At 40.6% G+C, this 115,343-nt stretch carries 106 protein-coding genes, 1 other RNA gene and 3 other annotated features (2 of these 110 running past the window's edge); of the genes, 91 read left to right on the top strand and 16 right to left on the bottom strand.

Translation table 11 applies throughout. The features are described from left to right. From AA0Y26_RS15375 to AA0Y26_RS15330, 10 genes are all read left to right on the top strand, one after another. Window positions 1-53, top strand: the 3' end of a protein-coding gene (locus AA0Y26_RS15375) for a DUF2500 domain-containing protein (protein WP_413362961.1). The gene continues 292 nt to the left of window position 1, outside the view; only the last 53 of its 345 coding nucleotides appear in the window; its start codon lies off the left edge, out of view; its stop codon occupies window positions 51-53. A gap of 332 nt (window positions 54-385) precedes the next feature. Further along, the gene (locus AA0Y26_RS15370) at window positions 386-1,426 is read left to right on the top strand and encodes a threonine aldolase family protein (protein ID WP_413362960.1); all 1,041 of its coding nucleotides are present in this window, start codon (window positions 386-388) and stop codon (window positions 1,424-1,426) included. Between the two features lie 486 nt (window positions 1,427-1,912). After that, on the top strand, window positions 1,913-3,310 hold the full coding sequence (locus AA0Y26_RS15365; RefSeq protein ID WP_413362959.1) for a DUF1565 domain-containing protein: 1,398 nt from the start codon (window positions 1,913-1,915) through the stop codon (window positions 3,308-3,310). Window positions 3,311-3,590: 280 nt separating this feature from the next. Beyond that, window positions 3,591-3,968, top strand: a complete 378-nt coding sequence (locus AA0Y26_RS15360; protein ID WP_413362958.1) for a PH domain-containing protein — start codon at window positions 3,591-3,593, stop codon at window positions 3,966-3,968. Window positions 3,969-4,160: 192 nt separating this feature from the next. Next, complete coding sequence (locus AA0Y26_RS15355) at window positions 4,161-4,745, top strand: biotin transporter BioY (protein ID WP_413362957.1); 585 nt, start codon at window positions 4,161-4,163, stop codon at window positions 4,743-4,745. A 35-nt stretch (window positions 4,746-4,780) separates the two neighbouring features. Then, complete coding sequence (locus tag AA0Y26_RS15350) at window positions 4,781-5,110, top strand: CHY zinc finger protein (protein ID WP_413362956.1); 330 nt, start codon at window positions 4,781-4,783, stop codon at window positions 5,108-5,110. Window positions 5,111-5,372: 262 nt separating this feature from the next. Next, window positions 5,373-5,918, top strand: coding sequence for a DUF1697 domain-containing protein (locus AA0Y26_RS15345; RefSeq protein WP_413368237.1), 546 nt, complete (start codon window positions 5,373-5,375; stop codon window positions 5,916-5,918). A gap of 543 nt (window positions 5,919-6,461) precedes the next feature. After that, window positions 6,462-7,634, top strand: coding sequence for an MDR family MFS transporter (locus tag AA0Y26_RS15340; protein WP_413362955.1), 1,173 nt, complete (start codon window positions 6,462-6,464; stop codon window positions 7,632-7,634). 194 nt (window positions 7,635-7,828) lie between these two features. Further along, the gene (locus AA0Y26_RS15335) at window positions 7,829-11,041 is read left to right on the top strand and encodes a DEAD/DEAH box helicase (protein ID WP_413362954.1); all 3,213 of its coding nucleotides are present in this window, start codon (window positions 7,829-7,831) and stop codon (window positions 11,039-11,041) included. Between the two features lie 173 nt (window positions 11,042-11,214). After that, on the top strand, window positions 11,215-11,847 hold the full coding sequence (locus tag AA0Y26_RS15330) for a LysE family transporter (protein ID WP_413362953.1): 633 nt from the start codon (window positions 11,215-11,217) through the stop codon (window positions 11,845-11,847). A gap of 297 nt (window positions 11,848-12,144) precedes the next feature. Here AA0Y26_RS15330 and AA0Y26_RS15325 read toward each other — a convergent pair whose 3' ends face one another. Then, window positions 12,145-12,267 (bottom strand): YjcZ family sporulation protein, encoded by a 123-nt coding sequence (locus AA0Y26_RS15325; protein ID WP_413362952.1) that lies wholly within the window; start codon window positions 12,265-12,267, stop codon window positions 12,145-12,147. Between the two features lie 643 nt (window positions 12,268-12,910). Between AA0Y26_RS15325 and AA0Y26_RS15320 the strand changes: the two genes are divergently transcribed. Next, entirely contained in the window at window positions 12,911-13,351 is a 441-nt protein-coding gene (locus tag AA0Y26_RS15320; protein WP_413362951.1) for a cell wall hydrolase, read from the top strand. A 151-nt stretch (window positions 13,352-13,502) separates the two neighbouring features. After that, on the top strand, window positions 13,503-13,736 hold the full coding sequence (locus tag AA0Y26_RS15315; protein WP_413362950.1) for a hypothetical protein: 234 nt from the start codon (window positions 13,503-13,505) through the stop codon (window positions 13,734-13,736). 152 nt (window positions 13,737-13,888) lie between these two features. Here AA0Y26_RS15315 and AA0Y26_RS15310 read toward each other — a convergent pair whose 3' ends face one another. Then, window positions 13,889-14,515, bottom strand: coding sequence for a cupin domain-containing protein (locus tag AA0Y26_RS15310; RefSeq protein ID WP_413368235.1), 627 nt, complete (start codon window positions 14,513-14,515; stop codon window positions 13,889-13,891). Window positions 14,516-14,800: 285 nt separating this feature from the next. Between AA0Y26_RS15310 and AA0Y26_RS15305 the strand changes: the two genes are divergently transcribed. Next, window positions 14,801-15,571 (top strand): GNAT family N-acetyltransferase, encoded by a 771-nt coding sequence (locus AA0Y26_RS15305; RefSeq protein WP_413362949.1) that lies wholly within the window; start codon window positions 14,801-14,803, stop codon window positions 15,569-15,571. Window positions 15,572-15,595: 24 nt separating this feature from the next. Then, window positions 15,596-16,345, top strand: coding sequence for a class I SAM-dependent methyltransferase (locus AA0Y26_RS15300; protein WP_413362948.1), 750 nt, complete (start codon window positions 15,596-15,598; stop codon window positions 16,343-16,345). 322 nt (window positions 16,346-16,667) lie between these two features. Here AA0Y26_RS15300 and AA0Y26_RS15295 read toward each other — a convergent pair whose 3' ends face one another. Further along, window positions 16,668-17,426, bottom strand: a complete 759-nt coding sequence (locus AA0Y26_RS15295; RefSeq protein ID WP_413362947.1) for an MBL fold metallo-hydrolase — start codon at window positions 17,424-17,426, stop codon at window positions 16,668-16,670. 118 nt (window positions 17,427-17,544) lie between these two features. Here AA0Y26_RS15295 and AA0Y26_RS15290 point away from each other — a divergent pair, with 118 nt between their 5' ends. Continuing rightward, entirely contained in the window at window positions 17,545-17,955 is a 411-nt protein-coding gene (locus AA0Y26_RS15290; protein WP_413362946.1) for an Lrp/AsnC family transcriptional regulator, read from the top strand. Between the two features lie 92 nt (window positions 17,956-18,047). Next, on the top strand, window positions 18,048-18,185 hold the full coding sequence (locus AA0Y26_RS15285) for a YfhE family protein (RefSeq protein WP_413362945.1): 138 nt from the start codon (window positions 18,048-18,050) through the stop codon (window positions 18,183-18,185). Window positions 18,186-18,260: 75 nt separating this feature from the next. On the opposite strand, the gene AA0Y26_RS15280 is transcribed toward AA0Y26_RS15285, so the two are convergent. Continuing rightward, the gene (locus AA0Y26_RS15280; RefSeq protein WP_413362944.1) at window positions 18,261-19,265 is read right to left on the bottom strand and encodes a nucleoid-associated protein; all 1,005 of its coding nucleotides are present in this window, start codon (window positions 19,263-19,265) and stop codon (window positions 18,261-18,263) included. Window positions 19,266-19,682: 417 nt separating this feature from the next. Between AA0Y26_RS15280 and AA0Y26_RS15275 the strand changes: the two genes are divergently transcribed. The 3 genes from AA0Y26_RS15275 to AA0Y26_RS15265 are packed head-to-tail and all read left to right on the top strand — an operon-like array spanning window position 19,683 to window position 22,753. Next, window positions 19,683-20,978 (top strand): ammonium transporter, encoded by a 1,296-nt coding sequence (locus AA0Y26_RS15275; protein WP_413362943.1) that lies wholly within the window; start codon window positions 19,683-19,685, stop codon window positions 20,976-20,978. Then, a complete protein-coding gene (locus AA0Y26_RS15270; RefSeq protein ID WP_413362942.1) occupies window positions 20,953-22,038 on the top strand; it encodes a DUF294 nucleotidyltransferase-like domain-containing protein in 1,086 nt (361 codons plus the stop codon). Before AA0Y26_RS15275 ends, AA0Y26_RS15270 begins: the two co-directional genes overlap by 26 nt. Then, window positions 22,028-22,753 (top strand): exonuclease domain-containing protein, encoded by a 726-nt coding sequence (locus tag AA0Y26_RS15265; RefSeq protein ID WP_413362941.1) that lies wholly within the window; start codon window positions 22,028-22,030, stop codon window positions 22,751-22,753. The genes AA0Y26_RS15270 and AA0Y26_RS15265 overlap by 11 nt, the downstream gene beginning before the upstream one ends. An 81-nt stretch (window positions 22,754-22,834) precedes the next feature. Here the strand turns inward: AA0Y26_RS15265 and AA0Y26_RS15260 are convergent, their stop codons facing one another. After that, entirely contained in the window at window positions 22,835-24,244 is a 1,410-nt protein-coding gene (locus tag AA0Y26_RS15260) for a Mur ligase family protein (RefSeq protein WP_413362940.1), read from the bottom strand. 442 nt (window positions 24,245-24,686) lie between these two features. Between AA0Y26_RS15260 and AA0Y26_RS15255 the strand changes: the two genes are divergently transcribed. Continuing rightward, window positions 24,687-25,466, top strand: coding sequence for a C40 family peptidase (locus AA0Y26_RS15255; protein ID WP_413362939.1), 780 nt, complete (start codon window positions 24,687-24,689; stop codon window positions 25,464-25,466). A gap of 78 nt (window positions 25,467-25,544) precedes the next feature. On the opposite strand, the gene AA0Y26_RS15250 is transcribed toward AA0Y26_RS15255, so the two are convergent. Continuing rightward, window positions 25,545-26,099 carry a DJ-1/PfpI family protein gene (locus tag AA0Y26_RS15250; RefSeq protein ID WP_413362938.1) on the bottom strand — a complete coding sequence of 185 codons (555 nt, stop codon included), beginning with the start codon at window positions 26,097-26,099 and terminating at the stop codon, window positions 25,545-25,547. Between the two features lie 320 nt (window positions 26,100-26,419). Between AA0Y26_RS15250 and AA0Y26_RS15245 the strand changes: the two genes are divergently transcribed. The 3 genes from AA0Y26_RS15245 (at window position 26,420) to trhA (ending at window position 30,688) form a co-directional block, all read left to right on the top strand. After that, complete coding sequence (locus AA0Y26_RS15245) at window positions 26,420-27,895, top strand: protein adenylyltransferase SelO (RefSeq protein WP_413362937.1); 1,476 nt, start codon at window positions 26,420-26,422, stop codon at window positions 27,893-27,895. 203 nt (window positions 27,896-28,098) lie between these two features. Further along, window positions 28,099-29,298 (top strand): iron-containing alcohol dehydrogenase, encoded by a 1,200-nt coding sequence (locus AA0Y26_RS15240; RefSeq protein WP_413362936.1) that lies wholly within the window; start codon window positions 28,099-28,101, stop codon window positions 29,296-29,298. Between the two features lie 748 nt (window positions 29,299-30,046). Beyond that, window positions 30,047-30,688 (top strand): PAQR family membrane homeostasis protein TrhA, encoded by a 642-nt coding sequence (gene trhA / locus AA0Y26_RS15235; protein ID WP_413368233.1) that lies wholly within the window; start codon window positions 30,047-30,049, stop codon window positions 30,686-30,688. Window positions 30,689-30,879: 191 nt separating this feature from the next. On the opposite strand, the gene AA0Y26_RS15230 is transcribed toward trhA, so the two are convergent. Beyond that, window positions 30,880-32,127: an OFA family MFS transporter gene (locus AA0Y26_RS15230; RefSeq protein WP_413362935.1), complete on the bottom strand. Its 1,248-nt coding sequence runs from the start codon at window positions 32,125-32,127 to the stop codon at window positions 30,880-30,882. Between the two features lie 689 nt (window positions 32,128-32,816). Between AA0Y26_RS15230 and AA0Y26_RS15225 the strand changes: the two genes are divergently transcribed. After that, window positions 32,817-33,335, top strand: a complete 519-nt coding sequence (locus AA0Y26_RS15225) for a hypothetical protein (RefSeq protein ID WP_413362934.1) — start codon at window positions 32,817-32,819, stop codon at window positions 33,333-33,335. A 72-nt stretch (window positions 33,336-33,407) separates the two neighbouring features. Here the strand turns inward: AA0Y26_RS15225 and AA0Y26_RS15220 are convergent, their stop codons facing one another. After that, a complete protein-coding gene (locus AA0Y26_RS15220; protein WP_413362933.1) occupies window positions 33,408-33,917 on the bottom strand; it encodes a DUF3231 family protein in 510 nt (169 codons plus the stop codon). Window positions 33,918-34,226: 309 nt separating this feature from the next. Between AA0Y26_RS15220 and AA0Y26_RS15215 the strand changes: the two genes are divergently transcribed. The 5 genes from AA0Y26_RS15215 to AA0Y26_RS15195 all read left to right on the top strand — a co-directional run bounded on the left by AA0Y26_RS15215 (window position 34,227) and on the right by AA0Y26_RS15195 (window position 39,209). Beyond that, the gene (locus tag AA0Y26_RS15215) at window positions 34,227-34,760 is read left to right on the top strand and encodes a D-glycero-alpha-D-manno-heptose-1,7-bisphosphate 7-phosphatase (protein ID WP_413362932.1); all 534 of its coding nucleotides are present in this window, start codon (window positions 34,227-34,229) and stop codon (window positions 34,758-34,760) included. A 140-nt stretch (window positions 34,761-34,900) separates the two neighbouring features. Beyond that, the gene (locus AA0Y26_RS15210; protein ID WP_413362931.1) at window positions 34,901-36,022 is read left to right on the top strand and encodes an endospore germination permease; all 1,122 of its coding nucleotides are present in this window, start codon (window positions 34,901-34,903) and stop codon (window positions 36,020-36,022) included. Next, window positions 35,994-37,460: a spore germination protein gene (locus AA0Y26_RS15205; RefSeq protein ID WP_413362930.1), complete on the top strand. Its 1,467-nt coding sequence runs from the start codon at window positions 35,994-35,996 to the stop codon at window positions 37,458-37,460. The genes AA0Y26_RS15210 and AA0Y26_RS15205 overlap by 29 nt, the downstream gene beginning before the upstream one ends. Then, window positions 37,457-38,602, top strand: a complete 1,146-nt coding sequence (locus tag AA0Y26_RS15200; RefSeq protein ID WP_413362929.1) for a Ger(x)C family spore germination protein — start codon at window positions 37,457-37,459, stop codon at window positions 38,600-38,602. Before AA0Y26_RS15205 ends, AA0Y26_RS15200 begins: the two co-directional genes overlap by 4 nt. Before the next feature lie 148 nt (window positions 38,603-38,750). Then, entirely contained in the window at window positions 38,751-39,209 is a 459-nt protein-coding gene (locus tag AA0Y26_RS15195) for a GyrI-like domain-containing protein (protein ID WP_413362928.1), read from the top strand. A 79-nt stretch (window positions 39,210-39,288) separates the two neighbouring features. On the opposite strand, the gene nspC is transcribed toward AA0Y26_RS15195, so the two are convergent. Both nspC and AA0Y26_RS15185 read right to left on the bottom strand, forming a co-directional pair. Beyond that, complete coding sequence (nspC, locus tag AA0Y26_RS15190) at window positions 39,289-40,428, bottom strand: carboxynorspermidine decarboxylase (protein ID WP_413362927.1); 1,140 nt, start codon at window positions 40,426-40,428, stop codon at window positions 39,289-39,291. 1 nt (window position 40,429) lies between these two features. Next, entirely contained in the window at window positions 40,430-41,656 is a 1,227-nt protein-coding gene (locus AA0Y26_RS15185; protein WP_413362926.1) for a saccharopine dehydrogenase family protein, read from the bottom strand. A 345-nt stretch (window positions 41,657-42,001) separates the two neighbouring features. Here AA0Y26_RS15185 and AA0Y26_RS15180 point away from each other — a divergent pair, with 345 nt between their 5' ends. Continuing rightward, a complete protein-coding gene (locus tag AA0Y26_RS15180) occupies window positions 42,002-42,529 on the top strand; it encodes a hypothetical protein (RefSeq protein ID WP_413362925.1) in 528 nt (175 codons plus the stop codon). A 209-nt stretch (window positions 42,530-42,738) separates the two neighbouring features. On the opposite strand, the gene proC is transcribed toward AA0Y26_RS15180, so the two are convergent. Next, window positions 42,739-43,536 (bottom strand): pyrroline-5-carboxylate reductase, encoded by a 798-nt coding sequence (gene proC, locus AA0Y26_RS15175; RefSeq protein ID WP_413362924.1) that lies wholly within the window; start codon window positions 43,534-43,536, stop codon window positions 42,739-42,741. 185 nt (window positions 43,537-43,721) lie between these two features. Between proC and AA0Y26_RS15170 the strand changes: the two genes are divergently transcribed. The 16 genes from AA0Y26_RS15170 (at window position 43,722) to AA0Y26_RS15095 (ending at window position 65,419) form a co-directional block, all read left to right on the top strand. Continuing rightward, on the top strand, window positions 43,722-44,720 hold the full coding sequence (locus AA0Y26_RS15170; protein ID WP_413362923.1) for a tetratricopeptide repeat protein: 999 nt from the start codon (window positions 43,722-43,724) through the stop codon (window positions 44,718-44,720). Between the two features lie 105 nt (window positions 44,721-44,825). Further along, a complete protein-coding gene (gene tig / locus AA0Y26_RS15165) occupies window positions 44,826-46,115 on the top strand; it encodes a trigger factor (RefSeq protein ID WP_413362922.1) in 1,290 nt (429 codons plus the stop codon). A 444-nt stretch (window positions 46,116-46,559) separates the two neighbouring features. Beyond that, a complete protein-coding gene (gene clpX, locus AA0Y26_RS15160) occupies window positions 46,560-47,825 on the top strand; it encodes an ATP-dependent protease ATP-binding subunit ClpX (protein WP_413362921.1) in 1,266 nt (421 codons plus the stop codon). A gap of 155 nt (window positions 47,826-47,980) precedes the next feature. Continuing rightward, complete coding sequence (gene lon / locus AA0Y26_RS15155; RefSeq protein WP_413368231.1) at window positions 47,981-50,317, top strand: endopeptidase La; 2,337 nt, start codon at window positions 47,981-47,983, stop codon at window positions 50,315-50,317. A 3-nt stretch (window positions 50,318-50,320) separates the two neighbouring features. Continuing rightward, on the top strand, window positions 50,321-50,902 hold the full coding sequence (gene yihA / locus AA0Y26_RS15150; protein ID WP_413362920.1) for a ribosome biogenesis GTP-binding protein YihA/YsxC: 582 nt from the start codon (window positions 50,321-50,323) through the stop codon (window positions 50,900-50,902). Between the two features lie 281 nt (window positions 50,903-51,183). Next, window positions 51,184-51,435, top strand: coding sequence for a YjfB family protein (locus AA0Y26_RS15145; RefSeq protein ID WP_413362919.1), 252 nt, complete (start codon window positions 51,184-51,186; stop codon window positions 51,433-51,435). A gap of 146 nt (window positions 51,436-51,581) precedes the next feature. Further along, window positions 51,582-53,270 (top strand): hypothetical protein, encoded by a 1,689-nt coding sequence (locus tag AA0Y26_RS15140; RefSeq protein ID WP_413362918.1) that lies wholly within the window; start codon window positions 51,582-51,584, stop codon window positions 53,268-53,270. Window positions 53,271-53,335: 65 nt separating this feature from the next. Further along, entirely contained in the window at window positions 53,336-54,769 is a 1,434-nt protein-coding gene (locus AA0Y26_RS15135; protein WP_413362917.1) for an S-layer homology domain-containing protein, read from the top strand. A gap of 15 nt (window positions 54,770-54,784) precedes the next feature. Then, window positions 54,785-57,712 carry a VWA domain-containing protein gene (locus AA0Y26_RS15130; RefSeq protein ID WP_413362916.1) on the top strand — a complete coding sequence of 976 codons (2,928 nt, stop codon included), beginning with the start codon at window positions 54,785-54,787 and terminating at the stop codon, window positions 57,710-57,712. Between the two features lie 402 nt (window positions 57,713-58,114). After that, window positions 58,115-59,476, top strand: a complete 1,362-nt coding sequence (hemA, locus tag AA0Y26_RS15125; protein WP_413362915.1) for a glutamyl-tRNA reductase — start codon at window positions 58,115-58,117, stop codon at window positions 59,474-59,476. A 219-nt stretch (window positions 59,477-59,695) separates the two neighbouring features. Continuing rightward, window positions 59,696-60,523 (top strand): inner membrane protein YpjD, encoded by an 828-nt coding sequence (locus AA0Y26_RS15120; RefSeq protein WP_413362914.1) that lies wholly within the window; start codon window positions 59,696-59,698, stop codon window positions 60,521-60,523. Between the two features lie 20 nt (window positions 60,524-60,543). Further along, a complete protein-coding gene (gene hemC / locus AA0Y26_RS15115; protein ID WP_413362913.1) occupies window positions 60,544-61,476 on the top strand; it encodes a hydroxymethylbilane synthase in 933 nt (310 codons plus the stop codon). Further along, window positions 61,466-62,218, top strand: a complete 753-nt coding sequence (locus AA0Y26_RS15110; RefSeq protein ID WP_413362912.1) for a uroporphyrinogen-III synthase — start codon at window positions 61,466-61,468, stop codon at window positions 62,216-62,218. Before hemC ends, AA0Y26_RS15110 begins: the two co-directional genes overlap by 11 nt. Next, on the top strand, window positions 62,215-63,195 hold the full coding sequence (hemB, locus tag AA0Y26_RS15105) for a porphobilinogen synthase (RefSeq protein WP_413362911.1): 981 nt from the start codon (window positions 62,215-62,217) through the stop codon (window positions 63,193-63,195). The genes AA0Y26_RS15110 and hemB overlap by 4 nt, the downstream gene beginning before the upstream one ends. A 1-nt stretch (window position 63,196) precedes the next feature. After that, window positions 63,197-64,486 carry a glutamate-1-semialdehyde 2,1-aminomutase gene (hemL, locus tag AA0Y26_RS15100; RefSeq protein ID WP_413362910.1) on the top strand — a complete coding sequence of 430 codons (1,290 nt, stop codon included), beginning with the start codon at window positions 63,197-63,199 and terminating at the stop codon, window positions 64,484-64,486. A 117-nt stretch (window positions 64,487-64,603) separates the two neighbouring features. Next, complete coding sequence (locus tag AA0Y26_RS15095) at window positions 64,604-65,419, top strand: hypothetical protein (protein ID WP_413362909.1); 816 nt, start codon at window positions 64,604-64,606, stop codon at window positions 65,417-65,419. On the opposite strand, the gene AA0Y26_RS15090 is transcribed toward AA0Y26_RS15095, so the two are convergent. Then, window positions 65,396-65,587 carry a hypothetical protein gene (locus AA0Y26_RS15090; protein ID WP_413362908.1) on the bottom strand — a complete coding sequence of 64 codons (192 nt, stop codon included), beginning with the start codon at window positions 65,585-65,587 and terminating at the stop codon, window positions 65,396-65,398. The genes AA0Y26_RS15095 and AA0Y26_RS15090 overlap by 24 nt on opposite strands. Window positions 65,588-65,990: 403 nt before the next feature. Beyond that, window positions 65,991-66,480 (top strand) — a binding site (T-box leader). A 41-nt stretch (window positions 66,481-66,521) separates the two neighbouring features. On the opposite strand from AA0Y26_RS15090, the gene AA0Y26_RS15085 reads away from it, so the two are divergent. From AA0Y26_RS15085 to AA0Y26_RS14980, 22 genes are all read left to right on the top strand, one after another. Then, entirely contained in the window at window positions 66,522-69,164 is a 2,643-nt protein-coding gene (locus AA0Y26_RS15085) for a valine--tRNA ligase (RefSeq protein WP_413362907.1), read from the top strand. Window positions 69,165-69,319: 155 nt separating this feature from the next. Continuing rightward, window positions 69,320-70,606, top strand: a complete 1,287-nt coding sequence (locus tag AA0Y26_RS15080) for a bifunctional folylpolyglutamate synthase/dihydrofolate synthase (RefSeq protein ID WP_413362906.1) — start codon at window positions 69,320-69,322, stop codon at window positions 70,604-70,606. Between the two features lie 43 nt (window positions 70,607-70,649). Beyond that, entirely contained in the window at window positions 70,650-71,876 is a 1,227-nt protein-coding gene (locus AA0Y26_RS15075) for a bifunctional folylpolyglutamate synthase/dihydrofolate synthase (RefSeq protein WP_413362905.1), read from the top strand. 26 nt (window positions 71,877-71,902) lie between these two features. Then, window positions 71,903-72,586 carry a hypothetical protein gene (locus AA0Y26_RS15070; protein WP_413362904.1) on the top strand — a complete coding sequence of 228 codons (684 nt, stop codon included), beginning with the start codon at window positions 71,903-71,905 and terminating at the stop codon, window positions 72,584-72,586. Window positions 72,587-72,673: 87 nt separating this feature from the next. Continuing rightward, the gene (locus AA0Y26_RS15065; protein WP_413362903.1) at window positions 72,674-73,261 is read left to right on the top strand and encodes a Maf family protein; all 588 of its coding nucleotides are present in this window, start codon (window positions 72,674-72,676) and stop codon (window positions 73,259-73,261) included. 13 nt (window positions 73,262-73,274) lie between these two features. Then, on the top strand, window positions 73,275-73,973 hold the full coding sequence (gene radC / locus AA0Y26_RS15060; RefSeq protein WP_413362902.1) for a RadC family protein: 699 nt from the start codon (window positions 73,275-73,277) through the stop codon (window positions 73,971-73,973). 464 nt (window positions 73,974-74,437) lie between these two features. Then, window positions 74,438-75,457 carry a rod shape-determining protein gene (locus AA0Y26_RS15055; RefSeq protein WP_413362901.1) on the top strand — a complete coding sequence of 340 codons (1,020 nt, stop codon included), beginning with the start codon at window positions 74,438-74,440 and terminating at the stop codon, window positions 75,455-75,457. 12 nt (window positions 75,458-75,469) lie between these two features. After that, on the top strand, window positions 75,470-76,381 hold the full coding sequence (gene mreC / locus AA0Y26_RS15050; protein ID WP_413362900.1) for a rod shape-determining protein MreC: 912 nt from the start codon (window positions 75,470-75,472) through the stop codon (window positions 76,379-76,381). Next, entirely contained in the window at window positions 76,381-76,905 is a 525-nt protein-coding gene (gene mreD, locus AA0Y26_RS15045) for a rod shape-determining protein MreD (protein ID WP_413362899.1), read from the top strand. Before mreC ends, mreD begins: the two co-directional genes overlap by 1 nt. Before the next feature lie 31 nt (window positions 76,906-76,936). Further along, a complete protein-coding gene (minC, locus tag AA0Y26_RS15040; RefSeq protein ID WP_413362898.1) occupies window positions 76,937-77,605 on the top strand; it encodes a septum site-determining protein MinC in 669 nt (222 codons plus the stop codon). Window position 77,606: 1 nt separating this feature from the next. Further along, complete coding sequence (gene minD, locus AA0Y26_RS15035) at window positions 77,607-78,404, top strand: septum site-determining protein MinD (RefSeq protein WP_413362897.1); 798 nt, start codon at window positions 77,607-77,609, stop codon at window positions 78,402-78,404. Window positions 78,405-78,483: 79 nt separating this feature from the next. After that, window positions 78,484-79,014, top strand: a complete 531-nt coding sequence (locus AA0Y26_RS15030) for a peptidoglycan DD-metalloendopeptidase family protein (protein ID WP_413362896.1) — start codon at window positions 78,484-78,486, stop codon at window positions 79,012-79,014. Continuing rightward, entirely contained in the window at window positions 79,007-79,621 is a 615-nt protein-coding gene (locus AA0Y26_RS15025; protein WP_413362895.1) for a site-2 protease family protein, read from the top strand. Before AA0Y26_RS15030 ends, AA0Y26_RS15025 begins: the two co-directional genes overlap by 8 nt. Before the next feature lie 40 nt (window positions 79,622-79,661). Next, window positions 79,662-79,745 (top strand) — a sequence feature (ribosomal protein L21 leader region). A gap of 16 nt (window positions 79,746-79,761) precedes the next feature. Beyond that, window positions 79,762-80,070, top strand: a complete 309-nt coding sequence (gene rplU, locus AA0Y26_RS15020; protein ID WP_008405205.1) for a 50S ribosomal protein L21 — start codon at window positions 79,762-79,764, stop codon at window positions 80,068-80,070. 17 nt (window positions 80,071-80,087) lie between these two features. Next, window positions 80,088-80,426: a ribosomal-processing cysteine protease Prp gene (locus AA0Y26_RS15015; RefSeq protein WP_413362894.1), complete on the top strand. Its 339-nt coding sequence runs from the start codon at window positions 80,088-80,090 to the stop codon at window positions 80,424-80,426. Between the two features lie 14 nt (window positions 80,427-80,440). Continuing rightward, window positions 80,441-80,737, top strand: coding sequence for a 50S ribosomal protein L27 (gene rpmA, locus AA0Y26_RS15010; protein ID WP_036156590.1), 297 nt, complete (start codon window positions 80,441-80,443; stop codon window positions 80,735-80,737). Window positions 80,738-80,949: 212 nt separating this feature from the next. Beyond that, entirely contained in the window at window positions 80,950-81,489 is a 540-nt protein-coding gene (locus AA0Y26_RS15005; protein WP_413362893.1) for a Spo0B domain-containing protein, read from the top strand. Continuing rightward, the gene (gene obgE, locus AA0Y26_RS15000; RefSeq protein ID WP_413362892.1) at window positions 81,489-82,778 is read left to right on the top strand and encodes a GTPase ObgE; all 1,290 of its coding nucleotides are present in this window, start codon (window positions 81,489-81,491) and stop codon (window positions 82,776-82,778) included. Before AA0Y26_RS15005 ends, obgE begins: the two co-directional genes overlap by 1 nt. Window positions 82,779-82,802: 24 nt before the next feature. After that, on the top strand, window positions 82,803-83,258 hold the full coding sequence (locus AA0Y26_RS14995) for an ACT domain-containing protein (protein WP_036156597.1): 456 nt from the start codon (window positions 82,803-82,805) through the stop codon (window positions 83,256-83,258). An 85-nt stretch (window positions 83,259-83,343) separates the two neighbouring features. Beyond that, a complete protein-coding gene (gene pheA, locus AA0Y26_RS14990) occupies window positions 83,344-84,216 on the top strand; it encodes a prephenate dehydratase (RefSeq protein WP_413362891.1) in 873 nt (290 codons plus the stop codon). Window positions 84,217-84,225: 9 nt separating this feature from the next. Beyond that, the gene (locus tag AA0Y26_RS14985; RefSeq protein WP_413362890.1) at window positions 84,226-84,609 is read left to right on the top strand and encodes a thiol-disulfide oxidoreductase DCC family protein; all 384 of its coding nucleotides are present in this window, start codon (window positions 84,226-84,228) and stop codon (window positions 84,607-84,609) included. Window positions 84,610-84,647: 38 nt separating this feature from the next. Next, the gene (locus AA0Y26_RS14980; protein WP_413362889.1) at window positions 84,648-85,208 is read left to right on the top strand and encodes an NUDIX hydrolase; all 561 of its coding nucleotides are present in this window, start codon (window positions 84,648-84,650) and stop codon (window positions 85,206-85,208) included. A gap of 106 nt (window positions 85,209-85,314) precedes the next feature. On the opposite strand, the gene AA0Y26_RS14975 is transcribed toward AA0Y26_RS14980, so the two are convergent. Then, the gene (locus AA0Y26_RS14975) at window positions 85,315-85,842 is read right to left on the bottom strand and encodes a transcription repressor NadR (RefSeq protein WP_413362888.1); all 528 of its coding nucleotides are present in this window, start codon (window positions 85,840-85,842) and stop codon (window positions 85,315-85,317) included. 130 nt (window positions 85,843-85,972) lie between these two features. Here AA0Y26_RS14975 and safA point away from each other — a divergent pair, with 130 nt between their 5' ends. The 8 genes from safA (at window position 85,973) to AA0Y26_RS14935 (ending at window position 93,160) form a co-directional block, all read left to right on the top strand. Further along, window positions 85,973-86,980: a SafA/ExsA family spore coat assembly protein gene (gene safA, locus AA0Y26_RS14970; RefSeq protein WP_413362887.1), complete on the top strand. Its 1,008-nt coding sequence runs from the start codon at window positions 85,973-85,975 to the stop codon at window positions 86,978-86,980. 3 nt (window positions 86,981-86,983) lie between these two features. After that, window positions 86,984-87,799 (top strand): phosphotransferase, encoded by an 816-nt coding sequence (locus AA0Y26_RS14965; RefSeq protein ID WP_413362886.1) that lies wholly within the window; start codon window positions 86,984-86,986, stop codon window positions 87,797-87,799. Between the two features lie 219 nt (window positions 87,800-88,018). Next, the gene (gene ruvA / locus AA0Y26_RS14960) at window positions 88,019-88,639 is read left to right on the top strand and encodes a Holliday junction branch migration protein RuvA (protein ID WP_413362885.1); all 621 of its coding nucleotides are present in this window, start codon (window positions 88,019-88,021) and stop codon (window positions 88,637-88,639) included. A 16-nt stretch (window positions 88,640-88,655) separates the two neighbouring features. After that, the gene (gene ruvB, locus AA0Y26_RS14955) at window positions 88,656-89,660 is read left to right on the top strand and encodes a Holliday junction branch migration DNA helicase RuvB (RefSeq protein WP_413362884.1); all 1,005 of its coding nucleotides are present in this window, start codon (window positions 88,656-88,658) and stop codon (window positions 89,658-89,660) included. A 19-nt stretch (window positions 89,661-89,679) separates the two neighbouring features. Beyond that, on the top strand, window positions 89,680-90,723 hold the full coding sequence (queA, locus tag AA0Y26_RS14950; RefSeq protein ID WP_413362883.1) for a tRNA preQ1(34) S-adenosylmethionine ribosyltransferase-isomerase QueA: 1,044 nt from the start codon (window positions 89,680-89,682) through the stop codon (window positions 90,721-90,723). An 83-nt stretch (window positions 90,724-90,806) separates the two neighbouring features. Then, window positions 90,807-91,952 (top strand): tRNA guanosine(34) transglycosylase Tgt, encoded by a 1,146-nt coding sequence (gene tgt / locus AA0Y26_RS14945; protein ID WP_413362882.1) that lies wholly within the window; start codon window positions 90,807-90,809, stop codon window positions 91,950-91,952. A 124-nt stretch (window positions 91,953-92,076) separates the two neighbouring features. Then, on the top strand, window positions 92,077-92,337 hold the full coding sequence (gene yajC, locus AA0Y26_RS14940; protein ID WP_413362881.1) for a preprotein translocase subunit YajC: 261 nt from the start codon (window positions 92,077-92,079) through the stop codon (window positions 92,335-92,337). A 184-nt stretch (window positions 92,338-92,521) separates the two neighbouring features. Beyond that, on the top strand, window positions 92,522-93,160 hold the full coding sequence (locus AA0Y26_RS14935; protein WP_413362880.1) for a DUF421 domain-containing protein: 639 nt from the start codon (window positions 92,522-92,524) through the stop codon (window positions 93,158-93,160). On the opposite strand, the gene AA0Y26_RS14930 is transcribed toward AA0Y26_RS14935, so the two are convergent. Beyond that, entirely contained in the window at window positions 93,143-94,639 is a 1,497-nt protein-coding gene (locus AA0Y26_RS14930; RefSeq protein ID WP_413362879.1) for an oligosaccharide flippase family protein, read from the bottom strand. The genes AA0Y26_RS14935 and AA0Y26_RS14930 overlap by 18 nt on opposite strands. 96 nt (window positions 94,640-94,735) lie before the next feature. On the opposite strand from AA0Y26_RS14930, the gene AA0Y26_RS14925 reads away from it, so the two are divergent. From AA0Y26_RS14925 to AA0Y26_RS14890, 8 genes are all read left to right on the top strand, one after another. Beyond that, a complete protein-coding gene (locus AA0Y26_RS14925; protein ID WP_413362878.1) occupies window positions 94,736-95,047 on the top strand; it encodes a post-transcriptional regulator in 312 nt (103 codons plus the stop codon). Window positions 95,048-95,307: 260 nt separating this feature from the next. Then, complete coding sequence (secDF, locus tag AA0Y26_RS14920; RefSeq protein WP_413362877.1) at window positions 95,308-97,575, top strand: protein translocase subunit SecDF; 2,268 nt, start codon at window positions 95,308-95,310, stop codon at window positions 97,573-97,575. Between the two features lie 157 nt (window positions 97,576-97,732). Next, complete coding sequence (recJ, locus tag AA0Y26_RS14915; protein ID WP_413362876.1) at window positions 97,733-100,063, top strand: single-stranded-DNA-specific exonuclease RecJ; 2,331 nt, start codon at window positions 97,733-97,735, stop codon at window positions 100,061-100,063. Between the two features lie 13 nt (window positions 100,064-100,076). Further along, window positions 100,077-100,589, top strand: a complete 513-nt coding sequence (locus tag AA0Y26_RS14910) for an adenine phosphoribosyltransferase (protein ID WP_413362875.1) — start codon at window positions 100,077-100,079, stop codon at window positions 100,587-100,589. A 206-nt stretch (window positions 100,590-100,795) separates the two neighbouring features. Continuing rightward, window positions 100,796-102,988, top strand: coding sequence for a RelA/SpoT family protein (locus AA0Y26_RS14905; RefSeq protein ID WP_413362874.1), 2,193 nt, complete (start codon window positions 100,796-100,798; stop codon window positions 102,986-102,988). A gap of 20 nt (window positions 102,989-103,008) precedes the next feature. Continuing rightward, window positions 103,009-103,452 (top strand): D-aminoacyl-tRNA deacylase, encoded by a 444-nt coding sequence (gene dtd, locus AA0Y26_RS14900; protein ID WP_413362873.1) that lies wholly within the window; start codon window positions 103,009-103,011, stop codon window positions 103,450-103,452. A gap of 61 nt (window positions 103,453-103,513) precedes the next feature. After that, window positions 103,514-103,717: a DUF2642 domain-containing protein gene (locus AA0Y26_RS14895; protein WP_413362872.1), complete on the top strand. Its 204-nt coding sequence runs from the start codon at window positions 103,514-103,516 to the stop codon at window positions 103,715-103,717. A gap of 244 nt (window positions 103,718-103,961) precedes the next feature. Further along, window positions 103,962-104,855 carry a manganese catalase family protein gene (locus AA0Y26_RS14890; RefSeq protein WP_413362871.1) on the top strand — a complete coding sequence of 298 codons (894 nt, stop codon included), beginning with the start codon at window positions 103,962-103,964 and terminating at the stop codon, window positions 104,853-104,855. A gap of 34 nt (window positions 104,856-104,889) precedes the next feature. On the opposite strand, the gene AA0Y26_RS14885 is transcribed toward AA0Y26_RS14890, so the two are convergent. Further along, window positions 104,890-106,431 carry an SH3 domain-containing protein gene (locus AA0Y26_RS14885; protein ID WP_413362870.1) on the bottom strand — a complete coding sequence of 514 codons (1,542 nt, stop codon included), beginning with the start codon at window positions 106,429-106,431 and terminating at the stop codon, window positions 104,890-104,892. Between the two features lie 236 nt (window positions 106,432-106,667). Then, window positions 106,668-106,899 (top strand) — a binding site (T-box leader). A gap of 155 nt (window positions 106,900-107,054) precedes the next feature. Here AA0Y26_RS14885 and hisS point away from each other — a divergent pair. From hisS to AA0Y26_RS14865, 4 genes are all read left to right on the top strand, one after another. Further along, window positions 107,055-108,320: a histidine--tRNA ligase gene (gene hisS / locus AA0Y26_RS14880; protein ID WP_413362869.1), complete on the top strand. Its 1,266-nt coding sequence runs from the start codon at window positions 107,055-107,057 to the stop codon at window positions 108,318-108,320. A 27-nt stretch (window positions 108,321-108,347) separates the two neighbouring features. Beyond that, complete coding sequence (aspS, locus tag AA0Y26_RS14875) at window positions 108,348-110,120, top strand: aspartate--tRNA ligase (protein WP_413362868.1); 1,773 nt, start codon at window positions 108,348-108,350, stop codon at window positions 110,118-110,120. Between the two features lie 223 nt (window positions 110,121-110,343). Continuing rightward, window positions 110,344-110,537, top strand: a non-coding RNA gene (gene ssrS, locus AA0Y26_RS14870) — 6S RNA. A gap of 118 nt (window positions 110,538-110,655) precedes the next feature. Beyond that, window positions 110,656-111,417: a ThiF family adenylyltransferase gene (locus AA0Y26_RS14865; protein ID WP_413362867.1), complete on the top strand. Its 762-nt coding sequence runs from the start codon at window positions 110,656-110,658 to the stop codon at window positions 111,415-111,417. A gap of 56 nt (window positions 111,418-111,473) precedes the next feature. Here AA0Y26_RS14865 and AA0Y26_RS14860 read toward each other — a convergent pair whose 3' ends face one another. Further along, window positions 111,474-112,937 (bottom strand): methyl-accepting chemotaxis protein, encoded by a 1,464-nt coding sequence (locus AA0Y26_RS14860; RefSeq protein ID WP_413362866.1) that lies wholly within the window; start codon window positions 112,935-112,937, stop codon window positions 111,474-111,476. A gap of 196 nt (window positions 112,938-113,133) precedes the next feature. Here AA0Y26_RS14860 and AA0Y26_RS14855 point away from each other — a divergent pair, with 196 nt between their 5' ends. From AA0Y26_RS14855 to AA0Y26_RS14845, 3 genes are all read left to right on the top strand, one after another. Further along, entirely contained in the window at window positions 113,134-113,523 is a 390-nt protein-coding gene (locus AA0Y26_RS14855) for a hypothetical protein (protein ID WP_413362865.1), read from the top strand. A gap of 192 nt (window positions 113,524-113,715) precedes the next feature. Then, window positions 113,716-114,201, top strand: a complete 486-nt coding sequence (locus AA0Y26_RS14850; protein ID WP_413362864.1) for a hypothetical protein — start codon at window positions 113,716-113,718, stop codon at window positions 114,199-114,201. A 284-nt stretch (window positions 114,202-114,485) separates the two neighbouring features. Beyond that, on the top strand, window positions 114,486-115,343 hold the start of the coding sequence (locus AA0Y26_RS14845) for a methyl-accepting chemotaxis protein (RefSeq protein ID WP_413362863.1). It continues 1,317 nt past the right edge of the window; the window shows 858 of its 2,175 coding nt (coding positions 1-858); it begins with the start codon at window positions 114,486-114,488; the stop codon falls past the right edge of the window.

The following is a 115,343-nucleotide window of genomic DNA, read 5'->3' as shown; positions in this document are numbered from 1 at the left end:
GGTTATTATCATTTCAAGGCACGCGTTATATTTCCTTTGAACGCCAAAAATAAGCAAAAACACTTTGCCTGCTATCCTATTTTCGCCACGAAACGAGAAGTAATAAATAGTCGAAAAACTAATCAAGGTTAAAAATAAGATGGAAACGCAAAATAAGGTGCTGGCTTGGCTGCCAAAAATTAGTATTGAAACTTCTTTTTAAGCCAACGAAGCTGGTTATTAAATATAAGAATACCGAAATAATTAATGAATTAATTAAATTTAGTAATAATACGTAAGCAATTCTCAAATATTACTTCAAGTATTATTACAAAATGAGGTTGAAGAAATACATGTCTCTATGTTATTGATTCGGAAAAAATTAGATAGGTTGGGGGAAGTATAAATGATACGTTTTGAAAATGATTATGCAGAAGGTGCTCATAAGAGAATTCTACTTCAATTAATGGAGACTAATGAAGAGCAGACACCGGGATACGGTATGGATAAACATTGTGAAAAAGCCAGAACTTATATTAGAAAAGCGTGTGATGCAGAGAATGCAGATATACACTTCTTAGTTGGAGGAACACAAGCAAATACTACAATTATCTCTTCTATATTGCGTCCTCATCAAGGTGTAGTTGCAGCCATTACAGGTCATATCGCGGTTCATGAAACGGGAGCAATTGAAGCCACTGGCCATAAAGTGCTTACGTTGCAGAGTGATGATGGAAAAATCAAGGCAGAGCAGGTAAAGGAATTATTTGACGATCATTGGAATGATGTCACTCATGAGCATATAGTTCAGCCAGGATTGGTTTACATTTCCCACCCAACCGAGAATGGAACGACTTATAGTAAATCCGAATTGGAGGAATTAAGCAAAGTTTGCCAGGAATGTAATTTGCCGTTGTTTATAGATGGCGCTCGTTTAGGATATGGTCTGGTTTCAAAAGGCAGCGATCTCTCCTTAGCAGATATTGCTAAACTTTGTGATGTATTCTATATCGGCAGAACGAAAGTAGGCGCAATGTTTGGTGAAGCAGTAGTCATCATAAACGATGACCTTAAAAAAGATTTTCGCTATTTTATCAAGCAAAAAGGAGGATTGCTGGCAAAGGGAAGATTATTAGGTATTCAGTTTGAAACCTTATTTGAAGACGGCTTATACTATGAGATTTCTAAGCATGCAGTGGATATGGCGATGATGATTCGAGATGCGTTTGTTGAAAAGGGATATTCATTACGATATGATTCCAAAACAAATCAACAGTTCCCGATTTTACCGAATGATGTGTTAACGAAATTGGGTAAAAAATATTCTTTTTCCTTCTGGGAAAAATTCAATGCTACTCATAGTGTTGTAAGGTTTTGTACAAGTTGGGCTACAAAAAAGGAAAATGTTGAAATGTTGGTAGAGGATATTAAAAGTCTGCAGCATTAATGGTATTTTAACTTGAATCAGCAGTTAAATCATTAACGGAAGATGAATAATGAAAACAATAGAGATAGACGCAGAGACTATTTACATAAAAGAATGTGAAGCAAAAATCGTTTCAATAAATATAAACATCGTTGTGTTTGACTGAACTATCTTTTACCCTGCAGGCAGTGGACAGCCTTATGATAAGGGGTTCAGTTAAAACCCAATACAAAGATGCCACAAAAAAAGTTGAAAATTCAGCTTCTCTGACCCGTTCCCATTAAATGTATACTAATGCTTTAGCTTCTGAAGTAATATGTTTAAAGTAATTTGTGTATTAGTGAAAAAAGAAATAAGTAAGTTCAGCTATTCCATAACCGGGCGCAATTCTTGTAAAAGGATTGCGCCTCCTTTTGCTCTAGCATCCCATTAAGTTTTTTTGCTATGTTTGATATATTTTATATATAGTATGAAAGTTATGAAATATATCTAATAAGGAATGATTTAATGAAAACCATTTATTTAATCCTCTTGGCTGCAGTTGCTATGGCGGCTGTTTTTATTTTAACCAATAAAGAAGATAAGCAGGCTCAAGTTATTTACGTTGCGACAGATGGAAACGATCAAAATGCTGGTACAAAATCAAAGCCATTTCGCACACTAGAAAAAGCAGCATCAGAAGCAGATGCTGGTACTACCGTCTTTATACGAAAAGGAGATTATCATGAAAAACTTGTCGTAAAACATAGCGGCACCCATTCAAAACCAATTATATTTAAAGCCTACAACAAGGAGAAGGTTGTTCTTAGCGGAAAGGACCTGAAGGATGTTGAAGGGGATACCGCCTTAGTGACGATAAATAATAAAAATTATGTGACCGTCAGTGGACTAACTATCCAGGATTTATCTACTGACCTAGAAGACGAAACAGTAATAGGGATTTTTGTAACAGGCTCTAGCAGCCATATTACACTAGAAAATAATAATGTGCAGCGTATTGAAACTCATGCAGATGACGGAAATGCCCATGGTATCGCTATATATGGAACTGATACAGTAAAAGATATAAATGTTGTAAATAATACGCTGGAGGATTTAAAACTCGGATTAAGTGAATCCCTTGTTCTAAATGGAAATATTGACGGGTTTAAAGTAGAAAATAATATTGTTCGCCGGAGTGATAATATTGGAATTGACCTGATTGGCTATGAAGGTGTTTCCCATGATGAAAAAATGGACTATGTGAGAAATGGCATTGTAAAGAATAATATAGTTTATGAAATATCCTCTTACGGCAATCCGGCTTATGGAGAGGATTATTCTGCTGGCGGAATTTATGTGGATGGTGGAAAGAATATAACCATAGAAAAGAATACTGTTTATAAAAGCGATATTGGAATTGAAGCAACCTCTGAACATGCTAAAAAATACGCAGATAATATTAAGATAATAAACAATACTATTTATGAAAACTTTTACACCGGGATATCGATTGGCGGGTATGATGAAGATCGGGGAGGTACAATCAATTCTACTATCTCTCAAAATATTCTTTATCGAAATGACACAAAGGGACTAGATGGGGGACAGCTATTATTACAATATGATACAAAAAACAATGTGATAGAAAGAAATATTTTAACCGCTGGACCATCGCGGATTTTTATCTCCAATTATTTTACAACCAATCAAAATAATAAACTACAAAAGAATGTATTCCATAAAGAAATAGGAGAAGCGGGTATTTGGATATGGAAAGAGGAAGAATATACATCCTTCCCAAAATTTCTGAAAGCCTCAAAAGGCGACGAGAAATCGAGCTATATAGATCCGAGATATCAAAATGCAAACAAATATGATTTTAGGCTGAAAAAGGATTCGCCTGCCAAAAGAATTGTATTCTAATTTTGCATTTTAATGATCGAGCTCTTTTGATATTTCTAAATATCTACAAGCCATCGGACGTACATTATGGAGCAGCACGATTAGGAACTGATCAAACTTTTTTAAAAGTCCCATACTTAACTAAAACGAAAAACTCCACTTTGATCAATCTTTTTCAAAATGGAGTTTTACATTTGGCGTTAACTAAGGATGCTTAATAAAGATGAAAAGATAATGAATAAAATATGGATTTGATCATATAGAGTAATACCTTGTTTTTACAATAAAAGGAGTGTTACAGATGGGGCTTTTTGATGGATTAATGGGGAATGCAAGTCAAGTAAATGCAGAGGGATTACAAAAAGAGATGCAGCAATTGCTGGTTAATGGAGAACGGATTCAAAGTGCCTATAAAGTGATCAGGGATATTTTTATATTTACTAATAAAAGATTAATAGTAGTTGATAAACAGGGAGTTACCGGAAAGAAAACGGAATATCTATCCATCCCTTATAAGAGTATCGCTCATTTTTCCGTTGAGACAGCGGGTACGTTCGATTTGGATGCAGAACTAAAAATCTGGATATCCGGCAGTACGGTTCCTATACAAAAAAACTTTAATAAAACAGCTAATATTTATGATGTACAGCGTGTGCTAGCACAATTCGTTTTAGACTAATATGGAAATAATGAACGATCAACAGAGGTCTTGTTGGTCGTTTCTTTTTGCCTATTAATATAGGGCTGTTTAAAGAGAAAATGACTAACAGGAAACTCAATGCAATTTAGTTAACCTGTTAAAATTATAGGTTGACACATAATAGGCGATTAAATATACTATCCCTAACATCGGATTTCAGGAGGGATATAAATGACGACTACAACAGCCAGAACAGCAAATCATTCACGCACGCTGCAAATGGTTCAAATTGCAATGTTTTCCGTACTAATGATGATCGGTGCTAATATTTCTGCCTTTTTAATTATCGGTGGTGTACCCATCACACTTCAGACATTTTTTGCTTTACTAGCTGGTATTATATTAGGGAGCCGTACAGGAGCAATTGCTATGCTCTTTTATGCATTTATCGGGCTGGTTGGTCTGCCTGTATTCTCTCAATTCTCGGGTGGCCTCGATTCACTCGCTATGCCTACTTTTGGCTTCATCCTTTCGTATATCATTGTTGCCTACGTAGTTGGAGAGATCGTTCGGAAGTTTCCAACGGTAAAAGGATTTGTGATTGCAGCGTTGGTTGGAACTGCCATCAACTATATAATAGGGACGAATTGGATGTACGCAGCCTATAAGCTATGGTTTGCGGCACCAACGGGCTTTACTTATGAAATGGCATGGGCATGGATGGTTGTACCATTACCGAAGGATATTATTCTTGCTGTTTTTGCAGGAGTATTCGGTTATCGATTAAAGCCGATTGTACAAAAGTATGGAAAGTGAGATCTTGCGTCGCTTCAGGAAATAAGGGGGATATAATGCTTCTTCATGGTCACGAAATAAAAGGCACTGAGGTTGATAAAGAAACACGCTGTCTGCATTATCACACAGAAATCGACCGCATTGCCATTAAATTTTATTGCTGCAATACATATTTTCCTTGCTTTTCCTGTCATGAAGAGGAAGGGTGCAGTAACCCGCAAGTTTGGCCGGAGAATGAGTTCCACCAAAAAGCAGTACTATGTGGAACTTGTGGCTATGAGCTTACAATCAATGAGTATTTAGCTTGCCGTTCTTCATGCCCATCCTGCAAAAGCTCATTTAATCCAGGCTGCAGCTTGCATAAACATTTGTATTTTGAAGTGTAACAGCTAAGATATTCCTCGGGTTCCGCTACTTATATTAGTAGCGGGCTTTTTTATTTGGCTATTTGAATACTTATATAATCAAGTCATAAAGTTTTGTAATTGGTTCATGAAAGAAGGAATTGTTTCTCGTTCCCGCGAAATCTACATAACAGGAAAAGGTAAGCCAAATATAGTTGTTTATCTGGAAATTTCCCCCTACTACTACCCAGTGGTGATAGAGTTTCCAAAAATGACTGAGGAAAAAGGTGAAAGGAAGATAGTTATGATTTATATCGCTCTTCTTAGAGGAATCAATGTAGGCGGAAAAAATAAAATTGACATGAAGTCCCTTAAACAAACGTTTGAACGAGCCGGAATGAATGATGTGGTGACATACATTAATACAGGTAATATTATTTTTTCAAACAGCGGGCTATCAAAAAATGAACTATCACATATTTTGGAGGAAGCGATACATACTGATTTCGAATTGCAAATTAAAGTCATTGTGCGCAGTATCGAAGATGTGAGAGGAATCATACAAGCTATTCCTGATACATGGAAAAATAATAAAGACATGAAAAGTGATGTCATGTTTTTATGGGATGAAATTGATCATGAGTCTGTTCTTGAGCAATTGGTTATCAAACCAGCTATTGATACGGTGAAATATGTCCCTGGAGCGATACTATGGTCTATTGATAAGAAAAATGCAGCCAAAAGCGGGATGTCAAATATCATTGGAACAAAACTATACAAACAAGTTACCATTAGAAATGTTAACACCGCTCGTAAGATATATGAAATCATGCAAGGCCAGACGAGTTAGCTTATCGGGACAGTTGGTGCTTTTGAGTTTTAAGAACGAAAGCCTTTATGAGGAAAGAGTTGTTGGGTAATAAAATTGTTCAATTTAACTCGTTTTTTAAAGGTATGGTTACGATACTTGTGTAAATTAAGCTGCATGTTAGATAGATGAACTTCTCTATACCCATTTGACAAAGCGGTTTTTCGGGAAGAACAGCAGCCACTGTTGCCACATCCTCCAAATTTGAGTAGCAACCTCACAATCCCGGCTCCGCTTTTTTGCGCTTCAGAAACTACCTAAAATTTATATTCTTCGTTATTGCTCACTAATACCCTTTACCTGCCGTAACCCCTCTTTAAGATTTTTTATTTAAATTACTGGGGCATCGCCAGCTGTTGAAGCAGCAGGTTTTTTGTTGATTGCACCTACCAAACTGATGGGCTCAATCCGCCATTTTGGTCTACGAGACTGTAGCTATTATTTCAAATTTTAAAATAACGAATATTTCCAATTGAGTTTTATTACTATATAATGTTTCGTATCACTTTTTAAGAAAGGCAGATTATGAGATCGATACTTCACTATTTTCACCCGCTCGTATGGATTATTTTGTGCGGGACTATTTTTGCTAGGACAGCAAGTTTTATGGCGATGCCGTTTTTAGCACTTTATTTACATAATGAACTACATGCCTCTCCGCTCTTAATCGGGATGACGTTAGGGGTTGCGCCGCTCTTTTCCACATTCGGCGGTCTAATTGGGGGATATTTAACGGATCGCTTTGAAAGAAAATACGTCATTATCACCACGGTCTTTGTGTGGAGCCTTACATTTTTAGGCTTTGCGTTTGCGCCGAGTGCCGCATTTTTTGTCGTACTGAATGCATTAAACGGTTTGTGCCGCTCATTTTTTGAGCCGGGCACACAGGCGTTAATGATTGATTTTACGGAGGATAGTAAAAAGAGAAGACTGTTTTCTGTCCGCTATACTGCCATCAATATCGCTGCAGTCATTGGACCACTTCTTGGTGTCTGGATTTCGAGTCTCTCCAGTGCCTCCATCCCTTTCATGATTACAGCAGTGATGTATGCGATGTACGGGTTATTTTTACTCATTGTTTTAAATCGTTATGAATCGAAGCAGCAGCAATTAAGCGGCAGCCATAAAATGAGTGCCATTTTTAATGCGGTTGTCCGCGATCGAAAGCTGTTTTACTTTATCATTGCCGGTATTTTAATTTCCCTTGGTTATTCGCAGTTTGACTCTACGCTGCCTCAGCTGATCGATATAAAAGTAGAGGATGGTGTAAAACTATTTTCATACGTCATTGTGGCCAACTCGATTACAGTGCTTGCCTTGCAGCTGCCATTAACGGTCATGATTGAAAAAGCGAATATCTACACATCATTAAAGATTGGAATTACAATTTTTGCAGTCGGTTTATTTTTATTTGGTATATCAGGGAATTACTGGACATTCATCGTCAGTATGATCATCTTTTCAGTCGGAGAGATTTTCTGTTTCCCGACAATGAATGCGGTGATTGAGGAAATTGCTCCCCTCGACCAAAAGGGCATTTATTTAGGAGCTACTCAGCTGAAAAATATTGGCGGCTTTATCGGACCGATATTTGGCGGCTGGCTGTTAGTAGCCGCCATTGATTGGATGTATGTTGTCATTGCGCTGCTGATGCTGAGCAGTATTGCCATTTACCGAAGAGCACTGCGATTAACGTAAAAAAGTAAGGCAAAGCTGTTTAGTGATTCACCCCTTTAAGTAATCATTGTAAAAACCATTCCTCTGCGAATGATGATACACTTTACTTAGAGGGGACTTTTTGTGTCTTGAATAAACAAACTATAGATTTAAATATCTTGATAATATAACAGTGCTGTTGGTTATTTAAATAGTAGCAGGAAGGAGCGGCATCCATGGACGTGAAAATTACGCAGAAACTCATAAAAGATATGTGCGGTAGCGCCTCCTTCAAAAGAGGAGAAGCTTACTACCGAGCGAATAGAGTAACGATTACTGATGATCGTACCGATCAATGTACAGCTATTGTGAAAGGGGCAGAGGATTTCCAAGTCACGGTTGAAAAAGATTTGTCTGGCCGTATGCAAACATCCTGTAGTTGTCCAACGCTTGGGGATTTCAGCAAGAGCTGTCAGCACGTAGCGGCTGTTTTGCTGGCCATCCAGGAAATAAAGCTGCATAGGAATCATTCATCTGCCGTATTGTCAGGGCATTCAATTGAGGAAGAGCCGTCGGAAGGGGTTTTATCGCTTTTTCACGAAGGGCGGGGGAGAAAAAGCCGCCATCAGCTTCATTTTGAAAAACGACAAGTACTTAACATCAGGTTTTCGCTTGTACCGTATCTTTTCGGGAAAGGACAGCGATTGTTTGGTGTAGAGTTATTTATTGGCCAAATGAAAATCTCACCTGTTCGTACGTTTCTTCAACACGTAAAGCTGGGGACGCCTTGTACCTTATTTCCTGCTTTCACCTTTGACCCGGCAGAGCATTGTTTTGTAGCGGAGGTAGATATGGTATTGCACGAGCTCATCCGCGTTGCTCGGGATGAAATGACTTTATTAGAGGCGGCGCCGCATGATGCCCAACATGCAGCCCGTCCAGAAGTGCTGCTTATTCCGCCTTCCGCATGGGGAGTGCTCGTTCCGTTACTTGTCTGTCTGCCAGATATGTGGGTTGAACAGGAAGGGGAGGCACCCCAGCGTTTGCAGGTTGCAGCAGGAGTGCCTCCGTTACACTTTCTTGTAGAAGAAGAGGACGGAGAGTATCAATTGACGGTTAAAGGTTTTGATCGAATGCTGCTGTTCAGTGCCTATAATGTTGTACTAGAAGGGGGCAGCAAGGTATTTCAGTTGAATGAGGAAGACTGTGAGCGGCTTCTGGAATTACAGGAAATGCTTATAGCGCCCGGCGCAAACCATGTGCCGATTCCTTTTGGACAGCTGCATTTCTTTTTGAATAAAGTGGTACCGGGCTTAAGGAAAATTGGTCAAGTGGACCTGTCAAAAGAAGTAGCCGAGCATATGATAAAAACTCCGATTGTAGCGAAGCTCTACTTGGATCGTTTGAAAAATAGACTGCTTGCAGGACTGGAATTTCATTATGATCATATTGTCATTCAGCCCTTGGAAGATCCGGAATATCAGACAAATCCGATGATTATGAGGGATTTAAAAAAAGAACGTGAAATTCTAGAGATGATGGAGGAGAGCGGTTTTACGAAAACGGACGGCGGGTATTTTATGCAAAATGAAGAGTTGGAATATGACTTTTTATATCATGTTCTTCCCGAGCTGCAGCCACTTGTGCAGATTTATGCGACGACTGCTGTTCGTCATCGACTCGTAAAGAAAAGTGCCTTTCCTAAAATTGTCGTAAAGGTAAAGAAAGAACGAACAAATTGGCTGGAATTTACTTTTAAGATGGATGGGATTTCCGATGATCAAATAAAGGAGATTTTACAGGCGCTTGAAATAAAGCAGAAATATTACCGGTTGCCGAATGATTCTTTGTTGTCACTTGAAACGAAGGAAATGGAAGAAATTCGACGCTTTTTACAGGCAGGGCCAGTACAAGATGATCATTATATGACCAAGTTGGACATGCCAATAATAGAAAGTTTAAAATTCCTGGAGCTGATGGAGGAAAGTGAAGTATTTGACCCCGAGGATTCCTTCCGGCAGTTTCTCGATCAATTACGTCAACCAGAAAAGTTGGATTTTGAAGTGCCGCAAACGCTAAAAGAAATATTAAGGGGTTACCAAATACAAGGATTTAAATGGATGAAGGCACTGGCAAGCTATGGGTTTGGCGGAGTGTTAGCTGATGATATGGGACTGGGAAAAACAGTGCAGAGCATTGCATTCATTGTCTCGGAACTAGCTAATATAAGAGCTTGTGGAAAGACTGCTCTCATTGTGTGTCCTTCTTCTGTAACATACAATTGGCTGCATGAAATCATGGCTTTTGCGCCTGAGGTTCAAGCAATCGTTATTGATGGAAATCAAGAAATGAGGAGAGAGCTGCGGCGTGGTCTTCATGATATAGATGTCTTGATTACCTCTTATCCCTTACTCCGGCAGGATTTTTCATGGTACGAAAAGCAATCATTCCATACGGTGTTTTTTGATGAGGCGCAGGCATTTAAAAATCCGATGACCCAAACGGCTCGGGCGGTGAAAAAGATAAAGGCTGATCACCGTTTTGGGCTGACAGGAACACCTATAGAAAATAGTCAGGAAGAGCTTTGGTCGATTTATCATGTTGTGTTTCCGCAGCTATTCCGGGGACTCCAGGAGTACAGTCATTTAACAACAAAAGATATTTCACGAAGAGTTCGTCCATTTTTACTCCGTCGCCTAAAAGAGGACGTACTAACGGAGTTACCAGGTAAAAGGGAAGCAATTGAATTCTCAGAGCTGCTTCCGGAACAAAAAGAACTTTATGCAGCGTTGTTGGCGAAGCTTCAATATGATACATTAAAGCATCTTGATAAAGAAAGCTTCCGGAAAAACCGTATTCGTATTTTGGCAGGATTGACAAGATTGCGGCAAATTTGCTGTCACCCGGGCCTATTCGTAGATGGCTACACAGGAAGTTCCGCAAAATTTGAGCAGCTGCTGCAAATACTCGAGGAATCCAGACTCTCAGGAAGAAGAGTACTGATTTTCTCGCAGTTTACGAAGATGCTCGATCTCATTGGGCGGGAGCTTACGATGCAAGGCCAAGCGTATTTCTATCTTGATGGCCAGACACCTTCTGCGGAGCGGGTTGAGCGATGCAATCGATTCAATGAGGGCGAGGGGGATGTATTTTTAATTTCATTAAAGGCAGGCGGAACAGGCTTGAATTTAACGGGAGCTGACACGGTCATTTTATATGATCTTTGGTGGAATCCAGCAGTAGAGGAACAAGCGGCAGGACGTGCGCATCGGATGGGCCAGAAAAATACAGTGCAGATTATTAAGCTCATCGCACGCGGCACGATTGAAGAAAAAATGAATGATCTCCAAGAGAAAAAGAGGGATCTCATTACAGATATTCTCGAATTTGAAGAGAAAGTATCAAGTACCTTAACGGAAGAGGATATTCGGGAAATTTTAATGATGTAAGTTTATTATAAGAAAAATTTTAGGCAGCTGTGCGTATACAGCTGCCTTTTTGCCGTTAGCATACTACTGTTAAAAACTCACTTAGCAGGATAGAATTTTTATTCCTTTTAATGTATAATAATTCCTGTAAACGGATGAAAGAGGAAAGGATAAGCATTGAAAGAAGTGTTGTTATGAGTTTGTATTTTGCGTATATCTTGGTCGGGTTAGCGATTGCTATGCCAGTTGGAGCAATTACAGTGGAAATGACAAAACAAGGGTTGAAAAACGGTTTTATGCATGGCTGGGCGGTAGGTATTGGCGGTATGACGATTGATGTGCTGCTGATTTTTGCACTCTATTTTGGGCTGGCTCAATTTTTAGCACTCCCTTATATCCAAATGCCCTTGTGGATTATTGGAGCTATCTTTTTATTTCTACTAGCTTATGACTCGATAAAGAATGCGGATAAAGATATCACCTTAGCAGGCGAAAAAGTAAATAAATCGCTTGGTAAGACATATCGCAATGGCTTGTTAGTGGCTGTCTCTCCAGGAAACCTTGTGTTTTGGGTATCAGTGTTTGGAGCGGTTTTAGCAGATTCTTATACAGCAGATAGTTCAAACCATTTTATCATTGTTTCATTAGGAATTTTAACAGGTATTTTACTGCATGATGTTGGGCTTTTAACGATTGTTTCTGTTACACGAAAGATTATGAATCGTCAAATGATTAAGTGGACCTCCATTGTTGCAGGGGTTTTATTATTCGGGTTTGGTTTATATTTCTTGTATAATTTTTATGTAGATATTCAAGCATATATTTAGCTATTAACCTCATGTATACTTAACTATTAATTTATTCATTAACTAATAAATTTACAATTTCACTAGCCATCTATCTTTGATTTTCCGGGGTAGATGGCTAGTTTGTTTTTCACTTTGAAAACGGTATATCTAAAATTTTTAGAAGCCAATGAAAAAAACTTCAAACATGCCTCAATTGTTGAAGTATTTTCGTCAGTATGCCCGTTAAGGATCACGGTGTTTAATAGTTTTGAACTAAAGGTGTTAATATAGGTTATTTTGATGCGAAGGATCAAAATACGTAACGGTTGTTATAAATTAGCAGGAGCCGCCTACGAATACTGCACCAACAATAATAAGGAGGATAAATAGCACAACGATTAAAACAAATCCACTGTTGTTGTTGCCTTTATCATAGCTTCCGCCAACATAGTTAGACATATAAATTCACCGCCTTTCTTATACTATGTTATGAATTTCTTTTTAAAAATAAGGTACAAGTGCGGAGTTTTAACTTAGTTTCCTTATCTTAATTTCGAAAAGGCTAATGGTAGGCTTATAAGCATATTTTTCAACTAGCGGGGACTGATTATTCCAATACTAAACGGGTTTAAAAGTAAAGTTGGTAAAAGAGTGAAAATCAGGACTAGGTAGTTTTTGGCTTCCTCAAGACAATTGCGATTGAAATGAAAAACGGTCGTATTGAGTATTCTCCTGCTTTTCAATTCTTATCGCCTCATAGAATGTATGTCTCGATATTTTTGGAAGCTATAGCCATGCAAAATAACAACCGGAAGAAGAGTAATGAGGCAGCACAGGAAAATAACTCAGTGAGCTAAGCATTTACACTTGATGTTATAGCGGGTTTGATTCAATCGTGGTCTGCTAAATTGAATCTCTTGTGAAAGGTAACACTCTTCTGCTATCTATTGCTTTCTCATAACAATAAATTTCTCAAGAGATTCAATCCTATTCGATCATGTACATAAAGAGATGTTCTTTTATAAGATTTCCAGATGAAGCTAGCTGGTCGATCCAGACACCAACGGGAGCTTTTTTCATACTATAATTTTGAGGTGAAAAAATGCCAAGAGTCAAATACCGAGATGCCGATGTTGCTTTAGTGGCAAGAATGATGAGAGCAGAAGCTGAAGGTGAAGGAAAGCAAGGAATGCTATATGTTGGAAATGTTATTGTTAATCGGGCTGTAGCGGATTGTTTAGATTTTAGAGATGTTAGGACGATTGAACAGGTTATTTATCAAGTGCAAGGCGGGAATTATTCTTTCGAAGCAGTTCAAAAGGGGAACTTATTTTATGAGAGGGCGCGGCCTACCGAGTTAAGATTAGCAAGACAAGTGTTGGATTATTGGAGGCAACATCCAGCGAGATATGCCCTGTGGTACTTTAACCCATATGCTCCGTGTCCTCCAACATGGTATGGTCAACCATTTACTGGTCAATTTAAAGATCATTGTTTTTATGAGCCGGCCGCTGGAACATGTGAAAGTGTTTATCTTGGATAGACTATCGATAAGTTAATAATCATTAAGGTGCGCGATTGTATAAGAAAACGATTATTGAACAAGCAATTGTGTTCAGTGATCGTCTTTTTTATTTGTCGTTATAATATTCCTCTTCCTTCACATGCTATCCCTACAAGAGGAGGGAATAAATATGGATACAGAAGATAAACAGCCTTTTAAAGAGATGCCCTATCAAAAGCGGAAAGAAATGCTGGAAGCAGCGGAAATCAGCATTTACGACTTACATGAAGATATGCAAACGGTTGATGATATCCCGATGGACGAGTTGAATCAAAAAGTAGTAACGGAAAGCAGCCAATCTCATCTAAATCGTTTCCCAGGAATGATAAACCTCGAACGTAATGAACAGTCTGGTGCAGAATAACTTTTTGTAAAAGATAAAAAATCGCAATCTGGCAGTAAGTCTGCATTGCGATTTTTTACTATCTGATGACTTATATGAAGAGGCAATTAGTGACGGTAATAGCATAAAGCACTTAGCCTGCTCATTACCCGCTTTAAGGTAAGGTTATTTACTTAACAATGGTATGGATAATAAAAATAGGGATTCATATAGCTTGGATAGGCGTGAATAGAGGGAGTATGGGGGAGGGTTGCTCTCTGACTTGTATGGCTGCAATGTTTAGAAGGCCCAATAAATGTTGATGGTGTGATTGGAGCAATAGCTTTCTTCCATAGGTTTTCGTCCATACAGTAGGTATGCGCCATAATATCCGTTGGCGTAAATTTTAAAATATCTGAACCTAGAATCACCTCAGGAGTAGGGGCGTCGAAAATAGCTAGTAAATGGGTATTGTCGATAGTAGCAACTTCATAATGCCACCAGCCTTTCGGTACATTGGCGACCTGACCTGGGGTGATGCAGTAGCTCTGGATTTGCTTTGTAAATGGGTTGAGGATAGAGACAGTAGCAGCACCGGATATACAATAAACTAATTCAGCAGCATTTTGGTGGTAATGTGGCTCCACTACATTGCTGGCGCTAAGGAAAATATCCAGTAGAGAAACATTTTCTAATGTATTTAGCTGTTCAACACCTAGAATGTTGATTTTATTTTGTGAATCTTTTTTAAATAAAGTGCTTTTATTCAGGTCAAATGTGAACTGCGCGGATGGTGAATTATAATCGACAGTTGAATGAATGATTACATCCTCCTTAAAAATTTTATGATCATCATTAGCCCACGATATGCAACGATTTTTTTTAGGGTTGGATGAGTGCCTAGCCCGCCTTATTTAAAACCACGGCTTTACATAAGATTGCTCTCAGTCAAGATTCTGATGCAAGTAAATCTAACAACTGTTATCATAGCTGCAAAAAGTTATAGATTTCTATTTACTGGAACTTTAAAGTAGGTAATAGCGTAGTAGTAAAAGAGAGAATTTAGAATTTTTAAATAAAAAATTTTCTGGTAAGGAGAGAAAGTAATGAGCTTTGTCCAAATGACAAAAAGTAATATAGAAACTGAACATATATGCTGTGCGCTCGGGACAAAACAATATGAAAATGCAGTAACAGCGAAAAAACAGTGGCTAACGGAAAGAATGGAAGAGGGATTGGGTTTTTACCGTTTAAATGAACGGGCCAAAGTATTTATAGAATATATTCCTGCTGCAATGGCTTGGGCACCTATTGAAGCACCGAATTATATGTACATTAACTGTCTATGGGTTTCTGGTAAATATAAAAATAACGGATATGCAAAACAATTACTGGAGCACTGTAAAGGTGAGGCTGTCAAGCTTGGTATGGATGGGATCATACATATTGTCGGTAAGAAAAATTACCCGTATTTGAGTGATAAGCGTTTCTTTGAACATATGGGGTTTGAAGTAGTAGACGAAGCAGAGCCTTATTTTCAATTAGTAGCATTAAAGTGGAATAAACAAGGTGCCCAGCCTTCTTTTAAGAAACAAACAGCTCCTCCTCTCACTGAACAAGGAATCTGCATTTATTATACAGCTCAGTGTCCATATGCTGTCGGTATTTTAGAAGAGTTAAGATCAGTAGCGGAGCATAACGGTATTCTTTTTAAAGCCTGTAGAGTAACGACTAAAGAGCAGGCACAAAATTCACCAGCCATATGGACAACGTTTGGCTTGTTCTATAATGGAAAATTCATCACGCACGAAATAATGAGTCCAAATAAATTTGAGAAGTTACTAACAAAGTTAGTAAAGGAAGAGCAGCAAATATAGTTTTTAAAAGGGGAGGATATTTTTATGAATATAAATCAAATGTTGAAGGTCAATAAAAGAGGGTGGGAAAAATCGGCGGAGCGCTTCTTCGGTCGATCGGCGCTTCCAGAGTATGGGCCATTTGCAGAGCGGGAGGATGTGCTTTGTTTATTTGGCGAGATTGGTGGAAAAGCAGTACTTGATATTGGCTGCGGCAGCGGGCATTCATTGCAGTATATGGGAGATAGCGGAGCTTCCGAACTATGGGGAATTGACCTTTCCGCCAAGCAAATTAATACAGCCTCTAATGTACTGAGCAATCAGAAAAGTGTAGTTAGGCTGTTTGAATCACCAATGGAAGAGAATCCTGGGTTGCCGAGTAATTATTTTGATATCGTTTATTCCATTTATGCACTTGGATGGACAGTCGATTTAAATCGTACACTACTGAATATACAAAGCTATTTGAAGCCGGGCGGTGTGTTCATTTTTAGCTGGGAACATCCCCTTCACGATCGACTAACCTACGAAAATGAAACCTGCATTTTAAATAAATCCTATATTGAAGAGGGCCCGGAATTAAATGAGGCATGGCACAATGAAGTTATTATCTACCATAGGAAATTGAGTACGTATATAAATACCTTAATTGATGCAGGCTTTATCATTGAAAAAGTAATCGATGATGTTGTATTGCCGGATGAACCATCGATTGACACTTCGCGGTGGTATTCGACACAAAAGGCAGCATTAGTACCGGCAACATTTATTATAAAAGCGACAAAGAGAAAGTAAGAGGTTCGTACACCATGCGTACTAGAAGTTCATATTATGAACGGAAAAATATATGCTCATTTATAGACACTGAAATGGATAAAGAAGCTCACCATTCAGAAAGAAGGGTGAGCTCAGCCTGTTGACAAACGCTTTCATTCATCGTTGCTTGCCTTGCTCGTCCCCTCATGAACTTAAGTTCTATTCGCGTCTTCGCTCGTCGGCGCGCCTTGTCTGGCAAGCGTTTTCAAGACAGACTGAGTAAACCTTTATTTTAAAAATCTATCTTCACTCTGAGCTCACCATTCAGAAAGAAGGGTGAGCTATTTGCAAAGAGATGCCCTTAAAAGGAAAAGCCATCGCCATCATTCGGAACAAGTACATTCCGGGAGATTCCTTTATCGCTGATAAAATTTCGTAATTCCTCACGTGATAATGTCCAGTGGTTGACAGCTTCCATGTGACTAGCGATGATTATAGCGTGTGGAGCTGCCTTATGCACTTCATAGACATCTGCTATGCCCATTACGAGCGAGCCGCCTTCTAGAAATTGATTGTCTCCAGCATTCACGACAATAATTTCAGGATTGAATGTACGAAGCGTTTTTTCCACACCTTCGTACCATACTGTATCTCCCGCAATATAAAGGGTTTTTTCGCTTTCATGCTTAAACACAATACCGCAAACTGATCCCGAGAACTTTAAAATTTCGCCACGGCCATGCTCACCTTCTGTTTTGATTAACTCTATATCTTCCCAAGTAGTCTGTTCGGTTAATACTTCGACATTCGTAAACCCTGCAGCTTTCAAGATTTGTCCATCTTCATCGTTTTGTACAAACATTTTGATCGTCTTCGGTAATGCCTCTTTTGCTGTATCATCCCAATGATCTAAATGAAGATGTGTTACAATGACGGCATCCACATCTATGATTTCCTCAATTGGTTTAGGTAACTCTACCAGTGGGTTGTTTTGATCCTGGCGCACTGAGTTTGGAAAAGGTAGGTATGATCCTTTCGCCGCTAAAAATGGGTCGATTAAAAAACGTTTGTTTGCATACGCTACGATTAATGTAGCGTTGCGGATTTGTTCAATTTTCATCAGTAAAGCTCCTTCTTATAGAATGTACACCTAGTTTATATTATGAGCGATCATGCTTTACATAGAAGAAATCAAGTCTTTTTGGTATTTGGCTTGATTATTGAAAGGATTTGATTGAATGTTAGATCATACCGATCTGCTTATTCTAGAAGAGCTTCGAAAAAATAGCCGTATTACAATGAAGGAACTGGGGGAAAAAGTCCACCTCACCGGACAAGCGGCTGCAGCTCGGGTCGCCAAATTAGAGGACAATGGGGTAATTAAGGAGTATACGATTCATGCAGACTGTTCAAAATTGGGGTTAGGTATTCACGCTTTCATTAATATTATGATGGAGAGTGCTGATCATCGGCCGTACATATCATTCATTCATATGCAGAATCCATATGTAATAAATAATTATAGAATCAGCGGAGAAAGCTGTTATTTATTAGAATGCAGATTTCCTTCAAATGAAGTGTTAACACAGTTTTTAGACTCGCTCCACAGGTATGCTAACTATAAGTTGTCGATTGTTATTACGAAATGAAAATCCTGATATTGCATATTATCCTTTCCTCCGTATATCCATTGCTTCGCCGGAAAAACTATGGAGATATAAAAAGAAAGGAGTGTTTTTTGATGAAGGATCAACGACCGCCGCATGAGCAGTTGACGACAAAGGATAATGGTTTATCATCGACGCAGGAAGTGATCTACCGGAAAGAGTTTAAACGGGCCGATCAGGCGACGACGAAGAAAGACAAAAATAAAAAATAAATACGAATGCCCACCGAAGCAGCCAGGCTTTTCGGTGGGCATTTTGAGTATCAAAAGAAAAACAGCAATATGGTATTATACTTCTTCTTGGAAATAAATTTTATAGAACTTACGGTTCGTGGCCTCATCATAGCCGACTTCAATCAATTCTTCAATTTCTTCGACATCTCGCACATTAACTTGAATTTCAATATTGTCATCCAGCTTAATCTTCCGTTTATATGTTTTTTCAACCTTGGCGATCGCACTCTCTGAAATGACAGTTTCATATGGCTTCACAGTATTGATGATGATGTCCTTCTGGACCGAATCTGCTTTTTCGAATACTGCCTCAATATAGTCGTTCACTTGGAACTCTTCTTCATTTCTGAAATAATCAAGTGTTTTGTTGAGAAGTCCGAGCTTTTCAGTATTTGAGAAGTTTTCTTCTTTTAGGATAATTTTTTTGCATTCGGTCAAAGCAAGGTTCGTTTTATGATAGTGTTCATCGGCAGCCTTGATCTTCAGGAAGCGCTCCTGCCAGTAGACAACATCTTCTTTCCTCTTGGTTTTAATGAAGACAGCAGGAGGCTCATCCTGTCCCATATCTACGATAACAGCCATATTGTTGCTTTTCTTTACATTAATACCATCTATGCCGCTCACAGTCATTTTGTTTTGTACGTTTTTTACATCAAGGAACATTTCCTTTTCGTCGATTTTTACGATGGCCAGCACTTTTTTTGCTTCTGAATGCCAGTAACAGTTATCAAAATAGCCAATGAATAATTCACCTGGCTTGATATTCGGATGCTGGGAGGCGGTATGAAGGTGCGTAGCGATATGCTTTGATTGCTCAAGGAAGCCATTTTCATGATCGAAAATGGATTTCACATATGTATAAACTTCATTCAAGCCGATGTTTGTTTCATGGAAGAATTCGAATTGCTGCTCTAAATCGAGCTTGCCGAATGCCAATTGAGTAAACGCTGCTTCCAGCAGAACATCCGGCTGAGACATTGCCTCTTCGCCCATGACAAGAGCATCACCTACATAATGGACGGCGTATTTTGTTAATTTGCTTTCACTTACTTCAAGCATGGATTTCACCCTCTACATAATAATTGCTGATAATCTACCTTATCATATTCAACCCTATCTTTTCATCCATTTTCGAAAGTAACAGCTGCTTTGCAATTTAGTAAAAGAAGACAAAAGAAAGGCAACTTGTTTTTTTTCATAAAGCTAACAACCTATTTCGAAAATATGTAATAAAAAATGACATGAAAGGAAGTGTAGAAAAACGGTCGAAAGATCTAAAACAGAAGGTTTAATACAGTAATTTATAAAAGCTGCAAATCTATACATGTAGCATTTCTTTACATAAAAATCAAAAAATTTAAAAAACATCTTGAAAAAAGCGGAAATACATGTAAAATGAAAATATAAATAAATCATGTTACTTTTTATGACATAAAATAAACATTAAAAGTAACATAATGAAAAGGGGGAGTTTTAATGGATGAAGTAATGTATTTAATGAACAGCTTATGGACGATGGTAGCTGCCGTTCTCGTCATTTTCATGATTGGTGGATTCATCCTCTTGGAAGCAGGTTCGACTCGGATGAAAAATGCGGGACATGTAGCAGGGAAGACAGTGTTTACATTCGGTTTGGCATCCCTTGTGTTCTGGGCTGTAGGCTACGCCTTCATTTTTGGAGGTAATGCGAATTTCTTTACGGGTATGACGGATTTCTTCTATTCAGGTGAAAATGCAGCAGACGGCTCGTTGGCAACTACGGTATTCTTTGTTTTCCAATTAGCATTTGCAGGCATCTCCGTAACAATTGCACTAGGCGGTTTCGCAGAACGTGCGAAGTTCTCGGCTTATGTGATCTTCACTATTCTCTTCGGTATCATTGTTTATCCAATTATCGCTCACTGGGTATGGGGCGGCGGCTGGTTAGCTGAGCACGGCAAACAGGACTTTGCAGGCTCGACAGTTGTTCACTTGACAGGTGCGATGGCAGCACTGGCTGCAACAATCATTCTAAAACCACGTATCGGAAAATATAATAAGGACGGCTCAGCCAATAATCTGGCAGGGCATAACCAAGTATACACAGCGTTAGCGGTATTAATCCTGTGGGTCGGCTGGTTCGGCTTTAATGCAGGCAGTACTGTCTCGGTTGACGGCTCATTCTTCGGCTTCGTTGCAGTAAACACAAATCTCGCAGCAGGTGCCGGTGCGGTAGCGGCAACACTTATTTCTTGGTTAGTTTTAGGGAAGCCGGATATCCCGACAATTTTGAACGGTGCACTTGCAGGGCTTGTCGCGATTACAGCATCTTGTGCTTTTGTAGATGTATGGGCTTCGGTAGTCATTGGATTTGTAGCAGGTATTATTGTATTCTTCAGCTGCCGTTTCTTCGAAAAGCGCAAAATCGATGATCCGATCTTCGCTTTATCTGTACATGGCACAGCGGGTATTTGGGGTACGCTATCAAATGGTTTATTTGCTACACCGGAACTTGCGACGACCGGTCAGGCGGGTCTATTCTACGGCGGCGGCCTACACCAATTATGGGTGCAGTTCATGGGAGTAGTTGTATGCGGTGCCTTTGCTTTCGTTGTATCATTTGTAATCCTATGGGTGATGAAAAAAGTAATGGGCAGTATCCGGGTATCGGAAGAGGAGGAAATCATGGGCTTGGATATTAGTGAACATGGCAGTTATGGATATCCAGAGCAAATGGCAACAGAGACGGTCCTAACTACTTCCATCAGTGAGCAAAAGGAAATCCGAATTTAATAAATATAAAAAAGCCTCTGAAGCAGGGGCTTTTTCTGGCATTATTCATATGGAAGGAGCTGCTTGCAGGAAAGGAAGTGAACAGGTGGAAACGTATGAATCAATCCGGCTATGGAAAGACCAGGAAATACAGCAATTCCGCCACGATTCCCACGCATTGAATCGATTTCATGATGAAGTAATGCTGAAAGTGTTGGAAGTTGCTAAACAACAAATTGAGCTGACAAGTCCTCCGTGCCGTTATACATGGTTTATTACAGGAAGCGGCGGGCGGCTTGAGCAGGGCCTTATGAGTGATCAGGATCATGGTATCATCTATGAGACATCAAATGAGCAAACCGATTGGTATTTCAAGCAGTTGGGGAATGAGCTGGCTGATGGTCTGCATTTAGCAGGGTATCCTTATTGTCAGGGTAAGATTATGAGCTCCAATCCACTGTGGCGTAAGTCAATAGATGAATGGAAACAGCAGCTGCACCTTTGGCTGAAGGATGGAGGCTGGGATTCTATTCGGCAGCTTCAAATCTTTTTTGATGCCCGTCCGCTATATGGAGAAGAAGTATTCATTCACGAGCTGAAGTCTTTCTTTTTCACATATATAGAAGATCATCCGCAGCTGTTAGAGAGGTTTATGCGGAATATTGAGCATATTAAGCACGGTATCGGGCTGATGGGGCAGATTTTAGTAGAGCGCTACGGTATATATGAGGGATGTGTTGATTTAAAGTACGCTGCATTCCTGCCTTATGTAAATGCCATCCGCCTTCTTTCTATTAAAGAAGGACTATTTGAAACGCCAACACTCGTTCGAATCGCCGAATTGAAAAAGGTAAAGTGTTATGCGGAGCTGCTGCAGCATAGCGAGGAAAACTTTCGCAGCCTGCTCAGCTATCGCTTGACTTTAGCGAATGCAGCCCATTATACAGATACGCATTATTTAGATATACAAACATTATCGAAGCAGGAGCGCAAGGTGTTGAAGCGGATTTTAAAGGACGGAAAACAGCTTCATGAACACATACTGGCTCATATAAAAAAGGGTGTGGAGTATGGCATTTGAACCGTTTATGCAAATGTTAAGGGGGTTTAGAGGAAGGCGTGAGGGTGATGCAGGTGCTGGAAGGATCCAAAATGCACAGCAGTTGGCGTATTTGCGCAGCATGCAGCGGGAAATCAGCAAATCTGATCCGATGAATGTACCGTTAAAGGAGATGCCATTTCTGCTCTTTGATATAGAAACAACAGGCTTTCATCCGGAGAAGGGGGATAGTATCCTTTCGATTGGTGCAGTCAAAATGCGCGGAGCTGACATTCTGGAAGAGACTTTCTATTCGCTTGTACAGTACGATAAGGAAATATCCTCTGAAATTACCGAGCTGACAAATATTACGACTGAAGTGGCAAGGGAGGCCCGTCCTTTTCCTGACGTATATATGGAGTTTCTAAAGTTCAAGTCAGACAGTACCTTTGTTGCCCATCATTCCGTCCATGAACGGACATTTTTAGAACATGCAAGTACAAAACTCCTCCGTACCTCGTTTAAACACCGGATTGTCGATACATCCTTCCTTTTTAGGGTGGTGAACCCGTCTCTTACTTTAACGACGCTTGAGGATTTATGTGTTTTACATGAGATTGAGGTGAAGGATCGTCATCATGCTTTAGGTGATGCAAAAATGACGGCAATGCTTTGGAGTCTCTATTTGGAAGAGGCCATACAGCAGGGGTATGAAACGTTGAGTGATGTATATTTGAAATTTTCGCAGTTGACATAAAAAGAAGGCTTTGCAACCGTAAAAATCGTCGGGTGTAAAGCCATCTGCTCTAAAGAATCACTTGGTCAAAACTGCGGCCGCTTATCGACTTGGAAAAGCGTCTAAAATCCGCTTTACCGTTTCGATATCGTCCTTTGTTTTTAACTGGAAGGTAATATCGTAAGCTTCAGGTCCCATACCGGTAATCAAAATCCACTCATTTTCTTCGGCATTCAATATGGCTAATTCAATAGCCACTGTTCTGTCAATAATAACTTGATGGGGAAGGAGGTAAGTCAAGTATTTTTCATATAAGGTTTTTGGGTCATGGCCCTCAACCTTATCCAAGGTGAGAAAAGTTTGAGAGCTATAATGTTTAGAGACATCTAGCATGGCATCATACTTTGCCTGATAACGGTTTGTCCTGAAGCCGAAAATATGTGTTATGCCAGAAGGCTGGAATCGTTCAATTGTCTGGAAGCATTGAATTAGAGCATCCGCCGTATGAGCATAATCAATGACGATTTTGCTTCCGTTTAGACCGTTAAAAATTTGAAATCTGCCCGGTACACCGTTAAAGTCGATCAAGAGCTGCTGAATCATTCGAATAGGAATTTGGAAATAGTCTGCTGTTAGTACTGCTGCTATACAATTGTAATGATTGTGGACACCAGCTAATGGGAGGTAGAAGGAAAATGACTCTGCTCCGTTCGATAGTTCAAAGTGCTTCAAATAATCACTTTTGAATTGGATAGCTGCCTGCTGACCAAAAACTATTGGCCGCTTAACGCTGGTAGCTAGCTGCCGTCCCCAATTTTGGTCCCCATTAATGATTGCGGCCCCGGATGCTTTTAATTGGCCAAACAAACTTGCCTTTACTGCAAAATACTGCTCCATTGTTTCATGATAATCTAAATGGTCGTAATCTAGATTGGTAAAAATAAGGGCGTCGAATTCAATACCATAGACTCTGTGTTGGTGAATACCGTGGGAGGATACCTCCATCACGACGAATTCATCCGAGGAAATGTCCATAAGCTCATAAAATTTTACAATATCCATTGTCGTATTAGTAGATAGAATTTCCCGCTCATTAACAATGTTCGTAACAGTACCAAGTAGAGCGGTCTGGTAACCATAGCTGCTAAGTAAATAGTGAAGTAAATAGGCTGTTGTTGTTTTACCATTTGTTCCTGTAATACCGATCAGCTTTTTTCGAGCCAAAGCCTCAGGGTGCAGCAAAGATAAAAGCTCAGCTAAAAAACGCCGGCTGTCAGGCACGGTAACATAGGGTACACCGCAGTCAAAGTATTTTTTTTCACCAAATATGATGACAGCGCCATTTTCAATTGCTTGGTCGATGTAACGGTGTCCATCGGTTTGGTTGCCTTCTATGGCAACGAAGGCATAGTGCGGCTTTATATCACGGGAGTTATTACTCACGCCTGTAATTTCAAGAGAAATGGGTATCCTAGTATTCAACAGCCTCCATACAATTTCGTCTAATTTCATGTAATTAAGCTCCTTCAATCATAAAAGGCGGCATGCAGTGTATAGGCCTATCCTTCCATTTATCGTTGCGTTGTCACAGTTACTGATGATTTTCAACGAGATAGTATTAATAAATTTAGGGTGAGCGGTCAAAGAAAAAACATACGTATCATTCATGTACTCTATTGGAGAAATCTGCTTATTTTCCTGATTTTAAAGGAGGCATTAATAGCAGACCTTAAGAAGAGAAGAGGTTCATTCAGCCTTAATGAAAGAATGGCTCTCCGATATGTATATTGCCCGCAAAACATGATAGAAAAGGTAAATTGAAAAGAAAGAGGGGGTTTTCCTTTAATTTGTATTTGTATTGTTATGTTTCTGATATATTACTGTAATATATTTTCTGTATTATCATTTAAGTGTTAATGATTAATAAATATATGATATACATAGGAGATACATTATGGGAAAGAATAAATGGGCTGCGAAATTGGCGGCTGTTGCTTTAGGTTCATCAATATTTTTATCATCATTTGGTTCAGCTTCTGCTGCTTCTTATACAGTTAAGTCAGGTGACTCGCTTTGGAAAATCGCGGTACAGCAAGGTGTAACAACGCAAAAATTAATGCAGTGGAATAAATTATCATCAGGTATGATTTATCCTGGTCAAAAGTTACAGCTGAATGCCGGAACTGCTGCCGCTTCTCCAACTTCAACTACGTCGTACACAGTCAAGGCAGGGGATACACTATCAGGTATTGCTAAGAAATACGCTGTGACATATCAGCAGCTTGTGCAATGGAATAAGTTATCGTCTACAAAGATTTATGTTGGGCAGAAATTAAAGGTAAACGGATCTACTGCTGTTGCTGCTGCACCAGCGAAAAGTAATATTGTGAATGTAGCAAAGAAATATTTGGGAATCAAATATACATATGGTGGTGTATCACCAAGCAGAGGTTTTGATTGTTCCGGGTTTGTGACATATGTCTATAACGAAGCGGGTAATTCTACACCACGCAGAACAGCGGCAGGTTTTTATAATGCAGCACAGAAGGTAAGTACACCGCAAGTAGGAGATCTTGTGTTCTTTAAAGGTACGACTTCAGGGCCTGGTATTACACATATCGGCATTTATATTGGGAACAATCAAATGATCAACGCTAGCAGCGGCGGTGTAACAATCGCCAATGTTTATAACTCTTATTGGAAAAAACATTTGGCAGGGTTTGGCCGTATATAGGAAAATGCAAAACAGTTGGGGTACACTATGTGTCCCAACTGTTTTATTGTCTAGGTTTTATAACGCATTAACCGCAGTCTATTTTTCAAGCAAGGAAATAAATTCTCTCATTAGGCCTGGCAAATCTGGCCATGCATGACCACTAACGAGATTATCGTCAACATGCAAGTCTTTTTCGATATACTTCCCGCCTGCTGCTTGAACTTCTGGTTTGCAGGCGATATAGGCTGTTAGCTCCCGGCCATTCAATACTTCCGGGATCGTAGCGAAGATTTGGGCTGCGTGGCAGACGGCGGCAATCGGTTTGCCTTCGTCAAAAAAGTGTTTCACAATACTTGGTACAGACTCATTTAAGCGGATATACTCTGGTGCTCGGCCACCTGGAATAATGAGACCGTCATAGTCTTCCGGGTTGATACTGCCGAAAGCTTCATCAGCTCCAAGGCCATAAGCCGGCCTCTCGATATATGTGTCCATACCTTCCACAAAATCATGTACGACTGTCTGAAGCTTTTTCGCAGAAGGTGCAGCAATCGTTACCTCATATCCTGCTTCAAGGCAACGATAATAAGGGTAATAGATTTCCAATGCTTCTACTGCATCGCCAGCAAGGATCAACACTTTTTTACTCATGTTCAACGCCTCCTAAAATTGTGGTACATGTATTACATTCCCTCTAGAAGATAAAATTCCTTGTGAAAGGGTACAAATAATACAATGGATCTAGCAGGAATGAAGCAGCGGGAGTGAAGAAATACTAACGGAAGCTTTTTCTTTCATCCGCTAAATTAATGTCTCTCCTCAGTTGTTTTGCTGTCTGTAAAGTAACAGATATTTAGTGAAAGAAACAAAAGCAATATATTTGTGTTTTCTCCTATAGGTTCAGGTAAACTTAAATAGAGGAACGTAATTAATGAAAAAGCGCTAACACAATTAGCAGAAAAGAGGTTGGCATGGCGAACGAAAAAAACATAGGAAATGCAGGGTGGCACTTGGAGAATAGCTATAAAACGCTACCATCTTTTTTCTATTCTGAAATAGAGCTAAATCCCGTTTCAAAACCGGAATTGGTTATACTAAATGATGCGCTGGCTAAAGAGCTTGGACTTGATGCAGATGTTTTACGTAATGAGTATGTAGTGGATGTTTTCGCTGGAAATGAGATGCCTAAAAACGGTGCACAGATTGCCCAAGCTTATGCGGGACATCAATTCGGCTATTTTAATATGCTTGGGGATGGGCGTGCTCTTTTAGTTGGTGAGCAGATTACACCGGCTGGAGACCGCTTTGATCTTCAATTGAAGGGATCAGGAAGAACACCTTATTCACGTCAAGGAGATGGGCGTGCAACATTAGGACCAATGCTGAGAGAATATATAATTAGTGAGGCGATGCATGCTCTTGGTATCCCTACCTCCCGCAGTCTTGCTGTAGTGAAAACTGGAGAGCCTGTCTACCGGGAGACTGTGTTAGATGGAGCTATTCTGACACGTGTGGCGGCGAGTCACATTCGTGTGGCTACTTTCCAGTATGCTGCTAAGTTTGGAAGCTACGAGCAATTGAAGGAGCTGGCTGATTATACGATTGATCGTCATTATCCAGAAGTTGCACAGGAAGAAAATCCTTACCTTGCACTATTTGAAAAAGTGATGGAGCGTCAGGCATCATTAGTAGCCGGATGGCAGCTTTTCGGTTTTATCCATGGGGTAATGAATACGGATAATGTAACGATTAGCGGAGAGACGATTGATTACGGTCCATGTGCTTTTATGGATACGTATAAACAGGACACGGTGTTCAGTTCAATTGATACACAAGGCAGGTATGCTTATGGTAATCAGCCGCAAATAACCGGCTGGAATTTAGCTCGATTTGCAGAAAGTCTATTGCCGCTCATTCACGAAGATCCAGAGCAAGCGGTGGAAATGGCACAGGAAAAGTTAGAAAAATATCCCAACTACTTTTATGCTGTGTGGCTACAGGGAATGCGAGCAAAACTGGGGCTTGTTACGGAAGAGGCAGAGGATTCACAGCTCGTGAAGGCTTTGCAGGAGGCAATGGAGAAATATGAGGCAGACTATACGAATACTTTTAGAGCGTTAGCGGAAAATAGCCGTCCGGTTAATTTGTTCTTTTCTTCTTCTGAGTTTAAGGAATGGGAGCAGAAATGGCATGAACGATTAGAGAATCAAGGAACATCTCTGGAGGACGTTTCAGATTTAATGTTACGCAGCAATCCAGCCATTATTCCACGGAATCATCGTGTGGAAGAAGCGCTGGAAGCGGCTGTTGAAAATGCTGATTACACTGTCATGCAGCAGCTGTTAGAAGCATTAGAAGACCCTTATAAGCTAGCAGCGGAACATAAACATTATGCAGAGCCGCCAGATAAGGGTTGCGGACCATACCGCACATATTGCGGGACGTAGTAAGTTTTCGAACAGAATAAGAAAAAAGAGCAGTGAGGCTGTAGTCATACGATATGAAAATACGTGTGTCTTCAGCCTTTTTTGCTGGGCTCCTTAGAAGGTATCTGATATAAAGTAATGAAGATATGGAAACATTTGACTTTATCGAACTAGTAATCTATAAAAAGGTAGAAGGTCAATTTAAGAGGGAATGAGGGGGAAGGATGTATAAAACATATTGTCGTGCCTATCAGAAAACATTTAAATTTGCATCTCGTTTTTTAACATGGCGTACACCGGAGTTATTAGAAGGAGAAAACAGCCTGCTAAAGCTGCCCGCACTTGTGAAGAAAAAAGGGCTTCAGCGTATCCTGATTGTTACAGATCAGGGGGTTGCTCAATTGGGATTGATGGACCCGTTGCTAGAGGGGCTGCAAGAGCAGCAAATTGACTATATTATGTATGATAAGACTATACCAAATCCGACAATCGATAATATCGAGGAGGCGTATAGGTTATACAAAACGCATAGCTGTGAAGGAATTATTGCATTTGGCGGGGGTTCGCCAATGGATTGCGCGAAGGGTGTAGCAGCACGTGCGGCGCGCCCTGATTTGCAGATTCCGCAAATGAAGGGAACACTAAAAGTCCGAAAGGAGATGCCTCCATTTTTTGCGATCCCTACTACTGCGGGAACAGGTAGTGAAGCAACAGTCGCAGCTGTCGTATCAAATAGTAAGACTCATGAAAAGTATGCAATCAATGATCCGGTACTCATTCCACACTATACGGTACTTGATCCCTTATTAACTATTAAGCTTCCCCGGCATATTACCTCTACAACCGGGATGGATGCGCTGACACATGCCGTAGAGGCGTATATTGGGAAAAGCACTACCGAAGAAACACGCTGCTACAGTCGTGAAGCGGTCGAGTTAATTTTTAGTAACTTATATACTGCGTATGTAGACGGTGAAAATCTAGAGGCACGTAAAAATATGCAAAAGGCAGCCTACTTGGCAGGCATGGCATTTACCCGTGCCTATGTAGGGAATGTCCATGCGATTGCTCATACACTTGGGGGGTTTTACGGTGTACCTCATGGTTTAGCCAATGCCGTTATATTACCTTATGTATTGGAGTTTTATGGTGAAACGGTATATAAGCCGTTGTCGGAACTTGCAGGAGCGGCTGGAATAGGCGATGCAGGGCAATCTCCTGAGCAGAAGGCGAAGCAGTTTATTGAAGCGATTAAACAATTAAATAAAGAGATGGATATACCGAATAAAATAGAGGGTATCGTCAATCGGGATATACCGATAATGGTGGAAAGAGCCCTCCAGGAAGCGAATCCGCTCTATCCTGTACCGAAAATCCTTAACAAAGATGAAATGTTTTATCTATATCAAATCATTCAACCATAATAAAAGATGCGGCCAGACAATGGCTGCATCTTTTATTGCGAATGAGAAAATATATGTTTTCAATCCGCATAGGCAAGCACATCATTTCGACTATTATAATCGAGATGACTCTTTTTGAATTCCCCGCTCGTAAAGCATTTGCAATTATGATGAAATTTATTCGATACGTAAATTTTTATATTCTATAATTCCGTGGATAGTAAATCTGTTCAATAATATTGAACTCTCTCTTTATTTTTTAGGAAGAATGACTCTGGAACAGTTACGAATGTATAGGCGTCCTATTCTAGGTATTTAAGATTTAAAGATATCAGCTGACTGCAAAACACTTGTCATATCGATTTGAAGTTAGATAGGGCAGGGCAGCGAGCCATATGTTGTACAAAAGACCCCGTCTCATGCTCCCAGCTAGATACAGCTTGTACTGCCAAGCGGTACTATACACACTCTCTATTCATGAGGGATATTGCTTTTGCATTGTGACAACCGAGTATATTTAAAAGCTGCAATGGAGAAAGCCGTTGAGTAAATGGTAAAATACCCGTTTTCTTTTCGAAAAAAATGGCTATAAAAACAATAGTGGCAAGCGAAGTAATCCTAACTATCTTCATAGCAGTTCACTGACACTCATTACTTTGTTTTAAACAGCTTTGAGTAAACCATTATATTTGTCATCCTATAATCATGACATGTAGCGGTACACTCCATTCATTTTTTGTAGCATACTAGAACTAAGAGGTGATGTATGATGACGCAAGCAATCGTCATGGAATCAGGCTATAGTAAAAAAGAAGAATTTTGGAATGCAGTCACGCATGGTCTTGGCTGTGTATTGGCTATCCCGGCACTTGTTTTATTAATTAATAAAGCAAATGGAAATGGGTCAACGTTGGAATTGACAAGCTATATTATATTCGGTATTTCAATGATGCTGCTATTTTTATGTTCTACACTGTATCATACGGTGCCAGTGCATAAAAGTTTTTTCAAGAAACTTGACCATAGCGCGATTTTTCTATTGATTGCAGGTACATATACACCGATCGCGCTCATAGCAATTGGTGGAAAGTTAGGATGGGCTATTTTTTGGATTGAATGGGCTTTGACGTTAATTGGGATTATTTTAAAACAATTTTTTGTTTACCGTTTCAAGGCGCTATCATTACTTATATACATCGGTATGGGCTGGCTTGTAATTTTTGCTTACAAACCGGTACATGCTCATATTGGAACAGAAGGCTTCCTCACATTACTCGCAGGCGGCATTATTTATACAGCAGGAACGTATTTCTACAAGAATAAACGCATCCCTTATAATCATGCAATTTGGCATCTATTTGTACTGGGAGGCTGTATAGCGATGTTCATGAGTGTATATTTCTTCATTTAACTAATTAATAAAACCTTGGCTTGAATATTGCCAAGGTTTTTTTGTTATACGGATGATATTCATAAATACATATAGCGTTATTCTTGGACTACGTTATTTCTAAATAGATAAAGAAAAGAGAGGATATACACTCGATAAGGGAGCGTACATCCTCTCTTTATTTTTGAATCACCTTGAAGCTGACGATTACTTTATTGAGCCGAAGCTTCTTGTAATTCTTCCGCTGCTTGGATTTTCTTTTTCTTTACTACATCATGACGCATCCATAGTGAGATACAAAGCGAAATCGAAATCAATACAGAGAACGTATAGAATACAGGGATGTAGCTGCCTGCAGCATTATAGATACTAGATACAATCAGTGGACCAAAAATTCCGCCAAGTGACCAAGTTGTTAGTAAGTAGCCATGGATAACACCAAGCTGTTTTGTACCGAATAGGTCACTTGCAAAGGCAGGAAGGTTAGAGAAACCACCGCCATAGCAGCTAACTACTAGGAAAATGAATACTTGGAACAATAGAATATTTGTTGTGAATGGTAATGTCACAAAGGCTACCAATTGAATCACAAAGAAAATGATAAAGACGTTTTGACGACCAATATAATCTGAAGCTGCTGCCCAAATTAAGCGTCCGCCGCCGTTGAATAATCCCATTAGACCAACCATTGTTGCAGCACCTGCTACAGATAGACCGACTACTTCCTGAGCCATTGGAGATGCAACGGAAATCATCATTAAACCTGCTGTTACGTTGATTAAATGCATAGACCAAAGCATCCAGAAGTTCTTTGTTTTTACAGCTTGACGTGCTGACATTTGTGCCAATGCTTTGCTTGTTGTATCATATTTCGAAACATTCAATGAACCCTCTGCTTTTGGAGGAGCAATATATGAAGCACCTAAGAACATTAATACAAAATAACTAATACCAAGGATGAAATAAGTATTTGAGATACCGACAGCTTCCATTAAGTTTGTGGCAACTGGTGCTGTAATAAGTGAACCTGCACCAAATCCTAAAACTGCCATCCCTGTTGCTAAACCGCGGCGATCAGGGAACCATTTAACAAGAGTAGATACAGGAGCGATATAACCAATACCCATCCCTAAACCACTAAGAAGACCGTATGTGCACCAATATAGGACAACTGAATCCATTGCGATGGCCACTCCGGCACCTGCTTGTCCAAGACCGAAAAGTACTGCAGCCAGCATGGCTGATTTACGAGGACCTTGTTTTTCTACAAAACTTCCAAATAAGGCTGCCGCAAAACCGGCAAGACCCATCATGATTGTAAAAGCGATCGTAACGTTTGTCATACTCCAACCCAATTGAGTTGTAATAGGATTTTTATATACACTGTATGCATATGCCCCACCGATCGATAAATGGATAGCAATAGCGGAAAGTGCAATTAACCATTTGTTTTTCTTCATATTTTCTCTTCTACCCCTTTATTTTGTTTTGGTGGAATTTGTTCGCGAATAATTCTAGATATCAAGATAACATTACCTAACATAATAGCGCAATAGTTTTTTTCTAATAAAATAGTTTCGTGAAATAGAAAAAAAGGGTTGCTACGCAGAAAATAATGACGTTTATTTGTATTATAACAGGTGGGTGTAAAATGAATACAATGTAGTATTTTCAATGTTTTAAGTGTTATATAATGAATATATAACAGTGTTGAAGCATGAATCCGAAAACAAGATTTATGAATGAAAAAAATATTTTTTGATTAAGAGAGAAAATAATGTATTAAGATAGTTATTTCTAAAATAAGGAAAACAATTTATCGTTTTATTCGTTACTATACATAATAAAATGTAAATAACTGCCCGGTCTTCAAAAAACATTGGGTAATAATGGACAAATAAATAAGGAGAGTTTTTTCGCCCCCCGTTTTATGATGTATAAATAAGGATGATTCTAATAGGATGACTTACATTGGATTACCGATTTAGTGATCTAGTATGCTTTTAACTTTTTTAGGGGGAGTACTGATTTATACACCTATAATAGAAAAGATCTTTCGCGTTTAGGCGAACAACTTTTTTTCATCATGTATTCAAGCTATAATAGTATAATTAGAATTGTAAGTAAGAGTGGAAGAAAGGAAATCTTCATGAAAAAACTGTCAACTTTATTATTCATCATTTTCAGCCGATGGGGGCTTGTGGTGTTCCTAAGCTATTATGCGATTTTTTATTTGATCATTTTAGAAGTTTTCCCTTCTTCTTGGATGAACGATATTGCCGCGTTTGTGGAACCATATTATGTAACACTCCGTTATATAGGAATCTTTATGAATATAATTATTTGTATAATGACGATTCGTTTTCTAATAAACTATTTGCAATATAAAAACTACATCATTCGTAGAAAAACTTTATCCTTTGTAATTGCAGCGAGTATTATACAAATGCTGAGTTTCTTCTGTTATTCTAACCTGCCAATAGAGGCCTTTATAAATAATGAGCAGCTAAACGGGCTAAATCAGCTGTTCTGGAGTTTTAAACTCCATATCGTGGAGTTGATAGCTCTCTTCCTAACAGGCTATGTAGTGGCGTTTTATATTGGTGCGTTATCTCGTGTTCACTTTTTAACTGATGTCGTACTTGCGTCAAAAAAACCGAAGAAATAAACAATGCCGTCGATTGTCCATTTATTTGGCAATCAACGGCATTTTTATTTAAGTGATCCAAATTACAGCTCGTTATTGAAGATTCATCTGTGTATGAAGAGGCGGGGGGACAAGCCAGCCTTTGCTTTTATTCAATCGTAATAATTTCGCTCCAAGCTGAGCGTTAGAATAATGGAATTGCCCATACATTGTAGCAATATCTTCACGCGTACAAAGACCCATTGCTGTACTGCAGGCCATCAATCCCTTCGCTGCATTCATGGAAAGGGTAATACTGATTTCAGGGTCGTTGAAGCGTGCCCCAACTGGAATATCCTCCAGCTGTGCCACAGGGCGCTCTGGAGGCGCTGGAGGGAGACCTACTCCATTCATTTTTAAAATGGGAATCAACTGCTTATTTTCCTCTTCCATCATTGCAATAGCCTCTTCAATTAACTTACGTAAATCCGCATCCCCTGCATGGTTGTAGAAGGTTTGATAGGCGGCAATGAGTCCGTGGTTCGTTCCGATATTTGTCCAGATAGCAAAAATCTCTCCATAATTCAGTGGCTCTGCTTTTGGATTTCTTCCTAAAATACCCATAATAGCACTCCTTTTTGAAAATTTTATAAATCATTTTCCTTTCTTTATCGTTTGCAGAAAAAGCAGAAATATACATTTTTAATTATTTTTTTTTAGGAATATTTATCCACGATGTATTAAAAAATAAGTAACGAAGATTTATAACGGGGAATACTAGTGATGGTGCAGCTTCTAGTAATTAATCGTTTAGCAGAAAAGCTGTACAAGATACGATAACTTTTCTGCTTGAAAAAGGACAAATGTAAAAATAAAACAGTATACGGCACCTTCTGGCAAGGGGTTATTACTGAAAGAAAGGGATTGGATTAAATGAAGAAAGCGGTATTTCTAGACCGGGATGGTGTAATTAATGAAGTGCTGACCCATCGAGTGAAGTTTGTAAACAAGCCCAAAGATTTGTATTTTCTACCTCGTGTACCGGAAGCAATTAAGAAACTGAATGACCACTTCGATTATATATTTGTCGTAACGAATCAAGGAGGAGTAGGACTCGGGTTCATGACGGAGAAGCAGCTTATTAAAATCCATGATTTTATGATCGCTGAATTGAAAAAGGAAGGGGCTATTATCCAGGAGGCGGTTTATTGTGCACATAAGCCGAAAGCCGGGTGTGAATGCCGAAAACCAGGCAGTAAGCTGATCAAGGACCTTGCAAATAAATACAATATAAATCTTGGAGGGTCCTATATGGTAGGGGACACGGATACAGATATTATAGCAGGAAAAAATGCGGGGACAAAGGGTGTGTTTTTAGGGAAGAGTGATCCGCTGGCAGATGCTGTTGTTCCTGATTTATTTAGTGCTACTGAATGGATTATACGAGATACACAGCTATCAGTTTAGAAAAAAGAGCCTATTCAACACTCGATATACTACGATGGATACCTTCTGTTGTAGGCAGTAGATAAAACTGAATTTTTTCCAGTTATCGCATATTTTTTCATCTTCCCGTTAATACTAAGATGAAAAAATAGGTAGGAAAAATGACTAAAGGTGTAAAAATAAGTATTCTTCATGTAATTTTTTTATGTATGACGGTTATTGGTTTGAAAAATCATGTTACCATCCTGCCGCCCATTTTAGAAGTAGGGCACAGGGATGGCTGGTTAAGTGTATTACTTGGGGCAGTTTTTATTTTTCCATGGCTGTTTCTTCTAGCTTTTATAACAAAGAACATGAATGGGCAGCCGTTTATAAAAATAGTGCAAGATAAGAACGGGAAAGTAATTGCGCTCATTATTAAATTCATCATAATAGGAGAGATATTCCTATTAGGAGCTTTTACAATGATTGAAATGCTTCAGTGGGTCAATACGACGTTTTTACCTTATACCCCTATAATGATATTATTTATCATTTATTTTATTCTTTGTATGACATTAGCTGTTCAAGGGTTACAGACAATTGTAATTGCTAATGCAATCGTATTATTCATCGTTGTAATTCTTGGTTTTTTTGTGGCCTTTGCTAATATACGGGTGAAGGATTATAGTTTGCTGCATCCTATGCTAGAAAATGGAATGGAGCCAGTTCTGTTAGCAACCGTTTTTCCACTGGCAGGTTTTGTAGAACTCATATTTTTAGTTTTTATTCAACATCATGTAAAGAGTGGAATAAGGTTTAAACACTTTGCTCTAATGTTACTGCTGTTAGTAGGTTTGACGCTAGGTCCTTTAATTGGAGCGATTGTAGAATTTGGGCCAGATGAGGCTTCTAAACAGCGATACCCCGCATATGAAGAATGGGGCTTAGTAGTAATTGGTGAATTCGTTAACCATCTTGATTTTTTTTCTATCTATCAATGGATGACAGGTGCGTTTGTAAGAATTGGGTTTTATTTATTTTTAGTAACAGAAATTTTCGATATGGAGAAGCAGCCTAAAAAAGTCTGGACTTATGTGGCACCGCCATTCGCTGTCGTTTGTCTTGTCTTGATGTTAGTAGACGAGCAGACATATTTATTTATAAATAACTATCATTTTTTAATTTTTACTTGTTGCTTATTACTAGTGCTCGGAGTCATTTTTGCTTTGCTTATACGACGTAAAAAAGGTAGTAGGCAGGAGGAAATACGTAATGCAAATGAAGGAGATTACATTAAATGAGCTGAAGCAAAGATTCCAAAAGACAGGAGATGTAAAATTCCAGCAATTCATGTTTCAACATGAAACGGTTCACATCATCACTTGTGAAGGAATGGTTGATGACATTCTCCTTTATGAATTGGTTCTTCCAGAATTAAAAAAAGTGTTAGAGGACAATGAAGCAGATAATAAAGATTTAGAAAACATACTAAAGTTTCAAAGGCATCTAGAAATCTCTTTAGCCCTTCCACACCTCAAGAAAATAAGTAAAATTGAAGACTGCGAACGGCAATTGTTCACCGGTCAATGTCTTATTTACTTTGAAATCGGCCAAATACTATTTATAACGAATATATCAAATAAACCAAACCGCAAGCCGGAAGAAACCAATATTGAAGTAGCGGTAAAGGGACCGAGGGATAATTTCATAGAAGATTTATCTGTGAATATTGCACTTGTAAGGAAGCGTCTTCCAACTAACTCACTTATTGTTGAAAAAATGCAAATTGGGGAAAGATCTAAAACCGATGTGGCCCTCCTCTATTTTGAGGATATAGCTGATAAAGAATTGCTGCAAAAAATAAAGAATCAGCTAGGAAATGTAAAAGGAGACATTATATTATCAGGGGAAGTATTGATTGAAGATGTCAGCAAGAAACTTTCTATATTTCCCAAAACAGACTATACAGGGCGCCCCGATTTTGTTATGCAGGCATTAGTGAGAGGCCGCTTCGCACTATTAGTGGATGGAACAACATATGCAACATTGTTACCAACGAATTTTTTTCTGCTGCTAAAGTCACCTGAAGATAACGAATATCCTGTTGTGTACAGTTCATTCCAGCGGATATTACGTATTTTGGGTCTTTTACTGGCACTATTGCTGCCGTCTTTTTGGCTAGCATTGACGACATTCCATCAAGATCAAATTCCTGTTCAGCTGCTAGCAACGGTGGTACAGGCAAATACCGGCTTACCCTTGCCGTCTGCGCTTGAAATGCTCATAATGATATTTTTCTTCGAATTGTTCAGGGAAGCGGGTTTGCGGCTGCCAACTGTGATAGGCGGAACTATTAGTGTAGTAGGTGGTTTGATAATCGGAGATGCGGCTATCCGTGCCGGTATTACAAGTCCTGCCATGGTTGTTGTAATCGCTATTTCTACCATCGCAGGATTTACGCTTGTTAATCAGTCTCTTGTCGGCTCTGTAACGCTTCTTCGCATCGGATTTGTTATCCTTACTTCTTTTTTAGGGCTCTTTGGTTTTTTTGCTTGTATCTATTTTACCATTGCCTATTTAAGTTATATAAAAGTATTTGGAGTGCCTTATTTGAATATTGCGACTGATATGAGCTTGAATTCCCTTTTCAAAACAATCTTTAGGCTTAAAGGAGACGGATATGAAAAAAGGCCGAAAATGCTCAATACGAAAGATGATACGAGAAGAGTGAAGAAATGATGAAAAAATGGTATTTAATTTTTCTCACTACTTTCCTATTAGCTGGTTGCTGGGATGCTACTGAGCCTGAGAGAATGTATTATGTGCACGGATTAGGTGTAGATTATGTTGATGGTAAATTTAAAGTCTATGTTCAAATTATCGACTTTACTAACGTAGCGAAAAGTGAGCAGCCACAGCCAGATGCGATGCAGGCAGAAGTAGGCGTGGGTACAGGAGAAACTATGTATGAGGCAATCTTCGACTTATATCATTCCATAGATATGCGTGTATTTTGGGGGCATCTATCCTTTATCGTAATGTCTGAGTCAGCTCTGGAAGAAGGAAGAGCCAATACGGTAATCAACGCCATTGCTCGGTACCGTGAAACAAGATATCGAATTTGGTTGTATGGTACAAGGGATAAAATCTCCGATATTATGGTCGCAACGCCTATCTTAAATAAGTCAATTACAACCTCTTCACTTTCTAATCCGCGCAACCCTTATGAACAGGAATCCTATATTGCCCCTGTTAATTTCAGGCAATTTATCCTTAGGTTAAACGAGCCAAATCATGTGGTGGGGATTCCTTATGTTACATTAAATAAAGATTGGGAATCACAGAAGGGAAAGCAAGAAAAGATTGAGTATAAGGGAATAGCATTCCTTTCAAGAACTGAATTAAAAGGTATTTTATCAGGTAAGGATATACAGGGCATTCTATTCATGACTGATGAAACGGTGAGAACCCAAATAACCTATCTTTTAAAAGAGAAACCAATAACTGTTACGGTAGCTAACATAAAAATAGATGTAAAATCAAAATTTGTAGATGGGTCGTTTAAATTTGATATTAAGGTAAAACTTGATGCAATAGTAAGTGACTTCCATGCCGAAATAACAGAAACAGAGGTGAAGGAGTCGCTTAAAAAAGAAGTGGAAAAAAGAATAAAGGAAACGTATCAGAAGGGGCTTGAACAAAACATTGATATTTACCGCTTGTCGAATTATGCGTATAAACAAAACATAAAGAATTGGAAAAGTGTAGAAGAAGGCGGACATGTACCATTAAATAGTGATTCAATTGCTTCTATTCAAGTAAATATTGGGAAGCTAAGTGCAGCACGTAAAGAATTTACAGAAACAATTGATGATAATTAAAAAACTATGAAAAAGAGGGGGTACTGATATAAATTCAGTAACCTTTTTTTTCTTTTTTAACTAAAATAAAGTTGTAAATGAAAAAATGGTGTCCTAAAAGGTATTTAATAACTAGCTGAAGAATGGATAGTAAAACTAGTAATAAGAAATGGGGATACCAATGAAATGCCAGCACGTAACAAAAACCTTTAAAATAGTTGGACTAAAAGGGGAAGGCGCTTTCATGAATTTCGGGACAGAGGTTCCTGAGCTTGCGCAGCAGTTTCTTCATCGTATAGACGAAGTGAAGAACCACTCAGGTATTGAAATAGCTCTCTATGAGCCAAAAAGAGGTCATGATCATCAAGAAGGGCATTATTATGTAGGTGTAATGATAAACGAGCATGTAAAGAAAGTTCCCCCACAGATGAATTATATCGAAACAGGTGGGCATTATGCCATGACAAGAGGGAAACTAAAGGAAATTAGCAGCCTGTATGAGCATTTATTGAAATGGCTAGAGCAACAAGGGGATAAAAGAGATTTGACGCAATATATTGTGGAAACGTATCATCCAATGGAAGAAGGGGAGGAAAAAGTAGTGATTTATCTGCCGATCCATTCATAAAGTCCCTTCAATCGAAAAACAGCACCGCATTAGGGCTTCCCCTTTTGCAGTGCTGTTTTTGTTTTATAGCTGTTACTTCTTACGATAAGCGGTTTCGGTAATCTTCAAAGCCGAAAGAGCGTACAACTTTTACGCCTTCTTCTTCATTGTATAGGCAGATACTTGGCAGGTTCACGCCATTGAACATGTGCGTCTTTACCATTGTATAGTGTGCCATATCAGTGAATACTAAGCGGTCGCCTGCCTTTAACGGTTCATCGAAAGAATAATCGCCGATAACGTCTCCAGCTAGACACGTCATGCCGCCAAGACGATACGTATACTTTTTCTCGTTTGGCATTCCTGAGCCGATGATCATCGGACGGTATGGCATTTCAAGTGTATCTGGCATATGACAAGTAGCTGAAGTATCCAAGATAGCTAGATCCATACCGTTTTTAATTGTATCCAGTACAGTTGCCACCAAATAGCCAGTATTCAAAGCAATTGCCTCTCCTGGCTCCAAAATAACCTTTACATCATATGTTTCCTGGATGCGGTTGATTAATTTAATCAACAGTTCCACATCATAATCTTCGCGAGTGATGTGGTGTCCGCCGCCAAAGTTGATCCATTTCATTTGGTGCAGGTATTCGCCGTATTTTTCCTCAAAATGAACTAAAATACGTTCCAGCACGTCGGCGTTTTGTTCGCACATTGCATGGAAATGTATACCCTCGACACCATCAAGTTCTTCAGGTTTGAAGGACTCAAATGGAATCCCAAGACGCGAGTTTGTATAGCATGGATCGTAAAGAGGTGTTTCTACCTCGGAATATCCAGGGTTTACACGTAAGCCAATTGATACATGCTTATCAAGTGCCTGTACCTTTTCTTTATAACGAGCAAGCTGATCAAATGAATTGAAGACAATGTGATCCACGTACTTCAGGTATTCATCGATCTCATGATCTGCATACGCTGGGGCATAGGCATGCACTTCTTTTCCAAACTCTTCATACCCAAGACGTGCTTCAAATAAAGAAGAGGAAGTAATCCCCTTCAGATAGTCACGTGCCATTGGGAATGTTGACCACATGGAAAAGCCTTTCAGTGCAAGTAAAATATCGCAGCCAGTGCGGTCCTGGACAGATTTCAGTAATTCTAAGTTGCGTTTTAATAAGCGCTCGTCCACGACAAAGCTAGGTGAAGGCGCTTGTTTCCAATCGATCTGCTTCATCTTATTTAGCCTCTTTTGTTGTGAAATCTAAATCGATTAGTTCAGGGTTTTCAGTTTCGTGCCATGGAAGTCCCCATTTATTCAATGCATCCATGAATGGATCTGGGTTGAATTCTTCTACATTCCATACACCAGGTTTTTGCCATTCGCCATTCATGACAAGCATAGCACCAATCATTGCTGGTACACCTGTAGTGTAAGAAATTGCTTGTGAACCTACTTCACGGTAGCACTCCTGATGATCACATACGTTATATACGTAGTACGTTTTTTCTTTGCCGTCTTTGATTCCGCGAACGACACAGCCAATGTTTGTTTTACCTTTTGTTAGTGGACCAAGCGTTGCTGGGTCTGGTAAAACAGCTTTTAAAAATTGAATTGGCTGGATCATTTGACCTTGGAATTCGATTGGCTCGATTGAAGTCATACCAACGTTTTCTAAAACGCGTAAATGTGTTAAATATTTTTCACCGAATGTCATCCAGAAACGGATTTGTTTAAGGCCTTTAATATTTTTAGCTAAAGACTCTAATTCTTCATGGTAAAGAAGGTAGCAATCTTTTTCGCCGATTTCTGGTAAGTTGTATACCATTTTATGCTCAAGTGGAGCTGTTTCTACCCATTCTCCTTCTTTCCAGAAACGGCCATTTGCAGTAATTTCGCGAATGTTGATTTCAGGGTTGAAGTTTGTTGCGAATGGAAGGCCGTGGTCGCCGCCGTTTGCATCAACGATATCAATGTAATGAATTTCGTCGAAGTGGTGTTTTTGTGCATGCGCAGTGAATACGCCTGTTACACCTGGGTCAAAACCAGAACCTAGAAGGGCAGTAATACCTGCTTCTTCAAATTTCTCCTTGTAAGCCCATTGCCATTTATATTCAAATTTAGCTGTATCAAGAGGCTCGTAGTTTGCTGTATCTACGTAATGCGTCTTTGTTGCTAAACATGCATCCATAATCGTTAAATCTTGATATGGTAAAGCTACGTTGATTACCACATCTGGTTTAAATCCATTGATTAATTCAATTAGCTCTTCCGTATTGTCCGCATCCACCTGTGCAGTATGGATGATCGTTTTACCGCCGTCTAATTTTTCTTTTAAAGCATCACATTTTGATTTTGTCCGACTCGCGATCATAATCTCTTCGAATACTTCTGAGTTTTGCACACATTTGTGTACGACTACGCTGGCAACACCGCCAGCTCCAATAATCAATGCTTTACCCAATTTGTTGTCACGCTCCCTAGTGTATCAGTTTTTAAAACAAGATTGATTATACAGAATACTGACTTTGCTATCAATGGTTTTTTATCAATAAAAACGAATGTATTTTTAAGAACAGACTGTGAATAATAAAATGAAAATCAGACGGCAGGATTTTGATGGGCTGTTGTATAATTCAGAAATTAAAGGAATAAAGCAGCTTTTTTCTTCTCGAGGATTAAATTAAATAAAGTATTTAGTTGTTATCAATCGGGTATGTAGTTGTATAGGACAATACAACACGCTGTAACGTAACACGACAAGTACGCTTCGTATCCAACCTAAAATTTCAAAAAGAAGGTGATGGAGATGTCTAGTAGAGTGTTTATGTTAGGATTTATATTAAGCCGAATGCTAAATCCTTTGAGTTATACGGTTTTCATTTTATTTTTCATTCTAGTCAGCGTAAGCACTGGAGCAGTCATTCCGAAGCAGTCACTACAAGGGTTTGCTGAATTGATGAGTCCGCTGTATTTGCCGTTGCAGCTGACAAGTTTATTGGCTCATTTCATTGTTATTGGGTTGGCAATTAATTTTCTTTACCGTGTTATTGCGGAAGGGAAATATATCGTAAAACTGTCTACACTTGGATTTTTGATTGCCATTTCAACTGTACAAGTCTTTACCTATTTCTGTATGAATGCGTTGCCTCGTATAGGAACTCCTGGAGAAATGGAAAGACAGCTTGAGTTATTTACCCAGCAAAGCGCTCTAGGTTATTTTGAGCTGAGCTCTCTCTTGTGTATGGGTTTATTGCTTGCGCTTTATGTCGGTATACTATCGAGGGAAAAATTCAAGAAAAATATTGGCTTTATAGATGATACATTATACGAATAGCAGCCGCCAGCCCGATAAAAAGCCGGCATGCTTATTTCAATAGGTAGGAATTCCATAAATTTTTAGGAAAAATAATGGGTGTTAGGTTTACTCCTTTTAAAAAGGGGTATTATAAATTAGATTTCTGGATTTGGTACAATCCTAAAGAACATTCCTTCTATTATGAATGAATACGGGCGCCGTCCTCTAATGGGACTGGCGCCTTTTTATCATTGCAGGCTATGGTCTTTTTTTGTTACGGCAGTTACTGCATCATGAATAACGCCTTCAAAACGATTTGCCTGCAAAGAAGTGATCCCCTGGATTGTTGTGCCTCCCGGAGAGCATACCTGGTCTACTAATGCCATCGGATGCTCATTCGATTCCAATACCATTTGCGCACTGCCCAACACAGAGCTTGCAGCGATTTTAAGCGCCATTTCCTTTGGCATCCCTTCTCGTACTGCGGCACGGGCGAGTGAATCGATATAAAGATAAGTGAAGGCCGGAGAGGCACACCCGATTGTTGTGAAAATAGAAAATAAATTTTCCGGCAGCTCAACAATTGTCCCGATTGTCTCAAACATTTCTTCGACTAATTGCTTATGTGCATTTGAAGCTGAAACAGATGTTGAGTAACAGCTCGTTGAAGCACCAATGACAGCATTAATATTCGGCATGACGCGGAAAATCGAGGAATGTTCATGTAACTGTTCCTGTAAGTAGGACAAAGTTTTTCCGGCTGCCACTGATATAACAATTTGGTCTTTTCGTAAAAAAGTTTTTATAGTTGGCAGAATCGAAGGCAATACTTGAGGCTTGACAGCCAATACGACTATGTCCGCTTTTTTCATTAAATCTTCAATAGTCGCACAGCCCTGTATGCCATACTGCTGGACTAATTCATCTGTCTTTTCGTAAGAACGGTTCATTCCGTATATATGGTTTGTATCAAATTTTTTGCTTGTTGCCATGCCCTTTATAATGGCTGTCGCCATATTTCCAAGGCCGATAAATCCGTAGTTCATAATCATACTCCTTCTGATTTCGTAGCATATAGTATAGCACAAAAATATGGGTGGGATAGGTAGGAAGCATTGGTGGAGGGAAACATAATAAAAAATGAAACGTCTATTATACTTGGGATTGTTCAGGAAAGCATTCGCCTGTAGAATGGGTAATGATAGATGCATGGACCGGGAGTGATAGCTTTTTGAAAAAGAATAAGAAAAAACAACTGCCTATGTTTGAAAACGTTTTTGTATTTCCAGGAACTGTTGAAAAACTGTTGGATCAAGCACATACCTATACAGAAGATTATCAATATGATTTAGCGAATGATAAATTTGAAGAAGCTTTGCAATATACAACTGGCGATGAAATGACGCTGAGTGTGTATGCTTATTCTTTATATGAAACACGTGATTTTGAAAAGGCCAAGGAAATATGTGAACGGCTTCTTGAAATCGGGCCTTCTATGTACTTTGAAGCAATGGAGCTCTACTTAACGATTTGCATGCAATTACGCCAGTTTAAACAAGTAGAGAAAATCATTGAATCGTTAATGGAAGAAGAGGTCATTCCGGAAGAGCAGATGGATAAATTTACGAGGCTGAAAAATCTAAATGCTGATATTGCGGAGAATAAGCGCGTGCAGGAAGAAGTAGAGATTATTCAAGAATCAGCAGAAAATGATTTTTCAATTGACGTATTCCTTGAGAAAAAAACAGAAGAGCAGCTTGTTATCGTTCACGAATTAATGATGGCTAATATAAGACCGATTGCCTTTTCTCTCAAGACGATCATTGAACACGAACAAACTCATCCGTTTGTTAAGAGTCTAGTTTTGCTGCTGTTAGTCGAGCAGGAAGTGTCGATGGAAATTGAAGTGAAAAAATTTGACCGGTGCTTGAAGGTCAATCCAATAGAGCTCCAGCTGCCGACGAAAATGCCGCAATTTCAAGTGGTAGCAGAAATAATTATGAGAGAGCTGGAGCAGGAGCCATCGACGCTCGAGCTTGTGCAGCATTTAATTGCAAAGCATGCAATCGTTACCTATCCATTCGAATGGCTGGACTATGATAACGAGGGTGTAGCACAAAGTTATATTGAGTATGTAGGGGCAATGTTCGGCAAGATGCAGGAGATGGATTATGAAATTATTGACTTTCTCCATCACCTTGAAAAGCTGACAGAATTACAACATATGTGAAAAAAGTTGAAACTGAGCTCATCTATGATATACTAAAATGGTTGTCAAATCGTATAAAACGAAGAATTGGTACACAACCTTAAACTTATTTTGGAGGTCATCTAAATGTCAGTAAAATGGGAAAAACAAGAAGGTAACCAAGGTTTATTAACAATCGAAGTGCCTGCTACAGAAGTAAACAACGCTTTAGACAAAGCATTCAACAAAATCGTTAAACAAATCAACGAGCCAGGTTTCCGTAAAGGGAAAATGCCGCGTCCGTTATTTGAGAAAAAATATGGTGTGGAAGCTCTATACCAAGATGCTTTAGAAATCATCATTCCTGATGCATACTCTAATGCAATCGACGAAGCTGGCATTGAGCCGGTTGACTATCCAGAAATCGCTGGTACTGAAAACTTTGCTAAAGGCCAAGATTTCACATTCACAGCTACTGTAACAGTAAAGCCTGAACCAAAACTAGGCGAATACAAAGGGTTAGAAGTTACAAAACTTCCAACTGAAGTAACTGATGAAGAAGTAGAAGCACAAATTCAAGAGCAATTAGCTCGTAAAGCAGAATTAGAAATCAAAGAAGATGGCGCTATTGAAGAAGGCGACACAGCTGTAATCGACTTTGAAGGTTTCCAAGATGGAGAAGCTTTCGAAGGTGGTAAAGGCGAAGACTACCCATTAGAAATCGGTTCAGGTTCTTTCATTCCTGGCTTTGAAGAGCAATTAGTAGGCGTAAAAGCCGGCGAATCAAAAGAAGTTGTTGTAACATTCCCAGAAGAATACCATGCAGCTGAGCTTGCAGGTAAAGAAGCTACTTTCAAAGTAACTATTAAAGAAGTAAAAACGAAAGTACTTCCAGAATTAAACGACGAGTTCGCAAAAGAAATCGATCCAGAAGTTGAATCTTTAGAAGCATTACGTGCTAAAATTAAAGATCAAACTGTGGAACAAAAGAAAGCTGAATCAGAAGGCGCTCTTCGTGATGAGTTAGTAGAAAAAGCAGCTGCAAACGCTGAAATGGAAATTCCGGCTGGTATGATCAACACAGAATTAGATCGTATGGTGCAAGAATTCGGTCAACGTTTACAAATGCAAGGTATGAACCTTGAATTGTACTTCCAGTTCTCTGGTCAAACTGAAGAGCAATTGCGTGAACAAATGAAAGAAGATGCTGAAAACCGTGTACGCGTTGCATTAACTTTAGAAGCAATCGCTAAAGCGGAAAATGTTGAAGTATCAGAAGAAGATATTACAACTGAGCTAGATGCTATGGCTTCTCAATTTGGTATGACTGTTGACCAAATTAAAACAGCTTTAGGCGGCACAGCTATTCTGGAAAATGATGTAAAAACAAAGAAAACTGTAGAACTTTTAGTAGAAAATGCTAAAATTTCTGAATAATTTCAGATAAAATATACGACAGCGAAACACTAATCGTGTAGAATAGAGTTAATAAAAGACAAAACAAGGCACGGAACTTCCCGTGCCTTGTTTTGGCAGATAGATATGAATCTATCTAAACATTATATTACTCACCGAACAATCAGTTTAGATGAGTCTTTCTAAATAATTGAAAAGGACAAGTTTAGAGCTATACAACTGGCTTGTCATTCGCGCTTGCTGATAAGGTGCGGCATGCAGACACTAAGCATGCTGAGGGTATGCTTCACACAGCTTGTTGCAGTTATCTTGGCGCGAATATGCTTTTCTTATCAGAAAGAAATGGGCATGTTATATACATAGATTTTGGGTACTGTACATATAGGCAACTTTTTTTACAGTCAATATATTTGATAATAAGCGGATAATCTTGTAAGATTGTTGCTTGAATAGGGGTGAAACAAATTGTTTAAATTTAATGATGAAAAAGGCAATTTAAAGTGCTCTTTCTGTGGGAAGCCACAAGAACAAGTTCGTAAGCTGGTTGCAGGACCGGGCGTATATATTTGTGACGAATGTATCGAGCTATGCTCGGAAATCGTAGTAGAAGAGCTAGGCGTGGAAGAAGAAATCGAATTTAAAGATATTCCCAAGCCGAAGGAAATTTTAAACATATTAGATGAATACGTAATTGGACAAGAACGTGCTAAAAAAGCTTTAGCCGTTGCTGTGTACAATCACTATAAACGCATTAACTCAAATGCGAAAATTGATGACGTAGAGTTATCAAAGTCTAACATTGTGTTGATCGGACCAACAGGTAGTGGTAAAACATTGCTTGCTCAGACATTGGCACGCATTCTGAATGTACCATTTGCAATTGCAGATGCGACGTCTTTGACAGAAGCGGGCTATGTAGGGGAAGATGTGGAAAATATTCTTCTTAAATTGATCCAGGCAGCTGATTATGATATCGAGCGTGCAGAAAAAGGGATCATTTATATCGATGAAATCGATAAAGTAGCGCGTAAATCTGAAAATCCTTCGATTACTCGCGACGTATCAGGTGAAGGTGTACAGCAAGCCCTTCTCAAAATTTTGGAAGGAACAGTAGCAAGTGTACCTCCACAAGGCGGACGCAAACACCCGCATCAAGAGTTCCTGCAAATTGATACTTCAAATATCCTATTTATCGTAGGAGGCGCATTTGATGGTATCGAACAAATCATTAAACGCCGTCAAGGTGAAAAAGTCATTGGCTTTGGCACAAACTTAAGCACTCAGGAAGAGGAAGGTTCGCTGCTTGCTCACTTAATTCCAGAAGACTTATTGAAATTTGGGTTAATTCCTGAATTTATTGGTCGTCTGCCTGTATTAGCATCTTTAGAGCAGCTGAATGTTGATGCATTAGTCCGCATTTTAACTGAACCTAAAAATGCATTAGCAAAACAATATCAAAAAATGCTAGAGCTTGATAATGTAGAGCTTGAGTTCGAAGAAGAAGCATTAGTAGAAATCTCGAAGCTTGCAATCGAACGTAAAACAGGAGCACGTGGGCTTCGCTCCATTATTGAAGCAACTATGTTAGACGTAATGTATGAGCTGCCTTCTCGTGAGGACATTGTAAAATGTATCATCACTGCAGAAACAATTACGGATAAGGCTGATCCGAAGCTTTTATTAGCAGATGGAACAGAATATAAAAGAGATAACAAAAAGACTTCAGCATAGTTTCTGATGTTACGCTTGGCGTGGTGAATGAGCTGGCTTCGGATGTGCTATCGCACAGTCGACGGTCAGCTTTTTATTCACACTTAATACATAGGTTTATGAAAATCATTTTTACACACATACTACAATTGCGGGTTGTTACGTATAGATTTTGGATGGAGGTGAATACCCGCGTGAAAAACATTGAAAAAAATATTCCATTATTGCCGTTAAGAGGGTTACTTGTCTTTCCATCAATGGTGCTACATATTGATGTCGGTCGTGAGCGTTCAGTTGCTGCCCTTGAGCAGGCAATGTTGGGAGATAGCAAAATTTTTCTAGCGACTCAGCAGGATATGCGTGTAGAATCGCCGGATCGAAACGACTTATATGAGGTAGGAGCCGTAGCAAATGTAAAGCAGATGCTTAAGCTGCCTAATGGTACATTGCGTATTTTAGTTGAAGGTATCGCACGTGCCAAGATGCTGGATTATAAAGAAGGGGATAAGTATACTTCTGTCGATATTGAAATCCATCAGGATGACCCGACGAAAGATGCAGAAACAGAAGCTTTAATGCGTACACTGTTAAGCTATTTTGAGAAGTATGCCAAAATCTCCAACAAGATTACGACTGAAACAATTGAATCCGTTGTAGATATTGAAGAGCCAGGACGGTTTTCAGATGTGATTTCTTCGCATTTACCTTTGAAAGTGGCGGAAAAGCAGGAAATCTTGAGCATTTTCAACATCAAAAAACGTTTGGATTACTTAATTATCCGTCTGCATGATGAGCAGGAAGTCATGGCCCTTGAAAAGAAAATTAATACAAAAGTAAAACAAGCGATGGAGCGTACACAAAAAGAGTACTTCCTTCGTGAGCAAATGAAGGCAATCCAGCAGGAGCTTGGCGACCGGGATGGAAAATCCGGTGAGGTGGCTGAACTCCGTAAACGTATTGAAGAGGCAGGCATGCCAGAAGCGACACGGAAAGTAGCGCTAAAAGAGCTGGACCGGTATGAGAAAATACCGGCGGCGAGTGCCGAAAGCGGTGTAATACGTAACTATGTGGAATGGTTAGCTGCGCTTCCTTGGAGTGAGAAAACGGAGGATCGGCTCGATGTTGCTTATGCAGAGGAAGTTTTAAACCGTGATCATGACGGTTTGGAAAAAGTAAAGGAACGTATTTTAGAGTATTTATCTGTTCGACAGCTAATGAACTCTTTACGCGGGCCGATTATCTGTTTAGCGGGACCTCCAGGAGTTGGTAAAACAAGCTTGGCGCGTTCCATTGCAGAAAGCTTAGATCGTAAGTTTGTACGTATCTCCCTTGGCGGCGTGCGAGATGAATCAGAAATCCGCGGACACCGCCGTACGTATGTAGGAGCAATGCCGGGACGTATTATCCAGGGGATGAAGAAGGCAGGTACCACAAATCCTGTATTTTTACTTGATGAAATTGATAAAATGTCGAATGATTTTAGAGGAGATCCTTCTGCAGCGATGCTGGAAGTGCTTGACCCTGAGCAAAACAATACGTTTAGTGATCATTATATTGAAGAGCCGTATGATTTATCAGATGTGCTGTTCATTGCAACGGCCAATGATCTAAGTACGATCCCAGGCCCTCTTCGTGACCGTATGGAAATCATAACGATTGCAGGCTATACGGAGATGGAGAAAACGGAAATTGCGAAAAATCATCTAGTTCCAAAGCAGATGAAAGAACATGGCTTGAAAAAATCCCAGCTTGTAATGAAGGATGAGGCAATTATCGATTTAATCCGCTACTACACAAGGGAAGCAGGTGTACGTGGATTGGAGCGTCAAGTTGCGACGGTTTGCCGTAAAGCAGCAAAGATCATTGTCTCTGGGGATAAAAAACGTGTTACGGTCTCATCTAAAATGCTTGTTGAGATGTTAGGTAAACACCGCTTCCGTTATGGACAAGCAGAAACAGAAGATCAGATCGGTATTGCTACAGGACTAGCCTACACAACAGTAGGGGGCGACACCCTGCAAATCGAGGTTTCGTTAACACCTGGTAAAGGGAAGCTGCAGTTAACAGGGAAATTAGGAGATGTCATGAAGGAATCAGCTCAAACTGCCTTGTCCTATGTACGTTCCCTTACAAATGAATTAGGCATTAAGCCTGAGTTCTTTGATGAACACGATTTGCATATTCACGTTCCAGAAGGCGCAGTGCCAAAAGATGGTCCGTCTGCCGGGATTACAATGGTAACGGCGGTCGTATCTGCCATTACGAAAAAGCCGATCAAGCGCGAAATCGGTATGACGGGCGAGGTAACGCTCCGTGGCCGCGTGCTGCCAATTGGAGGCTTAAAGGAAAAATCATTGAGTGCGCATCGTGCGGGCTTAACGACGATTATTATACCAAAGGACAATGAACGCGATATTGATGATATTCCTGAGGCAATTCGCGAACAGCTGTCGTTTAAATTAGTGTCACAAGCGGAGGAAGTGCTTCAGCTGGCATTAGATGGAGGGTTTTAAAAAATGAAAGTCCATAACGTCGAAATGGTCATTAGTGCCGTTAGACCAGAGCAGTATCCTGAAGATGGACTTCCTGAATTTGCGCTTGCAGGGCGCTCTAACGTCGGGAAATCTTCATTCATTAACCGTATGATAGGGCGTAAGGCATTAGCGCGTATATCTTCAAAACCGGGAAAGACGCAAACATTGAATTTTTATAAGATTGAGGAACAGCTGTTTTTCGTCGATGTACCTGGTTATGGTTATGCAAAAGTATCGAAATCCGAGCGTGCAGCTTGGGGCAAGATGATTGAAAAGTATTTTACAGGCCGTGATTTATTAAAGGCGGTTGTACTGATTGTGGATTTACGTCATTCACCAACGAATGATGACTGTATGATGTACGATTTCTTGAAGCATTACAATATTCCATGTATCGTCATTGCTACAAAGTGCGATAAAATTCCGAAAGGAAAATGGGATAAGCATAAGAAAGTTGTAAGAGAAACTTTGCAAATGGATAAGGAAGATCCGCTAATTGTCTTCTCTTCCGAAAAAGGAATTGGATTTGAACAGGCATGGGCGGAAATCGAAAGCCGTATGTAATACGGAGCAAACAGGATTTACTATTAAAGTTATCGCTAGAGCGTCGCTACCTTAGAGTGTAGCGGCGTTTTTTTATGATAGAACAAATATAATTTTCCACTGTGAAAAGAAGAAAAGGTAGTATTCTTTTGAAGTACTTACATCTGAACATTTTTATGATAAAAGCATAGAGACAGGGTTTAACAGCTTAAAGCCGTTTTGTCAAAAAAATATGCTATGGACTATTCTCTAGGCTGGTAAAAGAGAATCATTTCCCTTATATCCAAGGAAGGCATCTTTTCATGAAGAAATGTAAATATATGCTTGATGAATACATCATACTGCCGATAAATATAACAGGAGGTGCTACTATGGATATTGCAGCATTGTCAATTACAATGAGCCAGACACAGCTGATGCAAAATGTGTCATTGGCAGTGGCCGGAAAAGTGATGGAAACACAACAGGTGCAAGTACAGCAAATGACGGAAATGATGGAATCAGTGGATGCACCACACCCGAATCTAGGTCAGAAAATTGATATTTCTATCTAACTGAGCATCGGAATGAACTGCTGGCCATTCCGTTTATTTGTATTTCAAAGGAAAAATGAAGTAAAAACCAATTTTGAGACAAAAAATGAAGAGGTAGAATTTATTCTTTATGAAACAATAGAATTTATAAAAGGAGGAACAGGTAGATGAAGAAAAGAATAGGTCTCTCCATACTTTCACTCGTTCTATTATTATCTCTCATCCCGTTTGGGGCATCATCCGAGGCGGCGGCAGTGTATAAAGGGACGTTTGAAAATGTTACATATACTGAGACAACCTTAAAGGATGGAACGGTTCAACGTACGAATCCGAGATTAACGATCAGAAATTCAGCGGGTCGTACAACTACGTTAAACCTAACTGATGATACGTATTATTATATCAATGGAACAAAAACGAATATTAATGGGTTTAAAAAAGGAATGACAGTAGAAGCCAAGGTCAGCCTACGTAATGTTACACGCTTAGATGGCAAATCTGCAGTTGAGGAAGGCACAATTGTAAAGAATAGCAAAGAGCTGGCAGGGGTTGTAACAAAAATTGATCCAAATGGTATGTTTGTGCAAGTGAAACTGGATAGTGGTTTGGAAAAGCAATATTACATAAATAGTGATACAGCTTATATAAAAGGCAAAGCTCATGTAGATATAAGTACGATGTACGAGGGTGACCGAGTGAAGCTGAAGCTTTCATCAGCAACATCGTCAGTAGTGACAGAGATAGAAATCATTCAAACTGGTACCCTTGTTCATAATTTGTATAAAGGACAGCTGCACACAGTGAATGTCCGGAATAATCGCTTCATTGTATCGAACTCTCAGGCATTTGAAGATTGGGAATTCGGCACACGCCCGCACAATGATTTATCCACATTCTCATTTGCCGGCAATACGACAATGTATGCAGGAAATAAAAAAATAAATAAAAATCAATTGCAATACTACCGAAACAGCGATGTTTATTATGTTACAACAAAGCAATTCGGTCGAGAAGTTGTAGAAAAGGTTGTCGTATTGGAAAACAATGAGCGTACATTCTATGATCAAATCACAATGGTGGATACGTCTAATCAACTTTTCCGCTTAAAGGATTTTGGGTTAATGTACTATCATAAAGGATCTATTTTAGTGCGTAATGGACGCTTAGTAGAACCGAGCACATTAAGTGCCTGGGGTACAGCATTCGTATTGACAGATGGTGTAACAAAAAGCAATACGACACATGTTGTCAATATTACGAACGATAGTTTCCTTTCACCAAACCTAGCAGCGCATGAATTGTACTTCGGGAAATTGTCTTTAGTAGAACAATCAAACTATCTGCTGGAAATCGGTGATTATACAAAGCTGGACAGCGGCTCTCATGCTTGGCTATATGAAGAAGAACAGGCAAAGACATTATCGTTTAGTAATTCAACTGTCGTAACACAAAGCATTGGTTCAACTGGTGTGGCTCTTGCATCAAGCTTACAAGTTCATGAAGGAAAATACGGCTACTTCTATGTGAAGGATGGTCATATCCAGGCAATACATTTAGTCGGTAAGGATAAGCTGCAGCCGACTACGACAATGGCTGGACGAATTGCTTCTGTTAAAATGATTGATCAAGGCTCAATTGGTGTCGATGCGACAGCAGAATTGGAAGTAAAGGATGTCAGCCAGTGGTATGAAGGTGCTTGGCTTGATACAGGTCGAATTAACCGCCTTGAACTATCACAAGTATTGATTATTAAAGATCGAAAACGAATTACAATTGACCAATTAAAACCAAATGACCGTATTGTTATATTCACTGACGATACGTTCGATGCGCAAATTATTTTAGTGAATGAGTAATGCCAGGCAGGTGTGCAGCCACGCTGCATACCTCTAATTTTTACGAAGAGAGGGGTATCGAAAGGATGAAAAAGCTGGGATATATAGCACTGGTCATGACCGTTCTTTTAGTGTTGATGCGTCCGGAGCAGTCATCAGCTGAAATTGTGGATTTGACGGGCGGTATTAATAATGAATATACATATGAGGAATACATGTTCATTTTAGGGAAGCCGATGCATTTTACAGCCACAAATAAAGATGTAAAAGTAAAGGTTACAGAAAAAAGCGACAAAATTACTGAGACATATAACATTAAAATGAAAAGTAATGACGGTGCTTCACTGACAAGATCATTTACCTATGTTTACGCGGTAGACAACCACGATACGATTGGTCAAATGACAGCGACTGGAGAAGTAACGAAGTACAGCGAGAAAATTAGTTATCAGGATGCAGCAATTGAGTTAGTGGATTATCAAATGTCGAGAAGCTATATCACTGATAAGCGCCCTGCATCTGACTATACGTCCGGCAATACAGTAATGCGAAAAACATATCTTATTAAATACAAAAATGGGCAAACACAGACAGTTGTCGTAAATGGTTCTGGGAAAAATGTAGGCTATGAAAATTTCTGGGGTTCAACAGAAACGCAGATTATGGACTATGAATTTGAGTATCCGGACGGTACGGTCGGTACTGTTACAAGCCGTTCCTCTCACTCGAAATCCCGTACATTAAACTATGAGGAAAACCTAGGTTCGTTAGGAAGTTTTGATGGGGGTTACTCAGTTAACAGTGAGGCAGACACTATCTCGGAGTATAAATATGATTTACCGAAAGAAGGAACAGGGACGATTGACTTTACAGCAGAATATATGCCAAAAGTAGAGCGCTTGATTGTGCCGAAATTCCGTGATTTATCGAGCCATTGGGCAAAATCACATATAGACAAGCTCTATTCGCTTGGTATTTTTGATGATCAGTCTAATTTCTTCTCCCCGAATACACCAATGGGACGCTATGATTTTGCAGTTGCCATCGGGAAGGCAATTGATCTGCGGGTAGAGGTAGGAAGCTCGAAAAAGAAAAGTGCGTCAACACCTTCTATTTTTAAAGATGTAAAACGGACAAGACCAAACTATCCCTATTTAGTAGCGACATATAATAAGGGCGTCATAACAGGGGTAAATTCACAGACCTTCAACCCGGAAGGTAACTTGACGCGCCAGCAGGCAGCTGCTATTTTGGTACGGGCGTTGGGCCTTGAAGGAAAAGCACCTGATCCTGGTTTTAAAACACCATATAAAGATGATGCAAAAATCTTAAATTATGCAAGGGATGGCGTCTATGTAGTGACGCAGCTAGGCCTAATGAGTGGGTCACAAGGAAACTTTAATCCAGCCGGTACATTGACACGCGCTCAGGCGGCTGCTATTTTAGAGCGTTTCCTACTATATTTAGAGAACGATTTAAAACAAAATTATCGAGATGATATTTTATTCTTTGATTACTAAGAGAGGGGACTAGCCATGAAGAAGACAATTGTACTATTTTTTAGCTTCATCCTTCTCCTGTCCACATGGTTGCCATATATGACGGAAGTCGAAGCAGCGGCTATTTCGGATGTACCGACGTCTAATGCCAAATATCAAGCCATTAACTGGGCTGTAGACAATGGGTTAATGTCGCTTTATACAGGGAAGAAGTTTGATTTAAATGGTAATGTATCTGAGTCGGAAATGTTACTGGCATTTGCAAAATTAGATGCCAATTATAAACATTCTACGACGAGTGATATGGCGTATTTATATTATGGAGATATAAATATTCCTCTGGAAGGTGCCGCAAATAAAGCGAAGCGTAGCCGCTTAGCCACACGCGGAGATTTCGCCGTTATATATGCGGCGATGCGTGGATTAGATTTATCAAAAGTACACGCAGTTCAATATTTATATACACAGGAAATTACAAAAGGAACTTCCGGAAAAAAAACATATGAAGGCTTTGCGCCGGACAAAAATATTAATCGCGGAGATCTTGCGGTATTTCTATATCGAATCGCGCAGAATGGAAAGTTTGCTGTAGAGGGACTTCGTTCAGCTGCTACGGGCAAAGATAATGGGAAAATTACATTGCCGCTGCATTTTGTCGCTTCTGAAGGAACATCTGTCGACTTAGAAAAGCCTGGGCAAAATACGAGCGATGTTTCCCCGAATACTCCGAATGCAAACAAGGCTGTACAAAGCGTAGAGGTAGAGAATAAAAAACTGAACGCAAATGGCTATGATGTCACAATGGTTACGGTGAAGCTGAAGGATAGTAATGGGAATGCGATTCCGTATGATCAGTCGCTGACATTTAAGGTATACTCGGAGTATTTTAAAAGTATCAACTTCAATCCGTCTGCTCACAACTTAGGGGCAGCCGAAAAGGCAAAGTTGAAGTATGATCCAAAAGAAATCCTGGAGGCTCCGACAGCCGTTACTTCACCGAATGGTACATCTACTGCTCTTGTAGAAACAGATGGAGGAGAGCTGACATTCTTCTATCGTGCACCACGTATGACCAAAAGTATGAAAGATAATATCATTCTGGAATTAGCTGATTCATCTGTAGGAAAGAATTTTGCTTCCTATAAAAATAGCCAGATTAAAATACCTGTTGAATATACAGTAGAGCCTGAACTTCGTATTTCATATGAGGTATATGACGGACAAACATACGCTGGTGGAGATGGAGGAGGTCAAATACCTTCTGCACCTGCCTATCCGGCTGATGTAATGAAGCAAGGACCTATAACAGTATCAAATATTAATGCCGATGCAGGAACATTAACGGTACAGTCGGTCAATATTATGCCGCAGTATCGCTATGCAAGACTGACATTGGCGCAGCGTGAAATTTCGGAGCAAATGTTCGAGCGGATTGTAAGTGATTTATTGGACAATACATCCACTATCCAGCTTGATTATTATGTAGATGCAAATGGAAATGCAGCCTATAACATTCCATTCAGCTATATCCCAGGCAGTATCATTAAAGAGTTCGGCAGTAACGAACCACAGGAATACGCTGTTCTGCTTTACTTGTTCAGACTGCTTCCGGATAAAATTTCCGAGTTTTCAATGGCTGATTATAAGAGTGTAAAGTCAGCTCAAGCAATCGCCCAACGTATAACAGAGGCTGATATTCGAAACTCCAGCTATAAGGATTTACGAAATGTTATAAACGGTATTGACGCTCTGGCAAAGCTTGCGGATCAGACTAAGGCTGCTGAAGATGCGGCGAGCCGTCCTGGGGATATGCCAAGCTATACAAAGGTTGTAGTGACATTAGTGGCTCCTGGCGGTCAAGTCATTACAAATTATAATGGACAAGTGACGATTGACTATAATGGTCAAAAGAAAACTGTACCGTTTAACCGTACACAAGGAACAAGCAGTGAAGACAGCGGGCGGGCAATCGCATACTTTGACGGCGCCCATTACGGGAAAACCGTGGCAAAGGTAACGTTTAGTCCAGAAACAGATTCCCGCTATAAAGAGCTGCTTAAAGGTTTAGAAGGAAAAGTAGTGAAAAAAGAAATCATTGCCCATCCACCGCTCAATACCCTGGAATCCTGCAATCGAATTCAGAAAGTAGCGTTTGTAGTTGATGAGTCAGGTTCAATGAAAAAAGCGGACCCGAACAACTTGATTAACAAGAAGACACGGGAACTTATGGAGGAACTGAATATTGAACCAACTGTTGCTGCAGGGTTCAACAGCCAAGGGCGATTCATAGCAAAAGATACTGGGGAAAAGGTTTCTAAGTTAGAAGAGCTTTATGAGCTAAAGTACCGGAAAGGCGGAACAAAAATAGCTACCGGTATTGAAGCGGCTAAGCAGCATATGAAGGAACAGCAATATATAGGTTCTATTCCAGGGGCAATTGTTCTTGTATCAGATGGCAAGGCAAATAGCAATGAAGCTAAAGATATCATCACATATGCGCAGCAGAACAATTTAAAAGTATTTACTGTATCAGTAGGTAAGGATGCAAATCAGACAATATTGAAGAATATTGCCGTCCAGACAGAGGGGCAGCATTTCCACTTATCGGATATTAACAATATTACGGCAATCTATGAATCTTTGATGAAAGCGATGTGTATTAATCTTGTGGAAGCATGTCCTCCAAACTTTGATTCATTCCAGCAGTCAGATGTAACGATCGGACGTACGTATCTTTTCATTGAAGCGGAAGCAAACTGCGGCAATGTTGAAAAGGTGAAGGTGAAATTCTACTCTGTAAAAGGAGAAATTGAATTGGATCTGCGATATATCGGTATGAATAGATTTGAGCTGGAACATGATATCCGTAAAATTCATAATTTCAGCATTTACGAGGAAGTAGAATTCCTTGCTTATGATAAAGACGGTAAATTACTTGCTACTAAAAAAATAGACATTCAGTAGGATGATCGGCTCCGGCAGCAGAATAGCTGCTGGAGTTTTTCTATTGTTTTCGGGAATACTAAACTATTGTAATGCGGAAGTTCGATAAAAGGGGTTAACAGCAACAGAGTCTTTAGACAGGTCGAAAAAATCAATTGGTTTGCAGTCGGACCGCTGTCGATTTTACTAAAGAGCTGTTGTGAATAGTCTCATATTAGTAACCTTTTGTTCACATTCATGTTTATATTTCATTGAAAAAGTAAACATTCATTGAAACAGAACATAATTTTTGTTACACTTACATTAGAATTATTCTAATGTAGGGATGTCGTTTCATAGCATGTTCACAAAGTTTAGAGTGAATTATGCTTTCTTTATGTTACAATGAGTATTGTGAATTAGAACGTGTGAGGTGTAGGGTTCATGCATACATTAGTCGTAGGCTTGAATTATAAGACAGCGCCTGTCGAAATTCGGGAAAAACTATCGTTTATTGAACGTGATTTACCGAATGCGATGGAAGCGCTACAAAAAGAAAAAAGTATATTAGAAAACGTAATTGTATCGACATGTAACCGTACTGAAATCTACGCAGTAGTTGACCAGTTACATACAGGTCGTTACTATATTAAGCAATTTTTATCTAATTGGTTCAATATACCGGTCGAGAAATTTGAAGATCACCTTTTCATCCGTGAAGATGATGCTTCATTGAGCCATTTATTCCGCGTAACAGCAGGGATTGATTCAATGGTATTGGGCGAAACGCAAATCTTAGGACAAGTTAAGAAAAGTTTCTTACAAGGACAAGAGATCGGAACGACAGGTACTGTTTACAACCAATTATTTAAACAAGCCGTAACCTTTGCGAAAAGAGCGCATAGTGAAACAGCAATCGGAGAAAATGCTGTGTCAGTATCGTATGCGGCGGTCGAGCTTGCGAAGAAGATTTTTGGCTCCCTTCAGCGCAAACATGTGGCGATTTTAGGCGCTGGTAAAATGGGAGAGCTTGCGATCCAAAATCTTTATGGCAATGGTGTTGGAAAAGTAACGGTTATTAACCGTACATTTGAAAAAGCGCAGGATTTGGCTACAAAGTTCGAGGGGAACGCGAAGCCAATGGACGAGCTCCAATGTACATTGCTGGAAGCAGATATCCTAATCAGCTCGACAGGCGCTACAGAATACGTTATTGATTATGAATTGATGAAATACGTTTCTCGTATGCGTAAAGGTGAGCCATTGTTCATGGTAGACATTGCAGTACCACGTGACTTGGATCCAAAAATCGGGGAACTGCCAAACGTCTTCTTATATGATATCGATGACTTGCAAGGGATTGTCAATGCCAACCTGGCAGAACGTGAAAAAGCGGCTGTGCAAATTGTCGATATGATCGGCACAGAAGTAGTGCAGTTTAAAGAGTGGTTCGCTACATTAGGTGTTGTCCCTGTAATTACAGCGCTGCGTGAAAAAGCGAATCGCATCCAGCAGGACACAATGGCGAGTATTGAAAATAAGATGCCGAATTTAACAGATCGCGAACGTAAAATTTTAAATAAGCATACAAAATCAATTATCAACCAGTTGTTAAAAGAACCGATTCTACAGGCAAAGGAACTAGCGAACTCGCCAAAAGCGAATGAAGAGCTCCAATTATTCCAGCAGATTTTCGGTATTGAAGACGCTGTTCAGGAAGAAGTCGGTATGCATAAAAAAGCAGAGAAGGAACGATTGATCCTATCTCAAGGCGAAATTTCGACAAATCCAGGGTATTCATTTTAAGTTAAGAAGTAACTTTTCATAAGCGTTTTCGTATCTGTATGGTAAAATATACAGGTACAAAGCGCTTTTTTCTTTGGTTATTAGAGAGGAAATTCTCGAAAAGTGCTTGGGTTGAAACAACAGTTCACCAATCGAAAGAAAGGTGATGAAATATGTCATTTTCAATACAGACGCACTTTAGATAGGTAAGGATTCATTCAGAAAAAAGAAGGGTTGCCTATGACGGAAATAACAATGGCCAGATTATATGAAGTGATGGTCATTTTATATGCAATTGGAATTGTCTTTTATTTTATTGATTATCTCTATAAATATGTAAAGGCACGAAGGGTAGCATTTTGGTTTGTTTGCATTGCCTGGGTGATGCAGTCGATGTTTTTTGTTCTCTTTATCATTGAAACACAACGATTTCCGATATTATCCCTCTTTGAAGGGATCTATTTCTATGCATGGCTGCTGACAACATTGTCTATTATTCTCCATTGCATTGCACGAGTTGATATGCCGGTGTTTTTTGTCAATGTATTAAGTTTTGTATTTGTGACAATCCACTTATTTGCACCAACTGAGAAAGTGCAGCCTATGGTCGATTCGCTTGTATCGGAAATGCTCGTAATTCATATTTCATTTGCGATCATGTCCTATGCAGCCTTTTCGTTATCATTTGTGTTTTCAATACTATATTTGATTTTATACCGCATTCTAAAGCAGAAAAAGGCCAACCCATTATGGTCACGTCTGCCATCTCTGCAGCAGACAAGCAGCTGGATGAGTAATTCCATGCTGGTTGGGGTGCCTTTACTTTTCATTAGTCTAATTTTAGGGTTAGAATGGGCATTAATGACATTGGATAGATTATCCGTATTTGATATAAAAATTGTCGGCTCTTTTATTATTACGGTCATTTATTTAATTATTTTATTACTACATCGTAGTGGGAAATTGACAGGAACGAGCTATGCTTGGATTCAGATCTATGCCTATTTGCTAACGGTCGTGAATTTATTCCTCGGCAATAAAATGTCGAACTTCCACTTATGGTATTAGCAGAAAGGTAGGATATTATTTTGAGAAAAATTATTGTAGGCTCTCGCAAAAGTAAATTGGCTTTAACACAAACGAACTGGTTTATCAATGAATTGAAGGCAGCTGGTGTACCGTTTGAGTTTGAAGTAAAGGAAATTGTAACGAAGGGCGATCGCATTCTGGATGTACAATTATCAAAAGTCGGGGGGAAAGGGCTGTTTGTAAAAGAAATTGAACAGGCTCTTTATGATAAAGAAATTGACTTTGCTGTCCATTCGATGAAAGATATGCCGGCTGTGTTACCGGAAGGTCTTGTTATTGGCTGTATTCCGGCGCGTGAGGACGCACGGGATGCTTTCATCTCAAATGACCATGTAAAATTCGCGGACCTGCCTAAGGGCGCAATTGTGGGGACAAGCTCTCTTCGACGCAGTGCACAGTTATTAACTGTTCGTCCCGATCTTGAAATCAAATGGATCCGAGGTAATGTAGATACGCGTTTAAATAAATTGAAGACAGAAGGGTATGACGCCATCATTTTAGCGGCTGCTGGTTTAAAGCGTCTCGGCTGGAATGAAGATGTTGTGACAGAATATTTGGATACAGATATTTGTGTACCAGCTGTTGCACAAGGCTCCCTTGGTATTGAGTGCCGGGGTGATGATGCTGAATTATTAGCTGAGCTGGCGAAACTGACTGATGCAGATACATGGAAGACGGCTCATGCAGAGCGTTCTTTCCTCGCAGCGATGGATGGCGGCTGCCAGGTACCAATTGCCGGCTATGCAACAATTGAGGGAGAAACGATTACATTAACTGGATTAGTGGCAGCACCAGATGCTTCTGTAACATTTAAGGAAACGTTGACAGGGACAGATGCGGATGCACTAGGAAAGGAAGTAGCAAAACGATTAACGGAGCAGGGAGCTTATGATCTGATCCAACGCGTAAAGGCTGAGCTGGATGCCGAGTAATCGTTTGCGTGGCAAAACAATTGTTCTAACCGGTACAAATAAAACCGTGTCCATTAAGGAACTAATCGAGCATAACGGTGGCGAGTGTGCTGTTTTTCCTTTGATAGAAACAAAGGAGCTGCATTCGGCAGAAGATGCAGCACGTTTGTCGGAGCTAAATTGTTATGACTGGCTGATATTTACAAGCCAAAATGCAGTGCAAGTATTTATCGATAAATGTAAACGAGTGAAAATAGAAACCCGGGAGCTAAAATGTAAAATTGCTTCAGTTGGAGCCCAAACAACGTCTCTGCTTGAAAGATGCGGTTTGAAGGTAGACTTTATGCCATCGACTTTCAGCGCAGATGTATTTGTACAAGAGTTTCCGAAGGTGGCACAAGAGTGGGAGAGCAAGCTGTTCATTCGGGGGAGCTTAGCAAAACCGACTATTCGAGAGGGCCTGCCGCATGTTACAGAATGGACGGTTTATGAAACATGTGCTAATGATACGTCCATCGTTCCACTGATGGAGCTTTTGAAACAAAGAGAGTCGATTGTTATTTTTGCCAGTCCATCCGCTGTCGAGGTCTTTCATGAGAAGGTCGCGCCGATTGTTGGCTGGCAGCGCATTTCTGCCGCAGCAATCGGCCACATTACGGCAAATGCACTTCGCACACTTGGAGTGGAAGTGTATGTGCAGCCGAAAACCTATACAATGCAGGCCGTAGTAGAGGAAATCATTTTATTGGAGGAAGAAAAATGACAGAACTATTTTTCCAACGTCATCGCCGCTTACGTCAAAATGCGAGCATGCGTGCATTAGTAAAAGAAACATACTTGCACAAAGAAGATTTGATTTATCCGATTTTCGTCATTGAAGGCGAAAATATAAAAAATCCGGTGCAATCGATGCCGGGAGTATATCAATTTTCGTTAGACAAGCTAGAGGTTGAGGTTGACGAGGTTGTTGCATTAGGTATCAAGGCAGTCATTTTATTCGGTCTGCCGGCAGAGAAAGATGCAGTAGGCTCAGGGGCTTACCATGATCATGGTATTGTCCAAAAGGCGACACGCTTTATTAAAGAGCGCCATCCAGAATTATTGGTCGTTGCTGATACTTGTTTGTGTGAATTTACTGATCACGGCCATTGCGGCGTGGTTGAAGGTGATCAAATTTTAAATGACCCTTCATTGAATTTATTAGCAAAAACAGCGATTTCCCAGGCGGAAGCAGGAGCGGATATTATTGCGCCTTCTAATATGATGGACGGCTTCGTAGCAGCAATCCGCGCAGGACTTGATGAAGCTGGTTTTGAACATATTCCGATTATGTCATATGCAGTAAAATATGCATCGGGCTACTATGGTCCATTCCGCGAAGCTGCGGACGGGGCACCAAAATTCGGAGACCGTAAAACATATCAAATGGACCCATCGAATCGTATGGAAGCCATCCGTGAAGCCACATCTGATGTAGAAGAGGGAGCAGACTTCCTGATTGTCAAACCGGCGCTTGCCTACCTTGACATCATCCGTGATGTGAAAAATAACTTCCCGCTGCCAATCGTAGCGTATAACGTATCAGGTGAATATGCGATGGTGAAGGCAGCTGCGTTAAATGGCTGGATTGATGAAAAATCGGTTGTCATGGAAACGTTACTTGGCATGAAGCGTGCAGGGTCTGACTTAATTATTACGTACCATGCAAAAGACGTCTGTCGCTGGTTGGAGGAGAAATAATATGCGTTCATACGAAAAATCAAAAGCTGCATTTGCAGAAGCGGTTGATCTAATGCCAGGCGGTGTCAATTCACCAGTCCGTGCATTTAAATCGGTAAATATGGACCCGATTTTCATGGAGTCTGGAAAAGGTGCCATTATTAAAGATATCGATGGAAACGAATATATCGACTACGTATTATCTTGGGGCCCGCTTATTTTGGGACACTCTGAGCCAAACGTTGTAAAAGCAATACAGGAGCAAGCAGCGAAAGCTACTTCGTTTGGAGCACCGTCGCTATCAGAAAATCAATTGGCTAAACTTGTAATGGATCGTGTACCTGGAATCGAAATGATTCGCTTTGTTTCCTCTGGTACAGAAGCAACGATGTCAGCGCTTCGTTTAGCACGCGGCTACACAGGGCGTGACAAAATCCTGAAATTCGAAGGTTCTTATCATGGCCATGGCGACTCTTTATTAATTAAAGCAGGTTCAGGTGTAGCAACACTTGGCTTGCCGGATTCACCAGGGGTGCCAGCTGATATTGCAAAAAATACATTAACAGTTGCGTACAATGATTTAGAGTCTGCAAAAGTAGTATTTGAAAAGTTCGGCAGCGATTTAGCTGCGGTAATCGTGGAACCTGTTGCTGGGAATATGGGGGTTGTACCACCAAAGCCAGAATTTTTAAAAGGTTTACGTGAGTTAACAGAAAAGCATGGTACTGTCCTCATTTTTGATGAGGTGATGACAGGCTTCCGTGTAGATTATGGCTGTGCCCAAGGCTATTATGGGGTTACACCGGATTTAACAACATTAGGAAAAGTAATCGGCGGTGGGCTTCCGGTAGGAGCATTTGCAGGGAAACGAGAGATCATGGAAAAAATCGCACCGGCTGGTCCAATTTATCAGGCAGGAACATTATCAGGAAACCCGCTTGCTATGACTGCGGGCTATGAAACATTATCTCGTCTGACGAAAGATTCTTATGAATATTTCAAAAAGCTAGGGGATCAGCTGGAAGCTGGCTTCCGTGAAGCAGCTGCGAAATACAATATTCCGCATACAGTTAACCGTGCAGGTTCTATGATCGGTTTCTTCTTCACAAATGAAGACGTAGTTGATTTTGAGTCTGCTAAAATGTCTGATCTGGCATTGTTCGCTGAGTATTTCAAATTGATGGCGGAAGAAGGTATCTTCCTGCCCCCGTCACAATTTGAAGGCTTGTTCATTTCAACGGCACATACAGAAGAACATATTGCCAAAACGGTAGCTGCTTTCCATAAAGTATTTGAAAAACTTGCACGATAAGATAGTTTTGTTTGCTAACGTTGATATGAAAAAAGAAGCAGCTGTGAAATACGAATACTAGCTAAATAATGAATAAATCCCTCCTTTCCGCATACGGTGTTGCAAGGAGGGATTTTTTTGTCACAAACGATGGATTGGCATGTGAAGGAAACATTTACATTTCCTAATGACTTCGGGTGCGTAAAAGATGTGAAATTAATAAATGTCCAGGCAAACTGGGAATGCGAACAATTGCCTGAGGAGCTCCGCATACAAGGTATCTATCATATAATGGCGAGGGTAGAGTTTGACCGACAAAAGCATGCCCGCCCGGAGATGGGCACGCTGATTGAACATGTAGATGTAATGGAGGATGAAGGGTACTTTGAATATGCCTTACCATTTCGATTGGAGCTGCCGAAGATGGAATTAAAAAGTTTACGGGTTGAAGATATTCAAACTACTTGCGGTGATGCTTTTGATATCGCCTGGCAGGTGATGTGTGTTTATGATGAAATTACAACTACAGAAGTAACAGACCATGAAAAAATCTTTATCGAAAAAGCGGTTGAAAGCTCCGGAAAAGACATTCAAGAAATACGTAAAGCAAAAGCAGTAGAAGATGTAATGGAAAGCAGTGTGAAAGAAATGATTGAAGTAATAGCTGAAAACATTCCTGAAAACATTCCTGAAAACATCCCTGAAGAGATTCCTGAAGAAGTTACGGAAGAAGCTGCTGAAAATAGAGTAGATGAAATCACTAAAGAAATTACTGAAGAAATTGCAGAAAAAATTGCTGTGAAAGTGGTAGATGAAAGCCATGAAGAGCTCATAGAAGAGCGCGATGAAGAGTTTATGGATGAAAGCCGGCAGGAATCTACAGAGTTTCTGTTCCACTTAGAAGATGGATATCGAAAAGAATCCTTTCCGTTAAATAAAGTCCGTAATCAGTAGATACGCAATCAGTCCCAACACACACAGTAAGATAAAATCCCATGTTGTTGGGAAGAACAATGTACGACAGCCCTGGAAAACAGTGATCGGTATGATAATTGTCCGGCAATAAAAGCGAGTTTTCCGAAGCCATGGCGGTAGTAAGTAAGGGTTGTAGTGTTTTCTCATAATATAACTCCTTTCGTTAAAAATGAAGGCTATCCTGAAGAGGGGTAGTCTTTTTCAATTCTATGAAAAACTTTCTTGTAACGAACAATTCCTGACCAGGCATACATGCAGCAAGAAGCATATCAAATAAGCAGAAGTAGTTTCTGTTTGCAGGTCCCTTCACGAAAGAAAAAGGTATCGTACCTTTTATTTTGTAATCAGTATAAACTTTCAAAAAAATCTAGTTACCATAGTTTATTCCGAAGACCATCCGCACGACACACTCTGTTATCTCATGCTTTTACCTATCATAAGAAGAGTCTCTTTTATAAAAAATGTGATTAGTTTAATGAAAAAGGGTCATGATATGTAACAAAGCTTGAAAAAACAGCATAAATTGATTACAATAGCAGGTAACTAAATATGTGATGCAATGATTGGGAAGAGTAGAATGAACGCCCTTTGTTAGAGAGGAAACGGTAGCTGAAAAGTTTCCAAAGCGGCCCATTTGAACGTAGCCTAGGAGCAGCCTTTATGAAATGATAGTAGTAAAGTGCCGGTTAAACACCGTTAACGAATGAAGAGCCAAAATGGAAAGCCATGCGAACCCTTGACAGATGAATGGCGCAAAAGAAAGCGTTTGTCAGTCAAGGAACGACGAAATGAGGCAGCCGGAGTGAACATACAGTTCATAAGGATTGCTGAATGAGGAGTGACGCAGAATGCGAACCCTTGACAGATAGAAGGCGCAAAAGAAAGCGTTTGTCAGTCAAGGAACGATGAAATGAGGCAGCCGGAGTGAACATACGGTTCATGAGGATTGCTGAGTGAAGAGTGACGCAGAATGCGAACGCTTGACTTGCGCCGTTTTGGAATTAAAGGTGGTACCGCGAACTAACTCCCTCGTCCTTTTGTTGACGAGGGAGTTTTTTATTTTCTACAAGGAGGAGTCATTATGACAGAAATCACAATGCCGACAAAGTACGATCCCAAAGGCACTGAAGCTGGCCGCTATGAATGGTGGTTAAACGGGAAATTTTTCGAAGCACAACCTGAAAGCGGCAAGGAGCCGTATTCTATTGTTATTCCACCACCAAATGTAACAGGTAAATTACACCTTGGTCACGCATGGGATACAACATTACAAGATATCATTATCCGCATGAAACGCATGCAGGGATATGATGCATTATGGCTTCCTGGTATGGACCATGCAGGCATCGCAACACAAGCAAAAGTAGAAGAAAAGCTACGGGGTGAGGGCCTTTCCCGCTACGATTTAGGTCGTGAAAAATTCTTAGAAAAAACGTGGGAGTGGAAGGAAGAGTACGCTTCTCATATTCGAGCGCAATGGTCTAAGCTAGGTCTTGCCCTGGATTATTCCCGTGAACGATTCACATTAGATGAGGGCTTATCCGATGCGGTAAAAGAGGTCTTTGTAAAGCTATATGAAAAAGGCTTAATCTACCGTGGTGAGCGTATTATCAACTGGGATCCGGCAGCGAAAACAGCGTTATCTGATATTGAAGTAATTCATAAAGAGGTAGAGGGTGCATTCTACCATATGGAATACCCATTAGCTGATGGCTCTGGTAAATTACGCGTTGCAACAACACGTCCGGAAACAATGCTTGGTGACTCCGGTGTAGCTGTACACCCTGAAGATGAGCGCTACAAGCACTTGATTGGCAAAACGGTCATTTTACCAATCGTAGGTCGTGAAATTCCAATCGTAGCAGATGATTATGTAGATATGGAATTCGGTACAGGTGTTGTAAAAATGACACCGGCACATGACCCGAACGACTTCGAAGTAGGGAACCGCCACAACTTAGAGCGTATTTTAGTAATGAATGAAGACGGAACAATGAACGACCTTGCAGGCAAATATGCAGGGATGGACCGTTTCGAATGCCGTAAGCAAATCGTAAAAGACTTGCAGGAGGCAGGTGTACTTATTGAAATTGAGCCACACGTACACCAAGTCGGACACTCTGAGCGTTCGGGTGCAGTTGTAGAGCCGTATCTTTCAAAACAATGGTTTGTTAAAATGGGCCCACTTGCTGAGCAGGCACTTGCGATACAGGAAAACGAAGAAGAAAAAGTAAACTTCGTACCAAATCGTTTTGAAAATACGTATAATCGCTGGATGGAAAATATCCATGACTGGTGTATTTCTAGACAGTTATGGTGGGGGCATCAAATCCCAGCTTGGTATCACAATGAAACAGGTGAAATTTATGTAGGCAAGGGAGCACCTGCTGATGCACAAAACTGGACGCAAGATGAAGACGTGCTTGATACTTGGTTCTCATCTGCATTATGGCCATTTTCAACAATGGGCTGGCCGGATGAAACAAATGAAGAATTTACACGCTACTATCCTACAAGCACATTGGTAACAGGCTATGATATCATCTTCTTCTGGGTAAGCCGTATGATTTTCCAAGGAAAAGAATTCACAGGTGAACGTCCATTTAAAGATGTACTGATCCACGGACTTGTACGTGACGCGGAAGGCCGCAAAATGTCGAAATCTCTAGGTAATGGGGTTGACCCAATGGATGTGATCGACCAATATGGTGCGGATTCATTGCGTTACTTCCTGGCGACAGGTTCTTCTCCTGGTCAGGACTTACGCTATACGACAGAAAAAGTAGAAGCTACTTGGAACTTCATCAATAAAATCTGGAACGCCTCTCGCTTTGCCTTGATGAACATGGAAGGCATGTCATACAAGGAAATCGATTTATCAGGTGATTTATCTGTAGCGGATAAATGGATTCTATCTCGTTTAAACAATACGATTGAACGCGTAACAGCATTGTCCGATAAATATGAATTCGGTGAAGTAGGCCGCGAGCTGTATAACTTTATTTGGGATGATTTCTGCTCATGGTATATTGAAATGGCGAAATTGCCTCTTTACGGTGAAGATGAAGCAGCGAAGAAAACGACACGTTCTGTTTTAGCGTATGTACTAGATCAAACAATGCGTCTGCTGCATCCATTTATGCCGTTTGTTACAGAGGAAATCTGGCAGCATTTGCCGCATGAAGGAGAGTCTATTACAGTTGCAGCTTGGCCAACAGTACGCCCTGAATTTGACTTTGAGGCGGAAGCCGGCGATATGAAACTGTTAATGGATATCATCCGTTCTGTACGTAACATCCGTGCGGAAGTAAATACACCGATGAGTAAGCAAGTACCGCTTTATATTTCAGCGAAGGACGAAGCGACAGCATTAGTACTTGAAGCAAATAAAGCGTACATCGAAAAATTCTGTAATCCAGAAACACTTGAAATCGGTGTAGGTATTGAAGCACCGGGCCAAACGATGTCAGCCGTTGTTTCCGGAGCAGAATTGTTCTTACCACTAGCAGGTTTAATAAACGTTGAAGAGGAAATCGCACGTTTACAAAAAGAGCTTGAAAAGTGGGCGAAGGAAGTTAAATTAGTAACAGGTAAGCTTTCAAACGAAAAATTCGTTTCAAAAGCACCGGAAGCATTAGTGAATGCTGAACGAGAAAAGCTTGCGGATTATGAAGAGAAATACACAACAGTTGAGAAGCGTCTAGCTGAACTGAAAAATATGTAGTAAATAGGGAGATGCCAATCCGGCATTTCCCTTTCATTTGTTTCTAGACAAATCGACCTGATTATTAGACAATGTGAAAGGATTAACGGACAAAATCATCGATGGCGCCATGCCAAATACATAATACATATAATCAATCGCTGGGAGGCTTGACGATGTTTCAAACAATGAAAGATTGTACGGATTTTATTTTTACATTGAAGGCAAGCCAATACAAGGGACAGCCGCTTGAGTCAGCACGAAAAATTTTAGCGGCGTTAGGAAACCCAGAGGCTTCTACACGCTTCATTCACTTTGCAGGGTCGAATGGAAAGGGCTCTACGCTGAATGCAACAAGGGAAATTCTGATGGAACATGGTTTGAAGGTCGGTGCCTTCATTTCTCCCCATCTAGAGAGACCAAATGAACGGATTACAATTAACAAAAAACAAATAGCAGATGAAGACTTTTTGTACTTTGCTAATAAAATAGTGGAAATTGTTCATCGGCAATTAGATGGGATGTTCCCAAGCTTTTTTGAATTTATGACATTGATTATGTTCCAATATTTCGCACAGGAAAAATTGGATGTAGCACTTATTGAGACAGGAATTGGCGGCCGTCTTGATACGACAAATGTGCTAACTCCAGATGTCAGCGTCATCACTACAATTTCTCTGGAGCATACAGATATGCTGGGTGATACGATTGCCGAAATCGCCGGCGAAAAAGCGGGAATTATTAAGTTAGGAAAGCCTGTGGTCGTAGGGGTTAGGGATGCAGAGGCACGAGAAGTGATCTGTAAGGAAGCAAAGGAGCGTCAAGCACCGCTTTATATGTTAGATCAAACAATTCATTTAGAAAAGCAAGCAGAGCGGCAATTGCTCACTTATAAGGCTTTGGATAGGAAGATGGAGGAGGTTTATGTTAGGATGGCTGGTGCTCATCAGCTGGATAATGCTGCTTTAGCCATTACAGCAGCACTCCTGTATGACCCCTCGATTAGTGAAAAGACAATTCGCACAGGATTGGGGAAAGCTAGTTGGGAAGGGCGTTTTGAACGGATAGCACCTCAAATAATACTTGACGGGGCCCATAATCCTGAAGGAACAGCCGCCTTACTTCAAACGCTCTCTCAAGTAGAGCCGGACAAGCGATATAAGTTTGTCTATGCAGCCCTCCAGGATAAGGACCATCAGGTGAGTATCCAGTTGATGGAAAGTATGGCATGTGAAATGTACTTTACTGAAATTGATCTTCCACGTGCTGCTAAGGCAGAGGTTCTGGCAGAGGAAAGTAAGCATAGTTGTAAATTTGTCCAAAAAGACTGGCGTTCCTTGCTCTTTGAGCTGCAAGATAGAATGGGAGAAGACGATCTTCTCGTTATTACGGGATCTCTTTATTTTATAGCTGAGGTAAGATCTTTTGTAACTTCTTACAACAAAAGCCTCTCGCCTTTCTAAAGAGTGCAATGACATAGGCGTGTAATTATTAGGAGGAACGAACATGATAATAGGATTTGAACATTACAAGGAAAAATGGCAGGTAAACAGTGAGAATGCAATAAAGCCTGGTCTTGATGCCATGAAACAGGCACTTGCTTTACTCAATCATCCTGAACAAGATACAGCCTGCATTCATGTAGCTGGAACAAACGGAAAAGGCTCGACTATTGCATTTTTGGAATCCATCCTTCGTGAACATGGGAAAACGGTAGGGAAGTTTACGTCCCCTTGTATATTGGATGTACATGATCAAATACAAATTAACGGTGAAAAAATAACTCCTAAAGAGATGGATACGCTCTTTCAAGAGATGAAAGAGAGCGGTCTAGACGGCAAATGCACAGATTTTGAATTATTGACGTGTGCCGCCTTTTTATACTTTAAAAAGCAGAAGGTTGATATTGCGCTTATTGAGGCAGGGATGGGAGGACGCCTTGATAGTACAAACGTTATTCTTCCACTCGTATCCGTGATCCCAAGTATCTCTTTAGAACATACGAATTTCCTGGGAAATACACTCTCTGAGATTGCAGCACATAAGGCAGGTATTGTGAAGCAAGGTATACCCGTGGTTGTGGGAAAACTTCCAGAGGAGGCTCTGAATATAGTCAAGCAAGAGGCAGTGAACAAAAATGCGCCTCTTTATATACTAGGGGAGGAGTTTACGATGGAAAACGATGGTTTTACATCACCTGAACTCCAAGTTACATCCCTTGAACGGAAGCTGCCGGGTGTTCATCAAGGAGAAAATATGGCACTTGCCATCAAGGCATTTTTGCTGACAGGGAACAGCGGGGAGACCGAACTGATAAAGAGAGGGGTTGCCAATGCTACACTTGCCGGAAGATTTGAAGAGGTGCTGCCGAATGTATACTTCGACGGGGCTCACAATCCTGCAAGTGTAGAGAAGCTTGTGGCGACGATTCGAGAACAGTTTCCACGTAAAAATATTGAATTTGTCATCGGGATGCTTGCTGATAAAGATGTAGAAACGGCTCTTCGCCTACTTGAAACGGTGAGCACGACATTTACCTTTGTGAGTTTTGATAACGAGCGTGCAATGAAGGCGAAGGATTTAATTAAGAAAAGCCATGCAGTTGATCGCCGGATTATACATGATCCGGTTAAGTATTTGCTGGAGCCAGTTGACGAGCACAGTATTAAATTTGTTACGGGGTCCCTCTATTTACTTGCTGCATTACGAGCGCAGCTTCTACGCGAAAAATAAAAGTATTTGTCGATAAATTTTAGGGCATGGGCGACAAGGCTCCTGTCCTTTTTTCATTTTTATTTGTTACTGTTGTGCTAGAGGTGATGACGATGTTTTCAAAGCAATTCATCAGTACAAAACAAATTTTCCGGGCTGCGGCTCTTGGTATGTTGATTGGGCTGGCAGGAGTAGGTGCTTTTGCTCTCTTTCTCATTACGGCAAACGATTCGGCCGAAGTCCAGGAAGCGAGCGAAAAGGAGGAAACTGTAGAAGCAAACGCAGCTCCGCAACAAACAGCACGGTTTTATGCAAGCCAGTATGGAGCCTTTACAACGTTCGACAGCGCTTCGGCTTTTTTAGCACAAAATCCTACATTAAATAAAGCGGTCGTTATTCAGGTAGCTGACACATTTTATGTATGGTCGAAAGTTGCGCTGGCCAAATTGACAGAAGAAACGGTTCCAGCTTCTTTCTCTAAATCCTTTCAGTTTTCCAGCAATGGGTGCTCAAAAAATACAATTGCTGATATACCAACCTATTTACAGGATGAAAATAAGCTGAAAAATAATTTTGAGGCAACCGACAAAGATGGAAAGCTTCCTGAGGAATGGACTACCTTTATCAAGAGCATTGCGCCTCTTTCGAATGACCTGAATGTCATTCGGCTGCATGCGTTAGCGCAATTTTATGGAGAAAATGATTGTTTAAAAATAAAATTTGACTCATAAAAAATGGGGAAAATAAAAATTTGACATATGGTTAGGGTTTTTCAAAAATTGAATTGTCCGCTATGATAGTGCTCAGGGGGGACTAACATGAAATTTACTACAACACACGAATTTGTACTCGCTTCTGCATCGCCGCGCAGAAAAGAATTGTTTGGGTTGCTTCATATTCCGTTTGAAGTGGTTACAAGCGATGTGGAGGAGACAAGTGTAACAGCACAAAGTGTACAGCAATATGTAACAGAGGTAGCATTGTTGAAAACGAGAGATGTAGCGAGAAAATGCCAAAAAAAGACGGTGATTGGGGCCGATACAATTGTCGTCTATGAGGACCGTCTGCTGCATAAGCCTGTCTCTCCAGAAGAGGCTGTTCAGCATCTGCAGACTCTGTCGGGAAAAACGCATGCAGTGATGACGGCAGTTGCTGTCATAACACCTGATGGAAAAGAATCAACCTTTGTAGAAGAAACAAAGGTTGTATTTAAAAATGTTCCACAATCTTTGATTGCGGCGTATGTAGCATCTGGAGATCCGTTCGATAAGGCAGGAGGATACGGCATTCAAACGGATGGTGTATTTTTCGTGGATCGCATTGAGGGCGATTATAATAACGTTGTTGGTTTACCGTTAGCATCTTTAGTAGAAAGGCTATTGTCACTGGATTATATTTCAATCTAAAGGAGTGACATATTTGACGCTTTCACCAGTTTCACAATTGAAAATCCGTGATGTCCATGAAGCAGACCGGCCAAGAGAGAGGCTAATTCGGCAAGGGCCGCAAAGTTTGTCGAATCAAGAGTTATTAGCTATCCTGCTTCGTACAGGTACAAAAGAGGAATCTGTATTGGCGCTTGCCAATCGCATACTGATGAGTTTTGAAAAGCTCCATGCATTAAGGGACGCCACCATTGAGGAAATGATGTCGGTGAAAGGAGTAGGAGAGGTAAAAGCTGTTCACATATTAGCTGCGATTGAGCTTGGCCGCCGCCTCTCGCAGAAAGAGATGAATGAGCGCTTTACAATCCGCTCCCCCGACGATGCTGCCCATTATTTGATGCCTGATATGTCTTCGCTTACCCAGGAGCATTTTGTCGTTCTTTTCCTGAATACGAAAAATCAGGTGCTACATAAAAAGACAATTTTTATCGGCAGTCTCAATGCTTCTATTGTGCACCCGAGGGAAATTTTCAGGGAGGCGGTGAAACGATCCGCCGCATCCATCATTTGTGCCCATAATCACCCGAGCGGCATTCCGACTCCAAGCCCGGAAGATATCGAAGTGACGACACGGCTGATGGAGGCAGGCCACATTATTGGTATTGAGTTAATTGATCATATTATCATTGGTGACCATCAATTTATTAGTATGAAAGAAAAAGGGTATGTTTAGAATTGTCGTTTCCTTTTAACTGGAAAATATAATGAGAATATAATCTATTTATTAATTCTAAGCTTGAGTGTTCAAGAGCGGTCAACCTGCAATCTGTTTGTAAAATGGTATTCTTTTCGTGAAAATACACAGGTGGAGATATTAGGGCTAAAAGGAAAAACTACGTCGTTTACCGGGCGTGGTTTTTTTGTTATATTACGATAATGTGACAACGAACCTTTTTTGGATGAATAACGTCATAGATTTGCAATGTAATTGTTAAAAGTTACATAGCTTTTTTGTTTGTTTCATCTCACAAATACAAATACAATAGAAGAGGTAAACTTTATTAGTAGCGAAATTGTGACAAAAAGTTCAGGAATGGGTGGTGTGGCACTACAATTTTGAACTTGTATCCGCTATAATAGAGCGTATGATTTCAGCTAACTCATAAGAACGGCTTGTATAGAAAGGGAGTACTTAATTTGTTTGGATTAGGAAATAAGGATGTCGGGATTGATCTTGGCACAGCGAATACATTAGTTTTCGTTAAAGGAAAAGGAATCGTTCTTCGTGAACCTTCTGTAGTAGCGAAAAATACAAAGACTGGTGACATTGTAGCAGTAGGGAATAATGCAAAAAATATGATTGGGCGTACACCAGGTTCAATCGTCGCGATTCGTCCGATGAAAGACGGCGTTATCGCAGACTTCGACATTACAACAGAGATGATTAAATATTACTTGCATGAAGCATTGAAAACATCAGGTTCGAACTGGAAAAAACCTAATGTGATGATTTGTGTACCATATGGTATTACATCTGTAGAACAACGTGCGGTTATTGATGCATCACGCCAGGCCGGTGCAAAAGAAGCATTTACAATCGAGGAACCATTTGCAGCAGCTATTGGTGCAAATCTACCTGTTTGGGATCCTACTGGTTCGATGGTTGTTGACATCGGAGGCGGTACAACAGAAGTAGCAGTTATTTCACTTGGTGGTATCGTAACGAGCGAGTCAGTACGTGTCGGCGGTGATGCAATGGATCAATCGATTATTACGTACATCCGCAAAGCATATAATTTAACAATTGGTGAACGCACTGCTGAAGCTATCAAAATGGAAATTGGTACAGCACGTGTAGAAAATGAAAACGAAAAAATGGATATCCGCGGCCGTGATCTTTTAACAGGTTTGCCGAAAACGATAGAAATTACATCAAAGGAAATCTCAGAGTCTTTACGTGAAGCCATTACGGCGATTGTCGACGGCGTGAAAAAGACACTAGAGCAAACACCTCCTGAATTATCAGCCGATGTAATGGAACGCGGAATTGTTTTAACAGGTGGGGGCGCATTGCTTCGTAACCTTGATAAAGTAATCAGTGATGAAACACAAATGCCGGTATTTATTGCCGAGGAGCCGCTTGATTGTGTAGCAATCGGTACTGGCAAGGCATTGGATCATATTGATTTAGTTCGCTCCCAGCAAATGAAGGGATAAGGAGGATAGGCAATGCCACATTTTTCAAATAAGAAACTGATAGTGCTTTTAGTAAGTGTTATTTTCCTTGTGGCATTGATTAGCTTCTCATTACGTGATCGTCAGAACGCGACATTTCCAGAACAGATTATTAAGGATACAGTCGGCTTTGCACAGGGTATTGTAGCAAAGCCGACAAATTACATAACAGGTATTTTCAGCGGAATTGAATCATTATTGAATACGTATGAAGAAAATAAACGATTGAAAATGCGTTTGGAGGAGTTTGCAGTACTGCAGACGAAAGTTCACAATTTGGAAAAGGAAAATGCCAATTTACAGGAGCTTAGCGATAAAGAACAGAGCCTGCTTGATTATAATCCAATCCATGCGACGGTCATTGCGAGAAACCCTGATCAATGGGAAGAAAAAATCATTTTAAATAAAGGTTCCAAGCACGGCGTGGAAAAAAATATGGCTGTTATGACAGCTCGTGGGCTTATCGGGAAAATTATTCTTGTGACGCCATATACTTCTGAGGTAGAACTTTTATATACAAATAATTCGAATTACCGTGTATCTGCATTAGTGCAAGCTGAAAAAGAGGATGTTTACGGACTTGTTGAAGGCTTCGATGCAGAACGAAACGAGTTAGTGTTAAAACGGATTGATTCCAGCAAAAAAATTGAGGTTGGGGAAAAAGTAGTATCCTCTGGTCTCGGGGGAATCTTCCCGAAAGGTATTCCGATTGGCGAAATTACTGAGGTGACGACAGATGATTTCGGACTGACAAAAATGGCATTTGTTAAACCATCTGCAGACTTCTCGCTATTAGAGGAAGTAATTATTGCAGAGCGTTCTATTACATCAATTGATGGCCTGGACGGTGCAGGAACGAATAATGATTTAACAAATGAAAATACAAAAGCAGAAGGTGACGAATAATGGTCCGATATTTAATACCATTCGTCGCCGTCCTGCTGTTTTTGCTGGAACCTGAATTTGCCAAGTTTTCTCCTATTTACTTTAAGGACTATACGGCCTATCTCGTACCGCGTTTCCTAATACTATACTTAATCTTCATTTCTATTTATTACAATCGTAAACGTGCAGTCATCTATGGTCTGATTTTTGGACTCTTGTATGATGTATTTTACATTGATATTATTGGATTATATTCAGTGCTATATCCATTAGTATGCTTCATCGCAGGTTGGAGTATTAAATTTATCCATCAGCATTTGCTTATTACGACAGTGCTTGCTGTGCTGCTTGTTGCTGGAATGGAGTTCCTGCTCTATGAATTCTTCCTGCTCATCGATTTTACGGCTATGCCATTTATGGAATTTTTAAATGGACGCTTATTACCAACAATCGGGGCAAACCTTTTATTTTTACTTATGCTCGGCTGGGCATTTAAATATTTAATTAATGCACGGCTGCTTGAGCGGGAACGCAGTATGACATAATAAAATGGAAGCGTGAGGTGTCACTTTAACTATGAAGAAGTCGTATGTCCATATCAAGGGGACAAAAGATGGACTAGTACTCCGACTGGATGACCAATGTGCTTATTCTGAGCTAGTCGAAGAGCTGGAGCGCAAAGTTTCAGAAGGTGGCATAGATGGTAAAGTAGAGGTGCAGCTTCACCTCGGGAATCGATATTGTACAGAACAGCAAAGAAAGCAGCTGACTGAAGTTGTACAAAATACAGGGAAGATGCGAGTTTCAAAGGTACAAAGTGATGTGCTCACAACCGAAGAGAGCAATCAGCGGATTTTACAACAAAAATGTGAAATTTATGCAGGGATCATTCGCTCAGGACAGATTGTCCGTTCTCCCGGAGACATAGTGATCGTGGGGGATGTAAATCCTAATGGTCGAATCGAAGCGGGTGGAAATATATACGTGCTCGGCAAGCTGAAGGGGATTGCGCATGCAGGAGCCGGAGGGAATAAGGAAGCGGTCATCACAGCTGCCTTTTTTGCGCCGACACATGTGTTAATCGCAGATCAGACGCAAATGATGAGCAACGAGCAACAATTTGTACTTAAGCATAGAGAACAACTATGCGCGTATTTGAATTCATATGGTGAAATTTCTTATAGTCATGTACAGGACATAAGAAAGCTTCGGCCATTTTTGAATACATTTAAAGGGGGAAGCTAATGTGGGTGAAGCAATCGTAATAACTTCAGGTAAAGGCGGGGTCGGTAAAACAACTACAACTGCTAATCTTGGAACTGCATTGGCTCTTCAAGGGAAAAAAGTATGTTTAGTAGATACTGATATCGGCCTTCGTAATCTAGACGTTGTACTAGGTTTGGAAAATCGTATTATTTATGACCTAGTCGATGTAGTGGAAGGCCGTTGTAAGCCAAACCAGGCGCTTGTGAAAGACAAGCGTGTCGATGACAAACTATTTTTATTACCAGCTGCTCAAACAACTGATAAAAACGCTGTAAATCCAGAGCAGATGAAGAGTCTGATTGAGGGCTTGAAACAAGAATTTGACTATGTGTTAATTGACTGTCCAGCGGGTATTGAGCAGGGGTATAAAAATGCTGTTGCCGGAGCGGATCAGGCAATCGTTGTAACAACCCCGGAAATTTCTGCGGTCCGTGATGCTGACCGTATCATAGGATTACTTGAGCAGGAAGCAATCGGAGCGCCTAAACTGATTATCAACCGAATTCGAAAGCATTTGATGGACAGTGGCGATACGATGGATATTACAGAGGTAACTTCGCATTTATCAATAGACTTGCTTGGTATCGTCATTGATAGTGAAGATGTCATCAGCTCTTCTAATAAGGGAGAGCCTATTGTAATGGATCCAAATAATAGAGCATCTCTTGGCTACCGTAATATTGCCCGCAGAATCCTGGGTGAATCTGTTCCTCTGATGAAGTTGGAGGAAGAGTCCAAAGGTGTTTTTGCAAGGTTAAAGTCCATTTTCTCAAAATAAATAGGAAACGTCCTTTAGTAATGAGCTAAAGGGCGTTTTTTTGTACTTACTGACATATGATAATAAAAAGGATGGTGACATGAAAGCATGGCAATGGCTTACCTCGCTTATTCTATGCGTTGTCATTTATATCGGTTTGAACAGTTCTAATGAATCGGTAAGGCACGTGATATCACGAATTGTTTATAGCACGGAGCATATGACAATGATGCGGCATACAGTAAGTGAGTTATTTTCACAAGAAGAGCTGGTGGAGGTTGCCTCGACTTCGAAGGGGGAGCTCGTGAAATTTGTAGCGATCAAACGGTATGATAAAGGATTCATGCTCGCCTATGAGGAGCCGGTGACAATTGCGGCAATACAATCAGGTGTCATTGTGTATACTGGGCATACTGCAAGGACGGGGAAAGTCCTTTCTATTGCTTATGACGATGGATATAGTGTGACGTTTGGATTCATCGATGATTTTTATCATTTGCCGTACAGTACGGTTGCAGCCGGTGAGGTCATCGGGGTAAAGGAAGCGGGCGAATTATTCATCCAAATTGAAAAAAACGGACGGGTGCTGAGCTTAGAAGAAACGGTGGAATGGCTAAAGCAATATGGGTAATATAAGAATCCATCCGGTGTTTTTGGCAATGCTGCTTATATGGGCATTGAGTGGACATATAGCGCATTATTTCCTTGTCCTCGTGTCTTTGCTTTGGCACGAGGCAGGTCACCTTCTTTTCGCGTGGCTTCGCGGGGTGAAAGTGAGAAGAGTGACCATGCTTCCTTTTGGGGCGAATATTCAATTTGCAACAGGACAAGCCCCGTCCTATACGTCTCTTATGTGGATCGCTGCAGGCGGACCGTTATTTACCCTCGTTGCCTATGCAGGCAGCTCATTTGTACCCACTCTGTTTCAGAAAGAATTTGCTATTATTCAACTAACCCTTCTTCTTGTAAATTTACTTCCTATTTATCCGCTTGACGGTGGACAAATTCTTTGTAATTTTTTATTGAAAATGAACCCAAAGAAAAAGATCTACGAGTATTATATATCGCTTTCCTTAAGTTTTATTACTATAATAGTGGTAGTAACATTCCTAATGCTACCACAATCTATTTTCCTAGCTGTCTTAAGTCTCTTGTTATGGAGCGAAGTAATAGGAGAATGGAGATTCCGGAAGTACCGTTCAGCATTTGAAAAAGTTGTAATGAATCGGTTGACTTGAAAGGCGGAGCGTGGTAGTATTTTAATGTTATTGTTTGTAGCACCCGCTACAACCGCACTGGCAAGGTGCCTAAGAGCCGCGAAATGCGGTCACCTTTCAATAACAGGCGAGTCTTAGTTTATTAGAGGAGGTGCATTTTAATGTACGCAATTATCGAAACTGGTGGTAAACAAATCAAAGTTGAAGCAGGTCAAGAAATCTATGTTGAAAAACTAGGTGTAGCTGCTGACGAAATCGTTACTTTTGACAAAGTTTTATTCGTAGGTGGAGAAACAGTTAAAGTTGGTGCTCCAACTGTTGCTGGCGCTACTGTAACAGCGAAAGTTGTGAAAGAAGGCAAGCAAAAGAAAATTACTGTTTTCAAATTAAAAGCGAAGAAAAACTACCGTCGTAAACAAGGTCACCGTCAACCATACACTAAATTAGTTGTTGAAGCAATCAACGCTTAATCAGTGAGGTGAACCGAATGATTACGGTAACTATTTATAGCGATGAAAATCGTAAATCGTATGGATTTGAGATTTCAGGACATGCCTTATCTGATGTATATGGCCGTGATCTTGTATGTGCTGGTGCTTCTGCTGTTGCCTTTGGTGCAGTAAATGCGATTCATCATATCACAGGCATCCAGCCGCAAATCGAACAGGGCGCTGAAGGCGGCTATTTATCTGTAAAATTGCCGAATGACCTCGATCCTGAAACAGACGATAAACTACAAGTAATCCTGAATACTATGGTTACACAGTTCTACACAATGACTGCTAGCTATTCGGATTATATTGAACTAAAATATAAAATGGTGTAGGAGGTGGAACAAAGATGTTATTACTAACTTTAGATCTTCAGTTCTTCGCATCTAAAAAAGGTGTAGGTTCTACAAAGAACGGTCGTGACTCTGAGGCGAAACGTCTTGGTGCTAAACGTGCAGACGGTCAATTCGTAACTGGTGGTTCAATTCTTTACCGTCAACGCGGTACAAAAATCTACCCAGGTACAAACGTAGGCCGTGGTGGTGACGATACTCTATTCGCGAAAGTTGATGGCGTTGTAAAATTCGAACGCATGGGCCGCGATAAGAAAAAAGTATCTGTATACCCAGTAGCTCAAGAAGCATAAAAAAAACGTAGACAAAGTCGTTTTGACTTTGTCTACTTTTTTTTGAGGACTAGGAAATGATGGGTTTTTAAATGATAGAGATACCTCATAACTATGTTTTTCTTTGGAAAAGGCAGGATTTCCTGTATGGATTATTGGAATGTTCCAAGTATTACGTTTTGAAGGAAAAGTAATTAAAAAATTGTTATACTAGGTAGGATAACAGTAGTGGGGTGAGTGAAGGTATGGGGCAGTCGTTTACGGTAAAAGACGTGTTACGTTTTACCAATCATGATTTTTTAAATCAGCTTCATTTGATTAAAATGAATCTTGACCTAGGTCGGGTGGAAGAAGCAAAGGAGCTTATCAATGAAATTTCACTGCAATGCCAGCAGTTTTCAGGTTTAGGGAAAATCGGATGGCCTAAGACGGTTGAGTTTTTACAGACGCTAAAATGGCGCCACCCTGAATTTTTAATTACCCTATCAAGCAATGTAACGGAATCCTTAAACGAACGATGGGACGAGCCGATTGTAGAATACTTGGAAGAGACAATTATTCATGTGCATGAGCGATTAGATGTTTTTTCAGAGCAATATTTGAAAATCGAGGTTGCAGGTGCTGCGGGTGGATGGAAAGTAACCGTTCATTTTACCGGGAACTTTACAGAAATACCGCATTTTCATACAGAAACGGAAGCATTCTATGTAGAGACGCTGGAACAGACAGCCGTGTCATTCAAAATAGCAATGCAAAATAGGGAGTGGAAGTAATGTTTGTCGATCACGTAAAGATATACGTTAAAGGTGGAGACGGCGGAGACGGAATGGTTGCATTCCGCCGTGAAAAATATGTACCAAATGGCGGACCAGCCGGCGGAGACGGAGGACATGGTGGAAATGTTGTCTTTGTAGTGGACGAAGGTCTTCGAACGCTAATGGACTTCCGCTATAAGCGCCATTTCAAGGCGGAACGTGGCGAGCATGGTATGAGTAAAGGAATGCATGGACGCCGTGCAGAAGATCTGATTGTTAAAGTGCCGCCAGGGACAGTAGTAATCAACGCAGAAACAAAGGCCGTTATTGCAGACTTAGTAGAAGATGGCCAGCGTGCTGTCATCGCAAAAGCAGGTCGTGGAGGCCGTGGGAATTCACGCTTTGCAACTCCAGCAAACCCTGCCCCAGAGCTTGCTGAAAAAGGTGAACCGGGTCAAGAACTGGATGTAATTTTAGAATTAAAAGTATTGGCAGATGTAGGGCTGGTAGGATTCCCTTCTGTTGGAAAGTCAACACTGCTTTCTGTTGTATCGGCAGCGAAGCCGAAAATCGGCGCATATCATTTTACAACCATCGTACCGAACTTAGGAATGGTAGAAACGGAAGATGGCCGAAGCTTTGCAATGGCTGACCTGCCAGGCCTGATTGAAGGAGCCCATCAAGGTGTAGGTCTTGGTATGCAGTTCCTGCGACATATTGAACGCACGCGTGTAATCGTCCATGTAATTGATATGAGCGGCATGGAAGGCCGTGATCCATATGATGATTACGTAACGATCAATAAAGAACTGGAAGAGTATAACCTTCGTTTAACAGAACGTCCACAAATTATTGTTGCAAACAAAATGGATATGCCGGGCGCTGAAGAAAACTTGGAAGAGTTTAAAAAGAAGGTTAAAGAGGATGTAAAGATATTCCCAATTTCAGCTGTTTCCCGACAAGGGCTAAAGCCATTATTATTTGAAATCGCTGACTTGTTGGAAGTAACCCCTGAATTCCAGCTTCATGAAATTACAGAGGAAGAATCCGATGCAACAGTTCTTTACAAACACGAATCGAAGAAGGATAATTTTGACATCACACGTGATGACGACGGTGCATTTGTCCTGTCGGGCGGTTCAATCGAACGTTTATTCAAAATGACAGACTTCAGCCGCGAAGACGGTATTCGTCGCTTTGCACGTCAATTGCGTGCGATGGGAGTTGACGAGGCTCTGCGTGAACGTGGTGCAACTGATGGTGATACGGTACGCCTATTAGAATTTGAATTTGAATTTATTGACTAAGGTTTTAGCTTTGGAGGGAAGAGTATGAAAAACGTTGCTAATCAACGGTATTATTTAGTGCGTGAAGATGTACTGACAGACGCGATGCAAAAAACATTAGAAGCGAAGCAATTGCTTCAAAGTGGACAGGTCGCCTCTATTTGGGACGCTGTAAAAGAAGTGGATTTATCAAGGAGCGCCTTTTATAAATATCGTGATGCCGTTTTTCCCTTCCACTCCATTGTGCAGGAACGTATATTAACTGTATTTATCCAATTACAGGACCGTAAAGGCGCATTGGCGAAATTGCTGGAGCTCGTATCAGAAGCACATTGCAACGTACTGACGATCCACCAGACGATTCCAATTCAGGGACGGGCAAATGTTACGCTCTCACTTGATGTCACAAGTATGATTCATGAACTGGATGAATGGATGCAGACATTGAAGAGACTGGATTTTGTAGAATCAGCGGAAGTCATCAGTTCGGGCGCATTATAAAGAGCTAGGAGCGCAAGCATGCGCTCCCTCTTTTTTATCTATCATTAACTGAAAATTTAGAAACAACAGATATGGAGGCTATAACATGTCACAGGAAAAGTGGGATAAACGAATTGCTTATTTAGGGCCAGAAGCATCATTTACTTATTTAGCTACAAAAGGGTTATTTCCGGAAGAATGGCTGTTCCCTTGCTCAACCATACCAGAATGTATCGAGGCAGTATCCGATGGGAAAGTTGATTTAGCGGTCGTCCCGATTGAAAACGCGCTAGAAGGTTCTGTCCCCTTAACGGTGGATTATTTATTCCACGAGGCCAATCTATACGTTACGGCAGAAGTTTTATCGAAAATTCAACAGCATTTGATGGTACATAAAAATCAGGTCGACCAATGGAAAAATATTAAAGCCATTTATTCACACCCGCATGCACTTGCCCAATGTCATAAATATTTGTTTTATAATTTCGGTGGAGTCCCTCTTAATCAGTATTCATCTACCGCTGCTGCTGCAAAACTCGTGTCTGAATCACCGGATGAATGCATTGCCGCGATTGGCAATTATTCCGCAGCTGAAAGGTATGGACTAGAGGTTGTAGAGCAGAATATTCATGATTTTCACTTCAATCATACACGGTTTTTTGTTTTATCGAAGGAAAATAGCAGAATGCCAAAAGAGCAGGCAAGCAGCGGACCAAAGACAACATTTATGCTGACATTGCCAACGGATGGGTCCGGAGCTTTACATCAGGTATTATCTGTATTTGCCTGGCGGAAGCTGAATTTGAGTAAGATTGAATCGCGTCCACTTAAAACAGGATTAGGAGATTACTTCTTCATTATCGACGTGTTGGCGGATGAAGAAGAGTCAATGATGAAGGGAGCTGTGGAAGAGCTGAGGGCTCTCGGTTGCTCCGTGAAGTCACTTGGTACATACTATACATATAACACACCGGAATGAGGGGATTAGATGCGAATCATTTTATTTGACGGTATATGTAATTTCTGTGATGCCAGTGTGCAATTCATCATGAAGCGGGACAACGGTGCTTTTAAGTTCGCATCACTTCAAAGTGATATAGGACAAGAGCTTGTTACCCGCCACAAACTTCAAGGAATTGATAGTCTTGTGCTTATTGAGGAAGATAAAGCTTATACAAAATCAACAGCTGCTCTTCGTATTGCGAAAAGGCTGAAGGGTTTATGGTCAGTTTTATATATTGGTATCATTATCCCAAAACCTTTACGTGACCCATTGTATGATCTATTTGCTAAAAATCGCTACAGATTGTTTGGAAAGAAAGATGCCTGTATGCTGCCGACTAAGGAGGAGCGTGCCCGCTTTTTATCGTGATATAATAGGAGAACTATGATGAAAAGGTGGCAGCGCGTATGGACTGGAAGCAACAACTATTAAACTATTCGCCCTATAATGAGCAGGAAGCGGCAGACCAACAGGTAATAAGGACATGCTTGGACACATTTGAGGATGTATTGACGAGAAACAATGCAATCGCCCATATGACATGCTCAGGCTTTGTTGTGAATCCGGACCGTTCAAAAGTTTTAATGGTACATCATAATATTTATCATTCATGGAGCTGGACAGGTGGACATGCTGATGGAGAAACTGATTTCCTAGCGGTGGCATTGCGGGAAGTTGAAGAGGAAACAGGAGTCAAAGGAACACCTGTTACAACAGATATTTTTTCACTCGATGTACTGACGGTTGTAGGACATATGAAGAAAGGTCGTTTTATCACACCGCATCTTCATTTAAATGTAGCTTATTTAATTGAAGCGGATGAAACACAGTCTTTACAAGTTGCAGAAGCAGAAAATAGCGGAGTTGCATGGCTGCCGATCAGTGAAGTGAATGAGTATTCCAAGGAAGAGCATATGAAGCCGATTTATAATAAAATTATTGAAAAGATAAAAACTACGATTGATTGAATAGCTTTTCAATATGAAAGAACAAAATGGCTTTGATTTATGCCTTTTAAAGTTAATGAGTAGTCAAATAAAAGAGATTGCCAGCGTAATAGCATGGCAATCTCTTTTAATTTTCCACCAGAAGCCCTTTTTCTCGGAGCCTGTCTACCGCTTTATCAAGTAAATCCTCGCTTGATGCGGAAATTACATGAAGGTGTGTTCCGCCTGTAAGGGCAGATAAAAAGTTTGCATTCGTTTCCGCTAATTTGTCTAAAAAGAGGTCAACCTCAAGCCGATTGGATACAAGGATGGACGCCGTAATTTCTCCGTATACCGCATGCTCAATAATGACATTTTCCACTGTGACACCGCAATCGACAATTGTGTAAAGCTCTTCCCGAGTCTGTTCACCTGTATGCATGCAGACAATCTTCCGCTCGAAAATGCCTGTACGCTGCTCCTCCATATACAGGTAGCCTTGGCTTGTTGCAACAATCGGTTCATTCCGGGCCTTCAAGAGATTCATATCGTTTACAATCACTTGACGCGATACATTTGTATGTTTTGCTAAATCAGTGCCAGTTATGGGCCTTTGCTGTTGTTTTAATAAAGTTAGAAGCTTTAGACGGCGCTCCTCCCCCAGCAATTTCTTCATATATATCACCTCTGTATGTCAAAAAACAATTGCTGTAAGCATAGTGTATCATGACAGTTGTCGTTGCGCCCAAAAATTGTGTCGTTTTTTAGATGTAGGCATATGCTATAGCGAGAAAAGGAGGCAATGCATGCGAGTTCATATTGTGCAAAAGGGCGATACCTTGTGGAAAATCGCAAAACAGTATGGGATTGGTTTTGATGAATTGAAGCGACTGAATGCGCAACTAGCGAATCCTGATTATATTGTGCCTGGAATGGAAATCTTCCTTCCGGAAAAAAGCGGCATGACTGGAAAGGAAGCCGTTAAAGGAGACAAAAGTAAAGTAGTCCATGAGATGAAGGAGAAGGAAATGGAGTGGAAGCCTACTAAAGAATTGCAATATGTGGAGGAACCGGCAGAGGTACCACAGCCGATGCCTCAACCACAGCCAATGCCAATGCCTGAACTTCAGCCGGAACCAACCTATAATCCATACGCCTTTATGCCATCTATATACCAGATGGCCTATATGCCAACCTACCAGCAGCCGATCTATCAAATGCCTGTTTACCAACAGCCGATACTTCAACAGCCAATACTTCAACAGCCAGTACAACAACCCATGCAGCAGCAGCCGGTGTTCGAAGAGTCTACTACTGATGAGTCCGTAGAACAAATGCCTTTTGAGGAGATACCATATGAACACGAGGAATACCAGCAGCCAATGATGTACCATCCACCAATGCATCACCCGCCAATGCATCATCCATCACCATGTGGATGCAATCAGCCGATGTTCCAGCAGCCGGCATATGATTGCCACCAGCCGATGTTCCATCACCAGCAATATGGCTGCCACCAGCCGATGCACCACCACTCACCGTGTGGCTGCCACCAGCCGATGCATCAATATCCAATGCATCAGCAGCCAATGTTCCAGCAACCGATGTATCAGCAGCCAATGTACTACCAACCGATGGATGACCAATTAATGTACCAGCCTGTTGATGTGTGTGAATCCAGCAGACCGTTTTGTCCAGATAAGGAAGAGCAAGTAAAAGGGTATTATGAGGATATTAAGCAAATTGAAAACGCTGCAAAATCCCCATGCGCGCCAAACCCATTTCCGCATTCCACACAGCAGCATTGGCGATAGGCCATGCAATTAAAGGAGAACTGCTGGCGCTATGATACGGAAACGGGCGCGTTTTTTGTTAAGTATTATGAGGATTCATTTGCAGCAAATAAAGTCCGATTCATACATGAACAGTTAACGAAACAGAAGTTCCCTTATATTGCTCCCATGACATCTAAAAGAGCAACACCTTATATCGTACACAAATGGATAGAAGGAAAGCCAGCCAGCTATGAGAAACGGGAAGACCGAACGAAAACTTTAGCGATGCTGCAGGCCCTGCATGAAGCGACGATTGGCTGGGAGGGCCCATACTTGCCGAGGCAGGACTTGCGCAGAAAATGGGAAGCTAGATTATCAAAGTTCATTAGTAAAGAAAGGGAATTAACTCCTTTGCTGGGCGCTAATTTCCATACGATTGTAAGTCTTGGAGAACTGGCGCTCAAAAAGATGAAAACCCCTAAAGATACTACTCACTCGCTGCTTCATGGAGATGTAGTACATCATAATTTTCTATTAGGCGAAACGCCGGTATTAATCGATTTTGACTTGGCCTGTCTAGGAGACCCTTCGGAAGAGGTTATTTTATGGATGCATCGTGTCTTGCCTCATATGCAGTATGATGTAAAAGCTTTACTATATGAGCAGCCATACGCAGAAAATGTGCGGCATAAATTGGCATATCTTATTTACCCGAATGAATTGCTTAGAGAATGGCTGTATTTACTACAGATAAGCGAGTCACAAAAAGAACACTTGCTCAAGTATGTAAACCCCTTCACAGAAAGGTCTTTGTTTATGTGGTCGAGAATCATGAAACATGTACATGAGCTATCATGACCGCCTGCTGGCAGGCGGTTTCTTTTTGTGAATAATAAAAGGTAAACAGCAATTGGTATGAGCTGCATACTTTTTTCCAGCAGGTTTTAGGTCTGTAGTATAGCTGTAGTTGGCAGGAGAGGGAGGGGGAAGCAGGAAATTCCGATAAAAAGTATGTTGTTCGGGGAAAAAAGCGAACAGTATGGTATAATATCAAGGTTGAATGTGAGGGGAAATGAAATGTACGATTATATAAAAGGACAAGTTACACGTGTGACACCGGAATACGCTGTATTAGATGTACAAGGAATCGGCTACCAGCTGTATACACCAAATCCATATGCATTCCGTGTCAATAACCAGCTTCAGCAAATTTATGTACATATGCATGTGCGGGAAGATGCACATACACTATTTGGCTTTACAAGTTTAGAGCAGCGGGAATTGTTCCGTAAACTGATTCAGGTTTCAGGCATCGGTCCAAAGGGGGCCCTTGCGATTTTAGCGAGTGGTTCACCAACACATGTCATTCAAGCAATTGAAATGGAGGACGAAGCATTTTTAGTAAAGTTCCCTGGTGTCGGCAAGAAGACGGCCCGCCAGATGATCCTCGACTTGAAAGGGAAGCTGGGTTCACTAATGGATGTGATGGAGCTGCCTAGTGCTGAAGATGAACTGCCGTTATTTGGTGTCAATCCGAATAAGCAAGAGCTTGAAGAGGCGATGCTGGCATTAACGGCGCTTGGCTATTCTGAAAAAGAGCTGCTGAAAGTAAAGCCGCAGCTTGAAGAGGATGACTCTCTGGCTACAACGGACGCCTATATGAAACAGGCACTAAAATTATTATTAAAGATGAAGTAAGAGAGGGGGACCGAAAATGTCGGATCGTTTATTATCAAGTGAATCAAGTACATTTGATGAACAATTTGAATTATCACTGAGACCTCAAAGACTTTCGCAATATATCGGCCAGCAGACAGTAAAGGACAATCTAAAGATTTTTATTGAGGCGGCGAAATTGCGTGAAGAAAGCTTGGATCATGTGTTATTATACGGTCCTCCGGGTTTAGGAAAAACAACGCTTGCGGTAGTAATAGCAAATGAAATGGGCGTAAACGTAAAAATGACGAGCGGACCTGCGATTGAACGTCCAGGGGATCTGGCAGCAATTTTAAGCTCCTTGGAACCAGGTGATGTGTTGTTCATCGATGAAATCCATCGTCTTCCTCGTGCTATTGAAGAGGTCTTGTACCCGGCGATGGAGGATTTTTGTCTCGATATCGTCATTGGAAAAGGACCTGAGGCACGCTCGGTAAGGCTCGATTTGCCTCCATTTACATTGGTCGGTGCCACAACACGTGTTGGGGCTCTTTCAGCACCGCTGCGAGACCGTTTTGGTGTACACCTCCGTCTTGAATATTATGATGAAGCCTCTCTGGCACATATTGTTGTCCGCAGCGGACAGTTATTCAATGTAGAGATAGACGAGCATGCTGCATATGAAATGGCACGCCGATCGCGTGGTACACCGCGTATTGCCAACCGTTTGCTTAAGCGGGTACGGGATTATGCACAAGTTCTGGGAGACGGCCGGATTACAATTGATTTAGCAAACCAGGCATTGGAATTGCTGCAGGTGGATCCAAGAGGACTTGATCATATCGACCATAAATTGATGGTTGCTCTCATTGAGCGTTTTACTGGTGGACCGGTTGGCTTGGATACGATATCGGCCTCAATCGGCGAGGAGCGGATCACGATTGAGGAAGTGTACGAGCCTTATCTATTACAAATCGGATTCGTACAGAGAACGCCGCGTGGCCGTGTTGCAACACACATGGCGTATGAACATTTCGGTTATGCATATCCTGAACAAAATTAAACGATAGGAAGTTACAAAAATGAAAGTAGAAGATTTTGATTTTCACTTACCAGAAGAATTGATTGCCCAAACACCACTTCTCGACCGAACAGCGAGTCGGTTGATGGTTGTTAATCCATTTACACAAGAAGTAGAGCATCATCAATTTAGTCATATTTTGGACGAACTAGAGGCTGGCGACTGCCTTGTGTTAAACGACACAAAAGTATTGCCGGCCCGTCTAATGGGGACAAAGGAAGATACAGGAGCTGGAATCGAACTTCTCCTATTAAAACAAACAGGAGACGATGAGTGGGAAACACTTGTAAAGCCAGCGAAGCGTGTAAAAATCGGTACAGTTGTCACATTTGGAGACGGGCTCCTGAAAGCAACATGTACAGGCATGCTTGAGCATGGCGGACGTACCTTCAAATTTTCATATGATGGTATTTTTTATGAAATTTTAGAAAAACTAGGAGAAATGCCTCTTCCTCCTTATATCCGTGAGAAGCTGGAAGATCAGGACCGCTATCAAACTGTTTATGCACGTGAGCGTGGTTCTGCGGCAGCTCCGACAGCCGGATTACATTTCACTGAAGAGCTTTTGGCGCAAATTAAGGATAAGGGTGTCAATGTAGTATTCATTACACTGCATGTGGGACTTGGTACATTCCGTCCAGTTAGTGTGGATTCGATTGAAGACCATGATATGCATTCGGAATTTTACAGTGTGACAGAAGAGGCAGCAGAGATTATTAACCGCACGAAGCTAGCCGGCAACAAGATTGTCTCTGTCGGTACGACCTCGACACGTACGCTAGAAACAATTGCTAGCAAATATGACGGAGAAATCCGTGCCGAGCAAGGATGGACAAACATTTTCATTTACCCTGGCTACGAATACAAGGCGATTGATGGGCTAATTACAAACTTCCATTTACCAAAATCTACCCTTGTTATGTTAGTAAGTGCATTAGCTGGAAAAGAAACGATTCTTCATGCGTATAATGAAGCAGTAAAAGAAAAGTACCGCTTCTTTAGTTTTGGAGATGCAATGTATATTCGTCCACGAAACAACCGTTAAAAACATTTTAGCAGGGCTCATTCAAAGGAATGGGTTTCATTCGAAGTACTGTTTTTACTTTAGAAACGAGAGGAAATATTGATATGACACAACCACCAATTCGTTATGAATTAATTAAAACTTGCAAGCAGACAGGTGCACGCCTTGGTATCGTGCATACGCCGCACGGTTCATTTGAAACACCGACGTTTATGCCGGTAGGAACACAAGCGACAGTAAAGGCGATGTCTCCAGAAGAATTGAAAGAAATGAATGCAGGCATCATTCTTTCAAACACATATCATTTATGGCTGCGTCCTGGCAATGATATCGTGAAAGAAGCAGGGGGTCTGCACAAATTCATGAACTGGGATCGTCCGATTTTAACCGATTCAGGCGGTTTCCAAGTATTCTCCCTAAGTCAGTTCCGTAAAATCGAAGAAGAAGGTGTACATTTCCGTAATCACTTAAATGGAGACAAGCTCTTCTTGAGTCCGGAAAAGGCAATGGAAATCCAAAATGATTTAGGATCAGACATTATGATGGCATTCGATGAATGTCCACCATATCCTGCAACACATGAATATATGCTGCAATCTGTTGATCGTACGACACGCTGGGCAAAGCGTTGTAAGGAAGCGCATCAGCGTCCGGATGAACAAGGGTTATTTGGTATCATCCAAGGTGGAGAATATGAAGACTTACGCCGTCGCTCAGCAGAGGCGTTAGTTGAACTTGATTTCCCAGGCTATGCAGTCGGCGGCCTATCTGTAGGAGAGCCGAAAGATGTTATGAACCGTGTACTAGATTTCACAACACCGATGATGCCGGCAGACAAGCCACGCTACCTGATGGGAGTAGGTTCACCGGATTCACTAATCGATGGCTCAATTCGTGGAATCGATATGTTTGACTGCGTATTACCGACACGAATTGCACGTAACGGCACGTTGATGACTTCAGAAGGACGCATGGTCATTAAAAATGCAAAATATGCAAGTGATTTCCGTCCGATTGATGAAAATTGCGACTGCTATACATGTAAAAACTATACGCGTGCATATGTACGTCATTTACTTCGCACAGAGGAAACATTTGGGCTGCGCTTGACTTCATATCATAACCTGCGCTTCTTGATCAAGCTGATGGAGGATGTTCGCCAGGCTATCAGAGAAGACCGCCTAGGTGATTTTAAAGAAGAGTTCTTTGAGAAATATGGCTATAACAAGCCAGACGCTAAAAATTTCTAGTAGTTTTTGTAGTAATTTCTTTCATATAAGAGAAAAAGTTAGGATTTTCTTCGTAAATCCGAGCGGATTGAAAGAATTTATATTATACTAATGAAGTGAGAATGCTCGAAAGGGGGATATTTACGTGGAAGCACTGATTCAATTAGCTCCGATTCTTTTAATGTTCGTCGCGATGTGGTTCATCCTGATCCGTCCGGCACAAAAAAGACAAAAGGCAACAAATGCAATGCAAAACAGTTTAAAACGAGGAGACAAAGTCGTTACAATCGGCGGTCTTCATGGTGAAGTCGATAAAATTGAAGATACAGCAGTTTATCTGAAAATAGACAATAACACAACGTTGAAATTTGAGCGTCAAGCAATTGGCCGTGTATTTGAACAATAGTCGAAAAGGGCTGTCCCATCTGTATATCAGTATGGGACAACCCTTTTTTAAGTTGTAAGGAAAGAAGAGCTCCATTCCTTGATGCGCTTTCTGCCCACCAGCTAACATTGCCGCTCTCACTATCTTTTTTCTGTATAAGGTGTCGGCTGTTGGCCTACACTTGAACGAAGAAAGGGTGTTAAATGTGGGAGATTATTGGCTAATTAGTTTCAGGACATTGATTTTATACATTATTGTTCTCATCGTATTTCGTTTGATGGGTAAACGTGAAGTAGGCGAGCTGAGTCTGCTTGATTTTGCCGTATATGTTTTGATTGCAGAAGTGGCCTCACTTGCAATTGATAATTTAGATCAGCCATTGATGCTGGCCGTGGTCCCGATCATTTTATTGTTCATTATTCAATATTTGAACGCGCTCTTTATATTAAAAAACAAAAAGATGCGGGACGCCATTGATGGAGACCCGACAATTGTAATTAGAGATGGCCGCATTGTAGAAGCTGAAATGCGAAGGCAAAGGTACAACCTAGATGATTTATTCCAACAACTTCGAGAACAAGGAATTACTTCTGTTCAAAGCATTGCTTATGCTTTTTTAGAGCAATCAGGGAAGCTTTCCGTATTTCAAAAAGGAAAGGACCCGTTTATATTACCGCTTATATTAGATGGATATGTCGATGAAAAACATCTCACTTTCATCGGTAAGAATCGAAAATGGCTGGAAGATATGCTGCGTAATGAGGGGATTCATAGTATGGATGAAGTATTTTATTGCTGTTATGAAAATGAAAAGCTTCATTATCAATTAAAAGCGCGCAAATAACATACGCACATAACGAAGGTCCGTTAGCTTCACTTGCTTTGTCACAATAAGAAGAACGGTTAATAAAATGAATGTGATTACCATACTGAAAATTTCTGAGTTGTAGGAAACGAATGACTGAATAACACTTGTTAAAACAAAACAGCTATAAGAGGCAACGAACAGACGGAAGCCTACATGAATGTTTGGCATATTACGTACAGACGCAATATGTAAAAATGATGTGAGCAGGACACCGAACCCGATTGCGATGATTGCTCCGAATTGCTGCAGCATCGGCTGTGCTGCCAGAACAAGCATGAGTAACAGTTTGCCAAGACCGCCGTAGATGGAGTTCATCATGGCAACACGTGCTCTGTCTAGCGCCTGTAATATAGAAAGCAGTGGACTTTGTATATAATAGAAGTAGAAAATTGGGGCGAGTATTTTCATATAGCCTGTCTCATCTTTTAAGTGAAACAGCTCCCTGGCGAGAAAGTCACCGTATAGTAGGAAATATGTTGCAGCGTAGCATCCAATGAGCGATGACAGCCGTAAAGAGATGATAATACGTTCGTTCAGTAGACGTGTGTTATGGACAGCTGCAGCACCACTAACAGCTGGAATGAGAATGATGGAAAGAGCCGCCGGTATAAATGCTGGAAACAGAAGAAGTGGTATGTGTACACCAGAGATGACTCCGTACAATGTTGTAGCAGCGGTTGCTGTCATACCGGAAATTGTTAGCGCCTTTAGAAAAACAATCGGCTCTAAAAACCATGTAAATGTACCAAATAATTTACTGCCGGCTGATGGTAATGCAATTCTGAACAGAGGACCACTTGGGTGTGTTCCAACTTTCTTGTCGCTGCGCTGTTTTGTAAATTGATAGTGCAGCAAGAGATAGAGGAAAGCACCTAATTCACCAAGCGCTGTCATCCCCATTGCATAGGCAGCATCCGTTGTGCTTGTACCTGTTAAGAAATAAGGAAGAGCAAATGTAATCGCCCCAATACGAATGGCTTGTTCAATAAGAGAAGACCAAGCAGTCGGGGAAGTTTTACCTGCTCCAAGCAAGTAAGCCTTGATAATACCTCCATAGACGACAATCGGTACCGTACAAATAGCAATGATCAGGGGATAGCGTGTCCCGCTGCTTTGCAGGAAGATTTCAGCAATTTTTGGTGTGATGAAGAAAAGAACAGGTAACAGAATAATAATAGAAATGGTAGAAATACGCATACATGTCTTGAGGACGCTTGCTGCTTCTACCTTTTTTCCTTTGGCATAAAAATCAGCCACCACTTTCGTCAAAGCAATTGGCAGACCAAGCTGCACAAGAGAAATGAAGAAAATGAATGCAGGATAGGCAGTCATATAAATTCCTACAACCTCTTCCCCTGCAATACGCATAAACTGCATGCGATAAACAAATCCAAATAATTTAGACAAGAAAATGACAATCGTTAACAGGAGAGTCCCTTTGACAAAAGAAGTCATTAGCTGGCGCAACCCTTTCTCTTTTTAAAAGTTTCATATACAATATTTGTATGCAACTGCACCTGCCATTAAAACTAACGATTAGGGGTGGAAGAAATGACGGTTCCTTACGAGGCGCTATATCACAAAGTGGATATAATTTTACAAAGCAAGTTAGAGGAGTTTCATTTATATGAGTATGATGCAATTACAATGGAACAGTTATGGGTGTACTGCGTTGAAAAAAAATGGCGAAAAAAGGTGATTGAGGAGCTTCCATTATATGAGATTGCCTCCACTATCTTCTCCATCACACCGTCAGAGTTACTGAATTATGTACAAGTGAAAAGCTTGAAGTCTCATGATGGCCTTGTAGAAATTAATATGGAAGAACTGGAAGAATTGTTAGGTCCGGTAAAAGTAAAGTAGTAAATTAGTAAAATTTTGGCCATTCATTGGAAGTTCATTTGACAGAGAACGATGTGTGACTCATAATAAGCTTATTGCACGTTTCTTTTACATTTTTTTCTGAAAACCAAAGTCGCTTTTCCTTTTTAAGGGATATGCGAAGTAAGGAAAAAGTATAGTTTGGCAGCGAGTGGCTACTGCTATAGAAGTAAAAGAAAGGGCGCATATTGTTTGCGCTCTTTCTCGTGTGCGTCAGCATACATTTTGAGGAGGATTTACAGATGAAATTAGCAAACCGTATCATTACGTTTATACTTGTAGTTGGATTGCTATTTGCAGGTATGAGTACGACGGTAAAAGGAATTCTAGAAGATGTAAAACTAGGACTAGATTTACAGGGTGGATTCGAAGTATTGTATGAAGTCGAATCGCTTGTCGATGGACAAGAGGTAACCCAGAAGGTCCTGGCTGATACAACAACGGCCTTAGGGAACCGGATTAATGCATTTGGTGTTAGTGAGCCAAGCATTCAGGTAGAAGGGGAAGACCGTATTCGTGTACAGCTTGCCGGATTAGATGACCAGTCATCTGCGCGTGAGCTGTTATCAAGTACGGCTGAGCTCACATTCCGTGATGTTAATGATAACGTATTGTTAGATGGCACGGACTTAAAAGAGGGCGGTGCAACTGATACGTTCGATCAGCAGAACCAGCCGATCGTTACCCTAAAATTGAAGGATGCTAATAAATTTGCGGAAGTAACGCGTGAAATCTCTTCGCGTCCCCCAGGTGAAAATTTATTAGTTGTGTGGCTAGACTTTGAAGAAGGTGTAGATTCCTATGCAGCTGAAGCAGCAAAGGCTAACCCAAAATTTGAATCTGCTGCTACAGTAAATGAAGTCATTAACTCAACAGATGTGCAAATTTCAGGTAATTTCACAGTAGAAGAAACAAAAAGTTTTGCGAGTGTTCTTAACTCAGGTTCTCTGCCTGTTAAATTAACAGAAATCTACTCGACATCTGTCGGTGCACAGTTTGGTAAAGATGCATTAAATGATACAGTATTTGCCGGTATCGTTGGTGTTGCTGCAATCTTTATCTTTATGCTGCTGTATTACCGCCTGCCTGGATTTATTTCTATTATTACCTTGGTTGTGTTTACGTACTTGGTGCTTGTTGTATTCAATGGCATCAACGCTGTATTGACATTACCGGGTATTGCGGCCGTCGTGCTTGGAATCGGGATGGCAGTGGATGCCAATATCCTGACGGCGGAACGTATCCGTGAAGAGCTTCGTGTTGGTCATACGGTGAAGGAAGCATTCCAGCTCGGCTCTAAACAGTCACTATCGGCTATTGTCGATGCGCAGCTGACAACATTGCTTGCTGCAGTTGTACTGTTCTTCTTTGGTACAAGCTCGGTGAAAGGCTTTGCGACAACATTAAGTATTTCGATTATCTTATCATTTGTTACAGCAGTTTGGGGTTCTCGTGTTTTACTAGGCCTGCTAGTAAACAGCGGCTACTTCAATAACCCGGCATGGTTTGGTATTGCAAAGTCAAAGCAGCATAAACCAGAGGAAGGCATTTCTACACTTGACCTGTCTACAAAGTTCGACCGTTTAGATTTTGTAGGCAACCGCAAAAAATTCTATGCCTTCTCCTTAATTATTCTGTTAGTTGGGTCAGCCATCATTGGAATCTACCGTCTAAATCTAGGGATCGATTTCTCAAGCGGTACACGGGTTGATATCCAATCAGATGAGGCGTTTACAAAAGAGCAGGTTGTCGACTATTTGGATTCTATCGGCTTTGCAAATGAAGATGTAATCATTTCCGGTGAAGAACAAAACGTAGCAGTTATGCGCTACAAAGATGACTTTACACGCGAAGAGATTGCGGATCTTAAGGCACAGGTTCTTGAAGACTATGGACATGAGGCAAACGTCAGCACGGTGTCATCAACGGTCGGTGAGGAGCTTGTCAAAAATGCTATGAAGGCACTTGCTATTGCAGCGCTCGGTATCATCATCTATGTAGCTGTTCGTTTCGAATGGCGAATGGGTGTCGGAGCTATTGTATCCTTACTGCATGACGTGTTCTTCATCGTAGCAATTTTCAGTTTGCTTCGTTTAGAGGTAGATATTACATTCATTGCGGCTGTACTGACAATTGTCGGTTACTCTATTAACGATACAATCGTTACATTTGACCGAATTCGTGAAAATGTTGACCGTTCCGAAAAGATTACGACAAAAGAAGAGCTGGCGTTAATCGTCAACAAGTCTCTTCGCCAAACAATGGGACGCTCTGTTAATACTGTATTGACGGTTATCATTGTTGTAATCGCGTTGATTGCATTTGGTGCACCATCTATCCAAAACTTCTCGATTGCTTTATTAATCGGTTTAGTGACAGGGATGTACTCATCCATCTGCATCGCAGCACAAATTTGGTATACATTAAAATCTCGAGAAATGAAGAAAAAAGGCACTTCGGTTGTGAAAAAAGAAAAGAAACAATGGGGTTCAGACGAGCCTATCGTATAAGAGAGAAAGTGTACCGGACTGGGTCCGGTACACTTTTTTCATGCAATCGCTCATTCATTATTTAGGGTGAGATACGTTTTCATTCTACAAATCTATTCGTATTCTTCCTATTTAAAAGAAAAAATCGTTATAATGGATTTCATAAGGAAGTGAGAGAATGATTGAATCAGTGAAAAAATGGATTGTCCAGCGTCCGGACCAAGAGCTTGTGAAGCAATTACAAAATAAGCTGGGCATTTCTGCGATAGCAGCAAAGATACTTGTAGCAAGGGGGTGCAGCTCTGAAGAGCAGGCAGCATCTCTATTAAAGATAAATGAGCGTGATTTTCATGATCCTTTTATGATGCACGGAATGAAACAGGCAGTTGAGCGGATTAACCGGGCGCTTGAAGAGGGCGAGAAAATATTAGTCTATGGCGATTATGACAGCGACGGTATTACGAGTACGACTGTCATGATGAATGTTCTGCTGGATTTAGGAGCGGATGCCGACTATATGATCCCTAACCGCTTCACGCACGGCTATGGACCACATGAGGAGCTGTTCAGACAGGCCTATGAAAATGGCGTGCAGCTCATTATAACGGTTGATAATGGGATCAGCGGGATTGAACCAATCCGTGTGGCAAAAGAGCTAGGAATGGATGTCATCGTGACCGATCACCATGAGGCAGGAGAAACATTGCCGAATGCGGATGTTATTCTTCATCCTCGTGTTCCGGAGGGTCACTATCCATTCGGAGAGCTTGCTGGCGTGGGGGTTGCGTTTAAGCTTGCACACGCACTGTATGGGGAAGTCCCTGATCATTTGTTTGAATATGTCGCCATTGGGACGATTGCCGACTTGGTTCCGTTAAAGGGAGAAAACCGCTATTTAGTGAAACAGGGAATTAAAGCATTAAAAACATCAACCAGCCTATGGGTAAAAGCGCTTTGTGAGGCTGCTGGTGTTAAACAGCAGGAGATTAATGAAGAAACGATTGGCTTTTATTTTGGACCGCGGCTGAATGCGATTGGGCGCCTCGGATCAGCTATGCCGGGTGTAGAGTTTTTAATGAGCGATTCTAAACAGCAGGCAGATCACTTAGCAAAGGTGCTAAACGAAAAAAATGATGAGCGCAAGGATATTGTTAACACAATTACAGAAGAAGCAATTGCGATGATTGACTCAGATGAAACAATTCGAGACAGCCTTGTTCTTGTCGTCGCAAAAGAAGGCTGGAATCCTGGAGTAGTTGGAATCGTTGCTTCCCGTCTTGTCGGAAAGTATTATAAGCCAACCATCGTCCTGTCACTTGATGCGGAAAAAGGAACAGCAAAAGGTTCTGCCCGAAGTATTGAAGGGTTCCATCTTTATGAAGAGCTTGCGAAAAATCGCGATATTATCCCGCATTTCGGTGGACATCCGATGGCAGCTGGCATGACATTTCCACTAGAGCATGTGGACGAGCTGAGAAGCCGCCTTCATCGGCAAGCGGCAGAAGCATTAACAGAAGAGCAGCTGGTGCCAAAACTGTATATTGACGTTCCTGTGGATTTAAGTGAGGTGTCGGTAGCGGCTATTGAAGAAATTCGAAAGCTGGGACCGTTTGGCACAGAGTTTGCCAAGCCGGTATTTGCGCTGGAAAAGGTAAATGTCTCTTCCATGCGCCGAATCGGAGCTCAGGAAAATCATTTGAAACTGGAATTGGAGGATACGTACGGAAAGATTGATGCAATCGGTTTTGGCAAGGGATACTTGTTCAATGACATTTCATACGGCGTTCAAGTTTCCTTTGTAGGCGACCTGCAAATAAATGAATGGCAAGGGAATAAAAAGGCACAATTCATGATAGAAGATGTTCAAGCTGATGAATGGCAGCTGTATGATTTTCGAGGGAAAAGCCAGGCAGCTAATTGGTTATCGAAGCTTTCTCTAGAGCATACTGATTTTGTAGCCTTCCAGCCCAAAACGGTTGAGCAATATACAAAAGTTATTGAAAAACCTATCCAGCTTATTGGCAATAGAGAAGATTATAATGAGCTGCAATCCTATATCGTGCTGTTAGATATGCCTGCAAATGTATCCCTTTTAGAAGAGATGCTGAGAGAAAAACAATTTAAACGGATTTATGCTCATTTTTACACTCCGGATTCTCAATATTTCGATGGTATGCCGACACGGCAGCACTTCAGCTGGTACTATGCTTTTCTGAAGAAACGTCCGACATTTAACTTAAAAATGCATATTGGACAATTATCGCAGCATATTGGACTAAATATTGACGTAATTAAATTTATGACTAAGGTGTTTTTTGAGCTTGGATTTGTTAAAATAGAGGATGGTTTGACGACTGTTGTTGAAAATGCGCCGAAGCGTGCGCTAGAAGAGGCACCGTCATATAAAATGCGTTCAGCACAAATTGAATTAGAGCAGAAACTCTTATACGCAACCTATACAGAACTCAAACAATGGTTTAATGAACGAATGAAGGGCTCCGGCTCTTAAGGAGGAAAATAAATTGGATTTAAAGCAATACGTTACAACGGTGGAGAACTGGCCTAAAGAAGGCATCAGCTTCAAAGATATTACCACTATTATGGACAACGGTCCGGCATACAAATACGCAACTGACCAAATCGTTGAATATGCAAAAGAAGTAGGAGCAGAAATCATCGTAGGTCCGGAAGCACGCGGATTCATCATCGGTTGTCCAGTGGCTTATGCCCTTGAAATCGGTTTTGCCCCTGTACGTAAGCCTGGAAAGCTTCCACGTGAAGTAATCAGTGCTGATTATGGCCTAGAATATGGTCAAGATACACTGACAATGCATAGAGATGCTGTGAAGCCTGGCCAAAAAGTGCTGATCTGTGATGATTTGCTTGCTACTGGCGGTACAGTAGATGCAACAATCCGTCTAATCGAACAGCTTGGCGGACAAGTAGTCGGCTGTGCGTTTCTTATCGAGCTTGAGGAATTAAAGGGCCGAGAAAAAATTGGAAACTATCCAGTTAAAACGTTAATCACATATTAATACGTTGACTGATCATTTAGTCTAAACAAACCGTGGATGAATGCAAGTACTTGCTTTTGTCCACGGTTTTTTTCACAAAGTATTCAAATTTGCGTATTGCATCCTCCTATAAATTAGTGTGTCTTTACAATGTATAGGGATTTTTTATACAATTAAAGTTATTACCATTCGAAGAGAAAATATTGATTACAAGGTGGACTAATTTTATGGCGAAAGAACAAATTTTGGCGCCCGAAGACGTCTTCGAGCTCGTGAAATCATATATGAATGATGAACATGTCGCTTTTGTCGTGAAAGCATATGAAGTGGCAAAGGAAGCACATAAAGAGCAATTCCGCAGTTCTGGAGAGCCTTACATTATACATCCTGTGCAAGTAGCAGGCATTTTGGCAGACTTACAGATGGACCCGGAAACGGTTGCTGCTGGATTTCTGCATGATGTTGTAGAAGATACCGATGTTTCCCGTGAGGATTTAGTAAATGCGTTTAATGAAGAAGTAGCCATGCTGGTTGATGGTGTAACGAAGCTTGGAAAGATTAAGTATATGTCTAAGGAAGAACAGCAGGCAGAGAACCACCGTAAAATGTTTGTCGCGATGGCACAGGATATACGCGTTATTTTGATCAAGCTTGCAGACCGATTGCACAATATGCGCACACTAAAGCACTTGCCTGCTGAAAAGCAGCGCCGTATCTCAAAAGAGACACTTGAAATTTTTGCACCACTCGCTCACCGTCTAGGAATCAACACAGTTAAATGGGAGCTTGAGGATACAGCACTGCGCTATTTGAACCCGCAGCAATATTACCGGATCGTTAGTTTGATGAAAAAAAAGCGTGATGAGCGGGAAAAATACTTGGATAATGTCATCGTCGAAATCCAGTCACAGCTGGAGGAGATGGAGATTGATGCTGATATATACGGACGTCCAAAGCATATTTACTCTATTTATCGTAAAATGGCTATGCAAAAAAAGCAGTTCAATGAAATCTATGATTTACTAGCCGTTCGTATTCTTGTTGATAGCATTAAGGATTGCTATGCGGTCATCGGGATCGTACATACCTTATGGAAACCGATGCCTGGACGCTTTAAAGATTACATTGCCATGCCAAAGCAGAACCTTTACCAATCCCTTCATACAACTGTCATAGGCCCTTATGGAGACCCTCTTGAAGTGCAGATCCGTACAAAGGAAATGCATAAAATTGCCGAGTACGGGATTGCGGCTCACTGGGCTTATAAAGAAGGAAAAAATGCTGATAACAAACGGGAAAGCATCGATCAAAAATTAACATGGTTTAGGGAAATTTTAGAGTTCCAAAATGAATCATCCAACGCTGAGGAGTTTATGGAATCTCTGAAGTTTGATCTGTTTTCTGATATGGTATATGTTTTCACACCAAAAGGAGATGTCGTGGAGCTGCCAGCCGGTTCAGTACCTATCGATTTTGCTTACCGAGTTCACTCTGAGGTCGGCAATAAAACAATTGGTGCTAAAGTAAATGGTAAAATGGTTCCCCTTGATACCCCGCTGAAAACGGGCGATATTATCGAGGTATTAACATCCAAGCAATCATTTGGTCCAAGCCGTGACTGGATTAAAATTGCCCAAAGCTCACAAGCAAAAAATAAAATCAAACAATTCTTCAAGAAAAATCTGCGTGAAGAAAATATCGAAAAGGGCCGCGATTTGGTCGAGAAAGAAATTAAAGCCCAAGAATTCGATCATAAAGATGTACTGACACCTGAAAATATTAAACGCGTTATAGAAAAGTTCAATTATACACATGAAGAAGATCTTTACGCTGCTGTTGGTGTCGGTGGTATCACGGCGCAGCAGATTGTAAACCGCCTGGCGGAAAAAATGAGAAAAGAGCGTGAGCATGAGGAAGCGCTCGAAAAAATCGCTCGAGAAATGGCGAAGCCGGTAAACACAAAACGTACGGAAACAGGTGTGGTTGTAAAAGGAATCGATAATCTGCTTATCCGCTTATCGCGCTGCTGTACGCCGGTGCCAGGGGATGAAATCGTTGGCTTTATTACAAAGGGCCGCGGTGTTTCTGTACACCGTGCTGATTGTCCGAACATTCAAGAAGGGGAAACGTCAGAGCGTCTAATTGAGGTAGAATGGGAAAATGCTCCGTCTCACCGCAAAGAATATCCAGTTGATATTGAAATCTCTGCATTCGACAGACCAGGTGTGTTAAACGATGTCATGATGGCTGTTAGTGAAACGAAAACAAATATTATGGCTGTCTCAGGAAGAGCGGATCGTGATAAAATTGCCACAATTCATCTGACGATTGCGATTACGAATATTTCAGGGCTTCATAAGGTAGTCGATCGGATTAAGCAGCTGCCGGACATCTATTCTGTGCAGCGTGTCATCAACTAAAGAATAGAAGGTAGAGAAATATGAAAGTAGTCATTCAACGTTCAAAACAAGCATCCGTTACGGTGGAGGGAACTGTGACGGGTGCAATCGATAATGGGTATGTATTATTAGTAGGCATCACAAACACAGATACAGCAGAAGATATCGCCTATTGTGCAAAGAAGGTTGCTGAACTTCGTCTTTGGGAAGATGAGGAAGGGAAGATGAACCATTCCATCCTAGAGACGGGCGGTGATATTTTATCAGTGTCGCAGTTTACCCTATATGGAGAAACAAAGAAGGGCAGACGTCCCAGCTTTACAGGAGCAGCACGTCCTGAACAGGCTAAGCCATTATGGGAAGCGTTTAATGAGGCTCTACGTGCGTATGGCTTGCATGTGGAAACAGGGGTTTTCGGTGCAATGATGGATGTCGCGTTAATAAATGACGGACCTGTTACAATTATTGTCGATTCTGCCAAGTAAACTTTTTCAATTCTACCTCATACAATAGGAGCGAACGTGTAACCTTAAAGGGGTGGAGAATATGTCAATGCAAATATCAAATCCATATTTATTTGAAACAGTAAAAGGCTTAATCGGTCAGCAAATTGTCGTGCAAACTGGTAAAAATATTCAACAGGGGCTTCTAACTTCAGTATTACCGGATCATATCGTCGTTGAAATTTGTCAAACACCTTTCTTTATTCGAATGGATGAAATTGTTTGGATTACTGTTGCTAGAGTTTAATTTCCTTCAGGAGAGGTCTGTTGCGTCTTAAGAGCGGCAGCAGAAATACGGGGATAAGCGAAACTTGTAAAACTGTAAGAGTAGGGCTTAAAAGAAGCAGCGTCCTTCGACACAGTATAAACTGCAGCTTTGCGCCCGTTTAGAGCTCCAAATTACGATGTAATTATGTCCACATATCATTAATAACCGGTATAAGCATCTTCGCCTTGTCATATGTTACAAAAGACAAGACGGAGGTGTTTTTATGTTTCAACGTGTCAATCGCTTGGCGATCGAGCTGCCGAATGTCGAATACGGCGATGCCAATGCGGCAAGTGCCGTTCAGGAGCTGCTAGGCGGAAAATTTGGGGAAATGTCGACACTGAACAATTATATGTATCAATCTTTCAACTTCCGTGGAAAAAAGAAACTTAAGCCATTCTATGATCTAGTTGCAAGTATTACAGCGGAGGAGTTTGGTCATGTAGAACTTGTGGCAACAACCATTAACCTTCTGAATAAAGGAAATTCCTTTGCAGCGCCGCCTGATTTGAGCCCTTTACAAAATGCCAAAAATTTGCGGAATACCCAAAGTTTTATCGCTGCGGCTCAAGCATCGATGCCTGTGGATTCGATGGGAAAACCGTGGAACGGGGATTTCGTAACGTCGAGCGGTAATTTAGTGCTTGACCTTCTGCACAATTTCTTCCTAGAGTGCGGCGCGCGTACACACAAGATGCGGGTGTATGAAATGACAGACCATCCAACGGCCCGGGAAATGATCGGCTATTTACTTGTGCGGGGCGGTACACATATCGTGGCATATGCAAAGGCACTTGAAATGGCAACGGGTGTAGATGTAACAAAGATGCTGCCGATCCCGAATCTTGATAACCGGGTATTTGATACGGCTCGGAAATATGAAGACCGTGGAGATGGAAATGTTTTATTTACCTGGAATTATGTTGGGGACTACGAAGGGATTAGACAGATTTGGAAGGGCCCGCACCCAACAACGAATGAGCAGCTAGTTGTAGTGGAAGGTATGCCTAAGGGAGGGAAAGTACCGGAACTGGATGAGCTTCCTGAGGAGTTTGCACCAGGAATCGGGCCGGATGAATTCCAAATGATTGCCAAGAGGTTGCTCTCCAATATGTAAAGGGCATGCTGACTCAGCATGCCCTTTTTTACTATTATAGTTGGGAATCAAAATAATTAAGGATACCTTCATAAATGCCAAGTGTTGCTTGTTCACGATAATAATCTGTTGTGATTGATCGCTCTTCACTTGGATTGCTCAAAAAGCCTAACTCTATTAAAATAGCTTTTTGGCGGTTTTCACGAAGGACAAGATAATTACCTGGCTGTACGCCGCGATCGCGAAGATCTACCTTTTTAGCGAGTTTGGCATGTACATATTGTGCCAGCTCCTGCTGATTGCTGTTTAAATAATAGGTTGTAATACCAGAAACAGAACTATTTTCTGTTGCATCATAATGAAGGCTGATGAAAGCATCGGCATCCACCTGATGAGAAACAGCAACCCGTTTCCGCAGGTCTACATATACATCAGATTCCCGGGTCATAATGACATCGGCACCTGCTGCCCGAAGCTTTGATTTAAGCAGTTCAGCGGTTTTTAACGTAATTCCTTTTTCATCTGTTCCTCTGCTGCCGGTCGTTCCATGGTCATTCCCGCCGTGCCCCGGATCGATGACGATCGTCAACCCTTTCAATGTTCCTTTTTTTCTTTTAACGGCTGCCTTTTTAGTGGCAGCGGGCTGCTGAACTGAATCGGTAGGTGAGACAACCCAATTCGCGACATATGCGGTTTTATTTCCGCTCACGGAAACTTTGTACCAGTCACCTTCTGTTTCAACAATGCTATATGTTTCACCAGCGTTTGCACGGTGAACAATTGCAGCGGATGTAGAAGCCTCTGCCCGAAGGTTTGTCCCTTCATATATGACCGTAACACTGCCGCTTGAAGAAGACGCATCAGAAGTAGATTTTGTTTCTTTTGCTCCAAAAGAGCCGTAGAATTTGTAAATCCAGCCTTCTGTATTGTCTTTGTATTGAATGTGAACCCAGTTATTCGACTGTTCTAATACTTTGAACTGTTCTCCTCGATAGGCCACACCAACGCGCTTCGACGTTAAATCTGCTTTTTTTCTCACATTTACAGCATCCACGGTAACCGTGAATATATTGCCCTCATTTGGTGTCTCCACCATTTCATCAGCTGCCGCTTTAGAAAGCTCCTTAACAGTTACATATTGGTTGGATACCCAGCCTGTAGTTGTTCCATACTGAATTTGAATCCAATCGTTCTGTGACTTTATGTATGTCGCTTCGTTACCTGAGGATAACTGTGTTAGTACGGTTGAGGAAAGAGAGGGTTCCGCACGTACATTTAGATGATCAACTTGGGAAATAATAACTTTTTGCTCCTGCTTACTTTCTGTTCCCGTGTTTGCTCGTGTCATCCAGCCAGCGATCCAGCCTTCTGTATTTCCTGCCTTAACATGAATCCAATCTCCAGCATGTTCAATTGTCGAAACAGTGTCCCCTTCCTGGAGTTTTAAAAGAATTGGATAAGACAATCCTGGACCTTCCCGGAGATTTAAGACTTCAGCAGTAACGACTAAATCATCACCGGCAGCCTTGGAAGCAGTCGGCAACGCGATAGAAAAGATGAGTGTACAAACAATGAATAGATGGAATGCTTGTCTCATTATGCAGGCCTCCTTTCAACATAAATAGAGTAAATGTTTGTAGAAGCGGGCTATCTCCATTGTAAAAGCAATTATGTATTAAAATCTATAGTTATTTTAGTTAAAAGGAAATAATAGGAGATATTAGCTAATATAAAACGATTTGTCTTCTTTATTTATGTCAAATGAGATATGTCTTTCTAAAAAATAGTTGACAAGACAGGTATGCAACATTAAGATTATGTATAATCTAAAATTAAGCGCTGTTGATCAAGCAAGTAGTAAGTACCAATGCTGATAAGAGAGGGAAAATCATGGGCTGAAAGTTTTCCTGCAGTATGTATGATGCGAATAACACTTGGGAGGCTTTTTCCTGAAAAACAAACGTTTAGTAGGGAAAAACGGAATCGGCCGTTATCCGATTACGAGGTGGATGCATGGCGCATCAACTAGGGTGGAACCGCGGAAGTTACAGCTTTCGTCCCTTGCTATAAGCAGGGGACGGGAGCTTTTTTTATTTTTGCGATAGTGAAGCTGCTCGGGTAGTAAAGTTTTATTTAAAGTAATGAACCAAATACATTACCTATCCAGCGGTCATTTCATAAATGAAATGCTATAGAGAAACAAGAGAGGAAGTGTAATTCATGAGTTTTAAAGTACCTCGTGGGACGCAGGATATTTTACCTGGTCAATCTGAGAAGTGGCAGCAAGTAGAAAAGGTACTGCGCGATCTTAGCCATGTGTATCGTTATAAGGAAATTCGCACACCAATTTTTGAATCAACAGAATTATTCCAGCGCGGTGTAGGAGATACAACAGATATCGTCCAAAAGGAAATGTATACATTTACCGACCGTGGAGGACGTTCGCTGACACTGCGTCCAGAAGGAACGGCAGCAGCTGTGCGGGCCTATGTGGAGCATAAAATGTTCGGGCAGCCTGATCAGCCCGTAAAGCTATCATATATCGGACCAATGTTCCGTTATGAACGGCAGCAGGCAGGACGCTACCGCCAGTTTGTGCAGTTCGGCGTGGAGGCGATTGGTTCAGCAGATCCTGCAATCGATGCAGAAGTCATCTCCTTTGCTATGGATATTTATAAAAAAGCCGGTTTGAAGGATTTGAAACTAGTCCTCAACTCATTAGGTGATAAAGAAACACGAGATGCACACCGTACAGCACTCATTAATCACTTTGAGCCATCTATCGGTGAATTTTGCTCGGATTGTCAAAAACGTTTGGAGAAAAACCCGCTGCGCATCCTAGACTGCAAAGTGGATCGTGAACATCCGCTGATGGCGAGTGCACCTGCTTTAACGGATTATTTAACAGCGTATTCTGCTGAATACTTTGCTAAAGTAAAGGATTATTTGGATCGTTTAAATATTCCTTATGAAGTAGATCCGAATCTTGTACGTGGTCTTGATTATTACAACCACACTGCATTTGAAATTATGTCTACGGCATCGGGCTTCGGGGCGATTACAACGCTTTGCGGCGGCGGCCGGTACAATGGTCTCGTAGAAGATATCGGGGGTCCGGATGCACCGGGTATTGGCTTTGCACTTTCAATCGAGCGTCTGCTTTTGGCATTGGAAGCTGAAGGTGTAGCATTAGAAGACAATGATCAACTTGATATGTATGTTGTTGTCATGGGTGAAACGGCAAAAGCAAAAGCGGTTGAGCTAGTGAGCGCATTCCGCGCAAATGGTATTTCGGCAGATATGGATTATGCCGATCGCAAAATGAAGGCCCAAATGAAGACGGCTGATCGCCAAGGGGCTAAATATGTCATTGTTCTTGGAGAGACAGAGCTTGAAGAGCAGGCAGTTAATGTAAAGGAAATGGAAACAGGCAATCAGGAAAAGGTAGCCTTTACTGAACTAGTGAGTTTCGTATTACAAAAATAGATAGAATGAAGTTGGAGGAATTACAAGATGGCACAACGTACACATGCCTGCGGTGAGGTAACAGCTGCTCATCAAGGCGAGCAAGTCGTATTAAAAGGATGGGTTCAAAAGCGCCGTGATTTAGGTGGTTTGATTTTCGTTGATATGCGTGACCGTTCAGGAATTGTTCAAGTAGTATTTGGCGATCAAGCGAAAGATGCGCTGGAAGTAGCTGAAAAAATTCGTAGTGAGTATGTAATTGAAGTAACAGGGAAAGTTGTTCTTCGAGATGCTGCACAAATTAACAGTAATATTAAAACAGGTGAAATTGAAATCCTGGCAGATACACTGACAATTATTAATGAAGCAAAAAATCCGCCATTTGCAATAGAGGATAAAGTTGAAGTATCAGAAGATTTACGTTTGAAATACCGCTATTTGGATCTGCGTCGTCCTGTTATGTTTGATACATTCAAGATGCGTTCGGATGTAACGGTAACAATTCGTAACTTTCTGCAAAGAGAGGGCTTCCTAGAAGTAGAAACACCAATTTTAACAAAATCAACGCCAGAAGGTGCACGTGACTATTTAGTACCATCTCGTGTACATGAAGGAGAATTCTATGCCTTACCACAGTCGCCACAGTTATTCAAACAGCTGCTGATGGTATCAGGATTTGAGAAATACTTCCAAATTGCCCGTTGTTTCCGTGATGAAGACTTACGTGCAGACCGTCAGCCCGAATTCACACAGGTTGATATCGAAACATCCTTTATGTCAATGGATGAAATTATTGAAATGAATGAACGTCTTATCCAAGCGGTAATGAAAGAAGTAAAAGGCATCGAAGTAGAAGCACCATTCCAACGAATGAGCTATCAAGAAGCGATGGCTCGCTACGGTTCAGATAAGCCAGATGTGCGCTTTGGCTTGGAGCTTGTGCAGCTTTCCGATATCGTAAAAGACTCAAGCTTCAAAGTATTCTCTGGTGCTATCGAAAATGGTGGAGAGGTAAAGGCAATCAACGTAAAAGGTGCTGCTGAAAAATTCTCGCGCAAAGATATTGATGCACTTGGCGAATTTGCAGCAATCTACAAGGCAAAGGGGCTTGCATGGCTAAAAGTAACGGATGAAGGATTAAACGGTCCGATTGCAAAATTCTTCGAAGGTGAAATGGCTGATAAGTTAATCGAACGCATGAGCGCTGAAGCAGGCGACTTATTATTGTTCGGTGCTGATCAATCAAATGTCGTGGCAGACGCATTAGGCGCACTTCGTCTGAAACTTGGAAAAGAGCTTGATTTAATTGACGAGTCTAAGTTTGCATTTTTATGGATTGTAGATTGGCCATTATTCGAATATGATGAAGAAGAAGGACGCTATTATGCAGCACACCATCCATTCACTCGTCCATTCGATGAGGACCTTGAACTAATGGATACAAATCCTGCTGCTGTTCGTGCACAAGCATACGATATCGTATTGAATGGCTATGAGCTTGGCGGCGGTTCATTACGTATTTATGAGCCAGAATTACAAAACAAGATGTTTAAGCTATTAGGTTTCACGGAAGAGGAGGCACGCGAACAATTCGGCTTCCTGTTAGAAGCATTTGAATATGGAGTTCCTCCACATGGTGGTTTAGCGTTCGGACTTGACCGTTTCGTTATGCTATTGGCAGGCCGTACAAACTTGCGTGATACGATTGCCTTCCCGAAAACGGCAACAGCGAGCTGTCTATTGACTTCCGCTCCATCAGCGGTCGCAGATGCTCAATTACAGGAACTGAACTTGGCAATAACTGCCGTGAAAAAAGACTAATAAACACAGACAGGGGCGTATCTAATATGCTCCTGTTTTTTTGTTTAAGCTATGTGCAAACGGGTATTCAATAAGTACATTCCTTTAGAGGAATGCTTCAGTTTTGCAGGATAGGGAATGGCATATTATCATAGCGAATGAATCGTATTCACCTAAAATTTTTAACATTTTAGAAGAATAAGATTTGAAAATTCTGATTAATGATGATATGATATTAGTAATACGAATCCTGAGGTGTTCGTTTAAAAGTGTTATTTAACAGTTTTGACCGAACATTAAATCGTTGGGAGCTCGATATTTTTCCTATGGCGAACATGCCCCATTGGAGCGGGACGTTTAAAGTAGGAGTGAGAGCACCCCCCTGCTAGAGTGCGGGTTCAAAACGATGTGTAACATGACGGCACATTCGGGATTCGTCCTATTCCTTGTCTATTTCCCTTCTACTATACAGTAGAAGGGTTTTATTTTTTATTGCAGACACAAATGTAAGTGTGTATAATTCCGAGTAGAATAATTATGATTGAGAGGTTGCTATATGTTACACCAATTTTCCAGAAATGAACTAGCGATTGGTAAAGAAGGACTTGAAAAACTTCAAAATACAACAGTCGCCATTTTAGGTGTAGGCGGGGTAGGCTCTTTTGCTGCCGAAGCTTGTGCGCGCAGCGGAGTAGGGCGCATTGTATTAGTAGATAAGGATAATGTGGATATTACAAACGTAAATCGTCAGCTTGTAGCTTATTTGTCGACTGTTGGCAAGTCAAAATCAGCTGTAATGAAAGAGCGTATTGCGGATATTAATCCAGAGTGTGAAGTAATCGATATGCATATGTTCTATACAGAGGAAACATATGAAGATTTTTTTGCTCAGGGAATTGATTATGTTATTGATGCCTCCGATACGGTTATGTACAAAATCCATATTATGAAGGAATGCTTAAAAAGAAATATTCCCATTATTTCAAGCATGGGGGCAGCAAATAAAATGGATCCAACACGCTTCCAAATTGCAGATATTTCAAAAACACATACAGACCCATTGGCAAAAGTTATCCGTACGAAGCTGAAAAAAGAAGGAATTAAAAAGGGCGTAACAGTCGTGTTTTCTGATGAATCTCCGATTGTTGTTCGACCAGATGTAGTAGAGACAGTGGGTAACCCGAATGCAGAAATTCGTAAAGCGAAAATGCCTCCTTCCTCTAATGCATTTGTACCGTCAGTCGCCGGTTTGATTGCAGCGAGCTGGGTCATCAACCAAATACTAAAGGATGTAAAAATTACACGCGTCCAAGGGTAACAAAACGAAAGCCCTCTAATAATCAGATGCCATACTGACTATTAGAGGGCTTTTTATTAGCTTTCTTTAATGCTTAATGCATTCTGATATGTTTCTTCGATATTGTTCGTAATAAGCTGCTGTTCGTTATTTACCTTTTCTAATACGATACCAAGCTGATCAACTGCCTGTGAGCTCTCCTCGATAATGGCGGCAAACTCATTTGTACTCATCAGAATAGACTTACTGTTATTTTCAATGGAGCTGGTTGCTCTGGAGAACACTGTCAAATCATTTTGCAGTTTTTTCAATGCTTCAAATAACTCGTTGAATGTATTGTTTGCCCGGTCCGTTACAGAAACCTGCATAGTAATGTGATTCAGACCGTTTTGCAGCTTTCCTAAAGCATCTTTATTATAGCTATTTACATTATTTAGGTTCGTATCAATCTTAACAAGGGTCTGATCTGTAATTTGAGCTAGCTTGCGGATTTCTTCTGCTACCACCGCAAAACCTTTTCCATGCTCACCAGCTCGAGCCGCTTCAATAGATGCATTAAGAGCAAGAAGATTCGTCTGCTCCGTAATCCTTTTTATATCTGTCGCAAAATGGTTCGTTTCATCGATTTTTCCGGATAATGCGATGAATGTAGTATGAAGTTCGTTAAAAAATGCAGTAAATAAATCAATTTCCTGCTTCATATCATTCATTGCTCTTGCTCCATCAGCGGCATTCATACTAGCGGATTCCGCCTCGCTCACAATTTGTTCTAGCTGCTGGACCATCTGGGCAATTTCGTTCGTTGTCGCTTCAGTACTAAGAACGATTTCATGAACATAATCTGCTTGACGATGGGCCCCTTCCCGGACCTCGTGAACAGAGTTCAACATATTTTGCTGAGCAAATGCTGCAGTATTTGTGCTCTCTGTAATCAGCTCTAACCTTGTTGTAATATTCTGAACAGAATTTTCAAGATGAGAATGAAGCTTCTCTTCACGGAGTGCCTTTTTATGAGCATCAGTCATTAGCTCTTCAATGCTTGAAAACATGCGTTTGCTTTGTCGTACGTTCAGTCCAATTGCCAAAGTCATTAAAATCTGTACGACAAATACATTTGCCGGATCAACAGCAAATCCAGTCGTATCTAATGTAAAGTTAAAAATCAGACCTAGAGCAGAGCCGATAAATCCTGCTGCAACGACCATATACTTACTATGTATTGAACTCATGATGAGGACAAAGAAGCTGAGAATAATCGTAGCTAATGTCACTTTATAAGAAACAATCGCCCCATATGTAGTAATTATTCCGGCAATTGAAACGACAAAAGGAAAATAAGGGCGTAACCATTCTACTTTTCGCTGTAAAAAATAGATCCCTAATGTAACGAGTGCAGGTATAAATAACGACAAGGCTAGTCCGATTGGCCGGCCTATGATGAATTGGGCAATCCCCCCAAGATTAGCTGCTAATCCATAAACAAGCATCAGAATCGAGTTTTTTTCGAGTAAGTCTTTTTTCTGTAAAAGCTGTATTTGCATCTATTTCTCCCCCTGATTATTACGTCATGATAATTTAACAGAAAAATAAATAACTCATATTTTCTAATTTATACACGAAATTGCTTATATTGTCACTATAAATACTTCGTCAAATTTCGAGAAAATACAAAAAATGTTATAATGAAAAAATAAATATTGAAAGGGTAAATGGTATGTAAAAGTGCAATTAAACGAATTGGAGTATAAAGGATTAAATTTGCTTGAGGAAGTATGCACTGTAGAAGTTGCTTTAGACGAAGGGCGAAATGTCATCCATATATTTGATGTGAACTATGTAATAGAACCTATCTATCATTTTACAAATAAGGAATATGCATTAAGCAGCAGCTTTTATCGGTTCGTAGAAGTATTGAAATCAAAGTATTTTTTTGTAGAAAAAAGGGATATGGAGATGGGAAAATGGATTGAAAGTTTTACTTGGCAGTTTTATAGCTCGAATCAAACGATTAAAAACTATAGAGCAGGAACGTTCTCTCTGATTCCATTGTCTGATTTAGATGATAAAACGGATGACTGCTTATGTCAGATGGGGTATTATCCGAAATATGTAGAAAAATTAAGATGAGAATTATACAATATTCTTTTATTAAATAATAGCTAATAGTCAGAATAAAGATGTGCTTTTTCTGTAATGCGCGGCAGTTTTCACACAATTATCACATATTTTCCGTTAATTATACGATTACCATTTTCCTTATATAATTTTTGATACACTAAAAGTACACGTTAGGGGACTTAAAGGAGGATGGAAAGACTGATGAGTATTCAAGCAAAAAGCAACGTTTTGAACTTGCAGGAATTACAGGAACAACTAGACCATATAGTGTTCGACCATATCGACACTGCGCAAAATTGGGAGAAAGCGCAGGGGAAAATACAACCGTTATATAGTCAGATCACTGCCTATTTTAAAGGAATTGTCGAACAGAATAATGGGGTTATGCCAAAGGAAAATTCATATTGGATGTTGTTCATGCATAATGCCTCACGTCTTGTATATTTTGATAATCTTATTAAACATAATATGAATTCGCCGTTGGATGAAGCTGCACGCCATCTAATCACTGATGGCTACATAACAGCAGCGAAAATTTTACCAAACTGCCAATCGGAATATAATGAGGAATTTTTTAATGAAATTAACAAAAGCCTGGAGCAATTGACAGACGGAAAAGTTACTGTCGAGAAAACTCCGACTTCTTTACCGGTATGTTTACAGGCATTTTATCAATATATAAACTAAATCATTATTTTTCATGTAACTGCTCATCTTGATGAGCAGTTTTTTGTTTTTTGTGCGGAATAACGGAATACAAATAGATAGAAGTGAAGCTATCATCTATGCGTAAAGTAACCAAAAAAATTATTTTACAAAAAGATGATGATTGAAGAAGCTCACTCCCGCATCTTATCCGGAATGAAACTGACATCATAACGTTTTATATTGAAAGTTATCTGAAAATTACCTACAATTTACAATATACACGCCATAAGTTGCATATGGGCAGTAAGTAGGGAGGGATTTCAGTGGGACTATTTGGATGGCTGGAGTTAAAAGAAGGTTTCCCGCTTTGGTGGTCATACAGACTAAATAGACATACGAAAGAAGCAAAAGAAGAAATCTTTGAAAGTATTGCAAAGACAAGGGTCAATGCCTTGATCACGTGGACGAGGGATCGATGGGTATCCCTTGATTCCCGAACGGAGGAGGTCATTCTCTATGATAGAGATCAAGAGCGGCTTTCTTCGTTTTTAGAGCAATCGAAAAATAGAAGTTCCTATTTTACAGAGCTTTTTTTAGTGGATGAAAATTGCACAGTCTTTGCTTCAAGTTATCAAGACCATATTGGTAAAAACTATCGTACTGATGCTTCCCCGCTTACCCATAAAGCCCTGCAGGCAGTCTGGCGAACGGGAAATCCACTGCTTTATGGACCGTTCATCGATGAAATGACAGTAGTAATCGGCCCTCGCAGTTCGAAATTCCATGATGAAGTAACCTTGTTGTTTTTACAGCCTGTTTTTAATAATGGCAGGCTGATCTATGTAATGGCGGGCCGCGTTCCAAATGATGTGATTTCCGATTTGATTCAGCGGGAGGCAGGGCATATTTATCAAGACTCAGGCGACAATTACATATTTATGAGCCAATCAAATTTTGATTCTTCTATTGAACAAGGAGTAGCACTTTCACGAAGCCGGTTTGAGGATGAAACATTCAGTCTCGGTGAGAATTTGAAGTCCGGTATTCATACAAAGGAATGGGGCGTTGTACAAATACAAAAACATACGGAATTTGAAATTCGTTTTACTGATCCGGCAACAGGACAGCTCCATCCAGGAGTAGCGAATACAATCAAAAATGGCGCCAATCTATTTGTTGAA

This window comes from Lysinibacillus canaveralius (assembly GCF_047301505.1).
Lineage (GTDB): Bacteria > Bacillota > Bacilli > Bacillales_A > Planococcaceae > Lysinibacillus_B.
The sequence above is the reverse complement of the archived record's forward strand: the minus strand, read 5'-3'. Positions and strand labels throughout refer to the sequence as shown.

Excerpts from the sequence above, each read along its gene's own strand:
- AA0Y26_RS15130 (WP_413362916.1), top strand. The coding sequence starts at position 54,785 with ATGAAGAAGACAATTGTACTATTTTTTAGCTTCATCCTTCTCCTGTCC.
- AA0Y26_RS14905 (WP_413362874.1), top strand. The coding sequence starts at position 100,796 with ATGGCGAAAGAACAAATTTTGGCGCCCGAAGACGTCTTCGAGCTCGTG.
- yihA (WP_413362920.1), top strand. The coding sequence starts at position 50,321 with ATGAAAGTCCATAACGTCGAAATGGTCATTAGTGCCGTTAGACCAGAG.
- tgt (WP_413362882.1), top strand. The coding sequence starts at position 90,807 with ATGACACAACCACCAATTCGTTATGAATTAATTAAAACTTGCAAGCAG.
- AA0Y26_RS15210 (WP_413362931.1), top strand. The coding sequence starts at position 34,901 with ATGACTAAAGGTGTAAAAATAAGTATTCTTCATGTAATTTTTTTATGT.
- AA0Y26_RS15200 (WP_413362929.1), top strand. The coding sequence starts at position 37,457 with ATGATGAAAAAATGGTATTTAATTTTTCTCACTACTTTCCTATTAGCT.
- rplU (WP_008405205.1), top strand. The coding sequence starts at position 79,762 with ATGTACGCAATTATCGAAACTGGTGGTAAACAAATCAAAGTTGAAGCA.
- AA0Y26_RS15325 (WP_413362952.1), bottom strand. The coding sequence starts at position 12,267 with ATGTCTAACTATGTTGGCGGAAGCTATGATAAAGGCAACAACAACAGT.
- AA0Y26_RS15015 (WP_413362894.1), top strand. The coding sequence starts at position 80,088 with ATGATTACGGTAACTATTTATAGCGATGAAAATCGTAAATCGTATGGA.
- AA0Y26_RS14850 (WP_413362864.1), top strand. The coding sequence starts at position 113,716 with ATGAGTATTCAAGCAAAAAGCAACGTTTTGAACTTGCAGGAATTACAG.
- AA0Y26_RS15305 (WP_413362949.1), top strand. The coding sequence starts at position 14,801 with ATGAGCTTTGTCCAAATGACAAAAAGTAATATAGAAACTGAACATATA.
- AA0Y26_RS15255 (WP_413362939.1), top strand. The coding sequence starts at position 24,687 with ATGGGAAAGAATAAATGGGCTGCGAAATTGGCGGCTGTTGCTTTAGGT.
- AA0Y26_RS14865 (WP_413362867.1), top strand. The coding sequence starts at position 110,656 with ATGTTACACCAATTTTCCAGAAATGAACTAGCGATTGGTAAAGAAGGA.
- obgE (WP_413362892.1), top strand. The coding sequence starts at position 81,489 with ATGTTTGTCGATCACGTAAAGATATACGTTAAAGGTGGAGACGGCGGA.
- AA0Y26_RS15070 (WP_413362904.1), top strand. The coding sequence starts at position 71,903 with ATGGGCGACAAGGCTCCTGTCCTTTTTTCATTTTTATTTGTTACTGTT.
- AA0Y26_RS15065 (WP_413362903.1), top strand. The coding sequence starts at position 72,674 with ATGAAATTTACTACAACACACGAATTTGTACTCGCTTCTGCATCGCCG.
- AA0Y26_RS15345 (WP_413368237.1), top strand. The coding sequence starts at position 5,373 with ATGATTTATATCGCTCTTCTTAGAGGAATCAATGTAGGCGGAAAAAAT.
- AA0Y26_RS15275 (WP_413362943.1), top strand. The coding sequence starts at position 19,683 with ATGGATGAAGTAATGTATTTAATGAACAGCTTATGGACGATGGTAGCT.
- secDF (WP_413362877.1), top strand. The coding sequence starts at position 95,308 with ATGAAATTAGCAAACCGTATCATTACGTTTATACTTGTAGTTGGATTG.
- hemL (WP_413362910.1), top strand. The coding sequence starts at position 63,197 with ATGCGTTCATACGAAAAATCAAAAGCTGCATTTGCAGAAGCGGTTGAT.
- AA0Y26_RS14975 (WP_413362888.1), bottom strand. The coding sequence starts at position 85,842 with ATGAAGAAATTGCTGGGGGAGGAGCGCCGTCTAAAGCTTCTAACTTTA.
- AA0Y26_RS15290 (WP_413362946.1), top strand. The coding sequence starts at position 17,545 with ATGTTAGATCATACCGATCTGCTTATTCTAGAAGAGCTTCGAAAAAAT.
- hemB (WP_413362911.1), top strand. The coding sequence starts at position 62,215 with ATGACAGAACTATTTTTCCAACGTCATCGCCGCTTACGTCAAAATGCG.
- AA0Y26_RS15330 (WP_413362953.1), top strand. The coding sequence starts at position 11,215 with ATGAGTTTGTATTTTGCGTATATCTTGGTCGGGTTAGCGATTGCTATG.
- AA0Y26_RS15215 (WP_413362932.1), top strand. The coding sequence starts at position 34,227 with ATGAAGAAAGCGGTATTTCTAGACCGGGATGGTGTAATTAATGAAGTG.
- mreD (WP_413362899.1), top strand. The coding sequence starts at position 76,381 with ATGGTCCGATATTTAATACCATTCGTCGCCGTCCTGCTGTTTTTGCTG.
- AA0Y26_RS14895 (WP_413362872.1), top strand. The coding sequence starts at position 103,514 with ATGTCAATGCAAATATCAAATCCATATTTATTTGAAACAGTAAAAGGC.
- minC (WP_413362898.1), top strand. The coding sequence starts at position 76,937 with ATGAAGAAGTCGTATGTCCATATCAAGGGGACAAAAGATGGACTAGTA.
- AA0Y26_RS15110 (WP_413362912.1), top strand. The coding sequence starts at position 61,466 with ATGCCGAGTAATCGTTTGCGTGGCAAAACAATTGTTCTAACCGGTACA.
- trhA (WP_413368233.1), top strand. The coding sequence starts at position 30,047 with ATGACGCAAGCAATCGTCATGGAATCAGGCTATAGTAAAAAAGAAGAA.
- AA0Y26_RS15080 (WP_413362906.1), top strand. The coding sequence starts at position 69,320 with ATGTTTCAAACAATGAAAGATTGTACGGATTTTATTTTTACATTGAAG.
- aspS (WP_413362868.1), top strand. The coding sequence starts at position 108,348 with ATGGCACAACGTACACATGCCTGCGGTGAGGTAACAGCTGCTCATCAA.
- AA0Y26_RS15090 (WP_413362908.1), bottom strand. The coding sequence starts at position 65,587 with ATGAGAAAACACTACAACCCTTACTTACTACCGCCATGGCTTCGGAAA.
- recJ (WP_413362876.1), top strand. The coding sequence starts at position 97,733 with ATGATTGAATCAGTGAAAAAATGGATTGTCCAGCGTCCGGACCAAGAG.
- AA0Y26_RS15245 (WP_413362937.1), top strand. The coding sequence starts at position 26,420 with ATGGCGAACGAAAAAAACATAGGAAATGCAGGGTGGCACTTGGAGAAT.
- queA (WP_413362883.1), top strand. The coding sequence starts at position 89,680 with ATGAAAGTAGAAGATTTTGATTTTCACTTACCAGAAGAATTGATTGCC.
- AA0Y26_RS15265 (WP_413362941.1), top strand. The coding sequence starts at position 22,028 with ATGGCATTTGAACCGTTTATGCAAATGTTAAGGGGGTTTAGAGGAAGG.
- AA0Y26_RS15140 (WP_413362918.1), top strand. The coding sequence starts at position 51,582 with ATGAAGAAAAGAATAGGTCTCTCCATACTTTCACTCGTTCTATTATTA.
- AA0Y26_RS15025 (WP_413362895.1), top strand. The coding sequence starts at position 79,007 with ATGGGTAATATAAGAATCCATCCGGTGTTTTTGGCAATGCTGCTTATA.
- AA0Y26_RS15135 (WP_413362917.1), top strand. The coding sequence starts at position 53,336 with ATGAAAAAGCTGGGATATATAGCACTGGTCATGACCGTTCTTTTAGTG.
- nspC (WP_413362927.1), bottom strand. The coding sequence starts at position 40,428 with ATGAAGCAGATCGATTGGAAACAAGCGCCTTCACCTAGCTTTGTCGTG.
- AA0Y26_RS15280 (WP_413362944.1), bottom strand. The coding sequence starts at position 19,265 with ATGCTTGAAGTAAGTGAAAGCAAATTAACAAAATACGCCGTCCATTAT.
- AA0Y26_RS15285 (WP_413362945.1), top strand. The coding sequence starts at position 18,048 with ATGAAGGATCAACGACCGCCGCATGAGCAGTTGACGACAAAGGATAAT.
- AA0Y26_RS15030 (WP_413362896.1), top strand. The coding sequence starts at position 78,484 with ATGAAAGCATGGCAATGGCTTACCTCGCTTATTCTATGCGTTGTCATT.
- AA0Y26_RS14995 (WP_036156597.1), top strand. The coding sequence starts at position 82,803 with ATGAAAAACGTTGCTAATCAACGGTATTATTTAGTGCGTGAAGATGTA.
- hemA (WP_413362915.1), top strand. The coding sequence starts at position 58,115 with ATGCATACATTAGTCGTAGGCTTGAATTATAAGACAGCGCCTGTCGAA.
- AA0Y26_RS15300 (WP_413362948.1), top strand. The coding sequence starts at position 15,596 with ATGAATATAAATCAAATGTTGAAGGTCAATAAAAGAGGGTGGGAAAAA.
- AA0Y26_RS14985 (WP_413362890.1), top strand. The coding sequence starts at position 84,226 with ATGCGAATCATTTTATTTGACGGTATATGTAATTTCTGTGATGCCAGT.
- hisS (WP_413362869.1), top strand. The coding sequence starts at position 107,055 with ATGAGTTTTAAAGTACCTCGTGGGACGCAGGATATTTTACCTGGTCAA.
- AA0Y26_RS15355 (WP_413362957.1), top strand. The coding sequence starts at position 4,161 with ATGACGACTACAACAGCCAGAACAGCAAATCATTCACGCACGCTGCAA.
- AA0Y26_RS15085 (WP_413362907.1), top strand. The coding sequence starts at position 66,522 with ATGACAGAAATCACAATGCCGACAAAGTACGATCCCAAAGGCACTGAA.
- AA0Y26_RS15180 (WP_413362925.1), top strand. The coding sequence starts at position 42,002 with ATGTCTAGTAGAGTGTTTATGTTAGGATTTATATTAAGCCGAATGCTA.
- safA (WP_413362887.1), top strand. The coding sequence starts at position 85,973 with ATGCGAGTTCATATTGTGCAAAAGGGCGATACCTTGTGGAAAATCGCA.
- AA0Y26_RS15205 (WP_413362930.1), top strand. The coding sequence starts at position 35,994 with ATGCAAATGAAGGAGATTACATTAAATGAGCTGAAGCAAAGATTCCAA.
- ruvB (WP_413362884.1), top strand. The coding sequence starts at position 88,656 with ATGTCGGATCGTTTATTATCAAGTGAATCAAGTACATTTGATGAACAA.
- AA0Y26_RS14890 (WP_413362871.1), top strand. The coding sequence starts at position 103,962 with ATGTTTCAACGTGTCAATCGCTTGGCGATCGAGCTGCCGAATGTCGAA.
- AA0Y26_RS15370 (WP_413362960.1), top strand. The coding sequence starts at position 386 with ATGATACGTTTTGAAAATGATTATGCAGAAGGTGCTCATAAGAGAATT.
- AA0Y26_RS15220 (WP_413362933.1), bottom strand. The coding sequence starts at position 33,917 with ATGGGTATTTTAGGAAGAAATCCAAAAGCAGAGCCACTGAATTATGGA.
- tig (WP_413362922.1), top strand. The coding sequence starts at position 44,826 with ATGTCAGTAAAATGGGAAAAACAAGAAGGTAACCAAGGTTTATTAACA.
- rpmA (WP_036156590.1), top strand. The coding sequence starts at position 80,441 with ATGTTATTACTAACTTTAGATCTTCAGTTCTTCGCATCTAAAAAAGGT.
- AA0Y26_RS15350 (WP_413362956.1), top strand. The coding sequence starts at position 4,781 with ATGCTTCTTCATGGTCACGAAATAAAAGGCACTGAGGTTGATAAAGAA.
- AA0Y26_RS14980 (WP_413362889.1), top strand. The coding sequence starts at position 84,648 with ATGGACTGGAAGCAACAACTATTAAACTATTCGCCCTATAATGAGCAG.
- lon (WP_413368231.1), top strand. The coding sequence starts at position 47,981 with ATGGAGGTGAATACCCGCGTGAAAAACATTGAAAAAAATATTCCATTA.
- AA0Y26_RS15360 (WP_413362958.1), top strand. The coding sequence starts at position 3,591 with ATGGGGCTTTTTGATGGATTAATGGGGAATGCAAGTCAAGTAAATGCA.
- AA0Y26_RS15315 (WP_413362950.1), top strand. The coding sequence starts at position 13,503 with ATGGATACAGAAGATAAACAGCCTTTTAAAGAGATGCCCTATCAAAAG.
- AA0Y26_RS14930 (WP_413362879.1), bottom strand. The coding sequence starts at position 94,639 with ATGACTTCTTTTGTCAAAGGGACTCTCCTGTTAACGATTGTCATTTTC.
- AA0Y26_RS15340 (WP_413362955.1), top strand. The coding sequence starts at position 6,462 with ATGAGATCGATACTTCACTATTTTCACCCGCTCGTATGGATTATTTTG.
- proC (WP_413362924.1), bottom strand. The coding sequence starts at position 43,536 with ATGAACTACGGATTTATCGGCCTTGGAAATATGGCGACAGCCATTATA.
- AA0Y26_RS15240 (WP_413362936.1), top strand. The coding sequence starts at position 28,099 with ATGTATAAAACATATTGTCGTGCCTATCAGAAAACATTTAAATTTGCA.
- AA0Y26_RS15335 (WP_413362954.1), top strand. The coding sequence starts at position 7,829 with ATGGACGTGAAAATTACGCAGAAACTCATAAAAGATATGTGCGGTAGC.
- dtd (WP_413362873.1), top strand. The coding sequence starts at position 103,009 with ATGAAAGTAGTCATTCAACGTTCAAAACAAGCATCCGTTACGGTGGAG.
- AA0Y26_RS15320 (WP_413362951.1), top strand. The coding sequence starts at position 12,911 with ATGCCAAGAGTCAAATACCGAGATGCCGATGTTGCTTTAGTGGCAAGA.
- AA0Y26_RS15075 (WP_413362905.1), top strand. The coding sequence starts at position 70,650 with ATGATAATAGGATTTGAACATTACAAGGAAAAATGGCAGGTAAACAGT.
- AA0Y26_RS14925 (WP_413362878.1), top strand. The coding sequence starts at position 94,736 with ATGACGGTTCCTTACGAGGCGCTATATCACAAAGTGGATATAATTTTA.
- AA0Y26_RS14860 (WP_413362866.1), bottom strand. The coding sequence starts at position 112,937 with ATGCAAATACAGCTTTTACAGAAAAAAGACTTACTCGAAAAAAACTCG.
- AA0Y26_RS15295 (WP_413362947.1), bottom strand. The coding sequence starts at position 17,426 with ATGAAAATTGAACAAATCCGCAACGCTACATTAATCGTAGCGTATGCA.
- pheA (WP_413362891.1), top strand. The coding sequence starts at position 83,344 with ATGTCACAGGAAAAGTGGGATAAACGAATTGCTTATTTAGGGCCAGAA.
- AA0Y26_RS15250 (WP_413362938.1), bottom strand. The coding sequence starts at position 26,099 with ATGAGTAAAAAAGTGTTGATCCTTGCTGGCGATGCAGTAGAAGCATTG.
- AA0Y26_RS15145 (WP_413362919.1), top strand. The coding sequence starts at position 51,184 with ATGAAGAAATGTAAATATATGCTTGATGAATACATCATACTGCCGATA.
- AA0Y26_RS15195 (WP_413362928.1), top strand. The coding sequence starts at position 38,751 with ATGGGGATACCAATGAAATGCCAGCACGTAACAAAAACCTTTAAAATA.
- AA0Y26_RS15120 (WP_413362914.1), top strand. The coding sequence starts at position 59,696 with ATGACGGAAATAACAATGGCCAGATTATATGAAGTGATGGTCATTTTA.
- AA0Y26_RS15230 (WP_413362935.1), bottom strand. The coding sequence starts at position 32,127 with ATGAAGAAAAACAAATGGTTAATTGCACTTTCCGCTATTGCTATCCAT.
- ruvA (WP_413362885.1), top strand. The coding sequence starts at position 88,019 with ATGTACGATTATATAAAAGGACAAGTTACACGTGTGACACCGGAATAC.
- AA0Y26_RS15365 (WP_413362959.1), top strand. The coding sequence starts at position 1,913 with ATGAAAACCATTTATTTAATCCTCTTGGCTGCAGTTGCTATGGCGGCT.
- AA0Y26_RS14885 (WP_413362870.1), bottom strand. The coding sequence starts at position 106,431 with ATGAGACAAGCATTCCATCTATTCATTGTTTGTACACTCATCTTTTCT.
- AA0Y26_RS14965 (WP_413362886.1), top strand. The coding sequence starts at position 86,984 with ATGCAATTAAAGGAGAACTGCTGGCGCTATGATACGGAAACGGGCGCG.
- mreC (WP_413362900.1), top strand. The coding sequence starts at position 75,470 with ATGCCACATTTTTCAAATAAGAAACTGATAGTGCTTTTAGTAAGTGTT.
- AA0Y26_RS15260 (WP_413362940.1), bottom strand. The coding sequence starts at position 24,244 with ATGAAATTAGACGAAATTGTATGGAGGCTGTTGAATACTAGGATACCC.
- AA0Y26_RS15225 (WP_413362934.1), top strand. The coding sequence starts at position 32,817 with ATGAAAAAACTGTCAACTTTATTATTCATCATTTTCAGCCGATGGGGG.